Origin of the sequence: Vibrio sp. MACH09 (genome assembly GCF_033238805.1) — a bacterium.
Classification (GTDB): Bacteria; Pseudomonadota; Gammaproteobacteria; order Enterobacterales; family Vibrionaceae; genus Vibrio.
Window position 1 is genome coordinate 1,555,121 of the sequence record NZ_BSFZ01000002.1, and the last position, 115,343, is coordinate 1,670,463.

At 41.4% G+C, this 115,343-nt stretch carries 96 protein-coding genes and 1 pseudogene (2 of these 97 running past the window's edge); 46 read left to right on the forward strand and 51 right to left on the reverse strand.

Going from position 1 to position 115,343, the window contains the following annotated elements:
• On the forward strand, nucleotides 1-2,321 hold the 3' portion of the coding sequence (gene torA, locus CHJ_RS22280) for a trimethylamine-N-oxide reductase TorA (protein ID WP_317919081.1). The gene continues 106 nt to the left of window position 1, outside the view; the window shows 2,321 of its 2,427 coding nt (coding positions 107-2,427); the start codon falls outside the window, past its left edge; the stop codon is at nucleotides 2,319-2,321.
• Nucleotides 2,322-2,497: 176 nt separating this feature from the next.
• On the opposite strand, the gene CHJ_RS22285 is transcribed toward torA, so the two are convergent.
• Nucleotides 2,498-3,469, reverse strand: a complete 972-nt coding sequence (locus tag CHJ_RS22285; protein WP_317919082.1) for an ABC transporter substrate-binding protein — start codon at nucleotides 3,467-3,469, stop codon at nucleotides 2,498-2,500.
• A gap of 107 nt (nucleotides 3,470-3,576) precedes the next feature.
• A complete protein-coding gene (locus CHJ_RS22290; RefSeq protein ID WP_317919083.1) occupies nucleotides 3,577-4,548 on the reverse strand; it encodes a D-2-hydroxyacid dehydrogenase in 972 nt (323 codons plus the stop codon).
• 160 nt (nucleotides 4,549-4,708) lie between these two features.
• Between CHJ_RS22290 and CHJ_RS22295 the strand changes: the two genes are divergently transcribed.
• Nucleotides 4,709-5,011 (forward strand): PTS fructose transporter subunit IIB, encoded by a 303-nt coding sequence (locus CHJ_RS22295; protein ID WP_171754074.1) that lies wholly within the window; start codon nucleotides 4,709-4,711, stop codon nucleotides 5,009-5,011.
• Between the two features lie 12 nt (nucleotides 5,012-5,023).
• Nucleotides 5,024-5,809 (forward strand): PTS sugar transporter subunit IIA, encoded by a 786-nt coding sequence (locus tag CHJ_RS22300; RefSeq protein WP_317919084.1) that lies wholly within the window; start codon nucleotides 5,024-5,026, stop codon nucleotides 5,807-5,809.
• Nucleotides 5,810-5,843: 34 nt separating this feature from the next.
• Here the strand turns inward: CHJ_RS22300 and CHJ_RS22305 are convergent, their stop codons facing one another.
• Nucleotides 5,844-6,689, reverse strand: coding sequence for a helix-turn-helix transcriptional regulator (locus tag CHJ_RS22305; RefSeq protein WP_171754076.1), 846 nt, complete (start codon nucleotides 6,687-6,689; stop codon nucleotides 5,844-5,846).
• A gap of 364 nt (nucleotides 6,690-7,053) precedes the next feature.
• On the opposite strand from CHJ_RS22305, the gene CHJ_RS22310 reads away from it, so the two are divergent.
• A complete protein-coding gene (locus CHJ_RS22310; protein WP_171754077.1) occupies nucleotides 7,054-8,952 on the forward strand; it encodes a fructose-specific PTS transporter subunit EIIC in 1,899 nt (632 codons plus the stop codon).
• 183 nt (nucleotides 8,953-9,135) lie between these two features.
• On the forward strand, nucleotides 9,136-10,332 hold the full coding sequence (gene manA / locus CHJ_RS22315; protein WP_317919085.1) for a mannose-6-phosphate isomerase, class I: 1,197 nt from the start codon (nucleotides 9,136-9,138) through the stop codon (nucleotides 10,330-10,332).
• A 157-nt stretch (nucleotides 10,333-10,489) separates the two neighbouring features.
• On the opposite strand, the gene CHJ_RS22320 is transcribed toward manA, so the two are convergent.
• The 9 genes from CHJ_RS22320 to CHJ_RS22360 form a co-directional block, all read right to left on the reverse strand.
• Nucleotides 10,490-11,326 (reverse strand): MurR/RpiR family transcriptional regulator, encoded by an 837-nt coding sequence (locus tag CHJ_RS22320; protein WP_171754079.1) that lies wholly within the window; start codon nucleotides 11,324-11,326, stop codon nucleotides 10,490-10,492.
• A gap of 80 nt (nucleotides 11,327-11,406) precedes the next feature.
• On the reverse strand, nucleotides 11,407-12,234 hold the full coding sequence (locus CHJ_RS22325) for a class II fructose-bisphosphate aldolase (protein WP_317919086.1): 828 nt from the start codon (nucleotides 12,232-12,234) through the stop codon (nucleotides 11,407-11,409).
• Between the two features lie 13 nt (nucleotides 12,235-12,247).
• The gene (locus tag CHJ_RS22330) at nucleotides 12,248-13,093 is read right to left on the reverse strand and encodes a 5-deoxy-glucuronate isomerase (RefSeq protein ID WP_317919087.1); all 846 of its coding nucleotides are present in this window, start codon (nucleotides 13,091-13,093) and stop codon (nucleotides 12,248-12,250) included.
• 151 nt (nucleotides 13,094-13,244) lie between these two features.
• Nucleotides 13,245-14,231: a 5-dehydro-2-deoxygluconokinase gene (gene iolC, locus CHJ_RS22335; protein ID WP_317919088.1), complete on the reverse strand. Its 987-nt coding sequence runs from the start codon at nucleotides 14,229-14,231 to the stop codon at nucleotides 13,245-13,247.
• Nucleotides 14,224-15,402 carry a Gfo/Idh/MocA family protein gene (locus CHJ_RS22340; RefSeq protein WP_317919089.1) on the reverse strand — a complete coding sequence of 393 codons (1,179 nt, stop codon included), beginning with the start codon at nucleotides 15,400-15,402 and terminating at the stop codon, nucleotides 14,224-14,226. Before CHJ_RS22340 ends, iolC begins: the two co-directional genes overlap by 8 nt.
• Nucleotides 15,403-15,483: 81 nt before the next feature.
• The gene (iolD, locus tag CHJ_RS22345; protein WP_317919090.1) at nucleotides 15,484-17,355 is read right to left on the reverse strand and encodes a 3D-(3,5/4)-trihydroxycyclohexane-1,2-dione acylhydrolase (decyclizing); all 1,872 of its coding nucleotides are present in this window, start codon (nucleotides 17,353-17,355) and stop codon (nucleotides 15,484-15,486) included.
• A 99-nt stretch (nucleotides 17,356-17,454) separates the two neighbouring features.
• Nucleotides 17,455-18,348 (reverse strand): myo-inosose-2 dehydratase, encoded by an 894-nt coding sequence (gene iolE, locus CHJ_RS22350; RefSeq protein ID WP_317919091.1) that lies wholly within the window; start codon nucleotides 18,346-18,348, stop codon nucleotides 17,455-17,457.
• A 435-nt stretch (nucleotides 18,349-18,783) separates the two neighbouring features.
• Nucleotides 18,784-19,530 (reverse strand): sulfite exporter TauE/SafE family protein, encoded by a 747-nt coding sequence (locus CHJ_RS22355; protein WP_317919092.1) that lies wholly within the window; start codon nucleotides 19,528-19,530, stop codon nucleotides 18,784-18,786.
• 6 nt (nucleotides 19,531-19,536) lie between these two features.
• A complete protein-coding gene (locus CHJ_RS22360; protein WP_317919093.1) occupies nucleotides 19,537-20,427 on the reverse strand; it encodes a sugar phosphate isomerase/epimerase family protein in 891 nt (296 codons plus the stop codon).
• Nucleotides 20,428-21,180: 753 nt separating this feature from the next.
• Between CHJ_RS22360 and CHJ_RS22365 the strand changes: the two genes are divergently transcribed.
• From CHJ_RS22365 to CHJ_RS22405, 9 genes are all read left to right on the forward strand, one after another.
• The gene (locus CHJ_RS22365; protein ID WP_171754088.1) at nucleotides 21,181-22,188 is read left to right on the forward strand and encodes a sugar ABC transporter substrate-binding protein; all 1,008 of its coding nucleotides are present in this window, start codon (nucleotides 21,181-21,183) and stop codon (nucleotides 22,186-22,188) included.
• 70 nt (nucleotides 22,189-22,258) lie between these two features.
• A complete protein-coding gene (locus CHJ_RS22370) occupies nucleotides 22,259-23,752 on the forward strand; it encodes a sugar ABC transporter ATP-binding protein (protein ID WP_171754089.1) in 1,494 nt (497 codons plus the stop codon).
• A gap of 38 nt (nucleotides 23,753-23,790) precedes the next feature.
• Complete coding sequence (locus CHJ_RS22375) at nucleotides 23,791-24,807, forward strand: ABC transporter permease (RefSeq protein ID WP_171754090.1); 1,017 nt, start codon at nucleotides 23,791-23,793, stop codon at nucleotides 24,805-24,807.
• Between the two features lie 418 nt (nucleotides 24,808-25,225).
• The gene (locus CHJ_RS22380) at nucleotides 25,226-25,957 is read left to right on the forward strand and encodes a response regulator (protein ID WP_317919094.1); all 732 of its coding nucleotides are present in this window, start codon (nucleotides 25,226-25,228) and stop codon (nucleotides 25,955-25,957) included.
• 24 nt (nucleotides 25,958-25,981) lie between these two features.
• Nucleotides 25,982-27,421: an ATP-binding protein gene (locus CHJ_RS22385; protein WP_171754092.1), complete on the forward strand. Its 1,440-nt coding sequence runs from the start codon at nucleotides 25,982-25,984 to the stop codon at nucleotides 27,419-27,421.
• A gap of 173 nt (nucleotides 27,422-27,594) precedes the next feature.
• Nucleotides 27,595-28,842, forward strand: coding sequence for an ABC transporter substrate-binding protein (locus CHJ_RS22390; RefSeq protein WP_171754093.1), 1,248 nt, complete (start codon nucleotides 27,595-27,597; stop codon nucleotides 28,840-28,842).
• Between the two features lie 130 nt (nucleotides 28,843-28,972).
• Nucleotides 28,973-29,896: a carbohydrate ABC transporter permease gene (locus CHJ_RS22395; protein ID WP_171754094.1), complete on the forward strand. Its 924-nt coding sequence runs from the start codon at nucleotides 28,973-28,975 to the stop codon at nucleotides 29,894-29,896.
• The gene (locus CHJ_RS22400; protein WP_216613439.1) at nucleotides 29,893-30,747 is read left to right on the forward strand and encodes a carbohydrate ABC transporter permease; all 855 of its coding nucleotides are present in this window, start codon (nucleotides 29,893-29,895) and stop codon (nucleotides 30,745-30,747) included. Before CHJ_RS22395 ends, CHJ_RS22400 begins: the two co-directional genes overlap by 4 nt.
• 6 nt (nucleotides 30,748-30,753) lie before the next feature.
• On the forward strand, nucleotides 30,754-31,869 hold the full coding sequence (locus tag CHJ_RS22405) for an ABC transporter ATP-binding protein (RefSeq protein WP_171754095.1): 1,116 nt from the start codon (nucleotides 30,754-30,756) through the stop codon (nucleotides 31,867-31,869).
• A gap of 106 nt (nucleotides 31,870-31,975) precedes the next feature.
• On the opposite strand, the gene CHJ_RS22410 is transcribed toward CHJ_RS22405, so the two are convergent.
• Nucleotides 31,976-32,449, reverse strand: coding sequence for a NirD/YgiW/YdeI family stress tolerance protein (locus CHJ_RS22410; RefSeq protein WP_171754096.1), 474 nt, complete (start codon nucleotides 32,447-32,449; stop codon nucleotides 31,976-31,978).
• Between the two features lie 231 nt (nucleotides 32,450-32,680).
• Between CHJ_RS22410 and CHJ_RS22415 the strand changes: the two genes are divergently transcribed.
• From CHJ_RS22415 to CHJ_RS22425, 3 genes are all read left to right on the forward strand, one after another.
• Entirely contained in the window at nucleotides 32,681-33,121 is a 441-nt protein-coding gene (locus tag CHJ_RS22415) for an EF-hand domain-containing protein (RefSeq protein ID WP_317919095.1), read from the forward strand.
• A gap of 105 nt (nucleotides 33,122-33,226) precedes the next feature.
• Nucleotides 33,227-34,546, forward strand: a complete 1,320-nt coding sequence (locus tag CHJ_RS22420) for an efflux RND transporter periplasmic adaptor subunit (RefSeq protein ID WP_317919096.1) — start codon at nucleotides 33,227-33,229, stop codon at nucleotides 34,544-34,546.
• Nucleotides 34,543-37,701 (forward strand): efflux RND transporter permease subunit, encoded by a 3,159-nt coding sequence (locus tag CHJ_RS22425; protein WP_317919097.1) that lies wholly within the window; start codon nucleotides 34,543-34,545, stop codon nucleotides 37,699-37,701. The genes CHJ_RS22420 and CHJ_RS22425 overlap by 4 nt, the downstream gene beginning before the upstream one ends.
• A 274-nt stretch (nucleotides 37,702-37,975) precedes the next feature.
• Here CHJ_RS22425 and CHJ_RS22430 read toward each other — a convergent pair whose 3' ends face one another.
• The 3 genes from CHJ_RS22430 to CHJ_RS22440 all read right to left on the reverse strand — a co-directional run bounded on the left by CHJ_RS22430 (nucleotide 37,976) and on the right by CHJ_RS22440 (nucleotide 41,938).
• Nucleotides 37,976-38,326: a hypothetical protein gene (locus CHJ_RS22430; protein ID WP_171754530.1), complete on the reverse strand. Its 351-nt coding sequence runs from the start codon at nucleotides 38,324-38,326 to the stop codon at nucleotides 37,976-37,978.
• Nucleotides 38,327-38,383: 57 nt separating this feature from the next.
• Nucleotides 38,384-39,634 (reverse strand): peptidoglycan DD-metalloendopeptidase family protein, encoded by a 1,251-nt coding sequence (locus tag CHJ_RS22435; RefSeq protein WP_411861593.1) that lies wholly within the window; start codon nucleotides 39,632-39,634, stop codon nucleotides 38,384-38,386.
• A gap of 273 nt (nucleotides 39,635-39,907) precedes the next feature.
• On the reverse strand, nucleotides 39,908-41,938 hold the full coding sequence (locus tag CHJ_RS22440) for a methyl-accepting chemotaxis protein (RefSeq protein WP_317919098.1): 2,031 nt from the start codon (nucleotides 41,936-41,938) through the stop codon (nucleotides 39,908-39,910).
• A 741-nt stretch (nucleotides 41,939-42,679) separates the two neighbouring features.
• Between CHJ_RS22440 and CHJ_RS22445 the strand changes: the two genes are divergently transcribed.
• Nucleotides 42,680-44,050 (forward strand): YjiH family protein, encoded by a 1,371-nt coding sequence (locus tag CHJ_RS22445; RefSeq protein WP_317919099.1) that lies wholly within the window; start codon nucleotides 42,680-42,682, stop codon nucleotides 44,048-44,050.
• Between the two features lie 433 nt (nucleotides 44,051-44,483).
• On the opposite strand, the gene CHJ_RS22450 is transcribed toward CHJ_RS22445, so the two are convergent.
• The 3 genes from CHJ_RS22450 to CHJ_RS22460 all read right to left on the reverse strand — a co-directional run bounded on the left by CHJ_RS22450 (nucleotide 44,484) and on the right by CHJ_RS22460 (nucleotide 47,727).
• Nucleotides 44,484-45,566 carry a S1 family peptidase gene (locus CHJ_RS22450; protein WP_317919100.1) on the reverse strand — a complete coding sequence of 361 codons (1,083 nt, stop codon included), beginning with the start codon at nucleotides 45,564-45,566 and terminating at the stop codon, nucleotides 44,484-44,486.
• Nucleotides 45,567-45,822: 256 nt separating this feature from the next.
• On the reverse strand, nucleotides 45,823-46,986 hold the full coding sequence (gene gcvT / locus CHJ_RS22455) for a glycine cleavage system aminomethyltransferase GcvT (RefSeq protein ID WP_411861581.1): 1,164 nt from the start codon (nucleotides 46,984-46,986) through the stop codon (nucleotides 45,823-45,825).
• A 117-nt stretch (nucleotides 46,987-47,103) separates the two neighbouring features.
• Complete coding sequence (locus tag CHJ_RS22460; RefSeq protein ID WP_317919102.1) at nucleotides 47,104-47,727, reverse strand: helix-turn-helix domain-containing protein; 624 nt, start codon at nucleotides 47,725-47,727, stop codon at nucleotides 47,104-47,106.
• A gap of 309 nt (nucleotides 47,728-48,036) precedes the next feature.
• Between CHJ_RS22460 and CHJ_RS22465 the strand changes: the two genes are divergently transcribed.
• The 3 genes from CHJ_RS22465 to gcvP all read left to right on the forward strand — a co-directional run bounded on the left by CHJ_RS22465 (nucleotide 48,037) and on the right by gcvP (nucleotide 52,688).
• Nucleotides 48,037-49,332: a serine hydroxymethyltransferase gene (locus tag CHJ_RS22465; RefSeq protein ID WP_317919103.1), complete on the forward strand. Its 1,296-nt coding sequence runs from the start codon at nucleotides 48,037-48,039 to the stop codon at nucleotides 49,330-49,332.
• Nucleotides 49,333-49,365: 33 nt separating this feature from the next.
• Complete coding sequence (gcvH, locus tag CHJ_RS22470; protein WP_171754537.1) at nucleotides 49,366-49,746, forward strand: glycine cleavage system protein GcvH; 381 nt, start codon at nucleotides 49,366-49,368, stop codon at nucleotides 49,744-49,746.
• A 77-nt stretch (nucleotides 49,747-49,823) separates the two neighbouring features.
• The gene (gcvP, locus tag CHJ_RS22475; protein WP_317919104.1) at nucleotides 49,824-52,688 is read left to right on the forward strand and encodes an aminomethyl-transferring glycine dehydrogenase; all 2,865 of its coding nucleotides are present in this window, start codon (nucleotides 49,824-49,826) and stop codon (nucleotides 52,686-52,688) included.
• Nucleotides 52,689-52,818: 130 nt separating this feature from the next.
• Here gcvP and CHJ_RS22480 read toward each other — a convergent pair whose 3' ends face one another.
• Nucleotides 52,819-53,262, reverse strand: coding sequence for a hypothetical protein (locus CHJ_RS22480; RefSeq protein ID WP_317919105.1), 444 nt, complete (start codon nucleotides 53,260-53,262; stop codon nucleotides 52,819-52,821).
• 318 nt (nucleotides 53,263-53,580) lie between these two features.
• Here CHJ_RS22480 and CHJ_RS22485 point away from each other — a divergent pair, with 318 nt between their 5' ends.
• The 3 genes from CHJ_RS22485 to CHJ_RS22495 are packed head-to-tail and all read left to right on the forward strand — an operon-like array spanning nucleotide 53,581 to nucleotide 56,303.
• Nucleotides 53,581-55,236, forward strand: coding sequence for an AAA family ATPase (locus tag CHJ_RS22485; RefSeq protein WP_317919106.1), 1,656 nt, complete (start codon nucleotides 53,581-53,583; stop codon nucleotides 55,234-55,236).
• Nucleotide 55,237: 1 nt separating this feature from the next.
• Nucleotides 55,238-56,110 (forward strand): hypothetical protein, encoded by an 873-nt coding sequence (locus CHJ_RS22490; RefSeq protein WP_317919107.1) that lies wholly within the window; start codon nucleotides 55,238-55,240, stop codon nucleotides 56,108-56,110.
• Nucleotides 56,111-56,159: 49 nt separating this feature from the next.
• Complete coding sequence (locus tag CHJ_RS22495; protein ID WP_317919108.1) at nucleotides 56,160-56,303, forward strand: hypothetical protein; 144 nt, start codon at nucleotides 56,160-56,162, stop codon at nucleotides 56,301-56,303.
• A gap of 73 nt (nucleotides 56,304-56,376) precedes the next feature.
• Here CHJ_RS22495 and CHJ_RS22500 read toward each other — a convergent pair whose 3' ends face one another.
• The 4 genes from CHJ_RS22500 to CHJ_RS22515 all read right to left on the reverse strand — a co-directional run bounded on the left by CHJ_RS22500 (nucleotide 56,377) and on the right by CHJ_RS22515 (nucleotide 60,877).
• A complete protein-coding gene (locus CHJ_RS22500; protein ID WP_317919109.1) occupies nucleotides 56,377-57,519 on the reverse strand; it encodes a DUF3800 domain-containing protein in 1,143 nt (380 codons plus the stop codon).
• Nucleotides 57,520-57,658: 139 nt separating this feature from the next.
• Nucleotides 57,659-58,285 carry a hypothetical protein gene (locus CHJ_RS22505; RefSeq protein WP_317919110.1) on the reverse strand — a complete coding sequence of 209 codons (627 nt, stop codon included), beginning with the start codon at nucleotides 58,283-58,285 and terminating at the stop codon, nucleotides 57,659-57,661.
• Nucleotides 58,286-58,421: 136 nt separating this feature from the next.
• Entirely contained in the window at nucleotides 58,422-59,405 is a 984-nt protein-coding gene (locus CHJ_RS22510) for a hypothetical protein (RefSeq protein ID WP_317919111.1), read from the reverse strand.
• Nucleotides 59,406-59,944: 539 nt separating this feature from the next.
• Nucleotides 59,945-60,877: a hypothetical protein gene (locus CHJ_RS22515; RefSeq protein WP_317919112.1), complete on the reverse strand. Its 933-nt coding sequence runs from the start codon at nucleotides 60,875-60,877 to the stop codon at nucleotides 59,945-59,947.
• A 1,357-nt stretch (nucleotides 60,878-62,234) separates the two neighbouring features.
• Here CHJ_RS22515 and CHJ_RS22520 point away from each other — a divergent pair.
• Complete coding sequence (locus tag CHJ_RS22520; RefSeq protein WP_411861582.1) at nucleotides 62,235-62,438, forward strand: LysR substrate-binding domain-containing protein; 204 nt, start codon at nucleotides 62,235-62,237, stop codon at nucleotides 62,436-62,438.
• A gap of 443 nt (nucleotides 62,439-62,881) precedes the next feature.
• On the opposite strand, the gene CHJ_RS22525 is transcribed toward CHJ_RS22520, so the two are convergent.
• On the reverse strand, nucleotides 62,882-63,379 hold the full coding sequence (locus CHJ_RS22525) for a GlcG/HbpS family heme-binding protein (RefSeq protein WP_317919113.1): 498 nt from the start codon (nucleotides 63,377-63,379) through the stop codon (nucleotides 62,882-62,884).
• Between the two features lie 163 nt (nucleotides 63,380-63,542).
• Here CHJ_RS22525 and CHJ_RS22530 point away from each other — a divergent pair, with 163 nt between their 5' ends.
• Nucleotides 63,543-64,217: a response regulator transcription factor gene (locus CHJ_RS22530; RefSeq protein WP_171754540.1), complete on the forward strand. Its 675-nt coding sequence runs from the start codon at nucleotides 63,543-63,545 to the stop codon at nucleotides 64,215-64,217.
• Complete coding sequence (locus CHJ_RS22535) at nucleotides 64,201-65,586, forward strand: sensor histidine kinase (RefSeq protein ID WP_317919114.1); 1,386 nt, start codon at nucleotides 64,201-64,203, stop codon at nucleotides 65,584-65,586. Before CHJ_RS22530 ends, CHJ_RS22535 begins: the two co-directional genes overlap by 17 nt.
• 52 nt (nucleotides 65,587-65,638) lie before the next feature.
• Here CHJ_RS22535 and CHJ_RS22540 read toward each other — a convergent pair whose 3' ends face one another.
• The gene (locus tag CHJ_RS22540; RefSeq protein WP_317919115.1) at nucleotides 65,639-66,493 is read right to left on the reverse strand and encodes an AraC family transcriptional regulator; all 855 of its coding nucleotides are present in this window, start codon (nucleotides 66,491-66,493) and stop codon (nucleotides 65,639-65,641) included.
• 156 nt (nucleotides 66,494-66,649) lie between these two features.
• Here CHJ_RS22540 and CHJ_RS22545 point away from each other — a divergent pair, with 156 nt between their 5' ends.
• Entirely contained in the window at nucleotides 66,650-67,366 is a 717-nt protein-coding gene (locus tag CHJ_RS22545) for a sugar isomerase domain-containing protein (RefSeq protein ID WP_171754543.1), read from the forward strand.
• Between the two features lie 200 nt (nucleotides 67,367-67,566).
• Here CHJ_RS22545 and CHJ_RS22550 read toward each other — a convergent pair whose 3' ends face one another.
• The 4 genes from CHJ_RS22550 to norR all read right to left on the reverse strand — a co-directional run bounded on the left by CHJ_RS22550 (nucleotide 67,567) and on the right by norR (nucleotide 71,166).
• Nucleotides 67,567-68,202 carry a hypothetical protein gene (locus CHJ_RS22550; RefSeq protein ID WP_317919116.1) on the reverse strand — a complete coding sequence of 212 codons (636 nt, stop codon included), beginning with the start codon at nucleotides 68,200-68,202 and terminating at the stop codon, nucleotides 67,567-67,569.
• A 181-nt stretch (nucleotides 68,203-68,383) separates the two neighbouring features.
• Complete coding sequence (locus tag CHJ_RS22555; protein WP_317919117.1) at nucleotides 68,384-68,860, reverse strand: DM13 domain-containing protein; 477 nt, start codon at nucleotides 68,858-68,860, stop codon at nucleotides 68,384-68,386.
• 154 nt (nucleotides 68,861-69,014) lie between these two features.
• Nucleotides 69,015-69,407, reverse strand: coding sequence for a SirB2 family protein (locus CHJ_RS22560; protein WP_317919118.1), 393 nt, complete (start codon nucleotides 69,405-69,407; stop codon nucleotides 69,015-69,017).
• Between the two features lie 208 nt (nucleotides 69,408-69,615).
• Nucleotides 69,616-71,166: a nitric oxide reductase transcriptional regulator NorR gene (norR, locus tag CHJ_RS22565; protein ID WP_317919119.1), complete on the reverse strand. Its 1,551-nt coding sequence runs from the start codon at nucleotides 71,164-71,166 to the stop codon at nucleotides 69,616-69,618.
• Between the two features lie 196 nt (nucleotides 71,167-71,362).
• Between norR and CHJ_RS22570 the strand changes: the two genes are divergently transcribed.
• Both CHJ_RS22570 and CHJ_RS22575 read left to right on the forward strand, forming a co-directional pair.
• Nucleotides 71,363-72,148, forward strand: a complete 786-nt coding sequence (locus tag CHJ_RS22570; RefSeq protein WP_317919120.1) for a ferredoxin--NADP reductase — start codon at nucleotides 71,363-71,365, stop codon at nucleotides 72,146-72,148.
• Nucleotides 72,149-72,274: a hypothetical protein gene (locus CHJ_RS22575; protein ID WP_317919121.1), complete on the forward strand. Its 126-nt coding sequence runs from the start codon at nucleotides 72,149-72,151 to the stop codon at nucleotides 72,272-72,274. It begins immediately after the preceding gene.
• Between the two features lie 215 nt (nucleotides 72,275-72,489).
• Here CHJ_RS22575 and CHJ_RS22580 read toward each other — a convergent pair whose 3' ends face one another.
• Together CHJ_RS22580 and CHJ_RS22585 are read right to left on the reverse strand one after the other, a co-directional pair.
• Nucleotides 72,490-74,757 carry a nitric-oxide reductase large subunit gene (locus CHJ_RS22580; protein ID WP_317919122.1) on the reverse strand — a complete coding sequence of 756 codons (2,268 nt, stop codon included), beginning with the start codon at nucleotides 74,755-74,757 and terminating at the stop codon, nucleotides 72,490-72,492.
• A gap of 318 nt (nucleotides 74,758-75,075) precedes the next feature.
• Nucleotides 75,076-75,660: a DUF938 domain-containing protein gene (locus tag CHJ_RS22585; RefSeq protein WP_317919123.1), complete on the reverse strand. Its 585-nt coding sequence runs from the start codon at nucleotides 75,658-75,660 to the stop codon at nucleotides 75,076-75,078.
• Nucleotides 75,661-75,940: 280 nt separating this feature from the next.
• On the opposite strand from CHJ_RS22585, the gene CHJ_RS22590 reads away from it, so the two are divergent.
• Nucleotides 75,941-77,545: an ABC-F family ATPase gene (locus tag CHJ_RS22590; protein ID WP_171754551.1), complete on the forward strand. Its 1,605-nt coding sequence runs from the start codon at nucleotides 75,941-75,943 to the stop codon at nucleotides 77,543-77,545.
• Nucleotides 77,546-77,635: 90 nt separating this feature from the next.
• On the opposite strand, the gene CHJ_RS22595 is transcribed toward CHJ_RS22590, so the two are convergent.
• Nucleotides 77,636-77,893, reverse strand: coding sequence for a YdcH family protein (locus CHJ_RS22595; protein ID WP_171754552.1), 258 nt, complete (start codon nucleotides 77,891-77,893; stop codon nucleotides 77,636-77,638).
• Nucleotides 77,894-78,171: 278 nt separating this feature from the next.
• Between CHJ_RS22595 and CHJ_RS22600 the strand changes: the two genes are divergently transcribed.
• From CHJ_RS22600 to rsgA, 3 genes are all read left to right on the forward strand, one after another.
• Nucleotides 78,172-78,711, forward strand: a complete 540-nt coding sequence (locus CHJ_RS22600; RefSeq protein WP_317919124.1) for a TetR/AcrR family transcriptional regulator — start codon at nucleotides 78,172-78,174, stop codon at nucleotides 78,709-78,711.
• 130 nt (nucleotides 78,712-78,841) lie between these two features.
• Nucleotides 78,842-79,252, forward strand: coding sequence for an RNHCP domain-containing protein (locus CHJ_RS22605; RefSeq protein WP_317919125.1), 411 nt, complete (start codon nucleotides 78,842-78,844; stop codon nucleotides 79,250-79,252).
• Entirely contained in the window at nucleotides 79,239-80,273 is a 1,035-nt protein-coding gene (gene rsgA, locus CHJ_RS22610) for a ribosome small subunit-dependent GTPase A (protein WP_317919126.1), read from the forward strand. The genes CHJ_RS22605 and rsgA overlap by 14 nt, the downstream gene beginning before the upstream one ends.
• 163 nt (nucleotides 80,274-80,436) lie before the next feature.
• Here the strand turns inward: rsgA and mog are convergent, their stop codons facing one another.
• The 3 genes from mog to CHJ_RS22625 form a co-directional block, all read right to left on the reverse strand.
• On the reverse strand, nucleotides 80,437-80,970 hold the full coding sequence (gene mog / locus CHJ_RS22615; protein ID WP_317919127.1) for a molybdopterin adenylyltransferase: 534 nt from the start codon (nucleotides 80,968-80,970) through the stop codon (nucleotides 80,437-80,439).
• A gap of 114 nt (nucleotides 80,971-81,084) precedes the next feature.
• Nucleotides 81,085-81,696: a hypothetical protein gene (locus CHJ_RS22620; RefSeq protein WP_317919128.1), complete on the reverse strand. Its 612-nt coding sequence runs from the start codon at nucleotides 81,694-81,696 to the stop codon at nucleotides 81,085-81,087.
• Between the two features lie 103 nt (nucleotides 81,697-81,799).
• Nucleotides 81,800-83,194 carry a glycoside hydrolase family 1 protein gene (locus CHJ_RS22625; RefSeq protein WP_317919129.1) on the reverse strand — a complete coding sequence of 465 codons (1,395 nt, stop codon included), beginning with the start codon at nucleotides 83,192-83,194 and terminating at the stop codon, nucleotides 81,800-81,802.
• Between the two features lie 145 nt (nucleotides 83,195-83,339).
• Between CHJ_RS22625 and CHJ_RS22630 the strand changes: the two genes are divergently transcribed.
• Nucleotides 83,340-83,495: a hypothetical protein gene (locus CHJ_RS22630; protein WP_317919130.1), complete on the forward strand. Its 156-nt coding sequence runs from the start codon at nucleotides 83,340-83,342 to the stop codon at nucleotides 83,493-83,495.
• A gap of 577 nt (nucleotides 83,496-84,072) precedes the next feature.
• On the forward strand, nucleotides 84,073-85,620 hold the full coding sequence (locus CHJ_RS22635; protein ID WP_317919131.1) for a purple acid phosphatase family protein: 1,548 nt from the start codon (nucleotides 84,073-84,075) through the stop codon (nucleotides 85,618-85,620).
• Nucleotides 85,621-85,680: 60 nt separating this feature from the next.
• Here CHJ_RS22635 and CHJ_RS22640 read toward each other — a convergent pair whose 3' ends face one another.
• Nucleotides 85,681-86,721, reverse strand: coding sequence for a S66 peptidase family protein (locus tag CHJ_RS22640; protein ID WP_317919132.1), 1,041 nt, complete (start codon nucleotides 86,719-86,721; stop codon nucleotides 85,681-85,683).
• A gap of 229 nt (nucleotides 86,722-86,950) precedes the next feature.
• Between CHJ_RS22640 and CHJ_RS22645 the strand changes: the two genes are divergently transcribed.
• Both CHJ_RS22645 and trpS read left to right on the forward strand, forming a co-directional pair.
• Nucleotides 86,951-88,630, forward strand: coding sequence for a diguanylate cyclase (locus tag CHJ_RS22645; protein ID WP_317919133.1), 1,680 nt, complete (start codon nucleotides 86,951-86,953; stop codon nucleotides 88,628-88,630).
• Between the two features lie 298 nt (nucleotides 88,631-88,928).
• On the forward strand, nucleotides 88,929-89,951 hold the full coding sequence (trpS, locus tag CHJ_RS22650; RefSeq protein WP_317919134.1) for a tryptophan--tRNA ligase: 1,023 nt from the start codon (nucleotides 88,929-88,931) through the stop codon (nucleotides 89,949-89,951).
• Nucleotides 89,952-90,137: 186 nt separating this feature from the next.
• Here the strand turns inward: trpS and CHJ_RS22655 are convergent, their stop codons facing one another.
• The 4 genes and pseudogenes from CHJ_RS22655 to CHJ_RS22670 form a co-directional block, all read right to left on the reverse strand.
• Nucleotides 90,138-91,229 (reverse strand): hypothetical protein, encoded by a 1,092-nt coding sequence (locus CHJ_RS22655; RefSeq protein ID WP_317919135.1) that lies wholly within the window; start codon nucleotides 91,227-91,229, stop codon nucleotides 90,138-90,140.
• Between the two features lie 23 nt (nucleotides 91,230-91,252).
• Nucleotides 91,253-92,071 carry a hypothetical protein gene (locus tag CHJ_RS22660; RefSeq protein ID WP_171754563.1) on the reverse strand — a complete coding sequence of 273 codons (819 nt, stop codon included), beginning with the start codon at nucleotides 92,069-92,071 and terminating at the stop codon, nucleotides 91,253-91,255.
• Between the two features lie 164 nt (nucleotides 92,072-92,235).
• A pseudogene (locus tag CHJ_RS22665) lies at nucleotides 92,236-93,806 on the reverse strand (ATP-binding cassette domain-containing protein).
• A 334-nt stretch (nucleotides 93,807-94,140) separates the two neighbouring features.
• The gene (locus tag CHJ_RS22670; RefSeq protein ID WP_317919136.1) at nucleotides 94,141-95,061 is read right to left on the reverse strand and encodes a GlxA family transcriptional regulator; all 921 of its coding nucleotides are present in this window, start codon (nucleotides 95,059-95,061) and stop codon (nucleotides 94,141-94,143) included.
• A 118-nt stretch (nucleotides 95,062-95,179) separates the two neighbouring features.
• Here CHJ_RS22670 and CHJ_RS22675 point away from each other — a divergent pair, with 118 nt between their 5' ends.
• Together CHJ_RS22675 and CHJ_RS22680 are read left to right on the forward strand one after the other, a co-directional pair.
• Entirely contained in the window at nucleotides 95,180-95,698 is a 519-nt protein-coding gene (locus tag CHJ_RS22675; protein WP_317919137.1) for a cysteine hydrolase family protein, read from the forward strand.
• A 615-nt stretch (nucleotides 95,699-96,313) separates the two neighbouring features.
• Nucleotides 96,314-97,576 (forward strand): RidA family protein, encoded by a 1,263-nt coding sequence (locus CHJ_RS22680; RefSeq protein ID WP_317919138.1) that lies wholly within the window; start codon nucleotides 96,314-96,316, stop codon nucleotides 97,574-97,576.
• A gap of 296 nt (nucleotides 97,577-97,872) precedes the next feature.
• On the opposite strand, the gene CHJ_RS22685 is transcribed toward CHJ_RS22680, so the two are convergent.
• The 6 genes from CHJ_RS22685 to kdgR form a co-directional block, all read right to left on the reverse strand.
• Nucleotides 97,873-98,646 carry an IclR family transcriptional regulator gene (locus CHJ_RS22685; RefSeq protein ID WP_171753910.1) on the reverse strand — a complete coding sequence of 258 codons (774 nt, stop codon included), beginning with the start codon at nucleotides 98,644-98,646 and terminating at the stop codon, nucleotides 97,873-97,875.
• A gap of 117 nt (nucleotides 98,647-98,763) precedes the next feature.
• Complete coding sequence (locus CHJ_RS22690) at nucleotides 98,764-100,071, reverse strand: TRAP transporter large permease (protein WP_171753909.1); 1,308 nt, start codon at nucleotides 100,069-100,071, stop codon at nucleotides 98,764-98,766.
• Nucleotides 100,071-100,601, reverse strand: coding sequence for a TRAP transporter small permease (locus tag CHJ_RS22695; RefSeq protein WP_317919139.1), 531 nt, complete (start codon nucleotides 100,599-100,601; stop codon nucleotides 100,071-100,073). The genes CHJ_RS22690 and CHJ_RS22695 overlap by 1 nt, the downstream gene beginning before the upstream one ends.
• Before the next feature lie 57 nt (nucleotides 100,602-100,658).
• The gene (locus tag CHJ_RS22700) at nucleotides 100,659-101,648 is read right to left on the reverse strand and encodes a TRAP transporter substrate-binding protein (protein ID WP_171753907.1); all 990 of its coding nucleotides are present in this window, start codon (nucleotides 101,646-101,648) and stop codon (nucleotides 100,659-100,661) included.
• A 35-nt stretch (nucleotides 101,649-101,683) separates the two neighbouring features.
• Entirely contained in the window at nucleotides 101,684-102,523 is an 840-nt protein-coding gene (gene kduI, locus CHJ_RS22705) for a 5-dehydro-4-deoxy-D-glucuronate isomerase (protein ID WP_317919140.1), read from the reverse strand.
• A 271-nt stretch (nucleotides 102,524-102,794) separates the two neighbouring features.
• Entirely contained in the window at nucleotides 102,795-103,577 is a 783-nt protein-coding gene (kdgR, locus tag CHJ_RS22710) for a DNA-binding transcriptional regulator KdgR (RefSeq protein ID WP_171753905.1), read from the reverse strand.
• A 226-nt stretch (nucleotides 103,578-103,803) separates the two neighbouring features.
• On the opposite strand from kdgR, the gene kduD reads away from it, so the two are divergent.
• Genes kduD through CHJ_RS22735 form a run of 5 tightly spaced genes read left to right on the forward strand, consistent with a single transcriptional unit; the run spans nucleotide 103,804 to nucleotide 107,194 of the window.
• On the forward strand, nucleotides 103,804-104,565 hold the full coding sequence (gene kduD, locus CHJ_RS22715; protein ID WP_171753904.1) for a 2-dehydro-3-deoxy-D-gluconate 5-dehydrogenase KduD: 762 nt from the start codon (nucleotides 103,804-103,806) through the stop codon (nucleotides 104,563-104,565).
• A gap of 21 nt (nucleotides 104,566-104,586) precedes the next feature.
• A complete protein-coding gene (locus tag CHJ_RS22720; protein ID WP_171753903.1) occupies nucleotides 104,587-105,108 on the forward strand; it encodes a YgjV family protein in 522 nt (173 codons plus the stop codon).
• Between the two features lie 48 nt (nucleotides 105,109-105,156).
• Entirely contained in the window at nucleotides 105,157-106,083 is a 927-nt protein-coding gene (locus CHJ_RS22725) for a sugar kinase (RefSeq protein WP_317919141.1), read from the forward strand.
• Between the two features lie 11 nt (nucleotides 106,084-106,094).
• Complete coding sequence (locus CHJ_RS22730; RefSeq protein WP_317919142.1) at nucleotides 106,095-106,727, forward strand: bifunctional 4-hydroxy-2-oxoglutarate aldolase/2-dehydro-3-deoxy-phosphogluconate aldolase; 633 nt, start codon at nucleotides 106,095-106,097, stop codon at nucleotides 106,725-106,727.
• 2 nt (nucleotides 106,728-106,729) lie between these two features.
• A complete protein-coding gene (locus CHJ_RS22735) occupies nucleotides 106,730-107,194 on the forward strand; it encodes a YhcH/YjgK/YiaL family protein (protein WP_171753900.1) in 465 nt (154 codons plus the stop codon).
• A 64-nt stretch (nucleotides 107,195-107,258) separates the two neighbouring features.
• On the opposite strand, the gene CHJ_RS22740 is transcribed toward CHJ_RS22735, so the two are convergent.
• From CHJ_RS22740 to CHJ_RS22755, 4 genes are all read right to left on the reverse strand, one after another.
• Nucleotides 107,259-107,675, reverse strand: a complete 417-nt coding sequence (locus CHJ_RS22740; RefSeq protein WP_171753899.1) for a GNAT family N-acetyltransferase — start codon at nucleotides 107,673-107,675, stop codon at nucleotides 107,259-107,261.
• Nucleotides 107,676-107,963: 288 nt separating this feature from the next.
• Nucleotides 107,964-109,340 (reverse strand): 4Fe-4S binding protein, encoded by a 1,377-nt coding sequence (locus CHJ_RS22745; RefSeq protein ID WP_317919143.1) that lies wholly within the window; start codon nucleotides 109,338-109,340, stop codon nucleotides 107,964-107,966.
• Between the two features lie 313 nt (nucleotides 109,341-109,653).
• Nucleotides 109,654-110,982 (reverse strand): ATP-binding protein, encoded by a 1,329-nt coding sequence (locus CHJ_RS22750; protein ID WP_317919144.1) that lies wholly within the window; start codon nucleotides 110,980-110,982, stop codon nucleotides 109,654-109,656.
• Nucleotides 110,972-111,631 (reverse strand): response regulator transcription factor, encoded by a 660-nt coding sequence (locus CHJ_RS22755; RefSeq protein WP_171753896.1) that lies wholly within the window; start codon nucleotides 111,629-111,631, stop codon nucleotides 110,972-110,974. Before CHJ_RS22755 ends, CHJ_RS22750 begins: the two co-directional genes overlap by 11 nt.
• A gap of 291 nt (nucleotides 111,632-111,922) precedes the next feature.
• Between CHJ_RS22755 and nifJ the strand changes: the two genes are divergently transcribed.
• On the forward strand, nucleotides 111,923-115,343 hold the 5' portion of the coding sequence (nifJ, locus tag CHJ_RS22760; RefSeq protein ID WP_317919145.1) for a pyruvate:ferredoxin (flavodoxin) oxidoreductase. Its footprint extends 158 nt past the window's final position; only the first 3,421 of its 3,579 coding nucleotides appear in the window; its start codon is at nucleotides 111,923-111,925; its stop codon lies beyond the right edge, outside the window.

The following is a 115,343-nucleotide window of genomic DNA, read 5'->3' on the forward strand; positions in this document are numbered from 1 at the left end:
CGCTTAAAAAGAAACTTACTGCCTCTAAATTTGGTGCCTTTGAAGCAACAGTAAAAAATGGCAGCATAAACACCGTGACCCCATTTGGTAAAGATGCAAGTCCGGTAGATTTAGTAGAACACGCATTTCGTATCATCGACAACCCATCACGAATCAAGAAACCAATGGTTCGTAAAGGGTTCTTAACGGGAGACAACACAACCCGTGGCAACAATGAGTTTGTAGAAATCAGCTGGGATCAAGCTATCGATATTCTTTATCAACAACTTGAGAACACTCAGCAAAAATACGGTCCGTCGGGCATTTATGCGCACTCGTCATGGGGACCGATAGGACAACTGGGCAGTTGTAGCAACACCATGAAACGTGCGTTGAACCTTCATGGCAAAGTACTGAGCTCTTCGGGTTATTACTCTACCGCGGCAGCGCAATCCATTCTACCTGAAGTGGTTGGTGATATTGAGGTCTACTCAATGCAAACCAGCTTAGATTATGTTGCCGAAGAGACTGAAATATTAGTCCTTTGGGCTTGCGACCCCCTTAAAAACCTTAAGATTGGCTTCAGTGTTCCTGACCACTCGCCATACCAATATTGGGATAAGATCAAAGAGAAAGTCGCCGCAGGTAAAATGCGCGTCATCTCCATTGACCCTGTAGAGTCGCACACTCAAAAACATTTAGGAGGAGAGCAACTTGCCATTAATCCACAAACTGATGTGGCCTTAATGATGGGTATCTGTCACACCTTGTTGTCCACCGGAGATATAAACCAAGAGTTTATCGACGACTATACCGATGGCAGTGACCAGTTCTTCGCTTACCTAAACGGTGACCATGATGGAGTAGCAAAAACCGCTAGCTGGGCAGCGGAAATTTGTGGCATCGATGAGAAAATCATCAAGACACTCGCCAAACAGATGGCCGACAAACGCACACTGATCTCATCGGGTTGGGCAGGACAACGAGCGGATCATGGCGAACAGTACTGTTGGTCAATTGTCGCACTCGCTTCTATGCTGGGAGACATAGGCTTACCCGGCGGTGGTTTTTCCTTTGGTTATATCTATAACGATGCAGGCGCACCTTACTCAAATGGTGCACGTATGGGGTCACTATCTGCCTCTATCAAAGGCTCAGTGCCAGTCCACAATAAAGAGTATACAAGTACGCCATATTTCCCAACGTCACGCATTGTTGACGTAATAGAAAACCCGGGCTTAAAAACTACCTACAAGGGAAAAGAGATCACTTATCCTGATTTGAAAACCTTAGTGGTATCAGGTGCTAACCCATTCTCTACCCACCAAGATATTAACCGTCTTGTTGAAGCAGTAAACCGTCTCGATTTCTTAGTCACTATTGATAATCAGTGGACGGCAACTTGTCGTTACTCAGATCTTGTCCTGCCTTGTACCACTATTTATGAGCGCGATGAGCTCGTCTCCTTCGGTAACGCAACAAACCGTGGTGTCATTGGCTTGAAAAAACTGGTTGAGCCAATGTATGAAGCCAAAGATGATTATGATATCTGGCGATTGTTCAGTGCCAAAATGGGCAGAGAAAAAGAGTACACTGGTGGCAAAAGCAATCTTCAATGGCTGAAATCATTCTACGATAAAGCACGCGAAGAGAATGGCAAAAATGGCATTACGATGCCAACGTTTGAAAACTTCTGGGTTCAAGACTCTGCCTATTTTGAATACTCAGGTCAAAACACCTTTGTGCGCCATGCAGAGTTCCGCGACGATCCTGATCTTAATGGCTTGTCGACAGAGTCAGGGCTTATTCAACTGTTCTCGCAGAAAGTCGCTAACGCGGGTTTAGCCGACTGTACTGCTTATCCTAGCTGGATTGAGCCAACAGATTGGACAGCACGTCGTTCTGGTAAGTATCTGCACCTAGTTACTTTGCACCCACAAAATCGACTTCACTCTCAACTTTGTGGCGTTAAAGAGCTTCGTGATGCGACGAATTCCAATGAGCATGAACCGCTGTGGATTAACCCAGCAGACGCCAAAGTACACGGGATTAAGAATGGCGATATTGTCGAAACTTATAATGGCAAAGGAAAAGTACTGCTTGGCGCCATAGTGTCGGAGAAAGTAAGACAAGGTGTAGTCGCAAGCCAAGAAGGGGGTTGGTACTCTCCTGAAGGTGAATCTTGTCTATACGGAAATGCCAATGTATTAACTAACGACCGTGGCACGTCCTCTTGGGGACAAGGCCCGACGGCACAAACATGTTTGGTTTCCATCAAGAAGTATCAAGGTAAAAAACCGACCATTGATTGCTTCAATGGCCCCGTCATTGTTAAAAGCTAATAGAGTCAACGGTTAACTCAAACTCACTTCTGTCTACCCATAACCACCTCGCTATAAAGTGAGGTGGTTTAAAGATAGAAACATTGTCACTATGGCCACATTACGTGGCCATATTTTTTGTAAGCACAGTAACAAAAAAGATAACCATCTGTATGGGGTTCACCGTTCAATATAACTTAATCCACCAGCGTGGCGCTTTTGTGGATCGAAGGAGGGAGCACCAATCCCCATTTAAGCAACTGAGAGCGACTAAATATAAATTGTCCTCGCCCGCCGATCGTTGGACGCACACGGGATCCACTCTCCTGCAACATATCTAGTGCGATATCACCCGCTAATTGCCCTTCTTGATAACCAAATACAACGTAACCGCCTACGTTTTTATCCTTCCCTACAGAAAAGTCCCAAAAGCCAAATGACGGAACAGGAGTATGCTGAGAGGTCCATTTAATCACATCATCTTCTGACACATGAAGGCCGTTCGCGTCGACTAAGGTATGATAAAGCCCAACAAATACGGCGTCATAACCCTCTATTTTTGTCTTTAATACCCGTTCTTTCCATGACTCAAACTCCCGTACGCTTTTAACATCTATTTGCACGTTCGCTCGTTGCACTGAGGTTTTGCCCTTAAACACATCTTGTATCAGCACATCGCTTGTTCTGCTTTGATCAAGCAGCAATAGCACATGGCTAACAGGCATAAACTTCTTAAGCATAATCATAGAACGCATTAATAATGGCCGTTCTAACACTCCAGAAAAGTTCTTTGCATCAGCAATTTTATAGCTACGAGGGTTGTCATTTACTCCAAGGTAAACCACTGGAGTATCGGTTGTTAGAAGCTTATCAGACATATACTTGACGGCATTGTCATCCGCCAGTATCACTAATTGAGGAGAGATGTTGTTATACAGTGCCCAAGCTTTATCAGCTTGATTCTGGTATTGAGATTCCGCTAGCCGTTTTGTATCCATTTGAAAAAAGACCAACTCATGCAAGTCACCCAATTTCTCTTTTAATCCTTTGGTATAGCTTTTAACCCAAGGATGATCGCTATGATAGCTGTCTATAACCAATATAGTGCCAGCTTGCGAGCTTAGCGCAAACAACATCAAAAATACTATCAAGCAGCGATTTATTATCATGCAGATTCTCATACCTACTGCGGACAGAGCAGTTTAGTATTTATACTCTATTGTTGACAAAATGATAACAAAACATGTCAAATACTTTAAAAAAGTAGAATCCCACCTCAGTTAACCACGTTTTTTGCTTTCCCCTGTAAATAACAGTCAATATTATCAGCGACCATGGCCGTGATTCGCTTTCTTGCGTCCAAAGTCGCCCACGCAATATGGGGCGTTATAATACAGTTTTGACAGGACAGTAACGGGTTATCCTCCATAGGCGGTTCTTGCTGTAGAGTATCCAATGCGGCTCCTGCAATAACGCCTTGGTTCAATGCATTCGCCAATGCACTTTCAACCACCAGTTGACCTCTCGCGGTATTGATAAATAAAGCACTACTCTTCATTTTTTTAAACATCTGCTCATCGAACATATTCTCTGTTTCAGGGAAGACCGGACAATGTACTGAAACAATATCGGAGTCCGCTAACAGACGATCAAGATCGACCTGCTCAGCACCATCTATTGATAACGACTTGGGCGTGCGATTATAAGTCAGCACATTCATTTTAAACACGGATGCAATCTCTGCCACTCGTTGCCCTATTCTGCCAAAACCAACTATGCCAATCGTTTTACCCGCCAACTCCATTTGTGGAAATGGCGTGTATGTCCACTCTTGTTTGCGAGTCCAGCCAAGCTGCTCCCTGACATCTTGACTGGTCAGCTCCACTTTCCTTATTAGGTTAAAGATCAGAGCGAACACCATCTCAGCCACTGTGTCGGTACCATAGGCAGGGACGTTAACGACATTAATGTTCTTTTCTCTGGCATAACGGTAATCCACCACGTTATAACCCGTCGCTAACACACCTATGTATTCCAGATCGGGACAGGCGTCGATGACAGCTTTGCTAATCGCCACTTTATTGGTTAATAAAATATGTGCCGATTGGGCTCTCGTAATAACTTGCTCAACATCTTGTTCTGTATTGCTGTAACAAGTAAAGTCCCCTAACTTTTCAAGCGCCCCCCATGGATTGTCTCCTGGGTTTAACGTTTCTCCATCTAGACACACGATTTTCTTCTTGGCCATGACTGTCATCCTATCTATTTTCCCTTAGCTGGAACTCTGGTTACGTTAACGTCTACGCTACCACGCTTACTATTCTCTGAACACCTTAAAGTACTATCGCACCACGGTGAGGTTTCAGGTAGAATCTATATCCATATTCTCTCAACTGTTCATGACTCAAATGAAAATTGTCGCCGTTACTGCTTGTCCTACCGGAATTGCCCACACCTACATGGCTGCTGATGTATTACGTAAAGAAGCCGCTAAAAGAAACATCCAGATTAAAGTAGAAACACAGGGGGCGATGGGAATAGAAAATCAACTGCAAGCCGCTGATATTGCTCATGCCGATATTGTGCTTATCGTCTCCGATATTGAAATTGAACACAGAGCACGCTTCACCGGAAGTAAAATCCATTGTGTCACCATAGAGGAAGTTCTAACGGATGCCGCGACCGTTATCGCTCGATGTCAGCAGTTGTAGCTGCCAAACACAATGAGAATTGAACGTAGGATAACCTTTATCATCGGCACTGAAGGCTTCGCGTCATGGAAATTAAATAGATTAAATACATTATCTGGTTACTTTCGCTCCGTGGTGATATTGAAAAACATTTCTACAGGTAAAAGCTGCAATGTTAACCACACACTGCAAGTTCTTAGCCTTGGCAGCAAAAATAATCATTTATGCCAACTATGGATAGAAGGCTCTGACGCCGAATTAGCTTGTATGATACTGACTGATTTTATTGCCGATGAATTTGAAATCGTCAATACCTCTCATCGACGAGCAACCCAGCATAGCTATTCGGTCATTGATAACCACGCCACTTTCCAACTGGATTTTCCACTCAGCTATCACTACGCCGAGATGGCACAAGGCCCTGCTCCCGCCAAACACGCCGTACTGTCTAAAATAAGCTCTATGCTTGATCAAACTAACGCTCAGTTGATTTTTGAGGCGATGTTAACAAGAGAGGGAATCTCCTCTACATGCGTTGGCCAAGGGATAGCATTGCCGCATATCATGACTGCGCATGCTAAGCAGGCCTCCGTTGCGGTCATTCACTCCAAAACAGACATAGATTGGCACTCCGCTAGAGGTGATGTGAATATAGTTATCGCCATGATGCTGCCAGATCCGGCACCAATGCCATTAATAAAAGCGTTCACGCAGCTATCTAGAGCTTTGGTAGACGACCAATTTTGCAACTTAGTCGCGACCACCGTAGAGCCTGAAGCGTTAAAAGCGTTTCTGCTGCATAAAATGGCCTTTAGTTAACCTTCTCATAGTTAATCCTCTCAAGTCGTCACTGCTACTCTCTTGCTCTATACTCACTTGGCGTCAGCCCCGTTTTATTTTTAAACACTCTAAAAAAGTAGTTCACATCCTGAAAGCCACAGCGCATAGCCACTTCGTTTAGCCTAAAGCTATACCGCTTTAACATGAATTTCGCTCTATCAATCCTTACCCAAGTAATATAGTCCGCCAGCGTCATATGACCTTTTTGTCTGAATAAACGGGATAAATGGTTAGGTGAAATATTAAAACGAGCAGCGATGCTTGAGCGTGTAATTGTGCGATGAAAGTTCTCCTGAATGTGGATACAGATGCCTTGGTATAAAGATTCACTACGTATTGATCCGGTATGTTCTGGATCCGTCAACATAGAATTGCTGTAACTCATCAAGGCAGCCAATAGATGTTCATCCATCGGGCTTTTCTGAGATTCTCTTCCCAGTGCATTAAGTGCTTGTAATATATGGTCCACCGCGTGACCAGTTCTGGTTTGAATACTGTGTTTTTTTATGTCCGAAAAGCTAGCACTCTCTTTCTGTTTACTCACTAGGCTAAAACCCAATTGTCTACGACCAAACAACAGACTTAACACGGAACATTCCGTTTCCCAGTTTGGTTTATTCCAACAGTTAGGCGGAATATACAGCGCATCTCCAGCCAGTATGCTGACGTCAATAATTCCATTCTCAGCGTCTTCTATTTGATTAAGGTACTCCCCCGACACGACCAACTCTAACCTTGGGAAGTTAACTTGGTAGCTAAACTGCGGCGGAGTAACATTGTCTCCCGCAAACCAAATACGATTAAACTGAGCACGTTCAGACAACAGTGTTTCCAATAGATTTTGAAATAATAGGCTCATTTGCTCTCTCTAGGTGCTAACAGCCACGCCAACAGCGTCTGATTGAAAAGAATCCAATAACAAACGTGATACAGCGCACAGTAAATCTCACATTTATTAAGCTACTTATATCCAGAAAAGTATAAATTTCATTAATTTCCTGATGTGTACAATAAATAAGCAAACTAAAATATTCATAATAACTTATTGTTTAATATAAATTTAAAGTAAGTTTCATCATAGTTTATTATCTCAACGATAATAAGATTAAGATCACACTCCAAATTAATGGTTACAATTATCCAGTAAATGCCTCTCTAATGCACTATTCTAATCTCCTTAGCTGAACGAAAATATCTACAGTGACATCAACAGGGATAAAACAATGATTACTGAACTTATTAATAAAGATCTGATTCAGCTCAACCTTACAGCCACCACAAAAGAAGACGTTTTTGAGGAGCTAATAGAGGTTCTATACCAACAACAGCGAATCAGCGATAAAACCCAATTTTTAAAAGACATTCAATCGCGAGAAGAGCTAGGCAATACTGGTTTTGAAGAAGGCGTAGCACTTCCCCATGCCAAAAGCTCTGCGGTAATAAAACCCGCTGTAGTCATCGGTATAAGTAAAACCGGTGTTGATTACGGTGCTGAAGATGGCAAGCCATCTCGTCTGTTCTTTATGATTGCCTCACCAGAAGGTGGGTCAGACCATCACATTGAAGTGCTGGCGGAACTCTCATCAAAATTAATTGAAGAGGGCTTCATTGAGCAATTCCTTAACGCCACATCTGAAGATGACGCACTGGAACTGCTACTAAAAAAAGTTGAACCACAACATGCCGCAGTCGCAGCTGATCAAGGCTTTATTATTGGCGTAACGGGTTGCCCAACCGGTGTTGCACACACCTATTTAGCCGCGGAAGCATTAGAAAAAGGCGCAGCTCAACTTGGTTACAAAATTAAAGTGGAGACTAACGGCTCCATCGGTGTGAAAAACTCTCCTAGCCAAGAAGAGATCGATCAAGCTGATGCGATTATTGTCGCCAGTGACAAACAAGTTGATATGAATCGTTTTGCCGGCAAAAAGCTCATTGAAACCGGAGTTAAAGCACCAATTAAAGACGCTGAAGGGCTGATTAAAGAAGCATTGGACGCTCCTGTGTTTAAAGGCGATGGCAAAGCCAGCAACGCAAATTCAAACAAACCCTCTAATGCCCGAAACGACCTTTATCGCTATCTGATGAATGGTGTATCACATATGATCCCATTTGTTGTAACAGGGGGTCTATTAATCGCTCTCGCACTTGCTATTGGTGGCGAACCTACTGAAGCGGGTATGGCTATTCCAGCAGGTAGTCTGTGGAACAAAGTGCTCGATGTTGGTGTTGTTGCCTTTACACTAATGATACCTATTTTAGCGGGTTACATCGCTTACGCTATTGCCGATAGACCAGGATTAGCACCCGGCTTAATTGGTGGCTGGATAGCGAACAACGGCTCTTTTTATGGTGCTGAAGCAGGTACTGGATTTATCGGTGCCATTATTGCTGGTCTTCTAGTGGGTTACTTTGTTCGATGGTTAACAAGCATCAACTACCATAAGTTCATTCAGCCTCTTGTACCAATAATGATTGCGCCTATAGCCGGTTCATTATTTATCTCTACTCTATTTATATTCGTTATTGGTGCGCCAATTGCTAGCCTAATGGACAGCTTAAACGCACTACTGACTAGCATGAGTACGGGTAACGTTGTTCTGCTTGGTATCGTATTAGGTGGTATGGCTGGATTTGATATGGGTGGGCCATTTAACAAAGTGGCTTTCCTATTCTCTGTAGGGATGATTGCTAGCGGTCAAACACAGTTTATGGGTGCAATGGCTTGTGCAATACCAGTAGCACCATTGGGCATGGGCTTAGCGACAGTATTAGGACGTAAACTAGACTTGTTTGAAGCGTCAGAAACAGAGGCAGGTAAAGCCGCTGGTGCGATGGGCTTAGTGGGTATCTCGGAGGGGGCAATTCCATTTGCCGCGCAAGATCCTATGTCTGTCATTCCAGCCAACGTACTTGGCTCTATGGTTGCAGCAGTGATGGCCTTCACCTTTGGTATCACCAACAGTGTTGCTCATGGTGGTCCAGTAGTGGCATTACTTGGTGCGATGAACAAGCCTCTACTCGCATTAGTCTGCATGGCAGCTGGGTCAGTAGTAACCGCATTAGTCTGTATTACGCTGAAAAAAATGCGCCAAGGAAAAACCGCTAGCGCATTAGCTTAATACAGCTATCTTTCAAACCATTAGATACATCAAAAACTGTCCCTTTATTGGGACAGTTTCATAAATACAAATAATGACGAACTCTTAATCCTCAACAAAATTGTATTAAATTTGTATCAAAGCTACATTTTAAAAACTAAATCACGTAAACTATGCGGATTTTCTGTTGTAAGACTTTAAGGGATGTCCATGAACCATCAATACTTTTTTCCAATGAAAAACGTTATCCAAGATTACGCTTGGGGAAGTAAAACGTCGATAAACACGCTTTTTGATATCGACAATCCAGAAAACAAACCGCAAGCTGAAATCTGGATGGGGTCACATGCTAACGGTTGTTCAACCATTGTTGAAAATGGTGAAGCACAACCTCTTTCTGATTTTATTGCTTTAGATAAGTCCGGTATTTTATCCATCGAGACCGATACTCAATTTGGTGAACTTCCTTACTTATTTAAAGTGTTAGCGGCAGAAAAAGCCCTTTCCATTCAGGTTCATCCTAGCAAAGAGCAAGCAGAAGAAGGCTACCAAAGAGAACAACAGCAAGGTATTGCCAAGGACGCAGCCAATCGCAATTACAAAGATCCTAACCACAAACCAGAACTGGTTTACGCCTTAACCAACTACGTTGCCATGAATGGATTCCGCGAGTTTAGCGATATCGTCCAGCAATTTAGTCAGCTAGCGATTGATGGTATTGCTCCACTGGTTGAGGCTTTTGCCCAGTCAAATGATGAGCAAGGGCTACGTTCATTCTTTCGTGACATTCTCTCGCTAGAAGGGGATGTAAAAACAGAAGCAATTAATGATTTGCTCAGTTTTGCTAGTCAAAACCAGTCAAACAAGTTATTTGCCTTAATTCTCGATCTTGCTGAACAGTACCCAGGCGATATTGGGTTATTTTGCCCTCTAATGCTCAATGTACTCACCCTAAAACCGGGACAAGCGATGTATTTAGACGCGTGTACACCTCATGCCTACATTAAAGGAACAGGGTTAGAGATTATGGCAAACTCGGATAATGTATTGCGCTCAGGACTGACACCCAAATATATGGATGTAGATGAACTGGTTAAATGCACCGTATTCAAGACCAAACCGGCCGAACAACTGCTTAATCACCCTATTGAACAAGATGGTGGTCAGTTCTACTCCGTTCCCGTGGATGATTTTAAGTTCGCTATTTTCGAGAACATAGATGAGCACACGTTAACAACGCAGAGTGCTGAGATTTTAATGCCATTAGATTCCGACCTGCTCCTTAGTCATCACAATGGCGAAACATTAACGCTGACCAAAGGCCAATCTGCCTTTATTCCTGCGTACACAGGAAAGTACCAGATCAGCGCTAAAGGTCGTGTCGCGAGAGCGTATAATTAACGACAAAACAAAGGCTGTAATATTTCTGTTACGGCCTTTAACCCAAAACTAACCGCAGCTCAGGCCATATCAGAATTGAGGATCTGCGCCAGTTGAATGCTTCTTTTTGCTCTAAACTGCGGTTCATAACAGCAATTAAAACCAAATAACAAAATCTCTATTCGTTACTATTTTGTCGACACATAAGGCTTACTGCCAATGTTTGCGCTAAGTACATAGATGAACTCAGCGATCGAAATCCCATAACTTCCCCTTCCTGCACTTCGAAACAGACATCGATCATGCTGCCTTGAGCACTCATTTGGTTGTCAGTTATTGCTACTACAGGAACGTTTCCTTGATGTGCAAGCTCAATAATACTGGTCGTCTCTTCCGCATACGGACTAAAAGTTACGGTAATTAAAACGTCATCAGATGTAATTCTACGCGTCATGGGTTTAAGCATCCCACCAGTATCATCAAGCAGAACAACATCGTTATCAGATTTAAGCAAAGCGTACCAAAGGTAATAAGCCACAGGGTAAGCACGACGCAAACCGTGAAGATATATAGTCCCAGCGTTATTCATCAGTTCAACAGCACGTTCAATTTTTTGAGGAGATATTGAGACTTGGAGCTGCTCTATGGCTTCAACATTTACATGACCATAATCCTGAAAGATTGCCTGAGTTGAATTTACAGGCAGATCATCATGTTTTTGTGCCTGTCGAACTCGCTCTCTATAATCCCTTGGTCTATTTAGGTATTGATCACGAAACAGGACCTGCATTTGACTAAAGCCACTAAAGCCCATCGCATTTGCGAATCGGCTAAGTGTTGACAAGGGTACATTGGCTTTTTCTGCAATCGATGCCATTGTTTCAACCGCAACAAACATTGGCTGAGCCATCAAAAAATCAGCAACTTGCTGAAGTCGTCCACTCAGCGACGAATAACGTTTTACAATATGGTCACGTAATGTATCCAGATCACTGTGTGGAGAATGAGAAGTCATTGTTTTTATCCGTTGTAAAAAGTTGTTGAATCAATGTTGAGTAAATAATTAAAGCCCAAGCGATGGCTCGGGCCGTTATTTTACGATAATAATTCAAAATTACGAATTGCTTCTTCTCTTACATGAGGCATTGCTCGACGCATAAAGTAGATTCTATCGAACTTAGATGGTTCATTGTTCATATGGTCGCGTAAATTATGCCCAAGTGCCTGACGCAGACAGGTACCAATGTTAAATTTCGCTACTTTGCTTTGTTTAAGCTTTAACATATCTTCATTGTTAATTCCGCTAGTACCATGAATAACCAACGGTTTATTGACTTTAGCGGCTATTTTATCAAGCAAACCAAAATCAATTTTACAGGTAGGTGTTGTTAAGCGATGAACATTTCCAACAGAAATTGCAATACAATCAAGATCCGCTTGCAGAGAAAACTGCTCTGCCTGATCTGGGTCAGTATAAATTGACCTTATATGATCTCTACCTTCTTGATATGGAACCGAACCTATCTCACCTTCAATAGAAGCCCCGCATGCATGAGCAACCTCCGCAACCTTTCTACTACGGCTGATGTTTTCTTGCATAGAAAGCTGCGAACCATCAAACATAACAGAACTAAAACCGGATTTTAACGCACGATAAATAACGCTTTCTTCATAGGTGTGATCGAGATGCAGCACTACAGGAACAGAACTTCCAGTCGCGAGTTGTCTAAACATAGCAGCAGCGGTATCAACACCATAAAACTCAATAACATCTTTATTGCAAGCTAATATTACGGACTTTTGTTTCTCTTCTGCCGCATCAACAACCGCTCTGGCATCTTCATAACCAAAAACATTAAAACAAGGCACGGCATAATCGGATATGCTGGCCTGAGGCAAAACTTCATTTAATGTTACTAACATTCGAAGCCCCCCTTTACTTAAACTTAGCAATCATATCTTTAATACCCGGAATAGTATTAACTTGATATTCATGGTGCGGATCAAAATGCTGAATCAATGATTTAGATGTTTCACCTACAATGATGGTGAAGTAATACATCTCATACCCCGGAGCAGCAACGCTAGGGTGGTAACCTTTATCAATAGCAATGACGCTACCCGTTCTAACATGGTATACCGGGCCGAAATCATCTTCATGTTCGTAAAGAAACTGAGCTCCAAATCCTTGATCAGGATTGAAACGAAACTGGTACACTTCCTGATAATTAGTTTCCATTGGTGGACGTTCTTCATCATGCTTATGGGGAGGAAAACCAGACCAACCTCCAGCCCCAACGGTAAACAACTCACTAACGAGTAAGCGTCCTCGTTTGTCGGCATTTGATTGTCCAAGAACGTGCTTTATCTTCCGATGCGTTTTAGTTTCATCAGATCCATATTGAACCATATCAACGCTTTCCTGCGTAACTGAGAATGGTTCAAGCACCTCATCATAAACACCACCCGCAATCATAATATCAGCACTATTACTTTCGCAGGTAATCACAGCTTTCATTCCTACAGGTACATACACAGACTCTGGATGACCTTGCCAGACACTGCTTCTCTTGCCTATGTTAACAAAGACTTTATCCGCAACTTTTATGCTGCATGTGCCCCCCGCCAATACAATGGCAGATTCGTACCCAGAGATACAATGGGTGAAGCTCTCCCCTTGTTTTAATTTAACTTGGTTGAAGTAACATAAAGGTGTTAGTTCATCATTGATACCGATAATTGGTTCGTTCCTATTATCAAATGGCGCTATATGCTTTCCCATATCCATCTCCACTTCCAATCAATCATCAGAAGGTTACTGTCTAATAAATGTCTCTAATTAATTCCTAGCGCACAGTCCAAATCACCTGTATTAAAAGCTAAAAACTTGAATTTATTTCTATAAATTACCGATCTTCCTGTAAGCGACATCTCTACTCTCTGTCATGAATGAACTTAAATAGCTCAGACTGAGATGGCATGGCTTCGGTACAACTGGTTCCACTTACATTAATAGCCGCAGCGGCAGTTCCATATTTCACACCATCTTCTAGGCTTCCACTGTTAACCAAATTCCATATAAGTGCGCCAGCAAAGGAGTCACCTGAACCAAAAGGTTTTTTTGCTTCAACAGGAAATATGCCTTGCTGAAACTTATACCCGTCCTTGCAATATACCTTGCTGCCAAGCTCTCCCGCTTTTATCACTACCACCTGAGTATTCGCGGTTAAAAAACGCTCCGCTGTATTATCGTCGTCCGCATTATCTGGTGCAGAAACTGTTTCCATCATGTCAAACTCTTCACGATTACCAATGACAATATCGGACAGTTCAGCTGCGATACCATAATAAATAGATGCATCCACATCGGTACGCCAAGAGTACGGACGATAGTCCACATCTAATACAATTACAGTGTCACTGTTTCTTGCATACTGCATCGCCAATAGGGTTGCCTCACGACTAGGGCTTTGCGATAAAGCAGTCCCCGTTATCACCAATATTTTTGCACTGGCAATATAACTTTGATCTATTTGTTCTGGTTTAAGGGTGAGATCAGAAGCGTTGTTTCGATAAATCAGCACGCCACAATCAGACGGCTTCATTTCTGTAAATGCGACAGATGTACATGAACCAGATGCGTCTTTCATCATGCCGGAAAGGTCAATATCTAGGCTTCGCATATAAGAACAGACATAGTCACCAAACATGTCATCAGCAACGCAGCCAATAAAACCGACTTTAGAACCTAGTTTGCTTATCGAAGCCGCTATATTTGCGGCTGAACCACCGACAAATTTGTTAAAGCCCGTGATGTCTGCTACATCGGTGTTTAGCTCGCGGGCGTAGAGATCAACACCCGCGCGGCCTAAAACGATAGCATCAAGAGCGCGTTCTTCCTGAAGTACTATTTTAGTCATTAAATTTTACCCACTTTGCATCATCATCAGCAGACTCAACACATTTTTCACAAAGGCGTACACCTTCTATTCCTGCGTCGACATCTGGAAACCATGTTTTTGTAATCGTTTCTTGATCATCGTTATCTGCAGCTTTCATAACGATCGCGTATCGGTGATATAAGTTTGCCCATGACTCGAAAAACCCTTCCGCATGGCCACCACCGATTCTGTTCGCAGCAATACCCTCAACTTCGTTGTACAGATAACTCATACCTCTATCTAATAATCGTGGGGGCTCACCCTGAATTTCGTAGCTAAGTTGATTTGGATGTTCATCCCACCACTCAACACTTGCTTTCGAACCAACAATACGAATTTTTTGTTGATGCACACCACCCGCGTTAACGGCACTTGCCCAAAGGGTGCCTACGGCACCATTTTCAAACTCCATCATTACATGAGCGTTGTCTTCTAAAGGAGAACGAGATTTGATAAAGCTTTGGCGCATACAAGCTAACCGATCAACTTTTAGTCCTGTCATCATTTCACACAGATAATAGGCATGAGTTCCAATGTCACCTAGTACATAAGTTGGACCAGAGACTTCTGGACTAACTCGCCATTTCAATCCCGGATCATTTTTTTCGTATTCTTCATTATGGAATCCATGGGCAAATTGCATGTTAATAACGCGAATTTCACCTAAATCTCCACGTTTGATCATTTCACGAGCCTGATGAACCATTGGAAATCCGCTATAACCATACATAACCCCAATAATACGATTATTTTTCTGCGCGATTTCTTTTAGCTCTTCTGCTTGCGCAGAAGTAAACGTTATCGGCTTTTCGCAAACAACGTGTAGCCCAGCATTAAGCGCGGCTTTGCATATTTCATAATGAGTGCTGTTTGGTGTAGCTACAGAGACAACCTGTATACCATCCTCTCGCTTCGATTCTGCTTCGAACATCGTTTTGTAGTCGGAATAGCAGCGATCTTCTTCAATACCCAAATTAATACCAAAATCACGGCAACGTTGAGCATCGAGGTCAAATGCACCTGCAACTAGCTGAAATAAGCCATCCCTTTGAGCACCACTACGATGTGCATAACCAATTTGGCTACCACGACCACCGCCGACCATTGCCCAGCGATAAGCGTGATCAAATTTGCGTTCTTCATTAAACATGTTGTGCCTCCTAGAGTAGTGATGGCTTATCTACTCCATCACTACCAAATTTAATTAATTTCATAGATGTATACGTGTTAACTAAATACCACGACGCTGATGGTTTTTACCTTCAAGCCAATCAGACACTTTCTGCTCAGTGTGCTTGTTTTCTGCTACCTCTGGTAAGCCTACTTCCCACCAGCAATCACATTTCGACCATGCAGCCGGAGAAACTGGGTCAATATCAAGTACGATGACATACGTTTTATCTGACGCTTTTGCTCTGGCAAATGCCGCTTCAAAATCACCAACAGAGAACAACTTTTCGCTGATGGCACCTTGTGCTTCAGCATGTTTTGCAAAATCGACTCTAGGTAAGTCGGAATCTGGACGACGACAGTCTTGCAACAAGTTATTAAACGACTCATTACCAGTATTGTTTTGCAGTTTGTTGATCACAGCAAAGCCACCGTTATCACAAACAACGACAATCATTTTGTGTCCGCTTAAGACGGAGGAGTAAATATCTGAGTTCTGGATTAAATACGAACCATCGCCAACTAAAACAACTACATCATTTTCCGGATTAGCGATTTTTGCTCCCCAGCCTCCGGCAATTTCATAGCCCATGCAGGAAAATCCGAAATCGATATCAAACTTACCTATCTGATAGTTTTGCCAGTTCATAGATAACTCAGCAGGAAGTCCACCTGCTGCAGTAAGCACGGTATCCCCCTCTTCCATTAAGCCATTTATTTTGCCGATAACCTCAGCGTACGAAGAGGTTCCTTCGATTAACTCTCCAGGTTGTGGATGGCTGCGCTTTTGCACAACCGTTTTCCATTGGTTAGCAAGCCTAAGCGCAGTATCAGCCCAACTCTGTTCGCTACTCCAGTCATTCAATAATTTAGAGAGTTTACTCATCGTCACTTTCGCGTCACCTAGCACAGGAATAGAGAGGTGTTTAATAGCGTCAAATTTAGCGACATTAATACTGATTAAAGAGAGTTCTGGATTACGAAATACTGACCAAGAGCCAGTTGTAAAATCTTGCAATCGTGTACCGATGGCCAATACAACATCAGCATGATTGGCGAGATAATTTGCAGAGTCGGAGCCCGTAACGCCAATCGGTCCTGCGTTAAGCGGATTAACCTGAAGCATAGTGGCTCTACCAGCAATGGTTTCTACCACTGGAATATTATGCTTTTTAGCAAACTCTGCTAGCTCATCGGTAGCGAGTGAGTAATGAACACCACCACCAGATACTATCAAAGGCTGCTTTGCCTTCATCAACGCCTGTTTTGCCTGCTGCAACATTTCCATTTCAGGTTCAGGACGTCGTATACGGTGTATTTTTTCTGCAAAAAACCGTTCGGGATAGTCGTAAGCGACACCTTGAATATCCTGCGGAAGACCGATGAAAACAGGCCCGCAAGTCGCAGGATCTAACATGGTATCTAAGGCATGAGGTAACGTATGCATAAGCTGAGAAGGAGAGATGACTCGGTCCCAATACCGAGTCACAGGTTTAAAACAATCGTTACAGGTAATCGATGGATCATGAAAGTTCTCTGCTTGCTGTAAAACAGGATCAGGCAAGCGGCTAACGTAAGCGTCCCCAGAAATTAAAAGCAGAGGTAAGCGATTAGTATGAGCAATACCCGCAGCCGTTACCATATTTGTAGCACCTGGGCCTATTGAACTGGTCGCGATACCGATTCTTTGTCGCTTATTCGCCTTCGCATAGGCGACAGCGGCTGTCGCCATAGACTGTTCATTTTGTCCACGCCAAGTGGGGATCTGCTGCTCGATATTTTTAAGCTGTTGGCCAAAACAGGTCACATTTCCATGACCAAAAATAGCAAATGCACAACCAAATAATTGTTCTTCTTTACCATTTATATTAATTTTCTGAGCCGCTAGATATTTAGCCAGCGCTTGTGCAACAGTAAGTCGGATCGTATTCATCTTTTCTCCATATATAAAATGGCGCCCACACCTATAGTCAATGCGCCGTCATCTGACGCAAAGACAACCTAATAGGCAGTGGTTACTATGATGTCTATTTTACAAGTCATACTTTTTGGCATAACCAGAGATGTTCTCATACGCGAGTTTCGCATAGGTAAGTGGATTTGCTTTAGCCGGATCTTGCTCTGCTTCCACCAATAACCAACCTTCATAATCACGCTCTTTAAGTGCTGAGAAAACATCATCATAATCTACGTCACCATCACCTGGGACGGTAAATACGCCATCTAAAACTGCATTTAAAAATGACTTGTCCTGATCACGAGCGGCGTTCATAACGTCAAGACGCAAATCCTTAAAGTGCATATGACCAATACGGTGTCCCCAACGCTTAATCATTGTTACTGGGTCACCACCAGCAAACGTTACATGCCCAGTGTCTAGAGTCAGAAAAACCGAAGGACCAGTAAGTTCCATGAGTATATTAATATCATCTTCTGTTTCACAGATAGTACCAACGTGATGATGAAAAGAGAGTTTGATACCATGCTCGTTGAGGAGGTAATCGGAGACTGTCGTTAATCTGTTTGCATAAGTTTTCCACTCATCCATTGTCAAGATAACTCTTTGAGACAGAGGTGTATTAATGTCGCCATGAACAGTATTGCTCACCTCTCCAAACACCATAGCTTTACAACCCGCTGCATTTAATAATCTTATGTGCCCTTGCAGCGCTTCAATCTCTTGCTCAGCCGTTAACTTCATTAAATTGCCGCTATACCAACCAGACGCCAATACCAAGTCGTGTTGTTTTAGCAATGGCACTAATACTTCTGGTTCACGAGGGTACTTGGTACCTAGCTCAGTACCGGTAAAACCCGCTTCTGACATTTCAGTCAAACACCTCTCTAGTGGAATTTCACCACCCAATTCTGGCATATCATCATTTGTCCAAGTCAAAGGGCTAATTCCAAATTTCACCTTACTCATGCTTGTTCTCCAAAATAGTAAATGTAGGGGGTACGTTATCAATCGGTCTTTACGTACGGAGACAATAATTGATAAACAACTAAAGTTAAGACCTTTACGTGAATGTTAACATTTATGAGCGAGCATACTCTTTTTTTCAATGAAATGAAAAATATTTTTCACCAGGAGAAAAGAGAACAATTAAAATGAATAATATATTTCAGGCCTTGAAATACAAGGCTTAACAGCTGACAAGGATTAAATCAAACCCAATAACTAACCCTTTAAAAACAAAATCTTATAAATTTCACTCTAAATAAGCTCAAAGGTTATTTTTTTGACCAACTTAACATTTTATTATGCTAACGATGAAAGTAACTTATTCGTCCCACTCGATTAATGATTAGAGACTCGAGAGGTCGTGAAAATTATTTTTCAACAACATATTCATCATTTTCAGGTATAGATCAACAGACCATCACCAAGGAGTTTTAGACCAGAAAGGAATAGAAAGAAATAGCACAATTGGTAGATTTGATTTTGATTAACCCGAGACAGCAACCATACCCCAAGCTTTACACCAATAGGTGCAATAGGCATCAGAACCAATGCTGTAGTTAGGTTAACCGAGCTAAATTCCCCCAGTAAGGTATAAGGGATGAGCTTGAAGATATTAACAATGCCAAACAGTACCGCCATTGTACCTATCAATGTAACTTTACTAAGTCGTTGAGGCAGTAAATAAATACTAATAGGCCCTCCGCCCGCATGTATTGCTGTGCTGGAAAAACCACCCAATAGACTCCAAAAATAACCGCTATATTTGGATGGTTTACTAACCTCTACCGAGAAAAACCAATATTGCAAACAAAATAGTAAACAGAGTATTCCTAGTAAAATCTTAAGTCTGTACTCAGATATATTTTTTAAAAAAACACCGGCAATAGCAATTCCAATTAAAGCGGCAGGTAACATAGTTTTAAGCAATCGATAATCACAGTTTACGGCGTGATGTTTTATCGCAAATAGGTCCATCACACATAAAATAGGTAACATCACCGCCGCGGCTATACTTGGAGAGGTTGTCATTGCCATCAAGGGAACCGCAATAACACCTACCCCACCACCTAAACCCCCATTGCCAATACCATATATGAGCAACGCTGGGATCGCAGTTACATAAAACCAAGGATCGGTAATCACACTCAGTTAGCCAAAGCCTTTCAACTTTAAAAACTGACGACTGCGCATAATATCCCGCAGCGTAGTGTCAGAGTTGCGCGGATCACGCTCTTGCTCTATGGTGATCCAACCTTGATAATCAATATCAAGTAGAGCTTGCTGAACTTTGTCATAATCAACTGCGCCTTCACCAATAGGACACATAATGCCTTGAGAACACGCTTGCCAAAACCCTACTTGATTATTAATTACCTGAGTTAACACTTGCTGATTTATATCTTTAAAATGCACATATTCGAGACGTTTCGCGTAATGCATAAGGCTCTGCTCAGGATTCATTCCCGCATAATACAAATGACCAGTATCTAAGCAGAGTCCGATGTCTTCATGACTAAGTTGAGCGAGGGCTTTATCCAATTCATCTTTATACTCTATATATCCTCCAGCATGCGGATGCAACACGGGTCGAACCTCATATTTTTCAGCAATAGTGCAGATCTGTTTAATCGTATCCATCATAACATTCCAGCACTCTTCATTTAGGCGAGGAGCTTGTTCTGATCGTCCCGCATAGTGACTGCGAATCTCATTGACACAGTCAATCACAACCAACTTATCTGCTTTTATCGCCTTAAGTAGGCGACATAAGGTTTCCGTCTTCTGTAAGATAACCGCTTGTTTTTCGGTAACGGATAAAGGTTCAAAAATAGTACCAGCACAAACTGTAAGCGCTCTGCCATACAACTCTGTTTCGATCATATCTGCATCTAACGGCAGATAACCGTAAGGACCAAGTTCTAACCCGTTATAACCAGCTTCTTTTGTTTCATCTAATACGGTTTTCCAAATCGGATTATGAGGGTTATCAGGAGATTCAACACCCCAACAACATGGGGCACAAGCAATTGAATAAGACATAGTTCATTCCTTAGTTGCTAACGCGTGAGGTCCTCAACAGGCTATTACACGCTTCGATTAGTGACATCAGCTTATCTGTTTGATTTTTGTTGTCCCAGACCAACACACAAGTTCCAACCAAAGGCTCTTGCTCGTCAGTCAAACGCTCTGTTTCCTCAGCAATCATGAACCGATTAATTCTATACAAGCCAGTTCAATTTCAAAGCTCACACCGTTATCGAATCAATTATAATTGAGCTCTTCCTTATAAGATCGCTTGCAACAAACAACTGCTTCACTTTTGATTTATTCCAAAACAAAACCTTACCTTATCGGTTCTCTACACGATTATTGGTCTTTCTTACTTTACATGTAAATAACTTGAAGATCACCAACCGAATGAAAAATATTTATCGCACACTCACCATTCTGGAAATCAGTAAAACAAATATTTCATTATAAGAATTGTTACTAACTACAAAATTTAAGACAAATACGACAACAAACAAAGTTCTTATAAAACAATACGTTAAGGCTTTAATGTTTTTGAAATGTTAATTCTAATGAGATCAAGATAACATTTCCGAACATAAATCACTCAACGCTATGGTCAGAAATACAACAAAGGAATAGTATTAAAAGCAGTCAAAATAAAAAATATTTTTCACATCAATGAAAGATACATAACCCTAGCTAGAATCTGATTCTTTTAGCAAAAATTTGTTTAGTTCGGTACTAAACAAGCAAATGACTATAAAAACAAGGAGGCAAAAAATGCCATCAATAACAATTGGATTAGCACATTTTTACAAAGCAATCTCGACAATGGCAGAGCGAACGAAAAAAGGAATTCGTCTATTCGTTACAACAATCAGCTTATTAGGGCTTGTTGCTTGTGGTGGCGAGAAAGCAGAAGATAACGTCACCACAATCGGTGTAGCAATTCCAAACTTTGATGACACATTCTTAGTAAGCTTGAAGTCAGCAATGGAGAGATATACTCAGGAAAAGTATCCTGGAAAAGTCGAGTTGATCATTGTTGATGCGAAAGAAGATACCGCAAAACAATTGGGACAAATCCAGAATTTCATCGTTCAGCAAATGGACGCCATCATTTTAGTTCCCGTAAATACTGAAGCAACTCAGCCTATGACTGATGCCATTCAAAAAGCAGGCATTGAGCTGGTCTATTTGAACCGTCGCCCTTCTTATCTACCTGATGGAGTTTCTTATGTAGGATCTGATGAAATTAAGTTTGGTGAAGCTCAGGCCCGATATGTCGACGAACATAGTCAAGGCGGTAACATTGGTATTCTGATGGGCATGATGACAACAGAAGCTGCGGTACTACGAACTCAAGGTAATGAAGACTACTTTAAAGGCAACCCTAACTATAACGTTATTCGTAAACAAACTGCTTTGTGGCAACGTTCTCAAGGCATGATTGTTATGGAAAACTGGATAAGCTCTGGAGACAAATTAGACGTTATTCTTGCCAATAATGATGATATGGCACTAGGCGCAATTCAAGCATTAAAGGCCGCAGGCAAGCTAGATAAGACAATGGTTATTGGTGTCGATGCTACACCAGATGGAGTCATGGCGGTGAAAAATGGAACACTTGACGCAACGGTATTTCAAGATGGCGCGGGTCAGGCTCGTGGCTCAATTGACGCGGCAATGGATGCAATCAATAAGAAACCACACGAGAAAATCACTTGGATCCCAGCAGAATTAGTAACGAAAGACAACTTAGAAGAATTCATGGCTAAAAAAGGCTAACAAGGATTGTTGATAAAGCTACTTTCTCAAATATAGAACACATAGAGAGTAGCTTATCTGGAGACGTTTTATGAGTGAAGTGGTTTTAGAAATGCGGGGGGTGACCAAAACCTTTCCTGGTGTTAAAGCTTTAGATAATGTCCAGCTGACACTTAAGAAAGGGAGAGTCATGGCCTTGATGGGAGAAAATGGAGCCGGCAAGTCGACGTTAATGAAAGTACTATTTGGTATTTATCAACGAGATTGCGGCACAATTTCATACAACGGAGAAAAAATAGAATTTGATGGTGCAAAAGAATCGTTAGATGCTGGAATATCCATGATTCATCAGGAGTTATCTCCAGTACTACACCGCAGTATTGCAGAAAACATATGGTTAGGTCGTGAACCAACGTCTGGTCCTCTCAGATTAATTGACCATCAAAAAATGTACGATGATACAAAGTTACTATTAGAAAAGCTGGATCTCGATCTTGACCCTCGCCTTCATATGAGTGAGATAACTGTTGCCACCATGCAAATGGTTGAAATAGCAAAAGCTATTTCGTTCAACTCACAAATTATCATTATGGACGAACCTACCTCAGCACTAACCGATAAAGAAGTTGAGCACTTATTTGACATCATTTCCATGCTAAAAAAGAAAGGTGTGGCTGTTGTTTACATTAGTCATAAGATGGAGGAGATCTTTAAAATTTGTGACGATATCACTGTTTTTCGAGATGGCGCTTTTATCGGAGAAAGAGCAGCCAGAGAAACCAATCATGAAGAGTTAGTGAACATGATGGTTGGCCGAGATTTAGGTGACGTCTTTCCTCCGCCAACATCAAAACCTGGAAAAACACGTCTTGAAGTTAAAAATCTATGCACAAAGGGTTGTTTCGAGAATATAAACTTTACCTTACGTGAGGGTGAGATTCTTGGCATCGCTGGACTAGTTGGTGCAGGCAGAACTGAACTGGTTGAAACATTATTTGGCGTTAAGCAAAAAGACTCTGGTGAGATCTGGCTTAATGGTAATCAAGTAGAGATTAAAACACCACATGACGCCATAAACTATAAAATGGCTTTCCTTACCGAAGACCGACGTCAATCGGGTCTATATCTAATGCTAGATATATTCGCCAATACCTCTATTGCGCATTTAGACGCATACAAAAGTAAAGTCACTAATCTTCTAGATATGCGACAAATGAGAAGCGATAGCGGAGAGCAATGCAAGTCGCTAAAGGTGAAAACGCCAAGTTTAAATGAAACCATTGACAACCTCAGTGGTGGCAATCAACAGAAAGTGTTATTGGCTCGATGGATGTTAACCAAACCAGACATTCTGTTTCTCGATGAACCAACACGTGGGATTGACGTAGGCGCAAAATCTGAAATATACAAACTAATGCGACTGCTCACCGGACTCGGTAAAAGCTTGGTCATGATCTCATCAGAACTGCCTGAAGTCATTGGTATGAGTGACAACATTATTGTTATGCACGAAGGCAAAATGAAAGGTTCGCTTACCGGAACCGAAGCCACCCAAGAGAAAATTATGTCTATGGCGCTTCAATAAGAAGCGATATAGGACTATCCGAACAAGGAATTAATGTCATGATAGCCAAAATTATTCAGGCAACGTCTGGTGATAAGTCACCAAAAAATATTAAGCATTTCATCTCGAAATACGCCATTTACTTTGTATTCATAGCAATGTGCGTTGTAATGAGTATTTTATCTCCTGTTTTTCTTTCTGTAGCGAACCTTTTAAATGTAATGACCCAAATGGCGAGTATTGGTCTGCTTGCACTTGGTGTGACTATCATCATTATTACTCGAGGTATCGATTTATCCTCCGGCTCAGTACTCGCGCTTGCTGCGGTTGTCTCTGCCAGTATGGCTCAATCCGTTGATTGGGCGATGCGTATGTATCCAACGATGCCAGAGCTACCGATCATAATACCTATATTAATTGCATTAGCGGTAGGTGCTCTATGTGGACTCATCAATGGCTGGTTAATTGCTTACACAGGAATCCCTCCCTTTATCGCCACATTAGGTATGATGATCGTCGCTCGGGGAGCTGCGCTATTATACTCAGACGGCCGTCCTGTAAGTACTCTAGTAGAGTCTTACCAGTGGATAGGTCAAGGCTCAGTAATGGGTATCCCTGTACCTGTGATCATTTTCATTATAATGGCCTTTATTTCTTATATCTTGCTTAACTACACTCGGTTTGGCAAATACGCTTATGCCATTGGTGGAAATGAAAATGCAGCATACGTATCTGGGATAAATGTAAAAAAATACAAAATTCTCGTTTATACCTATGCTGGTATGCTTGCTGGTATCGCAGCACTTATTCTTGCTGCTCGAATCAACTCTGGTCAACCTGGACTTGGGGTAATGTATGAGTTAGATGCCATTGCCTCAGCGACGGTCGGTGGTGTGAGTCATGCGGGTGGAATCGGTACTATACAAGGTACCATCGTTGGAACCATGATTATGGGGGTTCTGCAAAATGGGCTAGATTTACTAAACGTCTCTGCATATTGGCAACAAGTAGTGAAAGGATTAGTCATTGTTGGTGCGGTTATATTTGATATGAAGAGACAAAAGAAAAGCAAGTAACTGATTTTATTTAAATTAACATGAATAAATCCATTACAGCAAAAGCCACAGTGATTACTGTGGCTTTTGCTGTATTGAACAAGTGTAATTGTATATGCAATTCATCAATTAAGTTCTTTCTATTAAATTTTCTCTCTACGTTAAAGAAACAATTGTACTAAGTTAGATAACCTCTAAAGTCGCTGGTAAACCGATCATTATGGCTGTCAGTCAATGTCCAACAGGTTCCAATGGCCAGAGTATTTTCACACAAAAACTCTCTAAAAAGAGTCGCCAACTCCTTCAGATACATGAACCAGATCAAATCCTGAATTAAACTTAGTAACAAAGCTCATACTTTTCATAACAATTCGTTACCTTAGTCGTTGTGACAGATAGAATTAGCCACGAATGTATTTACCGTCAACAGAGGAAAAGAATGAAAGAACAAGCACATATCTTAGTGGTCGACGATGACAAAGAGATCCGAGAATTACTCGATAAGTATCTCTCTAAATCTGGCTACTTAGTCTCTGTTGCTGAAGACGGTGATGATATGCATCAGCATATTGAACAACATGGTTATCCAACACTCATTTTGCTCGATATTATGCTGCCCGGAGATGATGGGTTTGCTTTATGCCAGCAGGTACGAAAAAAATCCAATGTCCCGATTATTATGCTGACGGCGGTATCGGATGTAACCGACCAAATCATTGGATTAGAGATCGGTGCTGACGACTATATCGCAAAACCTTTTAATCCCCGCCAACTCGTTGCACGCATTAAAGCGGTACTACGTCGTTTCCAGAAGGAAGATTCAGAGTCAAATACCGACAAGGTGCCTAAAGCAATTAATTTTGGCGCATGGCATCTGGATATCCTAGCCCACAGTCTGCTAAATCAAGAGACCAATGAACAGTTCGAACTCTCAGGCAGCGATTTTGCCTTATTAATGCTGTTTTTGGCCCGACCTAACGAAGTGTTGGATAGAGATACCATCTCGTTTGCAACACGCGGCCGTGCTGCACTGCCGTTTGAACGCGGAATAGATGTCCAGCTAAGTCGGCTTCGTCAACGTTTAGGAGACAATGGTAAACAGCATCAATATATTAAAACCATGAGAGGCAACGGCTATATTTTTACCGCCCCTGTCTCTTATGAGAACTAACCCATATCTTATGAGAACAGTAAGATGAAAAGGTTATTCTCGCCTCGCTCTTTGGTTGCCAGAACACTTTGGTTGACTTTAGTCGCGGTTATTCTTGCTCAAGGCATTGCGACTTCAATATGGTACTCGCAAACCAAGCAAAAAGAGCTGGAAGGGATAAGCTCTACCTCTGCAAGTATGGCGAGTATATTTGCCTCTACCGTTAACTTCTTCCAAGCACTTCCTGTCCAATACCGCCATATCGTACTCGATCAGATTCGAAATATGGGTGGTACTCGTTTTTTCGTTTCCTTCAATAAAAGAGAACTGGATACTGACCCTATTCCAGATAACTATTTGGAACAGGCCTCTTTAAAAGCGGTACGGCAAGTTTTAACCGACAAACTAAACAATGTAAAAACCATCTCTGTCGAGTTTTCTAAGCCCGATAAACTGCGGGTACTCAAAAATGATATTTATCTTCATGACCTGCCTAAGTCATGGGCTTACTACACTCTCACTCTTGAGCCATTGAACCCTCCTATTCTAGTGGTTCAAATAGAGTTAAGTACCAACGAATGGATCTACATCGCCGCGTTACTCCCGGCTCCTTACGTTAGTTTAGATGACACCATTCTCAGTTCTGAGCAGTTACTCTTTCTGCTATTTTCGACCTTGATCCTTATGCTGTTGGTCTATTTCCTTATTCGGCGACAAGTAAGGCCGATTAAAAACATCGCCACCGCAGCCAATAAAATGAGTATCGATATAGAGCAGCCCGAGTTAGAAGAAGAAGGGGCAAATGAGCTGGTAATGGCCACTCGCGCATTCAACCGTATGCAAAGTCGTATTCGGCATTACGTGCATGATCGGGAAACGCTTTTTTCTGCTATTTCTCATGACTTAAAAACCCCCATAACTCGGTTACGTATTCGAGCAGAGTTATTGGATGAGTACGAAACTCGCGATAAGTTTAATGAAGACTTAGATGAGTTGGAAATGATGGTAAAAGGCGCGCTTCAAGCGGTTAAAGATACCGATATTCATGAGAACAACACCCATATTGATGTGAAGGCAATGTTACGTTCTGTAGCAGAGCATCATAATCAGGATGTCACGCGTGTTCACATTGCCAACCTACCGATTAAACCCATCATCGGCAAACCTTTAGCAATTAAACGGGTATTGACCAACTTAATCGATAACGGTGTTAAGTACGGCCATCGAGTGGTTGTATCCGCTCAGGAAACACCAAAAGGATTACTGTTATTCGTTCAAGACGAAGGCGATGGCATCCCTGAAGACAAGCTCGAACTGGTTTTCGAACCCTACTATCGACTAGCAAAAGATCGAGACGGTCACGGTTTGGGATTGGGTATCTGCCGAAATATTCTTCACGCACATGGTGGAGATCTCATTCTTAAAAATTCCCCTCTTGGCGGTTTATCCGCTGAAGTCCTTATTCCACGTAACTTAGCGGTCTAATGTAACAGGAGTGTTACGTTGGGGTAACGCTTTGTTTCAGTTCATCTCAAAAATACCGATTAGGATTAAGATGTGTTAATGAACAGCATGTTTAATCACGTTTCAGTAACACACCCTACAAAAAACGGATAGACAATATCCAATTGGCATAATCCAATACACGGACGAAAACAATGAATATAAAAAAATCCCTATTAGCTCTTTCCCTCCTTACTGCCACTCAATTTGCATCAGCTGGCGAAGTTGAAGTACTGCACTGGTGGACATCAGGTGGTGAAGCAAAATCAGTATCCGCTCTTAAAGACATGCTTGAAGCACAAGGTCACACTTGGAAAGACTTCGCAGTAGCAGGTGGCTCTGGTACAAGTGCAATGACCGTACTAAAAACTCGTGCCGTTTCTGGTAACCCACCAGCAGCAGCGCAAATTAAAGGTCACGACATTCAAGAATGGGGTGGATTAGGCTTTTTAACCGATTTAGATGATGTTGCCGCTGCAAACAAATGGGACTCCCTTGTTCCTAGCATGGTGACAGACATTATGAAATACAACGGCGAATACGTAGCCGTTCCCGTTAACGTTCACCGTGTAAACTGGCTGTGGGCAAACAAAGAAGTATTCGAAAAAGTTGGCGCTAAAGTACCAACGACTATGGATGAGTTCTTCATGGTTGGTGACAAGCTAAAAGCTGCTGGTTACATTCCATTGGCTCATGGTGGCCAAGCGTGGCAGGACGCAACCGTATTTGAAGCAGTTGCTCTGGATATTTTAGGCTCTGATGGTTACCGTAAAGCGTTCGTTGATTTAGATATGGACGTGCTTGGCGGCGAAAAAATGGTCGAAGTATTTACTGTGTTCAAGAAAATGCATAACTACATCGATAAAAACTCACCGGGCCGTGATTGGAACGTAGCAACGTCTATGGTTATCAATGGTGAAGCAGCAATGCAAATCATGGGTGACTGGGCGAAAGGCGAGTTTACCGCCGCAGGTAAAGTACCGGGTAAAGATTACGTTTGTGTTCCAGCTCCAGGCACAGCGGGTCAATTTACTCACAACGTAGATAGTTTTGCATTCTTTGAACTACAAGATGCAGAGCAGCAAAAAGCGCAAAAAGCGCTTGCCGCGACCATCCTTACTCCTGAGTTCCAAGAAGTCTTTAACTTGAACAAAGGTTCTATCCCTGTTCGTCTAGATGCTGACATGTCTAAGTTTGATGCTTGTGCACTTTCTTCTATGAAAGACTTTAAAGCAACAGCGAAAAGTGGTGATTTAGTACCAAGTATGGCGCACGGTATGTCGACAACCAGCTATGCTCAAGGTGCAATCTATGACGTAGTAACAAACTTCTTTAACGACTCAAACGCAGATCCAAAAGAAGCCGCTGCTAAACTGGCTAAAGCAGTAAAAGCAGCAATGTAATCTAACCATGGGCAAAACATGTTTTGCCCTAATTAGAGACTCTCATTGAGAGACCCGAGGTGATGCTCTTCCTCCCTGAGCGTCACCTACTTAACTGGGATATTCACCTCCCAGTACCTATGGACAAGTTATGGAGCGCGTTTTGACTTCGCCTATTAAACCCCCTACACCTCAGCGCAGCTTTGGTGACAGGTTACAAAATTGGCTTCCAAAAATCGTACTTGCACCCAGCATGCTAATTGTTGTTGTGTGTATTTATGGATACATCATATGGACCGCCATTCTTTCGTTGACCAGCTCTCGTTTTCTTCCTAGTTACAACTTCGCTGGCTTAATCCAGTATGAAAAGTTGATGGATAACGACCGTTGGATGACATCTATCGCCAACTTGGGCATCTTCGGTGTGCTATTTATTTTGCTCGCCATTGTGTTGGGTGTTGGTTTAGCCATATTGCTTGACCAAAATATTCGACAAGAAGGGGCAATACGCACCATTTATCTCTACCCAATGGCTCTCTCCTTTATTGTAACGGGTACAGCGTGGAAGTGGATTCTTAACCCCGGCTTAGGGATAGAGAAACTGATGCGAGACTGGGGATTTGAAAATTTCGAATTCGACTGGTTAGTCAACTCAGATATGGTGGTATACACTCTGGTTATTGCGGCGGTTTGGCAATCATCCGGGTTTGTCATGGCCATGTTCTTAGCAGGGCTTCGCGGTATCGATAACTCTATTATCAGCGCAGCACAAATTGACGGTGCAAGCTTACCTACCATTTACTTAAAAATCATTTTGCCTTGTTTAAGACCGGTCTTCTTTAGTGCTGTTATCATCACCTCTCATATCGCCATTAAGAGCTTTGACCTTGTCACAGCGTTAACCGCTGGTGGTCCCGGCTACGCCTCTGACTTACCTGCACTATTTATGTACGCTCACTCCTTTACCCGTGGTCAAATTGGATTAGGTGCAGCCAGTGCAATGATGATGCTTGGTGGTATCTTAGCCATCCTTGTGCCTTATCTCTATTCAGAACTAAGGGAGAAGAAATCATGAACAATAAGACATTAGGAAGAGTTTTTGTTTATGCCGCACTACTATTCTTCTGCTTAGTCTATTTAATGCCGCTGTTCGTTATGGTAACAACGTCATTCAAAACACTGCCAGATATCAAAGCAGGTAATTTACTCTCCCTGCCAACAGAATGGGTATTTGATGCATGGTACAAAGCGTGGGATTCAGCTTGTACAGGTGTTAAATGTGAAGGGGTAAAAGGTTACTTCTGGAACTCATTCCAAATGGTGATTCCAGCGGTTGCTATCTCCACCCTACTTGGCGCATTTAATGGCTATGTTATAAGCAAATGGCAATTTAAAGGATCCAACTTCTTCTTTAGTGCCATGCTATTTGGTTGCTTTATTCCCTTCCAAGTTGTGCTACTACCAATGGCAACAACACTTGGGAAGCTAGGTTTAGCAAATACCACGGCTGGTTTAGTGGCGGTTCACGTTATTTATGGTTTGGCGTTTACCACCCTATTCTTCCGCAACTTCTATGTTGGGATTCCGGACGAACTGGTTAAAGCGGCGAAATTGGATGGCGCAGGTTTCTTCACCATCTTCTTTAAGATCATGCTGCCCGTCTCTACCCCTATTATTATGGTGACGGTTATTTGGCAGTTTACTTCCATTTGGAACGATTTCTTATTCGGTGTTGTTTATTCTGGCTCGGAAACACAGCCTATTACCGTGGCCCTAAACAACCTGGTTAATACCAGTACCGGTATAAAAGAATATAACGTCGACATGGCCGCTGCCATTATTGCAGCTTTGCCAACTCTGCTGGTTTATGTACTGGCAGGTAAATATTTTGTTCGTGGATTAACCGCTGGATCGGTAAAAGGATAATAAAAAATGGCAACTCTAGATTTAAAACAGATCCGTAAGACATACAGAAACGCGGACGTAGAAACATTAAAAGGCATAGATATTAGTATCGATTCTGGCGAGTTCTTGATTTTAGTTGGCCCATCGGGCTGCGGTAAATCAACCTTGATGAACACCATCGCTGGCTTAGAAGATATTAACCAAGGAGAGATACTGATTGATGGTGTTGACGTTGCTCACGTTGAACCAAAAGATCGCGATATCGCGATGGTTTTTCAGTCTTACGCCTTATATCCAAATATGACCGTTGAAGGCAACATCGCTTTTGGTCTCAAAATCCGAAAAATGCCTAAAGAGGAAATTGATGCTGAAGTAAAACGCGTAGCAGAATTGCTACAAATTGATGCTTTGCTCGACCGTAAACCGTCTCAACTATCAGGTGGTCAAAGACAACGTGTCGCCATGGGACGCGCCCTTGCTCGCCGACCAAAGCTTTATCTATTTGATGAACCACTTTCTAACCTTGATGCGAAACTAAGGGTAGAGATGCGCCATCAAATTAAGCGCCTCCACCAACAGTTAAACACCACCATTGTTTACGTAACTCATGACCAGATTGAAGCAATGACCTTAGCGGATCGCATTGCGGTAATGAAAGATGGTGAACTGCAGCAACTTGGAACGCCGAAAGAGATCTACAACAGACCGAACAATATGTTTGTTGCTGGCTTTATGGGCTCTCCATCAATGAACTTCATCACCACCATGGTGGACTTAGATGACGATCAAAATCCAATCATTACGGTAGCAGGAAGCGGAGATAGCCAACACCAAATTCGCCTTCCACAATCTATGCGTAAGCAAGATGGTAAGAAAATTGTCATTGGTCTGCGTCCAGAGCATATTACCGATACCGATAGCGAAAACATGACCGCCGCTACTCGTTTAGGGTTAAAACTGGAGGTTATCGAACCAACCGGCCCAGATATCATTGCGATGGTAAAAGTCAACGATCAAGAAGTGGCGTGTAGACTGTCACCTGAGTTTGAAGGACAAATTGGTGATGTTGCCTCACTGAACTTCGATCTCTCAAGAGCAGTTTACTTTGATGGTGAATCAGAACAACGTATCGATTTCGAATAAGCAAAATTGAGTAGAACGAAAAAGGGATGCAGTACTTGCATCCCTTTTTACTATTCCAAATCACCGTTTATGCCCTAGCTTGATTGACATTGATAAAGAGTCACTCTTATAACAAGGTTATCTGCTTAACTTCAAATGTAGAATCTGACCACATTTCTTGCTCGTACTCCCCTTTTATCCGCACGGTATCTTTATCAGAAAAAGAAGGCGTCTGTTTTGTTTTCAACTTAATGGTTAACTCATCCACTCCATCACTAAACACAAAGGTACGATTGCTTAACTGCTTGGTTATCTGCCCTTCTAAAATATAGTCATCTTCACTAAACCAACTTGTGTTCGCTTTCATATCAGCAATGGTTGTCGTTTCAACTGGACCGGTATAGTTCACCGTCGATACGGTAGAGCGTTTATCTCTTTTATCTCCATGACCATCGCCATCGTCATCATGAGCAAAGGCAATTCCGGTGCTGCCCAATACCAACGCCGAGGCAAGAACAGAGACTAGTGCCTTACGTTTATGTTTTGTTGTTAGCTCATTAGCGCTGTTTTTCATTTTCATCATTTTAGTTTTAATACTCATATCTCTTCCTCAACTCAGCCCGTTATTTAACTTTCACTTGTAGTTTACCGACGTCATCTTAATGGCGAGTGAGAGAGCCATTCATATTGAGTTCATCCAAACAGCAATGTACGGAGGTTTATAGATGCAGATTACTAGACTCTCTCCTTTACCTTTCTTTACGACCTCTATTCTAGCCAACAACCTAAATTAGAGTATACTTATATACATACCAAAAAGGAGAATGTTGCTATGAATATTAAAAACATATTAATTGCTCTACTTGGATTATCAATTGCTACTGCTGTGAGTGCTGCCGATACCAATCAAGACGGTGCAGGGTCCCCCAACAAACAACAACCAGAATTTAGTGACATTGACACGGATAGTGATGGAAAAATATCAGAACAAGAGCTAACCGAATTTAGGAAACAACGCATTACAGAACAAACTAAAGAGGGACGAACACTCAAAAACGTTAGTCGAACTTCTGCATTAGCTTCTTACGATAAAGACAAAGACGGCTTTATTAGCGAAGAAGAGTTTAATCAACACAAGCGTTATTCTGCGTCATCTAAAGCAAACAAACAAAACGCCAACAAACAAACTACAAAGAAAAATAACAAAAACAAAAACAGTGGCAATGGCAATGGCAATGGCAATGGCAATGGCAATGGCAAAAACAAAGGCTAACCAGCGACAAGTTGATTCTGTCATGTCACCAATTGTTCGCTTCAATTGGTGACTGGCTATAAAACCCAATCAAAACAACAATAATATCTCTATGGAGCAGTGACAATGGCAAAGTTTGGATGGAAACAACGGGCAGTTATTTTGCCGCCAATACTATTAGGCATACTTATTATCGCTATTGCTCCTTCAATGAAAGCCGAACCTGCTAAAGCAGAGCAGAAAGCCATTAAAAAAGTGGTTCGAGTTTTGCCAGTAAAACCAAGAAGTATTCAACCTTATGCTATAGGTTATGGGCACACCAAACCTGAACAGAGCTGGCAGGCTCAATCAGAAGTTGAAGGAAGCATTATTTGGATTGCGGAAAGCCTACAAAATGGTGCCATCATCAAGAAAGGAACAACATTAATCAAGTTAGACCCCTCTCCCTACCAACTCGCGATTACTCGCTTGCTGGCTGAAAAGAATGTTTCTCTACTCAAAGATAAAACCATCGCTGCATCCCTTGCCATAGCTGAACAAGATTACGCCATTCAGCTCTCTGAATATCAACGTACAGAACGCCTCAATAAAACTGGGCATATTTCAAAAAACGAATTAGATGGCGCCAAGCGTTCTCTTTTAAACAGTCAACAACAACTTCAAACACTTAAAAACAACCTAGCGATTAATCAAGCCGAGCAACAAGTATTGCAGGCACAGTTAGATCTGGCCAAAAGAGATCTACAAAAAACGGATATTGTTGCCCCTTTTGACTTACGCATCACCGAGAAAAAAGCCGATGTCGCCGAATACGTAAACAAAGGAGAGATTCTCCTCTATGGAGACGGCATAAATAGGGTGGAAGTCAGCGCTCAATTTCCATTGGGAAAAATGCGGCCATTGCGACGCTCAGAAAGCAGAAATTTAATCGACAACAACATCCATAATGATCTACAAGCACAAGTGATTCTTAAGGCAGGAGACCGAAGCATATTCTGGCAGGCCGATGTCGGTCGTTCAGGCGGGCAAATTGATGTACAGACTCAAAGCCAGAGCATCATTGTCACTATTGATGCACCTTATAAAAAAGCGTCTCCCGGCAAAAAACCGGCGTTAATTAGAGATACCTTTGTCAAAGTAATACTTAAAGCGCCTGTGATAAATAAACAGATTTTATTGCCACTGACTGCAATCCATCAAGACAAGGTTTATACCGTCACACCAGAAGGAAAACTGTCGATAAAACCTGTGGAAATAGACTTTATTCAAGGTGAAATCGCAGTTATCAAATCGGGTATTTCCTTTAAAGACAAAGTGGTGCTAAGTCAGCTTTCTCCTGCGGTTTCTGGTATGAACCTTAAGCCACAATTAGATAAAAAAATGCTCAAATGGTTAGACAATGAAACAGGGTTTAGCGCAGAAAAAGCAATAGGAGATAAACTATGATCGCTTTTTTTGTTCGCCATCGCACGGCAGCCAATGTCGTCATGTTAACCATTATATTACTTGGTCTATTCGCCTTACCCAAGTTACAAAGAGATACATTCCCACTTACACCAACCAAAGATATTGAAGTTCGAGTCAATTTTCCCGGAGCCACTCCTGCCGAGATCGTTAAAGAAATATGCCTCCCCATCGAAGACGCATTGGATCGAATAAATGGCATTAAAGAGCTCAGTTGTGATGCTCGCGAAAACCTAGCCATCGCTAATGCTGAAATTCAATCCGGTGAAGATATTGATATTGTTACCAGCGATATTCAACAACAAGTGTTTGCCATTAATGATTTTCCTGACCGAGCTGAAAATATTACCGTAAGTAAACTGGATAGAACCGCCTCGGTAGCAAGCATCGCCATTACTGGAGAGATGTCAGACACGGATCTTTACCTTTATGCCGAACAGGTTAGGCAACGCTTAAAATCGAACCCTATGATCGCTCAAGTAACGCTGGATGGCTTTTCAGATAGAGAAGTGGAAGTGACCATCTCAGATTGGAAGTTAAAACAGTATGGTATCAGCATTTCAGATCTCTCCAACGCACTTGATCAGCAAAACATTAGCGTGCCCGCAGGTGTTTTTAATAGCGATTTAGAGTCCATTAACGTTCGATTTGATCAGAAGAGTGAACGGCTGCAAGAACTAAAAAACTTGGTAGTAAAAACCAGTTCAGCAGGCACCCTGATTACACTGGGTGATATCGCTAATATCAAACAAACTTTCTCTCAGCAAGAAGAAAAAATTCTATTCAACCAGCAACGTGCTGCGTTGCTTCAAGTCTCAAAAACCTACTTTCAAGATACGCTCAAAGTTCGCAAGACAATTGAAAATCTTGTCGAAAAAGAGCGGGCAAATGCCGCGCACGGAGTGACCTTCACGGTGACTCAAGATGTTAGCGTCAATATAAATGAACGATTACGTATCCTTAGCAGCAATGGTTTACAAGGATTAGCCTTGGCCTTCCTGATGCTTTGGGCATTTTTTAATATCCGCTTTAGTTTTTGGGTCGCAATGGGATTACCGGTATCTTTTCTCGGTGCGGTATTCGTAATGCATATGCTGGGATATACCATCAATATGATGACCATGGTTGGCTTAATCGTGGCTATTGGGCTGTTAATGGATGATTCACTTATCATCGCGGAGAACATTGCGGCTAAAAAGCAACAAGGAATGTCGTCATTTAACGCTGCGATACTCGGTACTAAACAGGTGTTACCCGGTGTACTCGCGTCATTTGCCACCACATTGATGGTGATTGGTCCCCTAATGTTTTTAACAGGAAAAATGGGCGAGGTACTAAGATACATTCCTATCATATTGCTCATTACTTTACTGGTAAGTCTGATTGAAGCATTTCTGATCCTTCCTGCTCACCTTGTCCACAGTCACTTAGTCTCATCACCAAATCGAATCAGGCAACGTTTTATTAACGGCTTTGAAAAAATACGAGATCGCCTTTTTGTTCCCTTATCTGTTAAAGCGATGAAAGTCCCCTACTTCAGCATGGGTGTGATCTTTTTCCTTGTGTTAGCATCAACGGCACTGTTTCCTGCCGGGTTGCTCAAATTTAAAGCGATGCCTTCCCTAGAGAGCGATACGCTTCAAGCTCGAATTCTTCTGCCACAAGGTAGTTTGCTGCCTCAAACCGAACAGGTAGTGGCTAAAGTTACCGCCGCGCTAGACAAGTTAAACAGTGATTACCAACAGCGCTACCCTAGCTCCGATCCGTTAGTCAAAAACACCAGCGTATTTTTTAACACCAATATTGATGCCAATGAATCTGGTGCTCATATAGCGACCGTAAGTGCCGATCTTCTTCCTGCTCAGTTTCGCCAGCAAAACATTAAATCACTGGTACAAAATTGGAAAAAGAACACAGGCCCAGTTGCAGATGTTATTTCTATTAAGTTTACCGATAAAGAGCGTGGTATTGCAGGAAATGGCATAGACATACGGATACAAGGTGATTCGTTAACAGACATGAAAAAAGTGAGTCGCGCATTAATCAAATGGCTAAAAGGGTTTGATGGTGTGTTTAACCTTTCAGACGACCTACGCTATGGTCGTAATGATATTGGTATTCACCTTAAGGATGAGGCAGGTGTGATGGGGGTGAGTGCTTCACAATTGGCGCAAACCCTACGAAGCGCCATCGCGGGTCAGTCTGGCTTATCCATGTACCAAGATGGCGAAAATATCGACATTACAGTCAAGCTAGATGAATTTGCCCACCAATCTAACCTACAAACATTGAAAGACATCGCGATTACGGCTTCTAATGGACAACTTATACCGTTAGCGTCAGTAGCCGAATTTAGTCAACAACGTGCTTTCTCCCGAATTAATCGTATCAATAGCGTCAACACCATCACTGTACAAGGTAACGTAAATACCTCGATTGCTAACGCCCGGGAGATCATGCTCAAATTCAATCAAGAGTTTGTTCCTTCAATTAAGAGTAAATACCCTGAAATTAGCTTTGTTTCTCAAGGACAAGATAAAGAGAGTGCCGATACAGGTTCTTCGTTAGCCAGTTTTTTCCTACTGGGTGTCATCGGTATTTATCTGATTTTAACGCTACTATTTCAAAGTTATAGCCAGCCACTTGCGGTTCTACTCGCCATCCCTATGGGCTGGATTGGTGTCGTTTGGGGGCACTTTGCTCTGGGTCTAGACTTAACCATTCCGAGTTTGGTGGGATTTGCCACCTTGGCAGGTATTGTCGTCAATGACAATATTTTACTGGTCAACTTTATTAAACAGAATCTAGCATCAGGAAATGAGTTACTTCATGCCTGTCGGTCAGCCGTGCATGATCGGTTCCGAGCCATTTTTATCACCTCTCTGACCACATTTGCAGGTCTATTCCCTCTGCTAACCGAAAGCAGTACCCAAGCACAGTTTCTTATTCCTCTGGTTGCAAGTATCGCCTTTGGCTTAATCACCGCTACACTATTTGCATCCATTGTAGTGCCATGTGTCATGATTATTCTTGATGATCTTGGTGTCGTGTTGTACCAACAATCGTCCAGTAAAACTGAGCCAGAGGCACTCGACAAGCCGGTGGAGAATGGTCCTCTTCTAACAAACAAGGCGTAAGCCAGTAATAAGCGCCAACAACAATAAAGGGAAACCACTATGGTTTCCCTTTTAACATTGAGTTTTTACTGTTTCGTGCATTCAGCTCTGCTGCTGTACTGTTGTTTGAACATCAACATACGCCCGAGGCCCTGGACCAGAACCATTACAACAACCAGCCAAAAATAGTAATCCGACCAACAGAACAATCCACTTTGTAGGGTAAACTGACACAAACAACTCCTTATGTATTAACCAAATGAGATTCACTCATATCAATTAATCATAGAAGCGATTAACTTCTTTTGGGTTGTTTATAGGTTTTTCCAGCCAACTGATAGGTCTCTTTTTGTTTTACATCAAACATGGCAAAAAAGAACCAAGCAATAAACTTAATAATGTCATCGCCTTCGTTCATAACATGCTCTACAAATTCTTCCTCTTCACCTTGGTCATTCTCTTGTAGAGAAACGTGATAAATACGCTTCTCTCCTTCAACATCCGCCAAGGCAAACTGACCTACTAAAGATTCCGCAGCTTGAGCGATGTCTTCATCTTCACTTTTTTTAAGCATCTCTAACGCATCAGGTAGGCTCTGTTTCTCACATAAGGCATTAACCAATACCTCAAATTCATTTTGTAACATAACTAAACTCCAAATTCTGATAGCGCATTATACCCAACGCCCGCCAATATGTATGGGCTAATTTAGGTTATTGGCGTAAGTTTGGCCAAGTAGCTCATTGTAGCTTGCAATCTTAGTTTTAAACTCGTCGAGCTCTTTTGTAGGCACTGAGCTAGCCATAGGAATATTTGCCGTCATCGCGTTTACCGGACGTCCTCGAATAATAAACTCATAATGAAGATGTGGTCCTGTTGAACGACCCGTGTTCCCCGATAGAGCGATGCGCTGACCGCGAGACACTTTTTGTCCTTTCTTCACTAAGATTTTACTTAAATGCAAGAAGCGAGTTTTATAGCTGCTACCGTGTTGAATAACAATATACTTACCGGCATATGGGTGATTCTTTGTCAGAATGACTTTGCCGTCTCCAGTCGCATAGACTGGGGTGCCAATACCCACCGCAAAGTCTGTCCCATTGTGTGGCGAAATCCGACCTGTGACGGGATGCTTACGTTTAGGATTAAAGGACGACGAGATACGATAACGCTTATTGGTTGGATAGCGCTGGAATGCTCTTTGCAAACTATCACCATTCTTATCGTAATATTGACCATCTGAATGAAGATAAGCCGTTACTGTTTTACCCCGGTTGTGAATTCGGATAGCCGCGACTTCTTTGTTTCCAGACAGTTTGTCGCCAACATACTGGCGATTCTCAACTATCTCAAACTTATCTCCCGCTCGTAAGTCGCGAGCAAAATTAATTTTGTCCTTCAACAGGGTATTAACCTGTTCAATTTCATTTTTCCCTAAGCCTGCTTTGTTTGCAGAGAGAGAGAAGTTACCATGAATTTCGCCAGTTATGGCGGCCATTTTCCACTCACCGGCGATGGAAATGTCTTTGTACTCGTAACTGCCATCATCCAAAAGAACATAAGAAAATTGATCAGCAATGTTAAACTGCAACACCATTTTTTCTAGCGTTGTCTTCTCTTCCCCAGCCCAAAACAGCAAGGTATTACCCGGCATCAAGGTGTCTAGCATGAGATAGTTTAAGTCGGTTTCCATGATCTTCAATAGATCGGAATAGTTGAAACCTAAGCGAGTAAAAATAGCGCTTAAGTTGTCCCCTTTTTGAATCTGATAACGAAAATCAGGGGCGGAATCATAAGAAGTGGTTGGCTCTATGTTTTGCCGGTCAGGATACGACGGCATTTCATTAAACTGAAGTGTGAGTTCTTTTCGTCCCGATGAATCCATGGAACCTAACAAAGCAAAAATCACAATTAATACAACAGGAAACAGTACTAATAGACACTTAGTACGCAAAGAGATATCAGGCGAAAACAGGTTGCCCAATCGAGAAAATAACGTTTTTAACACAAATTAATCCAGTCAAACAGCAGTAAAAATATACAAGAAAAGTCTACTAGTGATAGCTGACATAGCAGCTCATTAACTATTACAGAAAGACTACCATAAGGCAAAATGATATAATATAACAATTTAGACGTCAGCTCACACTTAGCTTTACTTACTTTTACATCAGACAAAAAAGACCAGCTCGAAAGCTGGTCTTTTTGCGTCATGATCGAACTGGGTTTAGTGGAAAAAATCCACCTGCTTTTTCAGCTCTGTCGATTGAGATTGTAAACTCTCAGCACTATTGGCTGACTGAGCAGTTACTTCTCGCGTTTCACTGTTTAGCTTATTGATGTCAGAGATACTTTCCGCAATCTCTTGAGAAACCATCGCTTGTTGATCAGACGTTGCTGCTATAGTTTCAGACTGTTCTGAAATCTCACTCACCTGTTGTGCGATAGACTGCAACGCATCGCCAGCCTGACTGGTTCTCTCCAACACTTGAGTCGCGTTATTTTGGCTATCATGCATTAACGCCACTGCCCCAGATGTAGATTGCTGAAGTTTATTGATGATGGCCACGACTTCTTGAACCGACGTTTGAGTACGATGCGCTAGCGTTCGTACTTCATCTGCAACAACCGCAAAGCCTCTTCCTTGCTCTCCCGCTCTCGCAGCTTCAATGGCAGCATTTAACGCCAGTAAGTTGGTCTGCTCTGCAATTTCATCAATCATTCTCGTAACATCTTGAATACCGTCACTGTCTTTTGCCACACTATCAATGGCGATTGCAGATTGCTCTAGCAGGCCATTAAGCGCAGCCATGTCACTGCTCACCTGCTCTACAATGGTTAAACCTGATTGGCTGTTATCATTCGCTTGTTTAACACTTGCCGCGATGGACTCTACTTGCCCTGCAACAGACTGCGCCGATGTTGCCATCTCTTCTACCGCTGTTACCACTTGCTCTACGCGTTGTTGCTGTTTATCGGACTGTACTAAACTATTTTGCGCGTCTTGGTAAACACCGTTAGCTTGTTGGTACACCGTATCACTGGTGCCACGAATATCGCCAACCAAACCATTCAGTTTTACCGCCATATCACTCATGCCGTTAGTTAAACGAACAATTTCATTTTTAGAAGTATCATCGCCCCTATTGATAGACAAGCTTACTTCGCCTTTACCAAATCTATCCATATAGGCAGACAAGGTTTCTAACGGTTTAATAATGCGTGATAAAAAGAGGCTCACAACAACAAAGGTAAGCAGACCAACCACCACAGAAATCATTAGAATGGTTTTAAATAGGTCTAAACTCTCTTTGGTCACTTCAGAAACATAAGTTCCACCTATTATTTTCCAGTCCCAACCCGGTACTTCTGCGTAAGCGATGTATCGTTCTTGAGCCGAGTCGTCTGTTAAGTTGTACTGGATCACACCGTCGCTATTGGCAAACAGTTCATTAAACACAGCATTGCCATTTACATCACGTTCAGTTTGGATTGGCTGATCATTTATCCTTTTTGAAGGATGTAGTAAGTATCTGCCTTTTGACTGCTCACTATTATCAATAATGCTGGTGAAACCACTGTCACCCCATGTCATTTCGCCCAATTTAGCAAAGATCTGAGCCGTCGCTTTTTCTACAGGAACGCCAATAAAAGAGATCCCCATAATAGACCCGTTCGATGTCACTATCGGTTGATAATATGTGAGATATGGCATGTCAAAAAGAATCACTTTGGCATAATAAGGCTGGCCACTCTTAAGCTGTTGATAGCCGGGATGATTACTACCCAACATGCTTCCCACAGCTCGATTACCCGCTTGATCTTTCAGTGAGGTTGAAACGCGAATAAAGTCATTACCAGTCGGAACAAATAGAGTTGCAATTGAACCCGTATCTCGGGTAAAGGCATCAACTAGCTTAGTGTCTCCTACCAACGACTCACCAAACTGAGTAATGTCTCTTACTTGCTTACCGGCAAACTCAACCGTTCTATCTTCAAGATAAACACCCGCCAAATAACCATTGCGAAATGCCGATTCTAAACTCTTGGCACTGTCTAATATTGTCTGGAACTCGCCTTCTAATACGCTGGCTAAAGCTTCCACACGATGTTGATGTTCATTTAATGTTTTATTTAACAAAACCTTTGACGCATTTTGGTAAGCCATCACTCCGATTGCACCAAAAGCAATAACTAAACAAAGGGCAACGACTAGCCTCAATTGAAAACCAATACTCTTATTTTTGTAATTTAGCATGTTTGCCTTCTCAACTTGTTTCACATAAAACGAGATGTAGATCTAATTATAATTCAAAAAAGGTATATAAAGAACATTTTATATTCAAGTAAACGATTGCAGCACGGTACACCAACACAATGTTTTATATAATTTAAAATTACCGGACTAATCAATAACTTTTTTGACTAAAGGATAGAGAATAAAATCAATAAATGAGACTAAATTAGCACTAAATACAACAATCAATAGTATGGCAACATTTGATGTGATGACTTTTAATGTCACCTTTATTCATATGGCTGATATGCAGAAATTCGCGCTTTTGTAGCAGAAATGAACTAGCGCTATCGGTAAAGTTTCACCAAGATAGTTAAGTAGATATAGAATAAATTTACGGTACCGTGACTTAATGCTCTTACAAGTTGGTGATTATAACGTACTCTGCATGGTAAGTGAGCCAAGGTAACACACTATGTTCGGCTGATTTATCATTCACATTCGCACTAGTAGTTATGCATATATCTGGGATTAATATTCTTACTATAATTACTATTGAGAAAACATATAACTGTATATAAATCGCTCAAAGCCATTACTTTACAGTATGAAATTACTGCATATTATTCCTTTATTAGTGAATAGTATTGCAATGAACGATGATTATCGTTAATCTTCGCACACGATTTTGATATGGATGTATAAAAAATAACAGCGCCAAAGGATATGGCAACAAAACGACTTGTTATTTAGAGACATAAAATGCAAAACAATTCAGAGACCACAGAGACACCACAGAATAAAAGCACATTTTGGGTATTTCTCATCCCGTCACTACTTGGCCTATTCCTCTTTATGGCACCTGTTAGCTACAACGGAGATTTAACCATCCCAGTAGCTGTTCTGGCAAAATCCCTTATCAGTGTTATGGACGCGTACTTGGTTACCGTAGTTACGATAATCATCAGCTTCATGGCAATCAGTTCTTTACTATACAGAGCCGTTCAGCCTTCATTTATCGCTAAGAACGCTTTTTTGCATCGCTTATTTACTCCGTCACCGCTCTGGTTAGCGGTAAGAGTTATCGGTGGATTAGCCGTTGCGATGACCTATTTCAAGATTGGTCCAGAAGCAGTATGGGAAGCGAATACCGGTGGATTAGTACTCGAAGGCTTGTTGCCAACACTGTTTGCCGTATTTATATTTGCAGGAATGTTGCTGCCATTATTACTTAATTTTGGCCTATTAGAACTGTTTGGCACCATTTTAAGTAAAGTCATGCGCCCAGTATTTAATTTACCCGGTCGCTCGGCTATCGACTGTATGGCGTCTTGGTTAGGCGATGGCAGCGTAGGTATCTTGCTGACCACTAAGCAATACGAGAACAAGTTTTATACCCAGAGAGAAGCGGCTGTCGTTGGAACCACATTCTCTGCGGTTTCCATTACCTTTAGCCTTGTAGTACTGGCACAAGTTAAGTTAGAGCAATACTTTATTCCATTTTATGGTTCTATCTGTCTGGCTGGTATTGTCGCAGCGATTATAATTCCGCGAATTCCACCGTTAAGCCTTAAAAAAGATCTTTATGTCGACAACAGTGCACCGGATAAAGATGTTGACGTGATTCCTGAAGGACATGGCGTATTTTCATGGGGCATTAAGCTGGCTTTGAAAAAAGCGTCGACAGTAACAAGCATTAAGCGTGTTATTAATGATGGCGTTGAAAATGCCGTTGATATGGTGTTTGGCGTTTTGCCTGTTGTTATGGGCTTAGGAACCATTGCTTTAATCGTCGCTGAATACACCACTGTGTTTGCAATACTTGGTAAGCCATTCGTTCCGTTTCTGGAACTGCTTGCTATTCCTGATGCTGTTGCCGCCTCAGAGACCATGGTCGTTGGCTTTGCAGACATGTTCTTACCTGCGATTATTATCTCTTCAGTAGACAGTGAGCTAACTCGTTTTGTTGTTGCAGCGATGTCAGTTACTCAGTTAATTTACATGTCTGAAGTAGGTGCATTGCTATTGGGTAGCCGCATTCCAGTCAATATAGTTGAGCTGTTTGTTATCTTCATTTTGCGTACCTTGATCACCCTGCCTGTGATCGCGGGTATCGCCCATATGATATTCTGATACAAATCTCACACATAATTGTACAAGAAAAAAGGAGCTTTATGCTCCTTTTTTCTCTCTTATTACCTTCATTGATAGTGTCGTGTTCGTCTTCTTAATTGCGTCAGATGGCCGGTAAGACTAATCACCACAATGGCATCGATTCACCTCCACCACTAGAGCCACTGTCCCGGTCACTGACTAGGATAATCATTTCCGCTATCAATGATTACGGGGTGATATTCTGCATCAACCCGTTCAATAAACCGCGACAAGGGTATAATCTTCATGCAAGGTTATCAGCCCCCTTAAATAAGGGAAACTTGACGCGATTTAATGAAAGTGTTGTTGGCGTAAGTTGAGAAATTGATACTGTAGTAGAATGCCATCTCTTCAAGTCTACCTAGTGGTCATAGATAAATAGTTTCGTTCTACACTAGCTTTTTGAAATGGTTTAAAGGCGTCTTTGCCTAACGTAGGTGATTACTGGCAAGAGCAGTAATAGCCACAATGGTATTGATCCACCGCTAGAGCCTGAAGAACTGGATGGTGCAGAAACCGAAGGTTGAGAGACAAAGTCGTTTGCAGTGTTATTCGCACGATAAACATTTCTGGCTCCATCTGAAGGCGTCGCTTCTCTAGCCGTATTTTCTGTTGCTGATCCTGTATTTGCAATGATATCCGCTATCCATGGCTGATAATCTACGACTTCAGTAAAAACAGAAGTTGCTCCAGGAAAAGTGGTACTCCCACAAGTATATGGCGTACCCGGTCCATAACTAGTAATACCAACTTGATAGGTAACATCAGGGTTAGGCACAGTATCGGTCCAATATAAAGGACCGCCCGAATCACCTTGGCATGTGGCATTTTCAAGGTTGTTCATAATGGCCGCCCCCGCCATACAGAGCTGAGTTGCAGGTGCCACCCCAGAATAGCCGCACAGAGCATTAGCCACCAAATTAAGGGTCGTTTGCTGTAACTGGGTAGTAGAATCCACACCCGTTTGAGTATTCCCATGTCCAACGGCTATATAATTTTGGCTTGCCAGCCCTCTATACTCATTTTGATTACCAACAATATTGACACTTGGAATCGTCCCTGGAAGCGCAGTTTCTAAGCGTAATATCGCAATATCATTTTCAATTGTACTGTCGTTGTAACTAGGATGAACAAAGATATCGGACACCCAATACTTAGTTGTAGCAAGAAACTCTGAAATTTTATCAAAGTCAGCCTGATTACTTAATTGAGGAAGGACTATCGTAAACTCTTGTAGGAAAGCAGAAATATCCTTATTCGATACACAGTGAGCAGCGGTTAGTATGTGGGTACTATTAAGTACGGTCGCTCCGCATCGAGCACCAGATAAATAAGAACCATCGTGAAAGTCAGCATAGGTGTAAATACTAGCAAAGGTTGGATGAGCGATTGACGTTGTTGGTGTGCCGTTCACAATATAAGGCGTAATGGTAGCCGCCTTTATAGCTAGGCTACTGAGTAGGAAAACTGTACTAAAAAACCAAGCTTTTCTCATATTACCACTTAAAAAACATCAAACTTCATGTGTACTCTATCATTAGCCATAATGGATAAGCCCCATATGTGACCGATAATATAATGATAGGTGATCTAAATACAAACTCAATTAGTAATCAAATCATCAATAAGCACTCTAACAAAAAGAGAAAGTACCTGCGTTAAGCTGATACTTTCTCTTCTGTACCTATCTTATTGATAATACTACATGAAATAGCGACAAGTCAAATAGTAATAATTCTCATTACGCAAAATTAGCCGCGATAATAACGTTGCGGTACAAACGGCATTTTCTCAATAGTCATTGCCAGCTTTTTACCGCGAACTTCAGCAAAGACTTCCGTTCCAACAACCGCTAATTCAGTAGCAACATAGCCCATAGAAACCGGTTTACCTGCTGTAGGACCCGCGGTACCACTGGTGACGACACCGACTTTATTACCATCTTGATCAAACAACTCACAGCCTTCACGCACTGGTGCTTTAGTTTGTCCTACTAAACCTACACGCTTTCTGGCTACGTCTTTTGTAATAATTTGATTAAGGATGATGTCAGCCCCCGGGAAACCACCTGCGCGCTCGCCATCTGTACGGCGGTTCTTGCTGATACCCCATAATAGGCTAGCTTCTACTGGTGTCGTGGTCGTATCTAAATCGTGTCCGTATAAACACAAACCACACTCCAGACGCAATGAATCACGCGCCCCAAGTCCAATCCATTCCACCAAGCTATGATCGGTTAGTTTGCGAGCAAAAGACGCCGCTTTATCTGTTGGTACAGAGATCTCAAAGCCATCTTCACCGGTATAACCTGAACGGCTTACATAGCACTCAATACCATCCAGCTCGATAATCTGCGCATCCATAAACAACATGTCCGCCACTTTTGGCTCTATAGATGCCAGCACTTCTGCAGCTTTCGGCCCTTGCAATGCAAGTAACGCACGATCGTTTATAAGCTCTAGTTCTACTCCATCGAGTAAATTCGCTTGTAGGTGGGCAATGTCTTGCTCTTTACATGCCGCATTAACGACAACAAAAATATGATCACCAAAATTAGTCACCATAAGATCGTCTAAAATTCCGCCCTGCTCATTAGTAAAGAACGCATAGCGCTGTTTACCTGCAGGCAAATCAATAATATCGACAGGTACCAGAGCCTCTAATGTTTTAGCCGCATTAGCACCTTTTAAACGAAGTTGTCCCATATGAGAAACGTCAAATAGACCCGCCGCATCTCGGGTATGTAAATGCTCTTTTTTCACACCCAATGCATATTGAACTGGCATATCAAAACCAGCAAAAGGGACCATTTTTGCGCCGGCCTCAACGTGAAGTGCATGTAAAGGTGTTTGTTGTAGATCAGTCATCGCTTTCTCCTTTAGGTTTGCGGGAGTCCTGTTTCCAATAATAAACATTTTCCATTCAGGGAAACATTAATAACAGATTGTTTACATTTGGTCATCTTTTAAATCGGTTTATGATAAGAAATGAGAAAGGGGTAAAGTTTCTACCGGGAAACAAAACAAAAAAGGTTACCTCGCGGTAACCCATAAAATCAGTGCATCTTCTTCGCTTATAGAAGTCAGCATATGCCCCATATTAGCGTCGTAATAAACGCTATCCCCTTCTTTCAGGTTTATAGGCTCATAGAACTCGGTATAGAGCGTCACTTCACCTTGCAGAATAAGCAGAAACTCCTCACCATCGTGCTTGACCCAGTCGCTATAGTCTTCAAACTTTCGGGCGCGAATACGACTTTTAAACGGCATCATCTTTTTATTTGAAAGCTGTGTTGCCAGCAGTTCATGTTCGTAAGTTTGTGTCGGGTGAGGTTTGCCCTCATCTTTCTTAGTAATATCCCTGCGCCCTGATGCTGCTTGGGATTTAGGCGGTTCAAACAGCTGAGGCATATCAATCTGCAACCCCATTGCCAGCTTTTGCATCGCCTGAAAAGTTGGCGATATCTGCTCATTTTCAATCTTAGATAATGTAGAACGAGCCAATCCGGTTCGCTGGCTGGCCTCTTCTAATGTGATCCCCATCTTAGTTCTTACATTTTTTATTTTTTGACCAAGCTTGAGTGGTTCAATTGCTCCATCAGCACTCTCTCTTTCAAGCTTAATAGACGGGTACTCATCAAATATATCTTCGGCCATATCAGGTCTTACCTCTCTTTTATACGGTGAAACAATTTATCTGCTCTGTGTCAGAAAATCACTGCAAAAATGCAACAAACATACACCTGTTACCACTAACCATACGAGATTATGTTTCCTATTGGAAATTTTTTGATTGATTAATTAAAAAACTATGGTTATGTTACGAACTAGTTATAAAAACAGAGAGTAGTTTAGTGGTTTTGCATCTATAAACGAGAGCCAGCTCTCACTACTAAAGCAAAACTCTACTCAATACTATCAGCGTGAAACAGACCATTTAATTGGTTAAAGGAAGGAGTCACTCCCGTGCATAAATCATTTCAAAATCACAGTTTAGAGAGTTTTTTCTCAACCAACCTATCTGCTACTGATGACGCAGTGTTTGCCGCTATTCAGCAAGAAAACAGCCGTCAAAATGAACAAATAGAACTGATTGCCTCAGAAAACATCGTCTCTAAAGCGGTAATGCAGGCACAGGGAACCTGTTTGACCAACAAGTATGCCGAAGGTTATCCGGGTCGTCGTTACTACGGTGGCTGCGAACATGTTGATACCGTCGAAGCACTTGCTATCGAACGAGCTAAGTCTTTATTCAAATGCGAATATGCAAACGTTCAACCTCACTCAGGCGCTCAAGCAAATGGCGCGGTTAAGTTAGCACTATTGCAACCGGGCGATACTATTTTAGGTATGTCACTGGATGCGGGTGGTCACCTTACTCACGGAGCACGACCTGCCCTTTCCGGCAAATGGTTTAATGCTGTTCAATATGGTGTAGATAGAGACACATTAGAAATTGATTATGATGCCGTACTAGAACTAGCAAAAGAGCATCAGCCAAAAATGATCATTGCTGGCGGCTCTGCAATTCCACGAACCATTGATTTTGCTAAATTTAGAGCCATTGCTGATGAAGTTGGCGCACTATTAATGGTCGACATGGCCCACATCGCAGGCCTTATTGCAACAGGCGCTCATCCAAGCCCGCTTCCTCATGCACATGTTGTAACAACAACCACGCACAAAACATTACGCGGTCCTCGTGGTGGCATGATATTAACCAACCACGAAGATATTAATAAAAAGATCAACTCTGCGGTATTCCCAGGTCTACAAGGTGGTCCGCTAATGCACGTTATCGCGGCTAAAGCCGTGGCATTTGGCGAAGCGTTAGGCCCAGAATTTAGCACCTACATCGACGCTGTTGTTGAGAACGCAAAAGTACTCGCAGAAGTGCTACAAAATCGTGGCTGTGACATTGTTACCGGCGGAACCGATACTCACCTAATGTTGGTGGATCTTCGACCTAAAGGGTTGAAAGGAAACAGTACAGAAGAAGCATTAGAACGTGCAGGGATCACATGTAACAAAAATGGCATTCCATTTGACACAGAGAAGCCTATGATAACATCTGGCATTCGCTTAGGTACGCCAGCCGGAACCAGCCGAGGATTCGGTAGTGAAGAATTTAAACTCATTGGAGAGTGGATAGGTGATGTACTTGATGGCTTAGTAGAAAGCCCTGAAGGTAACCCTGAGGTTGAGCAAAAAGTTCGTAAACAAGTAAAAGAACTGTGCAACCGTTTTCCGCTTTACCAGTAATTTGATTGAATATTATCTTTGGAGACAATAAGAATGGATATGACCCTAAAGTTTGCAGAAAGCCATGAGTGGATTAAAGACAATGGCGACGGAACTGTAACTCTTGGAATTTCAGAGCACGCTCAGCAAATGCTTGGCGACGTAGTATTTGTTGACCTGCCAGAAGCAGAAACAGAAGTAGAAGCAGGCGAAAGCTTTTCGCTCGTTGAATCTGTAAAAGCGGCTTCTGATATCTATACACCGATTACCGGTGAAATCGTTGAAGTCAATGAAGAGCTAGAAGATAGCCCTGAGCTTATCAACGAAGAATCCTATGAAGGTGGCTGGATTGTAAAAATCAAAATGAGCGATCCTTCAGAACTTGACGCACTAACAAATGCAGAAGACTACCTAAACAGCATCGAAGAAGATTAATTTAGGTTGATGGTAAAAAGGCTGCTCACCATGAGCAGCTTCTTTATACCTAACAGGTATATAAGGTAAACGAAAAAATGACAGAATTACTTCACCACCTAAGCACACAACATGAATTTGTTGGCAGACATAACGGCCCTAATAAGGCAGACCAAGCAAAAATGCTATCCACGGTTAACGTCGATACGCTTGAGCAACTGATAGAACAGACCGTACCAGAAGCAATCCGCCTAGAGCAGCCGCTTACATTAGAAGCAGCATTAAGCGAAGCCGATATGCTTAAAAAAATTAAATCTTTTGCCGATTTAAACCAACTAAAGCGTACGTTCATTGGTCAGGGTTACTACAACACATTTGTTCCTAACGTTATTCTACGTAACGTTATGGAAAATCCGGGCTGGTATACCGCGTATACGCCGTATCAACCTGAGATCTCGCAAGGTCGATTAGAAGCGCTTCTTAACTTCCAGCAAATGGTTATGGATTTAACCAGCATGGAAATTGCCAACGCTTCGCTGCTTGACGAAGCAACCGCTGCCGGTGAAGCAATGACCCTGTGTAAGCGTGCTGGCAAAAGTAAAAGCAAAGTATTTTTTGTTGCGGATGACGTCCATCCACAAACATTAGAAGTAGTAAAAACAAGAGCGGCATTTATCGGATTTGAAGTAATGGTTGGCAGTGTTGCGACATTACCAGAACAAGATGTATTTGGTGCCTTACTACAATACCCATCGACTACAGGTGAAGTAACAGACTTAACCGACGTCATCGCCGCCGCTCAAGCCAATAAAACATTGGTTACTGTTGCCACTGATCTATTAGCCTCTGCCCTACTTAAACCAGCGGGTGAAATGGGCGCAGATGTCGTTATTGGTAGCGCACAACGATTTGGTGTTCCAATGGGATACGGTGGTCCTCACGCTGCATTTATGGCAACGCGTGACAAACACAAACGTACCATGCCGGGTCGTGTTATCGGTGTTTCCATCGATAAAAAAGGCAACCAAGCGTTGCGTATGGCAATGCAAACACGTGAACAGCATATTCGTCGTGAAAAAGCGACATCCAATATCTGTACTGCGCAAGCTTTGCTAGCCAATATGGCATCATTCTACGCGGTTTATCACGGCGCCGAAGGGCTACGCACCATAGCTCGTCGTACACACCATATGACGGCGATTCTTGCTGCTGGACTGACAAAAGCAGGGTTCGAACTGGCTCATAACAGCTACTTCGACACCATCACCATTGAAACTGGTGCAAATACAGACGCTCTGTATAACAAAGCACTACAATCAGACATCAACTTACGCAAGTTTGACGACAAGATCGGTATCAGCTTTGATGAAACCACCAAAACTGACGATATTGCTGCACTCTTTGCCGTATTTGGTGTAGATGCAGATATCGACAACTTGTCTAAAGATATTGCTGGCAATGAGTTTGCCGCTATTCCTGAGTCGTGTCGTCGTCAATCTAGCTACTTAACGCACCCAGTGTTTAATACGCACCATAGTGAAACACAGATGATGCGTTACCTGAAACAGCTAGAAAATAAAGATTTCTCCCTAACACACGGAATGATTCCGCTTGGCAGCTGTACCATGAAGCTAAATGCTGTGGCAGAGATGATCCCTGTGACATGGCCAGAATTTGGCAGCATGCACCCATTCGCACCCATCGAGCAAGCGGGTGGCTATAGCGCATTAGCCTCTTCACTTAAAACCATGCTTTGCGAGATAACCGGCTACGACGAAGTATCACTTCAGCCAAACTCTGGTGCATCTGGTGAGTACACTGGTCTAATCGCTATTCAACGCTACCATCAAAGTCGTGGCGATGATCACCGTAACGTCTGTTTAATCCCAAGCTCAGCGCACGGCACCAACCCAGCAACGGCCTCTATGGTGTCGATGAAAGTGGTTGTAGTGAAATGTGACGATGCAGGTAACATCGATATCGATGACCTAGGCGCGAAAATTGAAAAACATCGCGACAACCTATCCAGCATCATGATCACCTACCCTTCTACACACGGTGTATACGAAGAGCAGGTACAAAAAGTGTGTGATATGGTTCATGAAGCAGGCGGTCAGGTTTACCTTGATGGTGCCAACATGAACGCTCAGGTAGGCTTAACCACGCCCGGCTTTATTGGCTCTGATGTATCGCACCTTAACCTTCACAAAACGTTCTGTATTCCACACGGTGGCGGCGGTCCGGGCATGGGACCGATAGGTGTGAAATCTCACCTAGCACCTTTCTTACCTGGGCACATTGAGAATGGTCTAGAAGGCAGTGACTATGCTGTATCTGCAGCGGATCTTGGTAGTGCATCTATCTTGCCTATTTCTTGGGCATACATTGCTATGATGGGAGAGCCGGGGCTAAAAGAAGCAACTAAAGTCGCGATTCTTAATGCAAACTACGTGATGGAGCGCCTACTTCCACACTATCCTGTACTTTACCGTGGCACCAACGGCCGCGTAGCACACGAATGTATTATCGATATTCGTCCTATTAAAGAAGAGACAGGCATTAGTGAAGAAGACATTGCTAAGCGATTAATGGACTACGGTTTCCACGCACCAACAATGTCGTTCCCAGTAGCGGGTACATTAATGGTCGAGCCAACTGAGTCGGAAGATTTAGAAGAGCTAGATCGCTTCTGCGAAGCTATGATTGCTATCCGTAATGAGAGCAAGAAAGTACTCGCTGGCGAATGGCCGCTAGAAGATAACCCACTGGTTAATGCACCGCATACTCAAGTGGATCTCTCTGCGGATGAGTGGCAACACCCATACTCTCGCGAACTGGCATGTTTCCCATCGAAGCAAGCGAAAGCATCAAAATACTGGCCAACCGTAAACCGTGTCGATAATGTATACGGTGACCGAAACTTAATCTGTTCGTGCCCGAGTATTGATAACTACGAAGAGTAGTTTTTGGTGTTGATCACAGATAACCAAGTTGGAAACTGTGATAACCGAGTTGGAAACCGATAACTAAGTTGGAAACTAACTTGAATAACAAAAGGCGAACCATTTGGTTCGCCTTTTGTATATATTAGATTCAATGAGGGATAAAACCGTATCTCCCTTTCCTCTTGCTTTTAGTGAAATGTATGTGGTTTACCACTTCACTAACATCCTCGGGAACATCCTCATTTTCGATTATTATTAATTGCTGTGATTTATCAAGGCCCTTCAATGAATCATAGAAACTCGATGCCATGTCTTCTGAAATTTCTTCTCCTTCAGGAACATCTGGTTTTTTGTATGTAACTAAAGGCGAGTCAATGATCATAAATCCTAGACCTTTGTAAAGTTCTAACAATGAAATAGCACAAGCAGCATAGGTTATTGAACGATAACCTTTGCCTGCCAAATTCCGACTTTCTCCCGCAATCACAAAATCCTTGTCATCCTCACTATACAAAACGCGACTTGATTCAACATTTGGATAACCCCATAACTCTAGGTATTCTCCTATCCGATTAGCTAAACTATCCATCATAACCGAGACTTCGAAGGTTACGAGAAATTGGTTTCAGCATAAGCGTAAAGCCATAAATACGTAACCGACAACCTTGTGACTTGGTTGATGCACCATCGTTTGAAGTGTTCGCTGAGGTCAGATGAAAGAGTAATCTCGAAGGTTAAACCTGAAAATTGAAGAATGACATTTCGTTTAAACAGTCCCGTTACGCCACACTCACCTTGGACTCTACATAATTGAAATATAAGATTTTTTGATAGGAATAACAATATTGAATATAAAACCAATGGTATAATCGTGTATTCCCGTAACTCGCTAACCACAGATTAATCAGATATGGACAATGAAAATTCACTAGCAAAGCCATTTAAAGTTGAGTTTAGCTCTAAGCAAAGAAAAGTTGGCAGTTACAACAAGAACATAATCTACGTTTGGCCCACAGAGGACGGTTGGAATGACTTTAAGTACAAAACACACGGGTTATTCGTCGTTAAGCTGGAGGATGACCAAGTCATAACTGGCAGTGTGCTAATAGCAATGCAAGATCAAAGTGAAAACGATGATATTAGTTATACTGGCCTTGGCAATCAGATTACGTCCATATCCGACACGAACGCAAAAACCGACTTCTTCTTCAGCTTACTTCCAAGTATTGGAGAATACCGAAATATTGTTAGAGACGTTGGCGTACCAATGGCTTCGAATATATTGAACTCACTGAATGATCTCGTTTACACAAATGAACAAGAGAAAAATGCACTCTGGCTCGAAGACGCGCAAAACAGTGAAGTATTTCAGAAGTCATTTATGAGAAATTCAGAGCCATTCTTCGCTTTCTATAACGCGGGAGATATTCTCAAAGGCTTAGACTTTGAAAACCTCGACTACATATCAAATACACTAAACTTAAAGTTCAAATTGGACGGTTTTTTCAACGAACATGAGTTAGAGCTTAGATTTGATAACAGTGACCTTGTACCAAAGCGGATTAACATTCTAATTGGGGAAAATGGATTGGGGAAAAGTCAGTCACTCAATCACTTTGTCCGCGCCGCATTGCAACAACGTCAATATATAGATGAGCTAATTGATCCTACAAGTGATTCTAAAAGGCCAATGATTAGTCGCCTTTTAGCTATCGGAACTCCTGGTGAAACAACAAATACCTACCCAACTGATTCAATCAAGAACCCTAAGTTGCATTATCGTAGGCTATTATTGACTCGAAATAGCCGTTCAAAAGCTAGCCGAACCATAGGAAAAAGTATTGTTCAACTAGCCAGAATGGACGATTCAATAAGCAATTTGGAACGCTGGGAGATATTTATAGAGGCAATTAAATCTACCTTGCCTATTGATAAGCTAAGAGTCCCTTTAACAAAGGCTTTTGAAGGACACGAAAGTATCCCATTGAAAAAGCTCCACCATGGTTGGAACGAAGAGAGAAGACTTCAAATTTGGGCAAATATTGCAAATAACGTTGAGCCAACCATTGCAGGAGAAGATGGTGAATACCCTCTTAGTAGTGGACAGCTATCCTTCTTTAAATTTGCTTTGCTCGCATGTTTGCATATAGAAAATGGTTCTTTCGTACTTTTAGATGAGCCAGAAACACACCTTCATCCAAGCATGATATCTGACTTTATTACCCTACTGGATAACATCCTAGAGAGAACTGGCTCATACGCTCTTATAGCAACTCACTCAGTCTATTTCGTTAGAGAAGTCACAAGGGAACAAGTGCATGTTTTTAAGAGATTCGATAATGATGAGATACAAATATTGAACCCAAGGCTAAAAACATTTGGAGCAAATATTGGCGACATTTCTCACTTCGTTTTCGATGAGGATTATGGTAATTCGCTATCACAGAAAGTGATTAAAAAAGCCAATATGGAGAGCCTTTCGTACGAGGACATTAAGAAAAAGTACGGGCGTATCCTCCCCACCGAGATGCTACAAAATATTAAAGTTGAACTGGTGAGCCAATAGTATGAAAAAACTACCACTTCCAGAGGTTAACGACCTTGATATTCTCGAAACGATGAAAAACTCTCCTCTAATTGCATGTCAACCTTTCATTACCAATGAATATGATCAAATGCACCTTCAATATATCCGTTATGCAAATAACGATGGAAACCCATGGGCGTGCGTTGGAGGGACTATTTCAAATGATTTAACTGAAAAACTAGAATACCACTATAAAAAACCCTATTCAGACTTACAATATATTAAAGAGCTACGAGCGAAAGGCTCTCCCGATGTTTGCCCGTTTTGTGGTAGTTTAAAAACAGCTACATTGGATCACTTCCTTCCTCAAGCCGACTATCCTGAATGGATTATTTACTCTCGTAATTTAGTACCAGCATGTGATTGCAATTCAAAGCGACGAAATGATGTAAAAGGTCAGCTTCAAAATCAACGAGTTCTACATCCATATTATGACAACTGCCTTACATCACGCATAATAAGTACGGATTACAGCGGGAATTATGAAGAACCTGTTATCAATATTGTCCCTCTTGCTGTTATAGGCACTGCTGAAGAAACAATCTCTTTTCATATCGACACGGTGGTTAAAAGGTCAACTGCCATTCATTGGATGGAAGAGAAGTGGCAATCCATGAGAAGAAACCCGAGAGTTATCATTTCCTCAATACCACGAACAGCAGCTAACTTAACCATTGATGAGCTGAACACTTACCTTTTCGAAACGCTTGAGGACAAAGATGAAGAACATCAAACTCCTAACAATTGGTATTCGATATTTATCCATGGTATCTACCGCTCTGAAGATGTAAAGGCTTGGTTAGTTCACAGATTCAACGGCATTAAAAGCGGCGATATTGACCCATTAGTCTAGGCGTTTTATAACTCAATACTAAGCACTGAGTTACCTTAAGGGAGGCAGAATGACAACAATCGCAACAATCGGCCCTAAAAAATATAAATTCCAAGATTTAGTATGCTTAGATTTTGTACTAAAAACTGAAAAAGATATTAGCTTTCTTATTGAGCCTCACGATGGTGAAGACTGTATTTTTATGTTTGTTTGATGGTTGGCGTATCTCGGATACTGGACACGACTCTGTTAGATTAGAAAAAGTATTTTGAAACCTAAAATGCTTGTTATGCCTGTGCCAACTTAAATTCTGGACTATTTAAAAATGCTGTTGCACCCTGAATGAAATCAGTAATACCAAACAATAAGTCCTCATTATTTTCTGAACGACGAGCTAACTCCTGAAGAATCATGCCATTTCGTTGAGCTTCCATCCTACTAGGATCTATATGATCAAAATCAGGGAATACACTTCCATAAATCACGACATCTTCAATTAAACCACGCCATTTAATGGCAAACTCATCTTGGTTGTCACGATTACATGCATACGAAAATGCAGCAGCTACAGCGTCTGCGAGTTGAACTCCTGCGTAATCTAGTGAGTCGACAAGGATAATTGGTTCAGTAAGGTTGAAGGTTATAGGGAAGCTTTGATCACCAATTGTCGAATAAACTCTGTCTTCTCGACCAACCATAGCATCTAGCACTTCATGATCTGACTCTAGAGGTTTAGATTTGTCACAATATGCCGTTAGAGTGTCGTAGGTCTGCCCCCAATCTGCCAGCAAGGTGTGCAAGCTAGTATTGGTTAGATCCAAACTCCATTTACCAGCACCTTCACCGACATAACCATCGAGCTCTTTTTCCACATTTGCCTTGTTGTTCACAGCAAATGTAAGTATGTACTCCATGGTTTGTGTCAGCCTGTCACCAGTGTGTCCCCCAAACAGCAATTTCAAGTTAGTGAAATCACCGCTCCGCATTAACTTTTCAAACTCTTCGAACAGATCTTCTGCTGCGGTTTGGTTACTAATAAGTTCAATGTAGAGCATAGTGCTAACAAACTTGTGAAAATCTAGTTGATAGAAAACTGAGTTTATACGGGCAAGGGAAGGTTCAAAGATATACTCAAAAAACTTTCCTGCTAAGGCATATTTTTTATCTGATACTGATACTTTCATTTTTCCATGTAATGCAGTAAGTATCTCATCAATTGCACGGCGTCCTTTAACTTTCTTTACTAACTTTCCACCTTTTATCTCACCATTTTGAATTTTATACTTTTTAATTATGCGCTCTACTAGCAACTTTGCTTCTTCGTCTTCTGTGACTACTGATGCATAACAAAAAACAGGTTGCTGAGCATCTAACAGTTTATTCCCCGTGAAACCTGATTCGTCGAAATATACATTTGCATGATTTTTCAATTTACCTCCTAAAGGCATAACGCCCAATTAAGTAGTGAACAACGCTACCACCAACCTATACCGTAAGGCCGTAATCAATAAAGCTGATTCAAACCTAAAATGCCTCGCGTTTGTGAATTTGCTTAAATTGTTTATTATATTAATTTTCGCCGCTCACGCTGACATAAAGATCTGTCAAAAAATGACAGTATGTGTCGATACAATGCACTGTAAAACCAGACTGTAAAATAACTTTGTTATCATCTGTAATATCTAAATGTTCACTTTGCTTTATGTAACCTCGAAGAACTTTATTGCCTGTTTTGATTGTTCCATCAGCATGAACTAAGCTGTTACGAATTTGCTGTATAAACAGTACTTCTTTCCATGCTTCATTATTTTTCGGGAAATTTACGAGCGCTACTTTTTCTAGATACTTTTGACATTGGTCTATGATCCCATTAGAGGCGAGATCTTTTAGTTTAATTGGACTATCGATAGCTTTTTCAAAAGTCTCACATAACTGCTGCATTTGATGCTCAAAAACAGAATAAGAGACAATTACTTCTGCTCGACGCTGAATTGAAGGAAAAATGTTTTCGATTTCATCTAAGTCAACATCATGAGATTCAAGAGTAACTTCGCTTGGCAAAGAGCCATTCTCCCGCATATTGATTTTTAACTCGGTAACTTGTGTCGCTAGGAACTCTTCGACTAGAAGCGCATGTAAGCGATATGAGTCTAAATCTGAGCAAAACTTACCATATTGAAACGAGCTAAAAGTCACTATTATCTCCCAATTAATATAACGCCAAATTAAGGTGTGAACAACGCTGATACCCTACCCAAACCAGTGCGCCATAAACACTAGACTTACTTGAAGTGAAGGCGCTAAGCGTGGTAAATCACTCTTAAATTTCTTATTATGCACCATATTGTACAACCACAGTCTTAACGGAAGGAGAAGAAGATATATACGAGAAACCTTCTTCCCAACGATGTTTGTCAATATCAATACCTTTCTTTACGAAGATTACAAATATGACAAGCCCGACATTTCTATGTTGTTTATAAAATTCACCAAGCCCGCTAAGGGTTTTAACTACAGCTCTTTTATCTCCATCACTTTTGATATATTTGAATTCAAAAATAACTTGGCTGGAAAATAGGCTGAAATCAGATTTTTTTTCTTGCCCATCATATGTAATGGCTACCTCCTCTCTTGCTAAACTTGGTAGCCAAGGCTTTACAGTAATCCAAAATAAGTTTTGAAAATCATACTCACTTGATAGGTTATTAGTCCATCCAGTTTTTGCAGCCCCATATCCAGTAACGGATTCATTTGCACTTTCTAAACGCTTAATTACATCGATGACCATATCGCAAGCTTCGTTTATGTCTGCACCCAAATATGGTTTCACAGGTAGATTGTTTCTTTCAGCCCTTTCAAAAAACTTGACCAACGCATTTACTTCTAGGCCTTCTGCTGGGCCATTTGGCATTACAGTCATGCCTCTTTCTTCAAATCTTTCATCTAGTTGAATTGATGCTAATTCATCTAAATAATTTGAAGAACCGTTATCGCGGTCATAGATTAGCTTTGCATTTAACTTTGTAACAAGTGCATCATTGTTTTCAGCCGTTACATAACTTTCGTTTGCTACGCTGACAGCTTTACCATTTTCTAGAATGAATAAATCCAAAGACTTACAGTGTTTCACAGTGAAATCTCGTAAATCAGAGGGCTTCAAATGGTCAGAAGTCGTTAATAAAATATCAATATCAGATCTTGTACTTCCTGATTCGAATCTACGCGAGCCAAATATATATGCAGCTTCTATTTGATTAAATTGACCAAATAAAACCGAAATGATTGCCCTAAGGTCTATGTTTGTTACTACTGCCATTATAAATTCTCGATGTAGTTTAATGTTTAGTGATGATGCATAACGCTAAGCTAATGGGCAAAAACACCCAATAACCTCAATAGAAACAACGATAACACCAAAACCAACTGGAACCAAAAATGCCAAACATTTTTTGTCCCATTAAGCGCCTTGTTAATAAAGGACTCACCTCACCACTGGCGCTCACTACTTCACAATACTCAAAACAGCGAAAGAGCTATATGAATGCAGGCTACTGACCACCTGAAATAACCAGAGACCAACTTGAAGCTCGCGCAAAAAATAAATATGCCGAGGAGCCGCCACCCAAAGAAGTATCGGCAACGACAATTGCAACTCGGTAATGTGGATAGACCGAATATGGTTGCTGGCATATTAGCCCATCGACTATTTTAAATGGCGAAAGAATCAAAGAAGAACCAACCTAAGCCAAAGCGATTGCTTAGTTACCTAAAAGCCCAAAGACTCACCACAAACACAGAACCACCTAACCACAAATTTTATGTTTTTCAGTAGCCTATTAAAGCCTGAGCTGTTTGTTATGCCTTTTCCTGCGCCATAAACTCCGTCCAATAGCCCTTTAGTTCTGCTTGCTCTTCTGGCTTTTGACTATGTGGCATTCTAAGTCGATTTAGAATGTCTTTTCCTACGCCAATTTCGTCAATAGGAGAATCGAAAGACTCAATTCCGTCTAGCAGTTCTAGAAAAAATTCAACCTGTGCAAAATAATGTGATAACTCTGGACTAACCCCACAAACAAAGTTATCTGTGGTTATGTTTTCAGTTTCAATCTTTATAAAAATTGAGCTTCTACTGTTTGTAAACCTAAAGCACCTAAGCTGTATATTTATTAATCCACTTTCCAAATCACTCAACTTTTCGACAAAATCATCGTATGACTTAGCGTACTGAAGCTCCTGATAAGCTCGATAAAAACGTGCCATACTATTTCTAGCGAAAACCTTTAAATGATCGCCCTTATCACAGATGCCATTGATCAAATCATTTTGCGGATACAGCAACTTGTACATACCTAGCTTGTCTAATTTAGGATGTTGATTATCTAGAAACAACAGTTTATGTCGAGAACAAACCGAGTGCTCTACAAACTCGACACTAGTGCAAAAATGTTCGAAATGGGACAAGTATAATTTTGTTCTATTATCTTGTTCTGTATTACGTATTTGGGTCTGGGTGTTTTCAATTTGTCTTGCGGTTTGCTTAGCGCTATGCAGTCTACTAACCAAAACACCTAAAGGTATTGACAGTGAAGCTAGCCCAATTGGTAGCTTGCTAATCTTTAGGAATTTTTCATAAGCTTCTGCGTTAAAAGCCAGATCATATTTCGTCCAAACTGGAACACCTAGCAACACAGAAATGGTTATTGGCAGTAACACAGCAACCCAAAATAGAAACTGTTTCTCTAGACCATAATCTGGGTTAAGGGATAAAACTCTCTTTACTTTAATCATAATCACCTTTGTCGCCTTAAACAGATTAGGGCATAACGCTATCTATACGTTTTTATTCCGTCAATCACTCTCGACTATATCCATATATCACTGAAAATGATAATGAGAAAAAGAAAATAAACATATGAATATTATAGATATTACGAAATTCAAGTGAACCTGCCAAATAGAGAAAGGCGGATAAGCTCCGTAAATCACGCTAAATTTCACTAAGGAACATATGAAATCTTGCATTCTTCAGTAAAACTGCTGCATAAAGTTGATTTAATAGCGGCAGTGACCAATGAACGAAATTGTCCAAAAGCTTTCACTGATGGCCCCCTGAAAAGTTGTGCCATTCTGCTTTTTGGGATACAAAAGTTAACTCACGGGTAGATTTTGTCCGCAGCGGCTACGAAACTTTTGTCGAACGAAGTGTCAGATCAGCCGCAACTTCACTTTCAGATGTTTTTTATATCTATAATGCTTAACTGTCTGAGCTTCATCTATTTTGGGGGGATGGTTACAAAACGAACTTAATTAAGCTCCAAATACCTTCCCTTATGATGATTTCGTGACCACTTAACGAACCGAACTAGCAAAACCAGCGGATTAATAGACTAATTTATGAAAAACATCAGATTAAATGCATTCAAAGAGAAAAGTATCAGATTAAGGCGCTAGTTTAGGAAAAACATCAGAATAATCGGTTTGAAATATAGAGCCACAGCCAACATGGTAACAATTACAAGAGAAAGGCCAATTCAACTAGCCAGAGGTATACAGAAGAAGATTCGACTCATAATTCATTAGATTTTCTTTTCATTAATTGAAGATGAATTTTGATGAACTTTTATATTAATAATTATAACCAATTGATAAATATAACAAAACATCTAGATACTTAGAGTCGTGTTATTAGTTAATTTTGTTATTTTTGATAAGTGCGATTGCTGAGAAAATTGAATGACCACTCACTGGGTCAACATTATTGCGTTAGGTAGTGTTATTCAATTGTGAAATCGTCATGATGATATTTCCGCACGTGACGGAAGGAACCCACTCTTGTAGTTTCCATCTTGGTTAGCGCTACAATTATCAAACCAGACTTCCAAATTCCCAAAAGTTTCCAACTTAGTTATCTCAATTAGCGATTAGAACTCATTGATAGTAAACGAACCTAAGTTTCCATCTTAGTTATCTGTGATCATTGGTGTTGATCACGACTAACTAAGTTAGCATCTGATTTGATAGTTTTAAGGCGAACCGTTTGGTTCGCCTTTTTGTTTGAGATGTAAATGCAGATTGGATTTACGCACCGTAACATCAACCGCACATCGGGTTTAAGAAGTAGTGAACCTCTACCATTTCATCTCAATTGTGTGGCGCTGGCTTAGCCATTCAGCCAACCTATCTGGTTAATCAATACATTGAGAGTGGACAACTTCAGCAGGTGCTACCGGACTGGAAACCGAACGACCTGACCATTTACGTTCTCTATTCTTCCAGAAAGTATATGTCGCCTACAGTCCGTGCTTTGATCGACTATTTGTCGGAGTACTTTTCTGAATCGCGTTGGTAGTAACACTTTGCAGAGCCTATAACAGTATGTGGCTTAATAAATCTCCAATATTAATGGTTCATTACACACTATCTATTTGTATAAAAAGTCCAAAGATCGTATTTCGATGATGAACTCAAGGTGCTTATTCAGCGAGAATTTATTAGCGGCTGTTCAAGGCACTGATTTGAAGGCATAGTCATTCTACGGCAAGAATCAGTAACACAGAGCAGAAGCCAATAAAAGTCGCCGTTTGGCAGCGCATCAACACGCCCAATTCTTCGGCAGATAATCTTGAAAGGGAGTGCCATTCCTTCAATTATCTTTCTTGAACTGAACTTGTTGATCTTGCTCTGAATCCTGCACCTTGAGTATATACAAACGTTACTGAAGTAACTTAACAAAGCTAGAGATTAAGCCTTCAGAAACGTTTATTAAGAGAGCCGCCAGATTATAGAGTGTTATTAGAAAAACTTCTTAATCGCTTTTTCCGCACAAGCAACATCTAAATGCCCACCAGGAGCACCACCTACACCTATTGCTCCTATCATGGCATTGTTAAGTTGCACAGGAATACCACCAGCTAAGAACAGTAAGTTGTCGTCCATGTTCTGCAATGGTTGCATGATAGGCTTATCAGCAATTAACTTCATTAAATTACCCGATGGCTGCTTCATACTAACAACAGTGAACGCCTTTTGACGGGAGCTATCTAGTGTGTGAACACCTGCGCCGTCAGAGCGAAGCTGAGCCATTACATTACCTGATAAGTCCACAACAGTCGCAGATACTTTATAGCCATCTGCCTTACATTGACTCACCGCTTCATGAGCCAGTTTAAAAGCTGCTTCTGACGAAATCTGAGTGATGGATACAGTTTGGTTTTCAGAGGCGCTAGCAGTATGAGATAAGCTCAAAAAACCAAGAGTTGCCGCTAATAAAGTCAGTTTTGTCGTTTTCATGTTTACTCCGTTTAAGTGTTGTTTTAATTGGCGGGTCCATACTAACGAACACATGATTACGAGATGCTTTCCGAAACATTACAAAATTGCAATGTTGGTTACACTGAAGAAAGGATATTGGTAGAGTATATTCAAACCAAGATTAAGACAGAAATGGACATTGATGAAAATACTATTGATCGAAGATGACATACATATCGCGCGATTTTTATTGAATGGTTTTCAGCAGGAAGGAATAAGTGTGACACACTCAACTGACGGTGTTGATGGTTTGCACGAAGCAATAACTCAAGATTTCGACGTCATTATTCTCGATATAATGTTACCAAAGAAAGATGGCTTTGAAGTATTAGCAGAGTTGCGGGGCCAAGGGTTCTCTACTCCTGTGATAATACTAAGCGCTAAGCATTCAGTGGAAGAGCGAGTAACTGGATTGCAATCTGGCGCTGATGATTACCTCGTAAAGCCTTTTGCATTCACTGAGTTACTTGCCCGATGCCAATCATTAATGCGTCGAGGGAAATTACCTACACCACAGGCACTTGAGCTTAATTATGGTCCGCTTAGTCTTGACCTTCTCAAGCACACGTTGCAAAGAAAACAACAAACTATCGCCATCAATCAACGTGAATTTATGTTGATGAAACTGTTACTCGAAAATCCAGAAATTGTGATTTCTAAAACAACCATTCTTGAGCATGTTTGGGGACACCAATTTGACCCGCAAACCAATGTTGTGGATGTACTTGTTTGTCGACTTCGCAGCAAAGTCGACAAAGGTTTCTCAACACCATTAATCCACACTCTACGGGGGGTTGGATATGTCCTCAAGTCATAATATCCAGCAAGCCTTAGCGAAAACGCAAAGAAATTTATTAGTACGCTTTATGACAACCTTACTCTTCTGCTTGTTGTTAGTAGAGCTGATTATAGGAGTGATATTCTTTTATGATCTCTACCAAACAGAAAAAAAAATCTTATCATCCATGTCGACGGAGTATCAGCGTATATTAACCTACGACTCTGCTGAACAATTGATTCATGTTTTAGAAACAAACCCTCGCAGGCTAGTCGAAAACAACATTGCTGCCTATATGATTCAGGGTGGCACTTCACCAGAGACTATTTTTGTCGCTGGAGATGAAAACGTGGTGACCGATCTTCCGTTTACTCACTTCAAAATCGATGAGAACTTGCCTTGGATACAAACGTTCATATTCAATCCATTTATGTCATTGAGCATGCAAGGAGAAGAGTACGAGTTTTGGCTTGTTTTGGACAATCGTTCCAGATATTTTATTGCTTATAACCAATGGTTAATGACACTGTATGCCCTTTTAGCATTGGTCATGATCACGGCAATATTTACACGTAATATCATCCAGAGTGCCTTGTCGCCACTAATTACCTTTGGTGATCTGCTAGATAAGATGAAAAAAGGGCAATTAGAATTAAACAATACTGAGTCTGAAATGCCACAAGGACTCAATATCATCAGCTCTAGTGTCTTTTCCGCGGTTGTAAAGCTTCAGCATATCACCACAATACTAAACACAACTGTTGATGCTATTGCTCATGATATTCGCACACCTTTGTCCCGTATTACGCTGGCTTCACAAGATGCGCTGCTCAATAACGCAGACCAACAAACCATGAAACACGCCTTGGCTGATTGTGCTGAGCATGCCATGCAGGCAAACAATATGCTTACGACATTAATGAAGCTTAATGATGAACTTACCGGAAAGCGCTCACCAAAGAAAACCGCAACACATGTATCAGAGGTTGTTGCCAATGTGGCGAGTTGGTATGAAGATGTAGCAGAAGACAAACAGATTCAGCTTGATGTAAATGTAACCGATGGCCTTATTCTTCAGTCTGACCCTGACAAACTAAGCCAAGTTTTAGTTAATCTCGTTGATAATGCGATTAAATACACGGAGCCAGGAGGGCGAGTCACAATTGAGGTGAAGCAAAGTGCTGAAGGTAAGGTAGATATAGCCATCCGAGATACAGGTATTGGCATTGAGCAAAAATATCAAGATCTGATTTTCGAGCGACTTTACCGAGTCGACAGTAGCCGTAGCAACATTGAAGGGTATGGCCTTGGCTTATCCTTAGCACTCGCAATAGTCGAAAACCTTGAAGGAACGTTAGCAGTAGAGTCTGAATTAGGGATAGGTAGCACATTTACTATTTCGTTGTAACAGCGAGAAGTGAAAATGTGGTTACGCAGAAATCAGAATGCCCACACCCTACTCATTTAAAATTCTGTCGATATAACGAAGGCGATGTACCTTTGTATTTTTTAAACAGACGATTAAAGTTAGAACGATTGGTATAACCTACCTTTTCTGCAATTAAACTTATGGGTTGCGACGTCGTTGTAAGTAATTGAGACGCATGGTTCAATCTTAACTTGGTCAAGTAAACGATATAACTTTCGTTAAAATGTTGAATAAACCAACGATGAACGGTGTTTTCACTCACATGCATGTAGTCCGCGAGCTTCTTTAACGTAATATCAGATGAGTAATGGCTGTCGATGTACTCACAGACTTGAGCAATTTTGCTGAAATCGCCTCTGGTTTTTTCCCTTTCGCCCGGTGAAGCATAGGAGAGTGTTGTTTGTGATTGATCTGCACACAGTTCCCCCAGAATTTGAATTAATACTGCCAGCTGCCCAATAGGAGAAAGGTCATTAAAATCATTTAGATGTTGGCAAACCTTCTCTGCTGTTTGCGTAGAGAATCTTAAACCTTTGTTGGCATTTTGTAATACAGGTGCTAACTGCCGAAGCTCGGCGCAGCTGTACATGAGTTGGGCAATCCACTCCTCTCGAAACCAGATTATGTGAGTTTCACATGGATTTTGTTCGTCGGAATTTAACGATTCAAAACTATGTGCAACACCGGGGCCAATCAAAAGCAGTTGGTTGTGTTCTATCTTCCCTTCAAAATATGCAACTCTTGATTTCCCCTGAAAATTTCTATGCAAAACCAGTTCAAACTCTTGATGAACATGCCAATTTTCTGGTTTGACAACTTCTTCTAACATCTTATAGCGCCATGACCAGCCAAGCCTTTGCGGTACTTTCTGTATCGTTGCTTTCATTCAATGCCATTGAGAATAATTCGTCACATCAGCGCATGATGCCACACAATGAGTATTAATCAATAAAAGTATCATTGGTCGATAGAATAGTACCACTAACGAAAAATAGAACTGATAAGGTTAACCAATCGGCACACAGAATAGGAGAAACAAACAATGTCCGAATATCTTAATTGCTTAATGCCAAAGCTCACCTCGCTTGCGGTAGCAAACCAAAAGGCATTATCTCAGGCAACAGAGTTGTTCGCTCAAGCCATCGTTAAAGACAACATGATACAAGTCTTAGGAACAGGTCATTCGCACATGATTGGTTTAGAAGGGTTTATTCGTGCCGGCGGCCTTGGCAATATCAATGCTATTTTAGACTCAGTATTGCTCACCAATGATGGCGCACTAAGAGGATCGGCAATGGAGAAATTGCCGGGGATGGCTGAAATAATTTGGAATGATCAGAACATTTCCCCCAATGACGTAGTTATGGTTATCTCCAATTCTGGACGAAATGCGCTTCCGATAGAATTTGCACAAATTGCAAAAACTAAAGGACATCCAGTTATCGCGATAACGTCCGTAGAACAGTCATCTAAATACCCAAGCCGTCATAGCTCTGGTCTGAAATTAATGGATATTGCAGATATTGTCATCGACAATCAGGTTCCCCCTGGTGATGGGTTATGTCAGGTTAACGGTAAAGTAACAGGGGCATTTTCTAGCATAGCAGGCATGATGATCATGAACATGTTGGTTGTAGAATCTCAAAAGGAAGCATTAAAACAAGGCGCTACTCCGCTTATTTTCTCTAGCCAAAATGTAGATGGCTTCGACAATGACTACGTGTACCAACACTTTGGTTCTCGATTGAAATCCATGTAAATGGTTAGTATGTGAGTTGAGCGCAAAATGTAAGATGCCTGTCTTGATTGTTTCCTTGAATAGCGAGAGAAATCTACTATTCACAATGAGCATAAGTATGGTGATTTCAGTGGCAGAATCTGCCACTGAATAATTAGGTTAACGCAAAATAGGGCATGAGCGAGATAGGCTGTTTGAGTCTGTGCTTGTATCAGTTCTAATCACATATCGTAACCCTTTAAATGGTCTTTCTTGAGTTGAATTCTGCCATTCTTTTTAACATTAAACTGTTCGCCTAGCTCAATATGAAGTTGCTTATCCTTATAGAGAATGGGCTTTTTCGTTGATAGCCTATAATTGAACCAAGTTTCATATAGCTCCAATACTGGCATATTAATCATGCTATAAACCAACTGATACTTCTGTACCCAATGGTTATTAACAAAGATGAAAAACTTATTGGCAAATAACTCATCTATCATGGATATATTAACAATGTTTTCTTTAACCAAGTAATTAACCATTTGGAAAAACATAATGTAGTCACCCATGGTTCTACCATCTTCTTCGGTGACTTCAATCGAGCTCTTGTCTCTGTTGGACTTAAATTTTTCGTAGATGTAGACTATTTTTTCATTGTCGTGAAAGGTATTGTTTAGGTTGATAACAAACTCAGCTTTAGATACATCATGGTCTTTCTTCAATTGATACCAGATTGCAATTACACCAACTATAGCGGTGACAATAGTTACACTATCAGTAATCGAGTCAATTAAATAATTCTTGGTTAAACCTACTACAGCAAATATTAAAACAATAAGTATGATGATTAAACTTGTATTTCTCTTCCCTTTCATAACCCCTCAATATTTATATTAATCAATGAATTCAATATATTTTTGCTATAGATTAAATGAAACGGTGATATTTTGCGAGGAGTGTGGTGACCTTCTTTAATAGAGGAGAGTGATATTCAATATGCACTCCCACGCGTAACATGGGAGTGAGAGAAAAAGTTTTAATGGTGTAACGCTACTACTATTGGTACTTGGCGGATGTAATAAACTCGCCAAATGTCTCACACCACACAATGACTGTATTATAGCGAGATAGGTCAATATCTTGAGGAACGTTAACCGCGAAATTTTCAAAGGTTTTTACATTGCCTACAAAAGCCATGTTCGCTTTCAACCGATTAAACTCCGCTTCAGTTTCAACAAACTCAGTAGATAGGTAAAGCTTGTAGTCAGGGCCCGGTGCTAGGTTGCCACTTAATGTGATGTAATCTGAACTTATGGAAACCTCACCTTCACCCCAATGAAAGGTATCGCTATCTTTGAGGTCTTTTTTGAAAGTAGCAGAATACTGCGCTTGAGAAGATAACTGAGTAACTTCTGACTCCGTGGGTGATGTTGGCGCAATAAGAATCGGCAGCAAATAAATACCCAAGCCTACCCCAAATGCCCCCACAGATAAATGAGTCAATATAAGCAATATAATGTGTTTCAACTTCATAGATCCACCATCCTAAAAAATGCCTAGCGTCACTCATCCCGCCTAAATCGCATAAGCTAAAGCTGGCTAACTTATCACGTAAACTCGCTTTGATGCAGAGATAATTATATACAGATAATCCCGAAAGGGGGATGCCATTCCTTCGATTATTCCGTTACCCCATACCAAACAGGCTCGGATTTTTACTGACCGCGAGGCCAAATATAACCACTAGCCAGCTTAGTGCAGCAATAAAAAAGAAAACTCTACTGGCTAAACTTGCCGATCGATTTGTTGACCAAAATCCGCACAAAATATAGAAGACAACAGCGAAAAGTTTATAAGTCAACCAAGGTGCGCTAGCCGTAAATGGAGTAAAACCCGTGATTGATATCAAGGCTATACCGCTACTGAGCAATAACGTGTCGTTAATATGTGGGATACGCTTAAGCAGCCGTGGTATCTCAGGTACCTGTTGCCGTCGATAATATTTCAGGAATCGATAGAGGTACAATAAGACGCTAGTAACTACGGTAAAAAGGTGAAACAGTTTAACTTCTAAGTACATTAGCGCTCCTCTACGGTACGAATAAATGGTTCGCTACCTTCACATGATAAATAGCCTTTCTATTAAACATAACAACTATCATGCCAGAACATAACCTACTGAAAATAAACAACATACAAGCATATAGTGTCATATTGATAACACATGCAGGGCAATCAATATGACATCATATTATCTTTTTGATAATGTCTATTTTCGCAGTTCAATACTACTTTAAATTTAAACGCTTCATTAATCGGTGCAAGTTCGGCGAGTTAACTTTCAACTGCTTTGCTGTGGCACTTAAGTTTTTATTGTTTTCTAAATAAGCACTCTGTACCAGTTGAGTCTGAAAATGATCCAACGCTTCTTTTAAACCAAAATCTCGATATTCAGCCATGTCCGTTGATACTGATTTCTCCGCCACAGTGTTAATAGACTGAGGAGAAAACACATCAGCAGATAAGTTGAAATGATTCGGTTGCAAAGTGATTCGATCTGAATGGCTAATGGATTTTGCAATCACGGACGCTCTGTTAATGGCATGCTCCAGTTCGCGCACATTGCCCGGCCAAGTATAGCTTTGAATGACATTTAGCGTCGTTGCCGCCAAATTAATATTCGCAATGCCGAGTTTATGCGCACAGCGTTCCGCAAAAAAGCCAGCGAGTAATATAAGGTCTTTTTCACGCTCTCTCAGTGGCGGCACAAATATCGGAAAGACACTCAAACGGTGATACAAATCGGCTCGGAAATTACCCTCTTTTACTTCCTCATGCATCACCCGATTGGTCGCCGCAATGATACGAACATTCACTTTAATATTTCGGTCTTCCCCCACTCGTTGTATGTCACCATACTGAAGGGCTCGAAGCAGTTTAGCCTGTAACTGAAGTGACAACTCGCCAACTTCATCTAAAAATAGTGTGCCGTTATCTGCCAGTTCAAATTTGCCTTTACGGTTACTAATGGCTCCGGTAAAAGCACCTTTTATATGCCCAAACAGTTCACTTTCGGCAACCGACTCTGGCAAAGCGGCACAGTTTAAATAAACAAGAGGATGTTTCGAGCGTCTGGATTGTGCATGCAACGCATTCGCTACGAGTTCCTTACCCACTCCCGTCTCTCCCATGATCAGTACAGACAGGTCAGTATCAGCAACGGCATCAATATGAGCTTTAAGCTCTAGCATCGAAGGAGACTGTCCAATGATTTCCCCTTGAGCGCTTAACTTTCTAGACCGTCTAGGGGCATGTACCTCAACTCCAGCAGATTTTTCTAGCTGATCCATCAGCAACGCAGTATTCAGGCTACTCGCAGCGAGTGCGCTTACAATACGAAGGTCATCATTTTTAAAACTATCAAATTGCTTCGGGTCAAAGGCATCAATGGTGACCGCCCCAATCAAACGCTCTTCCAGCATAAGCGGTAAACCGATACAAGAGTGGACTTTAAGATCTTCATCATGGTTCGCAATAAGGCCGTCGTAAGGGTCTGGTAAGTCGCTGTCAGGAGGAAAACGAACCACATCCCCCGCTCTCGCTATCGCTTCAAGTCTCGGGTGTTGTTCAATATCAAAACGCCGCCCTAACACATCTTCACTTAGCCCATTGATTGCGAGAGGAACAAATTGTTGGTCACGAAAAAGCAACAATGTGGAGGCATCACATTTGAGTGTATGCCGAATCGTTGAAAGCAACCGGTCAAATCTGTCCTGATCAGAAATACCAGAGGTTATATCAAGCGCGACCTGTACCCACTCTTTGCCTACTTGAACCATAAACGTAAACCCTCTCTAAAAAATTATCTCTATGACAATAGACATTAGCATATCGACAAGTATTTTTAATTATCTAAATGACAACAAAACCATTAAAACCTCAGTAACCCGTTGAATTTGAGCAAGATAATAATTGGCACTGTTTCTGCACCAAGATCAATACAACCACTTGCCACTGATTCAAGAGGAAAAAGTAATGAACAACCAATTAAGCGCTCTTATTTCTGCACGAGTCACCCGTAATAAGGCATGGACTGACTCGCTGTTTACACTGACGGTACACTCCCCCAACACCAAATATAAAGCGGGGCAATTTACCAAGTTAGCCATGTTCAATAACAAAGGAGAGCTGATTCGAAGAGCCTACTCATTTGTTAACCATCAGGATAGCCACCTAAAAACAGGAGAGCTCGAGTTCTTAATTGTTGCCGATTCAAACGGAAGCTTGTCTCCCCTTTTACATTCGCTCACACCGGGAGATGAAGTGTTCATTGGCCGTCAAGGATCAGGTTTTATGACGCTGGATGAAATCCCATTGGATGCTAGAGATTTATGGTTAATATCAACGGGAACCGCTATCGGGCCATTTCTTTCAATGTTGAACGATCGCAAAATAACCTACCGTTTTAACCACTTGGTATTAGTACACGCTGTGAGGCATTTTGAAGATTTGGTGTATCAAAATGAGATAAACCAGCTGTTAAGTAAACATCCCGGAAAATTTAAGTATGTTCCTATTGTTTCCAGAGAGCCAATAGATGGAACGTTATCCGGAAGAATTCCACAACTGCTCAATAACAGAGAGCTAGAGAAAGCCGCTTGTCTACAACTCAACAAAGACCAAAGCTTCATATATTTGTGTGGAAATCCAGACATGGTTAAATCTACCAGTACAACCTTGAACCAACTTGGGTTTCAAAAACACCGCCGCAGTAACACCGGTCATTTTAGTTCTGAAAACTACTGGGAAAGGAAAGCGTAAATGAGGTTTATCATCGTTATCATAAAGTACTCTATTGCCCTAGGCGGTCTTGCGCTCGGCTCTATATTTGTTTCTTATCTGCCTGCTTTAGTTTATCAATTAAGCATTGAGCTGGGACTATTCTAAACCGTTAGAATCCAGATTATTTGAAACTAAGCTATTCGAAACGAATCAACTCAAAACTAATCAACTCAAAGTCAATCAATTCAAAACCAACAAAATGCAGCCTTTGATTACTTTCGCTAGCCAAACAATATCTCTGTCGCTAGGGTTGATAATCAAAGACTGCATATTAAGTGTGTTTGTTTATCCAATCTGTTTGTTGATGGAATTCAATGTAATTAACTTGTCACGGCCTGATTTGAAGATTTGTTCCCCATAAATGCCAGTAATAACTTTGCAAAGAACCCCGCTAAGAATAGACCACCAAGACCAAACAGAATATCTCCCGGCATACGCAGCCATACGAACATTTCAACCAACTCACTATGAATCACAGCTGGAGAACGCGCATACCAATAACCATGTTCAATCACGGCAAAGAACTGAATGATGCCAACAGGAAGTAGAGACATAAAGATCATCGCAGCAAGACCAATATTAAGTGTCCAAAATGACCATTTAAGCAACTTATCATCCCAGTGAACGGTATCTGAAGACAAGCCACGCAGACAGGTAAGCATTAGACCGATACCGAGCATTCCATAAACACCCATAAAGGCACCATGAGCGTGGGTTGCAGTGGTGTTAAGCCCTTGAATATAGTAAAGCGCGATAGGTGGATTGATGAGGAAACCTAAAATCCCTGCACCAACTAAGTTCCAAAAAGCGGTTGCGACAAAGAACATGATTGCCCACTTATAGCGTGCCATCCATACTGCGGATTTACGCATTCGGTAAGTTTCTACCGCTTCAAATCCAATAAGCGCAAGTGGTACCACTTCAAGTGCCGAGAACATTGAGCCCCATGCAATGACAGAAGTCGGTGTACCGGTGAAATATAGGTGATGCAAGGTGCCTAAAAGGCCACCCGTCAGGAACACGACCGTAGCAAACAGCACGGCACTGTTGGCAGATTGTGCGCGTACTAAACCAAGGCGAACAAACATTAATGCGATTACTGAGGTGGCAAACGTTTCAAAGAAACCTTCTACCCATAAATGAACCACCCACCAGCGCCAGTATTCAGCAATTGCTAGGTTGGTATGTTTACCTTGGAATAAACCCGCACCGTAAAAGAGTCCGATAGCCACACAAGATGCGTATAAAACCCATATTACAGGCTTCATTTCACCATCTTTAGTCAATGCAGGACGAATAGCCGCGGTTACCAATGCAAGCCAAATCAGCAACCCAACCAGCAAAAGTATCTGCCAGACACGCCCTAGGTCAATATACTCTTGGCCCTGATGTCCTAACCAATAGCTGGTATCAATATCGAAGTACTGCTGAACGGCCATCCATTCTCCGGCCATTGAGCCTAGCACGACGATGACCAACGCAACCCAAAGCACATTGACACCAATACGTTGGAACTTTGGTTCATAATTAGAAAGTGCAGGCGCAATGTAGAGCCCTGTCCCCAACCAAGCGGTTGCAATCCAGAATACCGCAAGTTGAGTATGCCAAGTACGAGTGACAGAGTAAGGTAATATTTCAGCCAACGGTATTCCGTAGAAATCCTGCCCTTCAACAGCGTAGTGAGCAGTAATACCGCCGAGAACAACTTGAAGAAGAAATAACCCTACTGCGGTATAAAAGTATTTCGCCAGCGCTTTTTGAGAAGGGGTTGGTTTAATCCCAAATAACGGATCCGTTTTTGGGTATGCCGGAAGCTCGTGCTGCTTTAATGATGCGTGATACCACGCCAGCGCACCAACACCCGCGATAAGAAAAACAATACTCAAAATCGACCAGACAATATTGTTTGACGTTGGCGTGTTACCCACGACAGGATCAAACGGCCAATTGTTTGTATAGGTGTAGTTCTCTCCCGGACGTTCTGTTACCGCAGCCCAAGCCCCCCAGAAAAAGAAGGCAGAAAGCTTTTCTCGATTTTGTTCCGTCGAGATCGTGCCTTCTTTCATGGCGTAATCTTCCCGTGTCGGCTGGAATGTTGGATCATCTCCAAACAGGCCGACATAGTACTGTTGTAACTCAATAATTGATTTGGCACGTAGATCTGAAACGGTTAAAACACCCGTTTCTGGATTAAACTGATTTGGTCGAATATCATCTCTTAACTTACTTTCTAAAGAGGCTCTTTCGAATGTATCTAGCTGCGAGAGTGGTTTTAAAAACTGAGATTGTGCAGCAAGATCCAACCATATTTCAGACTCGCGATGAACCCAATCAGCGGTCCAATCTGGCGCGATATAAGAGCCATGTCCCCAGATAGAACCTAACTGATGACCTCCCATTGTTCGCCAAACCAGTTGTCCATCTTGAATGTCTTTTTCGGTAAAGATTACATCGCCGCTTGTCGATTTTACAACCGTTGGAATAGGTGGGGCTTCCCTATAAATTTCGCTTCCCAGACTGAGCAAGATGGCAAACGATGTAATACATACGATGACCAATGCTATCAGAGAAAATTTTTGTTTCGTCATTTTCGGGTCCTTTAGTTAAATTAGACCCTCCCCTATTACAATCCTTATGCCAACTTTATACTTGTATAATATCAATAAGTTAAGCCAGCCCTTTAAATATAATTATCCAAATGACAATATCAATTTATTATCATTTGGGTACAGTGTTATCTTAATGACAAACCAAGTAATACAATTTCCGACTGTCTATTTACCAGATTATTTGCCAATAAAGCCTCAGTGGCTCTCCAAATTGTCGTGCTTCACACGGTTACCTTTTTAGAAGCACTGCTGCCTTTTAGACGCACCACAATCTTGCAAAAATCACCTTCAACGAGTTTATTGCTTCTTCCACACCAGTAAGAAGTTGTTTGCTGGCATCGCTATTGTCGCATTCAGCTCCAGTCCCTTACCCCAGTTCGCGAGTTGCTCGATGTCTCGAATGCCGCCAAACCCTTTCTGCTTTAATGATTCATCAAATACTCGATTACTGTCACTGGTGAAGTCTCCATCGACCTTCATCGGGCCATACTGACAAAAAACACCCCCTTGAGGAAGGTGCTTAGCCACCATTTCCATCATCAGTTGAGCTTCTTCTATCTGCATTATATGGGTGGTATTTGCGGTAAAAACAGCATCAGCCGAAGCGCAAGGCCATTCGTCCTGACCTATTTTAAAAGCCACTGGCTCCGAGATATTTTCACAACCAGACTCTGAAATCCATGCTCGGATACTAGGGTGATTTTCCGGCATATCACTGGTATGCCAAACTACATGAGGCAGCTGCGCAGCAAAAAATACAGCATGTTGCCCAGTTCCAGAGCCAATTTCTAATAGCTGTTTACTTTTATTAAGGTAAATAGACAACTGCTCAAAAATGGGATGCTGGTTTCTTTCACACGATGAACTGACGCGTTTTGACATTATTTTCTCCTATACGATGTCGCGAACTGACAAGCTTTGCAAAGTGTTGATTGTTTTCTAAACAGCTCAGGCCTATTTCTTCACGATGAAGAGAGACTACTCGGTAAACAACTGTTGAAACTATAGCTAACACAGCTATTTTCTGTGACTTACATCTCACATCTATTCTTTGTTAAAGAAACCTGTATAATTCGCCGCCTATCAATCCGTACTTGAACTTCTGTTGATTTGGCATCACTGACTAAGTGATTAACCAGTCTTAATACTTAGGAATACTTTCTTGATTTCAACCGCTAACATCACCATGCAATTTGGCGCCGAGCCTTTATTTGAAAACATTTCTGCTAAATTTGGTAACGGCAACCGTTATGGTCTAATCGGCGCTAATGGCTGTGGCAAATCAACTTTCATGAAAATTCTTAGCGGCGCACTCACTCCAAGTTCGGGCAACGTTTCTATTACACCGGGACAAAAACTTGGTGTTTTGAGTCAAGACCAGTTCGCTTTTGAGCAATACAGTGTTATTGATGCCGTAATCATGGGTGACAGTAAGTTATGGGAAATCAAAAAAGAGCGTGACCGTATTTATTCTTTACCAGAGATGAGTGAAGAAGACGGCATGCTGGTTGCCGAGCTTGAAAGTCAATTCGCAGAGATGGACGGCTATACCGCAGAAAGTCGTGCGGGAGATATCCTCATTCAAGCCGGTATCGAAGAAGAGTTACATTTCGGTCTAATGCAGCAAGTGGCACCGGGCTGGAAACTGCGTGTGCTACTTGCACAAGCACTTTTTGCCAACCCTGATATTTTGTTGCTAGACGAACCAACCAACAACTTGGATATCAATACCATTAACTGGCTGGCAGAAGAGTTAAATCAGCGTAAGTGCACCATGATCATCATTTCCCACGATCGCCACTTCTTAAACTCTGTATGTACACATATGGCCGATATCGATTACGGTGAACTTCGAATCTACCCGGGTAACTACGAGTATTTCGTTGAAGCATCAGGTCTTATTCGCGAGCAATTACTGGCTGGCAATGCTAAAAAAGCAGCTGAAATCAGTGAGCTGCAAGATTTCGTTAATCGATTCGGAGCCAATGCATCTAAAGCTAAGCAAGCAAGTTCCCGCGCTAAGAAGATGGATAAGATCAAGTTAGATGAAGTGAAGTCCTCCAGCCGAGTGAGCCCATCAATCAATTTTGGTGAAGGTAAGAAACTGCATCGTCAAGCACTGGAGCTGCAAGATCTCGGTCATGCATTTGAAGACGAACTGCTATTCGAACAGGGTAACTTACTTCTGGAAGCAGGAACGCGTTTAGCGGTCATTGGTGAAAACGGTGTCGGCAAAACCACTTTGCTACGCTGTTTAGTTCAAGAGTTAGAGCAAAAGCATGGCGTTGTAAAATGGTCAGAAAACGCATCTATTGGTTATTGCCCTCAGGATAGCAGCGCAGATTTTGACAACGATTTAACTATCTTTGATTGGATATCACAGTGGCGCACACCTAAGCATGATGACTTGATGGTACGCGGTATTTTGGGTCGTTTACTTTTCACTGCGGACGATGCGAACAAGCTAGCGAAAAACTGTTCTGGTGGTGAGAAAAACCGTTTACTGTTTGGTAAGTTGATGATGCAGGACATTAATGTTCTGGTTATGGATGAGCCAACAAACCATATGGATATGGAAGCGATTGAAGCTCTTAACGAAGCGCTGAAAAACTACCAAGGAACCCTTATTTTCGTAAGCCATGACCGTGAATTTGTTTCGTCTCTGGCGACCTCGATTATTGATGTGAAAGACAAAAAACTGGTTAGCTTCCAAGGCACTTATAATGAATACCTGTCTCACCAGAGAAAAACATTAAGCGCAGCATAAGCGTTTCTAACAAGTAACAGTCCACATATACAAAGCCGGTTGTCGCAATGCACGCGACAACCGGCTTTGTTGTAACCTAATTCTAATCAGCTACGCTTTTGCCTGTTCATGATGTTCAGTAAGTTGTTTATACAACATATCCTTTAACTCAAGACGCTGAACTTTAAGTTCATGCATCGCCTCATCATCGATTGGACTACCTGAAATCTCCAGCTGACGAATATCGTAATCGAGTTCATGGTACTGCTGAAGATCCGCTTTGAATGTAGGATCGTCGTGATTGAGCTGAACAATATCTAATTTCAGGTCAGGAAAATCTAAAATAAAAGCATGGTTTTCATTTAACATCAGCATTCCTTCTTCAGTTCGATAACAACCATTATAGAGCGAGCGTGTAATAGTTTCGGGACAGACACCTCAAAATACCTCTCAAGATTAATGACGATAACGCTGCAATGTCCAGTCATTGAGTTAAGGGGACGTTGGCCAGCAGGACTAACCTTTTGAATTTCAAGATCATAAAAAAATAAGAGTATTATTTAACCAAAAAATGATTGACAAAATATCACTCAAAATACTAATATCGCCACCACTGACCGAACGGTCAGTCATAAATTGGATGAGTTATGGATAAGAAAGATAAGATCATTGAAGTTGCTACAAGACTGTTTGCTGAGAATGGCTTTGAAAAAACGCCAATATCCGCCATTTGTGAAGAGGCAGAAACCTCAAAAGGCTTAGTGTTTCATCACTTTAAAAACAAAAATGAATTATTGAGAGAAGTGTTTATTTCCATCACCAATCTCATTAATGAAGCAGATAAAGTTGATGAGAATTTTGCGGGCTCAGAAGGAAGAATGAAGGCATTTATTGATTCCGTATTTGATGCCATGACAGTGCCAAAGTATCGCAGCATCTATCGATTTAATTTCAGTGTTATCGTTCAGCCAACGACAAGAGCTGTCTTATTAGATTTAATAGAAGAACGATTTAACGGTTTGCAAACATCGACAGAAGAAGTTTTTCACTCTCTATCGTATGAGAATCCAACTATAGCGGCTAAGATGTTCATCGCCGAAATTGATGGTATTGCAATGAATTATCTACTTTATGATGACTTCCCCATTGAAGAAGTGAAGCGCGAGTTCATTAAAAAGTACAGCTAAGCGACACATCATCCCTATCACGCATATTAACTTGCGTGATTTTTTTAAAACAACAACTGACTGTACGGTCGGTCACCTCCTATTTAGGAGTAATACAAAAGACATAGTTACAAGCTAGAGGTACACCATTATGACCAGAACAAAAACATTACGAGCAAACCCCAATGAATCATTTCTCTGCGCAGCTTGCGGCATGGGAGTAACACCTATCCAATATGGTGGGCAACACAGAAATCATTGCCCTCACTGTTTAAGCAGTGTGCACATGGATATTAAAGCGGGAGATAGACGCTCAAGTTGCCGTGGCATTATGGAGCCAATCAGTATCTATGTTCAAAAAAGTAAAGAATGGTCTCTGATACATAAGTGCTCCAAATGCAGCACCATTAGAACCAACCGAATAGCAGCCGATGACAATGAACTATTACTCGTCAGCATTGCTGCAGAATTAATGATGACGTTACCATTCCCGTCAAAAAACGTTTTATCTGAGTTAAAACAGTTAAGCATCAGTAGAGGTAGTGAACATGTACTCGAATAAATTAAAAACTTACCGAGTAATCGAAAAAGGCAGCAATAGATACAAAGTACAAACGGACAACGGTATAAGAAATGCACAACTCAAAGGCGGCTTTTCGCATTCAATACAAAATCGCGAAGAGTTTCCATGCGTTGGTGACTGGGTCGAGTGTCAAGATGATGGAACTACCATTGTTATTCAAGCGGTTAAAAGCCGAAAAAGCCTAGTGAGTCGCAAAGCATCGGGTGAAGCTGTCATTCAACAACCTATCGCCGCGAATATTGATACTGTTTTTATCGTATTAGGTTTAGACGGTGGCAGAAATTACTCTGATCGACTGCTGGAAAGGCTATTAACCGTGGCATGGAGTAGTGGTGCAACACCTGTAGTGATTTTAAATAAAGCAGACGCAAATTCAGCCTCCGACTTGATCCAAATGCAAGCAGAAACCATTGCATTAGGTATCGACATAATTACCTGTAGTGCTATAGAAGGTACTGGGATTGAAGCGTTAATGTCCTATTTAGATGACAAAAAAGTCGGGGTATTTATTGGCCCATCTGGCGTGGGTAAATCAACATTAACCAATAGGTTATTGAAATACCAAGTGCAAAAAACCAACGGCTTGCGTGTTAAAGATATGCGCGGAAGACACACGACATCTAGTTCATACATGTTTGAATTAGAAAACGGTGGTTTCATTGTCGATACATCTGGCATTAAAGAGGTACAAGCTTGGGGAACTGATGAAGGTATCGACTCCGTATTTGATGAAATATCCTCTATATCTTACCAATGTAAGTATAGAAATTGTCTACACCAAGGTGAACCAGGATGCGCAGTACAACAGGAGTTAGAAACAGGCAATATTACGCCGGAACGGTATGACAGCTATCTACACCTAAAACAAGAACATGCGTTTTTGGAAAGAAAGAGAAGTGAAAACAACAATAATGCTGAACGTAAGTATGACAAAGCCTTCAGCAAAATGGTTAATCAGTCACTTAGCCGTAAAGGCTTACTCAAACAAGCGATGAGATAAACTTGTTTGAACTTTACGCATATGTTGGCTAAAGACATGTTCTGTAGGATAAGCAGTGGTAAAAGCCCAACAGAGCCTAATAACTTACAGCCTATTTCTTCTTTTAATATGGCTTTTCGGCGATTAAAAGAAGAAATAGGACCATCGAGACAAGAGCTATCGGTTATTTCTGTTTCGGACGAAAAGGTTTTATGACCTCTTCATTGCATTCCAGATAAGGGCCATGCATTAGGTCGATACAGTATGGTATTGCAGGGAACACGGCATCCAGACATTCGCGAATAGACTTTGGTTTTCCCGGTAAGTTTACAATCAAAGTATCATCACGAAGACCAGCGGTTTGGCGTGACAAAATAGCGGTAGGAACAAATTTCAAAGACTCAGCACGCATAAGCTCACCAAACCCCGGCATCATGCGATCGCAAACGGCTTCTGTTGCTTCAGGAGTTACATCGCGTTTAGCTGGCCCTGTCCCTCCGGTTGTCACTATCAGGCTACACTCTTGTTGATCTGCCATTTTAATCAATGTGGCTTCGATAATATCTTGCTCATCAGGGATCACTTCGTAGACAGGTTCCCATTCAGATATCAAATAGGCATTCAACGTGTCAATAATTGACTGACCAGATAGGTCTTCGTACACACCAGCGCTTGCTCGATCACTGACGGTAACTATACCGATTTTTGCTTTTGTCATTTGTTGTCCCTTTGGCTAATTTGTTATTGGAGAGCAAGTGTAAAGAATAAAGCGCAGCGGATAAACCTTACAAGAAAAAAAAACCGCTCATCATGAGAAGTCTGCGTCAACACATCATTCATTTGTTATTGAGTCTTGCCTTTCTTTCCATGCAAAAAACAGACTCTCAGTAACACCAAGAGACACAATCGCCCCACTATGCAGCTTATCAAGTTCAACCGTTGCAATAGAGATAAACTTATCTGCATCTTGAATAGTGTTTTCAGCACAAAACTGCTCTAAATGACGCTCTATTTCATCACCCACGATCATTGCTCTAATAATTTGACCAATTACCTGTTTTCTTTCACGACGATACTTAATTCGATAAGGGTCAATCGCACCAATAGATTTTTCAGTTACCGCAAGCTCTTCCGCATTCTCAATCAAAAACAGAATCGCTTCTTTGTGATTTAAGATCATAATGGTTTCTTCATCGGACTTACCATTAGCAAGCTCTCCCCCATCCAGCAGTTTTTCTGTATCAAGAATGGAGTAAGTATTCCCCTCCAATCGACTGGAGTTAAACGTTAAATCGATTAGAAGTCTTTGTACAATATCTTTAGCATACGTCCCGGCCGCAAGCTTTTTATTAAAGCGTCTTCCTAGCGAGTGAAGTTGACTCGCCATATCTTCCGATACATAGCGTGTTTCATTAGGGATATAGCGAACAATTAAGGACAACACTCACTATCTAAGGACAACATGAGTGGCTAACAGACAAAAGACGAACCAACTGGCTCGCCTTCTATTTGTTTATCAGTTAGATCAGTAAGGTAGCCAAACCATGTTATTCACCACTTAGAGCCTGACCTTGTGTTTTGATAACACTTTGATACCAATAAAAACTCTTCTTACGCTTACGCTCTAGTGTACCTAGGCCATCATCGTGACGATCAACATAGATATATCCGTAACGTTTTTTCATCTCTGCGGTTGAATTCGCGACAAGGTCAATGGGTCCCCAGCTTGTAAAGCCCATTAGTTCAACACCATCTAAAATTGCTTCTCTTGCCTGAACTAAATGATCATTTAAATATTGAATACGATAGTCATCGTGAATTTCGCCATTGCGGTCAAGCTCATCGACGGCACCTAAACCGTTCTCAACAATAAACAGTGGCTTTTGATAACGGTCATAAAGAAAATTCAATAAGATACGCAAGCCTTGGGGGTCAATAAGCCAGCCCCATTCACTCTTATTCAAATAGGGGTTTGGCACACTATCTACGATATTACCGACTTCTTTATGCTTGGGATCAGCACTTGCACAACCGCTGGCATAATAGCTAAACGAGATAAAATCCACAGACGCATCAGCTAAGGTTCTAACATCATCATCTTGCATCTTGATATGGATATTGTTTTCGCGAAAATAGCGCAGCATATAGCCAGGGTATTTGCCTCTGGTTTGCACATCACCAAAAAACAACCACTTGTTATTCTCATGCATTGCTGCGATTACATCACTTGGGTTGCAAGTAAGAGGGTAATTAATGGCTCCTAAAAGCATATTGCCAATTCTTCCATCAGGGATAATTGAATGGCATAAACTGACTGCTTTAGCACTTGCCACCAACTGGTGATGAATCGCCTGATAAATTTGCTGTTCCGCAGCCTCTTCTGGCAAACCGACACCAGTAAACGGAGCATGCAATGACATATTGATCTCGTTAAATGTCAGCCATAACTTTACTTTATCTTTGTAACGTTGAAATACAGTTGTAGCGTATCGCTCAAAAAACTCGATCAACCTACGGTCAGCCCAACCACCATAATTCTCAACTAAAGCATAAGGCATCTCATAGTGAGACAGAGTGACAAATGGAGTGATATCGTACTTAGCAAGCTCATCGAAAATGTCATCGTAATAAGCCAACCCTTCTTCATTCGGTTCCAGTTCATCGCCATTTGGAAAGATTCGAGTCCATGCAATGGATAAGCGCAGGCAGTTAAAACCCATTTCATTGAATAGAGAAATATCTTCTGGATAACGATGATAGAAATCTATCGCAATATCTTTAATGCCAGAGTTACGCTCTTCCCGAGATTCGTGCGGATTCAGAATGCCTTTCGGCAACATATCCGCAGTCGATAATCCCTTACCATCTTGTTGATACGCACCTTCTACTTGATTCGCTGCAATAGCGCCCCCCCATAAAAAGTCATTTGGAAATTGAATCATAACAACCTCTAAATTTTGTGTTGAAAAAACGGCTACCTATATTGAAACATTTAACGAAAATCATGTGCCACATCAATACTTGACTATTTTACTATGGTATTGTGCATGCTGTTCAACAATAGAAAGCTCAAATTAGGATTAAACGATGACATTTTCAATTAAAAAGATTTTCAGTAAAAAAGACGATAACTCAAAAGCAGTAGAAACAGAAAAATCGACTTTGGACAAAGACAGCGATAGTAACTCAGAGAAAAAAACTAAGCACGAAACTCCAACAGGCTGCTGCGGATCTTGTTCATAAGTTTAATTCATTCTCCAAATTGACCTAACTTTTCCCTTCTTTTTAGGTCTTTTTCATAAAATTCTGTCGCTGTGTATTTACCACTGTAACTGCACAGCGACTTATATTTTCTCAAGTAATTCGATTATTTAGTCGCTAAATAGCTCTCCTAATAAACACTTATTTCACCAGTACGAACACTCAAAAAAATAATTTTGGCTAAAGGCCTTGATGAAATATTTTCAACTGATCAGTCTCATTTGTAAAATTGTGATATTACACATTTCTCATACTGTAGCATCATATTCGTTCTGCTTAATTCAAACCTTTCATTTCATATTTATTACTACACCACGAGACATAAGTTTCATCTTTGTAAATAACGAAACCCTAAAATACATAACCTTTCATTTTTCACAAAATGAAAGACTTTTTAGTCACTTACAGCAGATTTCAACTTGTGATATGGCTTTCATTCTTATTTTTTATTGTTGAGATAATACCAATTGAAACAGAGAAAAAGTTCTATATTGCACTTCCGAATACAGGACTCGATAAATAAAAAATAAATACTAGCAACAACATTTGAGGACTACTGATGAAAAAGACATTACTTAGCACTTTGATTTTAGCTGCAACCAGTTTTACGATAACTGCAGCAGAGCAAGATGCCTTTAAAGTAAGCCCCTACCTACAAAACCCAACCACGACTAGCATGACAATCATGTGGATAACAACTGAAGATATCGCTGGCAAAATAAATATATCTGCTAATGATTACAGCAAAACGTTGAAATCAGAACCTCAGTTGGCAAACGGCTTAAAATACTACCCAACTGAAGTTGAAAAATACTTTGAGAATAAAGCCGACTCGAAAACACCTTACATTCATAGTGTAAAAATTGATGGTTTAAAACCGGGAACAAGCTATCAATACACGGTAGAACAAGACGGTCAACAGTACAACGCACAGTTCTCAACAGTACCTAATAAAAATGGAACAGTTCGGTTTTTAGTTTACTCCGATTCTGAAACAGAACCAGAATCTACCGGAAAAACTCGCCGTTGGTCAGAACCTTATGGCGACTTTGACCGTCAATACCTAGTGGATCAGACCACTGGCTATCAAGAAAACATTCGAGTGATGCAAGAACGACAACCTAACTTTATCGCCATCGCTGGTGATTTGGTTGAGTCCGGCAATGAACAGCGCGACTGGGATGAATTTTGGCGTCACAATGCAGGTGACTTCAATAATATCGCCTCGTACGTGCCACTATTTCCAGCAATAGGCAATCACGAAAACTACCCGGGTCCAGACGGCGGTATGTCTGAATACAATACTGAGCTCGCCCTACAAGCTATCGCTCGCTACAAAACGTATTTTGATGTGCCAGATAACGGCAGCAAGGTAGAAGCCTATAAAGAGCGTTACTATCGTGTAGATTACGGACCAATCACATATATCACTATCGATACGTCCGACGGCAAAGAAGACAAAACAGATAAAGATACTAACTGGCGTCTACCGGGTGTCAATGCACCGGACTTTAACCCGGGTTCAGAGCAATACAAATGGCTAGAAAAACAGTTGGCAGATGCTCAGAAGAACAGCCAATTTACCTTTGTACAGTTCCACCATATTCCTTACTCCGTAGGACCTCATGGATTCCCAACAGGAACCGAAGGCTTTGAAAACGGCCAAGACAATCAATCCGGCGTTCCTGTTCGTGTCTTAACACCCCTATTTGAGCAGTATGGTGTCGATGCCGTTTTTGCAGGCCACGATGAAATGTATGAACGCTCTGTTGTGGATGGAGTCCATTTTTACGATGCTGGTATAGGTGGGGATGGCTTACGTGGACCTTACTTTGGTAAAGATGGCAAATACAAAGTGGATATGGATAACCCTCATCAGCAGTTCTTAGCACACTTAGATGCACCAGAAGTTTGGCAAGACAAACAGCTTGTGAGTGGAGGAAAACACTATGGTCACTTGGAAGTTAATGTATTTCAAAATGACCAAGGTGTTTGGACTACTGAGATCTCACCAGTTTACGTTTTCCCTATGATGGATAAAGAAGGTGAAGTAACTGGCTGGCAGCGCCGAGTTTACGATGATGTTGTCACACTAACAGCTAAATAGTCCGTCGCTTAATAAAAGTCCCTCAGGCTCATGAGGGACTTTTTATATCAATTTAGACAACTAAATTAAACGCTGACAGAGGGTACCTATACCATCCTTTTCTCTATCAAGCTCTACCTTCGCAACAGCACCATTAATCAACGTTAAGTTTGGCGGAAGATGACCAATATCTAAATCAATCATCACAGGAATTCCCGTACAAGCTAAACCAATCTTTATCGCTTCATCGTAGCTAAGATCTTGATCACTGTTAGGTTCTGAAGCCGCATTGCGTCCTAAAAGCAGACCGTTAATGTGCGAGAACACACCGCGAAATTTCATGTTCAGTATTGTTCGCGCCACTTCCGTTGGCGGCATTTCAGCATTTTCCAGATAAAGCAGAACACCTTCAGGATAACGCTTTGCAAACGCGCTTAAGTCTAAGTACTCGGTATCAAAAAGGTGCGACAATGTATCCCAGCAACCTCCGATAAGGCGACCTTCAATCATAGAAGACGAATCTGGTTTTACTAACCAGCGCCAGTTGGAGGGCGTGTTGGCAATAAACCCGCCTGATGGTTTATTAACAATATCTGGCCAAGAGTTGGCATGCATTGATGAGGCAACCTGTCTAAATTCTTCACCCAGTGGTGTCGCAAGGTACGTTAAGGTATTTGATGTCAGTGGATCTGTTGCCTGAGGCGTTAAATCCATTAAGTTTGAACAGTGTGCCGAGGCCCATTGAAGCTTGCTGGTAAGTACGGCCGATATTGTGCTGATATCAGAAAAGCCCAAAATCCACTTTGGCTTGGCCTTCTCTAACTTAGAAAAATCGATAAGGGGTAGAAGCTCCATTGCCAGCTCTCCGCCCCAAGGCGGATAAATCGCATCAATGTCATCATCCATCAAGAACGCCATTAGCTCTTCCACTCGTTTCTCCAATGGCGCACTTACATGTTTGATCTGACCAAGCAAGCATTGACCAACGACAAGGTGAAAGCCTTGTTGTTTGAGGTGCTCTGTTACAACCTCAAATCTAGCAAGGTGATCTTGTGCTATTCCCGACGAAAATGCGGTGATCGCAATTGTACTTCCTTTATGCAACGGTTTTGGGTATTTCATTATCGTTCTCATCCACTTTAGCCAAATATAAAATAGCCACTAACCCTCTAAGTTTCAATATGTTATTGAGATAACTCAAGAAAAAAGAAGAATGTTAATAAGCTTTTATGCACATGTGCTAGTCTATTTATTAGGGCTTTCTAAATGTTTGAATACAAAGGAGTCACATCATTTCCTTGTTAAATCGATTATCAGTGCCGAGAGGCGTTAGCAGTGGTGAACGTCAACCATGACAACCCATAAACTGCTGAGCATATTCAGCCTAGTTATCTTCTGCACCCTGTGGGCGATTCCCCTACAGGCATCCCCAACCACAATATTTGTTTTAGGGTCAGGAAGCTCAGAATCCTTGTGGACCAAATCGATCGTTCAAGGCATTAAAAGTAGCTTGGATGAAAGTAACTCTGCCCATATTTATTATATCGACCACTTAGATGCTGGTCGTTTTGATGAAATCGAACAGCATCATGCTGTATTTCGATATCTTAAAAGCAAGTTTGATCATAAAGAGCCTGATGTATTTATCTCTGCTGGCCCTGCTGCGTCGCACTTCTCTTTGTCGTATCCAGAGCTTTTTCCCACAGCGAAACGTATCGTGATTCAGCCCAAAGAAAATGACGCAGACATAATAAATGACGCGGTCGTCATCGATACAAAAATAGATTATTCCTTGCTGGTTAACGATGCACTTCGTTTATCTCAACCTAAAGAGGTTTTTGTTATTGGTGACTCGATTAAACCGAGTGACCGACACAGATTAAGCAATATTTCTAACCAGCTAGATCGACAAAACATTCGTTATACCATTCTCGACAACAAAGACTTACCGACTCTCCTCACCACAATCTCAAACATACCAAGTAATAGCGCCATTTTCTTTGCTCCCATTTATCGGGTACACAATGGCAAGGGGCTGTTGCCCGTTTATGTTCTAAAATCTCTACACCAAATGTCACAGGCACCTATTTTTGCTACCTCAGTGGTCGAACTCGGCTTTGGCTCGGTTGGTGGTTACCTTCACTCCCCCACCGAGCTAGGCATGATGGCTGGAGAGGCTTCACTGAACTTGATAAAGCATCAAACCGTCACATTCTCTCATGACGGCTTTGAGCTAGCCTACGATTGGAATGAAATCATTCGTTGGCAATATCAAAGCATCATCAGTCCACAAGCAGAGATACGTTTCAAGCAGCCTTCGCTTTGGGATGAGCACAATAAAGAAGTGATTATTGTCGCCATATTCTTAACCACACTAACGGTGCTACTGTTAGTGCTTACTATTTACAACGGTAAACTCAAAAAGATTAGATTTGCTTTGTCAAAAGAACGGCTACTTCTGGAGAAGAAAGTCGCGGAACGAACAAAAGAGCTTTCTCTTCTTCATCAGGAAGCAGAGAAAATGGCACGAGTAGATGAACTGACCAATATTAGTAATCGACGCGCTTTTTTTGAGCTCGGTGAATCCGTTCATAAGCAAGCCAAAACAACTGACAAACTCTACGCCATTATCATGGTAGATATCGACAGATTTAAAAACATTAATGATACATTCGGCCACGCGGCAGGTGACAAGGTCATACAATATATTGCTGATACACTGACATTAGAGTCAGGCGCATCGGACGTTGTCGCTAGAATCGGTGGGGAAGAGTTTGCCCTTATGTTAATCGATTCAACCGACAAAAAAATTGCGTTTATTGCAGAACAAATCCGCAACACGATTGCACAAACCTACATTCAATTTCATGAACACTCTATCAATGTCACCGTCAGTATTGGCTGCTCTGAATGCCGAACTGACGATGATCACCCTACCCTTGTTTTAGCGCGTGCGGATAAAGCGCTGTACCGGGCAAAAGAAGCGGGAAGAAATCGAGTCTTTATTGACGCAGCGAGTGTTACAAAATAGGCCCATGTTGAGACTGTTAAGCAGCGGAACTCCTCTCTGCTATCTCATACAGAGCCTCTCTAACAAGGTTATCATCACATTGAATCTATTTATGGTTTTATATAAAAGATTGAATTAAAAAATAATTGTTGTTATGTTGAAAAGATGAAAAACATCTCAATACCTTCACATTTCTTCTTCTGGTGGCGCTCAACTTAGAGCGGCACGGAATTCTTACATTCTTACGCTGCTGGAAGGTAGCTAAGCGTGTGGTCTTATTTTATCTCCAGTAGTGTTTTATTTAACTTGGAGATAATCAATGAATACTCATCAATCTGTAAACAAATTAGACACTGTATTAACGGGTGATAGAGCTACCGGCCCTTTGCATTTGGGTCACTACATCGGCTCATTACAACAACGCATAGCGTTACAAGAGATCTATGACCAAACGATTCTTGTTGCTGACATGCAAGGTTTAACTGACAACGCTCATAATCCTTCAAAGGTCTCTTCGAATATACTCAACGTCGTTGCAGACTATCTAGCGGTAGGTATTGACCCTTTAAAAACCACCATTACTCTACAATCTCAATTGCCGGCACTCGCTGAGTTAACAATGTACTACAGTAACCTTGTTTCCATTGCTCGACTGGAACGTAATCCAACGGTGAAGAGTGAGATTAAATCTAAGGGGTTTGAACGCTCGCTCCCTGCAGGATTTTTAACATACCCCATTTCCCAAGCCGCCGATATCACCGCATTTCGCGCAACTCTGGTTCCTGTTGGTGACGATCAGTTACCTATGATTGAGCAAACGAATGAGATCGTTCGCAAAATCAATTCAATGGCTAACAAAGAGATCTTAAATGAGTGTCAACCTCTTTTAAGTAAGGCTTCTCGTCTTCCTAGCACAGATGGTAAAAATAAAATGTCTAAATCAATGGGAAATACCATTAACTTGGGCGCGTCGGAAAAAGAGATCCACATGGCGGTAAAATCTATGTATACCGATCCAGGCCATTTAAGAGTTGAAGATCCGGGTAATGTAGAAGGAAATGTCGTGTTTACTTATCTTGATGCCTTTTGCCAAGACAGGGACTATGTGACGCAGCTTAAAGAGAGATACCAACAAGGCGGCCTTGGTGATGGAACAACCAAAAAAATACTCGAAGAGTGTCTGCAAGAATTGCTTCGTCCTATAAGAAACAACAGAAAAATGTATCTGAATGATAAAGCCCAGCTGATTGAGATTTTGCAAAAAGGCAGCCAGTCATCGCAAATTAAAACCGAGCAAGTTCTATTCGATGTTAAGGAGGTTTTCGGCTTAAACATATTCTGAACGATAGTTAAAATTGCTTTCAGCGATGGCCCTTTCTTTCTATTAGAAAAGTTGTCTTATAATGATGGGCATCATAAGCGTAGAAACTTAAGATGCCCATTCATATCAATCCATCGGTTAGATTTTTCTCTCAGTAACGCGATTGCTCTGTTAACAACAGTGACTGATTTAAGGGAAACGAATCAATCAAGGAGCGCAGTCATCATTACCACAGGCAATTAGTTTCACCACTCCGGAGTTAGTCAGATAACCGGTGTGAGCTTTATATGGATTCGCCAATAAGTTTAAGAATGCACTGGTGTTACTCACGGGGATTTCAAGCAACTGAACATTTTTTGTTGAGAAATCACTCTCTTTAAATCGATAACTGAGCAAATCATTTGGATCAGTGAACGACAAAACTTTATAGCCTGAGCTAGAGTTTGACTTGCCCTCATCGGCTTGTTTCGCTCTCAACTCTTCATTTACTCGGTACATGTCCAGTAACCCTCCGGAGAGTTCTTGTTTACCGCTTCGCCTCGCTAAAGGGCTATCTTTACAGCTATCTATGTGATTTAAAATCGGTAACTGATTGGAGGCCAAAATAATAGCATCAGCGGAATAATAGAGTCGATTTAGTTTGCTCTGCTCACTTTTGTTCGCAGCACTGCTATTCTCAGGCTGACAAATCAAACTGTCCCTTAGCACTTTACTTCCTAAACTTTCTGCCAAGAAAAACACTCGTTCATCTGCACTCAGCTTACTTTCAATCTCTTTCAGAGAGTGGCGTAACGCTTTACGAATATCCTTTCCTCGCTCTCCGGCATAGACAGTTACGTCTGATAAACAGTCGTCCATTAACAGTTTTTTTATTTCGCGATTAGCTAAAGCGTGTTTGTCATCATCTTGAAAATGATAGGCACGATGATCGTTAAACGCGCCATAGGTAAACTCATAAGCCGTCAGTTGATATCCGTCACGGGCGTAATGATAGGACTTTAAGAAAATGCTATTTTTTCCATCTTTGGTATCAAACTCTCTAGCGATAGCCCGATTTGACGTGTGACTAACGGTCAAATTCATAGTATCAGCTAATCGTTCCACTCTGCTCTTTGCCCAGCCAGTTGAGTGATTACACATTCCATGAATCATGATGATCGTTGTTTGACTATCGGCTTGGTACAACGGAGTAAAACCTCTGTTTTGGTAATCATCACGATAAGTTGATTGAATAGGTGCGTACGGACTCGTACAGCCAACCAACAGAGCGAGAATAATCATTGCAATGATATTTTTCATGTTAAAGCCTCTGTTTTATCTCGTTATAGTTCTTCTTTTAGCCACTCTTCAATTTTAGACTGGTGGTCGTCTTCTTTTCCTTCTAGCGCGTCATAAACTTTACGCTTTATCTCAGCGTCCAAGGATTCATCAACCATGGTAATCGACCATTCAAAAGAGTGAACTTGTACAAAGTCACTATCACTTTCAACGGCAATATGCGGATGAGTCACTTTTGTAGACGAGAAGAATTGATCTTTTTTCTCATTATTGATTAGGAAGCCATCATTAACTTCTTTCAACTTGAATGCTGAAAATGCCCCATCAAATAAAGGCTGATGCAATATCTCACCATTTTTCCGAGTATTCACTTTCCATATCAGGTTCACCACCACACTGGCGTCAATCTTGTCATCCGATTTTGTTTTAAACTTGCTCCAATCGAAATCGCTGAAACTGGTGTTCATTGCTAGAGTGAACTCATTGTTCTTAACCGATGACATTTCCGTCTGCAACTGTCCAATGTTGCGCTTGTCAGTTGAGTCTTGAATGTTAAAAGTGATTGTTCTGCTCCCCTTAGCGCTAAAATCACAAGCAAAGCTGTGGTTGAGTTTGTAGGTAGCAGTGTGGTTTTGAACTTGTTTTTTCGCCTGTTCAGTGACTTCCTCCACCAAAAACTCTGCCCCTTTCTTAATCAGGTACCCTCCCAACCAAGCAATAGGATCAAACGCTGATTTATCAGGATTTGTACATACATTCTCGGCATCAAGTTTGACCTGTTTGGGCTCTATAAAAACCGACCCTGTGCAGGCCATTAAAGAGACTATAGAGCTACCTATGATTGCTGTTTTTAAACCATTCACGATACAATCCTTGTACTAGAGAAGAAGTTACAAAGCATAGGCAATTAATTACACACGCAATCAATCTCCCATCACAATTTTACAATTAATTAACATGCTCTCATCTCGGCAGGCAAACCCTCAAACAGAACCGCAGAGCCTATGTAACAATCTAGCCAAGGTTTTTATTGCAGAGTAATTTGACGAGAAACCGCGGATTCTGTTGCAAAGTCCTTATCGTGACTAACCAAAATAAATCCGCCTCGATACGCTTTCAACGCCTTTGCTAAGGTGATTTTTGAGTCGAGATCTAGATGATTGTCAGGTTCATCAAGTAGCAGTAAAGGCTGACAAGGTTGATGGCTTGCAATTAGCATCGACAACTTCATTTTCTCTCCACCACTCAGTGACCCTCCTAGGCGAAACACCTTATCACGGCGAAAACCTATGCCAGCCAGTAAGGTGCGGGCCGTCTGCTCTTTAATACCATCACAAGAACAGACCAAGTTCTCAATCATAGTAAGTTCCGCTTTAATCGCCACAAAGTGTTGGTCGAGATAATAAACCGGGCTGTTTACTCGCAACTCGCCAGCAATTAACGTTTGTTTACCAAGCAAGGTTTTTAGTAGCGTAGACTTGCCACTGCCATTTTTTCCGACAAGGTGAACTTTTTCACCACTACCAAGCTGCATTGTTATTGGCGTACTACTGCCGAATGCGAGTATCCCATCAACCATTGAAACCGCGTTACCAGAACGACTGATGCTATCGGCCAAATGGAGCGTTTGATTAGTAACCTGTTGCTGTCGAGACATTAACTTCTGCTCTTTCTCTTGCAAATGCATCTGCCGTAGCGATTCATTTTTGTTCCGGTTAGAAAGGTTCGCGGTGGCGCGATCTTTTTGCCATCTAATAACACTTTAGGTTGGCTCCCCTCCTTACGTAACTTGTTGCCTTGGCTGGCGCGTTGTTCAGCTTTCTCTCTGCTACGTTGCGCGTTCTTCTTCAGTTCACTTTTCTGCTTATTTAAAACAGCGAGTTGCCGCTCTACCGCCTGCTGCTCAACACTCAACTGCTGTGCATAAAAATCATAATTTCCGCCAAACACCTTTAATCCCAAGTCAGAGAGCTGCCATATTTCTTCCATCTCTCGTAGCAACTCACGATCATGGCTAATGAGAAGTATTGCCCCTTTAAACTGTCTTATCGCCTCAATTAACCATTGCCTGGCGTCGCGATCGAGATGATTAGACGGCTCATCTAAAACCAATAGCTCGACGTCACGTTGAAATAGTTGCCATAACTGCAAACGAGCAAGTTGGCCTCCGCTAAGCAGTGCACAAGGGAAATCTGGATTCGCAGGCAACCCCATGCTTTGCAGCTGCTGATTAAGATCGATGGATAGATTCCACTCATCTCCAACTAAATCGAACCATTTGCTAGCGCAGTCTCCCGCTTCGATCTTCTTTAGCGCCTGCAGCACCATATCCTTACCGATAAATTCGGCAATTGAGAGTGTTTCAACTTGGCTATTCAAAGGTTGCTGTCGATACGTCGCAAATGAAGTTGGTGATATTACGGTGCCGCTAGATGACGCCATTTCTCCGGTTAGAATGGCAGCAAGAATGGATTTCCCAACACCATTTCGCCCAACTAAACCTATGCGGCTTTTATTTGCTGTGCATGAAATGTGCTGAAACAGCGACTCTCCGTCACTGAACTGATAACTTATATTACGAGCTTGTATAACTGGCATAGTTTGCCTCCTGTGTAACAGGAGAAGTAACCGCCGCATCACGGAAAAGAGTTATGATAGTTCAATAGCATTACACGCAGCTTTAGTGCGCTTTATAAAAACAAGGAATGGCTATCGAATATCGGAAAGTGAGCTACGCCTACTAACCCTGTATGTCCAAAAAAATAGTAATAAATGGAAAACAGGTTTAGTTGTTCATGTTGGCGTAATCTCCTACAGAAATGAGGTGTCTAGTGTAACCAAGTCATCGTTGAAAAATCAAGCGCCATCGCTCAGATACAAGGGATACCATATACGATGAAGTGGTCAAAAATATCTGCGCTATTCTAAAGCACTAATACTCAGTAAAGCGTTTACGAAACTCTCGCGGAGTAAGTCCGATGATTTTAATGAATACCTTTCTACAAGCACTGGTGTCTTCATAGCCGATGAGATTGGCAATATACTCAAATGAATGCTGACCGCTTTCCAAGTAATCGCACGCTTTTTGTACCCGTAATCGCTGTAAGTATTGATTTGGCGTATAGCCAGTTGCCTTAAGAAAACGACGTTGCATAGTACGAATGGTAAGATTGGCCTGATCAGCGAGAGTATTCACCGACAAAGAGTCCATATAACTCAAGTTCATGGATTGTTGAATAGACACAATGCTCTGATCACCATGCAATAGTGACGGATTAAATTGTTGATAAAAACGCTGCTCTCTCGGCGCGGTATCAACCACCAGTAGCTTACCCAACTTACGCATTACCGAGGCTGACGCATACTGCTTAACTAGTTCAAAGCCGAGATCTAACCAAGACATCATGCCGCCAGCAGTAATCACATCACCATGATTAATTAAAATCTCATTGCTTTTAAGTTCAATATGAGGAAATTGAGCAGCAAACAGTGGCACCAATCCCCAATGTGTGGTGACGGCTCTGGAGTCAACCAAATTTGTCGCCGCCAATATAAAAGCACCCGCGCATGCAGACGCGAGAGTGGCACCTTGACGATGCTGAGCTTGAAGCCATTCAACAATCTTAATGTCAGGGTTAATGTAATCGCTGTTTTGCAAACCGGGAGGTAAAAGAATAACGGCAAACGTATTATCCAGCGATTGAGTATGTTCAAAGATGACAGGCTCAAACACCACATCTAGCTGATGCTCATTACACACACTATTGGCCATTAAAAACAGCTCTTCCAACCCATAAATGGCAGATTTTAATGCATTAGGATAGTGATAGATTCCAATGGCTACTCTCTTCACTCACTTAACTCTCTTTGTCGTATTTAACCTATATTATGTCATTTTAGACTCTTATAGAGAACCAGCAAAGCGATGATAATGGTTCCATACAAACCCACATATCATTACGGTGAATAAAATGAACAAGACAGCACTGCTTGTTATCGACTTACAAAACGACTATTTCCCAACGGGAAGCTTTCCTCTGTGGAATACAGCAACGACACTAAGCAACATCAAAACCGCCATAGAAAAAGCACAACAGCAAAACATGACGGTTATTCATATTAAACATGAAGCGGATCCTAGCGTTGGCATAGCACCATTTTTTAATCAAGGCAGCGAAGGGGTTGAAATACATCCGGAAATCATTGCCGCAGCACCACAGGCTGATGTCGTTATTAAGCATTATGCCGACAGCTTTGAACAAACCAACCTCGAAGAAACGTTACAAAAGCATGGTATTAGTGAACTGCTCATCTGTGGAATGATGACGCAAAACTGTGTTACTCACACTGCCATATCAAAAGCGGCAGAAAAATATCAGGTTTCTATTTTAATGGATTGCTGCACCACAGTAGATGAGATGATTCATAACATAGCCCTGCACGCTGTCTCCACTCGCGTACCGCTCGTTACCAGCGAACAAGTTCTTTAATCTAGATAACACAGAGCTGCCCGACACAATCATCCCAGTAAACGGATATACTCAAGTATATTGCAGTCACTTGTCGGTACAGCTCTTTTATTATACTCAGCGAATACTTTGTATCGTTTATCTTGCCAAACAATTAAATCTTTGGCGTAACACATTTTGCAACTCATCACTTTTATCAATTAAGCATTATTCTCGTCTATATAATAAAGTCATATACGCTCAATTTAATTTCTCTCAGGGAATTTATGCATTTATAACGACATAAACCGCACGCTATAAGTAGCGATAGATGAGTTTATTGTGAACAACCTATCAAATTCAGATTAAATTCATCAAATTGGGTCCATGTCTCAATGAGATTATATTCACTATTGACGAATCTTTCGCAAAAAAACGTTATTTAAACGCCATTATTGACATTGTCGTGGATAATTAGTCGCAAAGTGACTATTTATCCTATTGTCGATAAAGCTCTAGTGAAATAATATTTGAATGTAGGTCACATTTAGCCCAAATATTTTGTCTTAACATTGCGCCACTTTAATCATTCTTTCCAATACGACGCTATTTAAAAAGCGTGGTGTTTTTGTACAAAATATAAGGATTAATATCGATATGAGCGGTATCATTAAACTTTCAAGAAACACTGAAAACGCACCAATGAGTGACCTATCCACACAGACTGTGGCTTTTTCTCACTACAATAACTTCTCTGCTCAATTACCTGTTGACCCTAAAACAGGCATGATTGTGACTGGTGGCGTTAAAGAGCAAGCAAAACAGTGCTTAGAAAATATTAAAGCTATCGTTGAAAGCGTTGACCATGTAATGGACGACGTTGTTAAAATCAATGTATTCCTTAAAGATATCGCTGACCTTGAAGCGGTTAATGAAGTCTACGCAACTTTCTTCCAAGCGTACTTACCTACACGTACTGCGGTTCAGGTAGCGGCTCTTCCTATGTCTGATGCATTGGTTCAAATGGATGCACTTATCTCTAACGGCGAAGGTACGGCACCACAAGAGCCATGCCCGCTAGTTAAAGTAGCGAAAAGCAGCGACAAAGCACCAAAATGTGCCATGTCTACTCACACGGTTGCTTTCTCTCACTACAACAACCTATCTGCTCAACTTCCTATCGATCCTAAAACTGGTGAAATGGTATCTGGCGGTGTTAAAGAGCAAGCGGCTCAATGTCTTAGCAACGTAAAAGGCATTTTAGAAAGCATCGATGTACCATTTGATGACATCGTGAAAGTAACAGTTTACCTGAAAGAGTTGTCTGACCTAGACGCAGTAAACGAAGTGTACAGCACGTTCTTCCCTGACTCAGCGATTGCTAGAACCGTTGCTTACGTTCCGGCTCGTACTATTGTTTCTGCGGCAGCACTGCCAATGGACGCACGCGTACAGATGGACGTTGTTGTTTCTCACGGTGACGGTACACCACCGCAAGAAGTAGAAGACAGACACGGTATTGTTATCAAAGCGAACAACACAGACAACGCACCAAGAAATGCGCTGCACACGCAAACTGTTGCCTTCTCTCACTACAACCACATTGCAGCTCAATTGCCAGTAGACGCAAAAACAGACAGCATGGTTGCGGGTGGCGTGAAAGAGCAAGCCGCACAATGTCTAAACAATATCAAAGCTATCGTAGAGAGCATTAACCATGTAATGGACGATATTGTTAAAGTGAACATCCAACTTAAAGATGTTGCAGACCTTGATGCAGTAAACGAAGTGTACACCACCTTCTTCAAAGGTGACCTTCCAGCAAGAACCGTTGTGGGTGTTTCTGAAGTATCTATGGGTGCGCTAGTACAAATTGACGCCGTGGTTTCTAACGGTGAAGGTACGCCTCCACAAGCATAATCGTTATTTGCTTACGCACAATTAAAAATAGCCAGTTACTTTTATGCAAAGTAACTGGCTAGAATAATCTCATTATTTAATTTTGCATAATTCCCATTAACCATTCACCAATAAACGGTCACGGTTTACTGAATAATAGAAATTCTAACTTAACTTATCTTGTTAATTTTATGTTCTAGCATTGTTAACCAGCAATGCATTTCAACCAAAAAATAATATACTCATCAATTTATAATAACTATTAAAACTACGACTTAATATCACTCTTGTATATTATTTGTCAGTTATTATTATTTTTAATTGTAACTTAAGTTCTGATTGAGCTTATCAACAACTTTAAGCAACTCTTTACGCGTATTTTCTATATCTTCAATATGATGATGTACGGTTCGAGAGTCTAATGTCATAAATGGAATAGTTATCACGGCCATAATATCACCTAATACACCGATTATAGGTGCACTAATATTTGTGACCCCTGATATCTGTGGACTCTCACCCACAAAATACCCTTTCTCACGTGTTGACTCAACAAAGCTTAACGCATGTTCCATCTCTTCTTCAGTTGCGTCAGATCGAGCCAGTATATCTTGTCGCTCTTTCTCCGAATGATAGCTCAGCAACACCACACCAGATCCTGATGAACAGATATCAAGTTTAGAGCCTAAACGTAGACTAAACCCCATTTTATAAGGGCTCTCTTGGCGAGAGATAACAATAAGCTCACCATTTTGATAACGACTTAAATGACAGGATTGATTCACCTTATGGCACAGTAGTTCCATAAGAGGAGAAGCATGTTTAAGTAACTGTGCTATTGGTGGATGCTGATTAGATAAGGCAAACATTTTTAAAGACAAAGAGTAACATGAGGTCTCAGTATCAAATTCAATATACTGTTTATCGGCCAGTACAGATAGCATCCGAAAAATTTCGTTAATACTTCTATCGAGTTTTTCCGCAATCTGCTTCTTGGTCAGAGGTTCTTCTTCTGCCGCCAGCAACTCCAAAATATCCAAGCCCTTCTCTAATGCTGGCGCTCTATATTCTGTTTTTTTTGAATTATCCATTGAACCTCTAGTTATCAGCGATGAACACTCTATTAGGCAGGTTTAACAAGGTTTGTTCTCTCTAATAGAAACTCAGTGCCATATTTTGAGCAATATCGCACTGAATGTCACGTTCAACTACTTAATTAGTCCCATCATTTCAGGAATAGTCATAGAAACTGCAGGAATATAAGTCACTAGCATAAGAACCAAGAATATCACTAAGAAGAAAGGTAATAGCGTTTTAACAACACTGTCTATACTAATTCCACTTACCTTGCAGCCAGTGAACAATATCGGTCCCACAGGAGGCGTTATCGTCCCTAAAGACAAGTTAAATACCAATAAAATACCGAACTGCACAGGATCCATTCCCAAGTCCATGCAAATTGGCAGAAATATTGGTGTAAATATCAACACCGCTGGCGTTGGGTCCATAAACGTACCAATAAACAACAAGACAACATTAATGATCAATAAAATGATTATTGGGTTGTCCGTGAGCGATAGTAACCCTTCCGCTATCATGCTTGGAATCTGAGTAAATGCCATAACCCATGACATGATGGACGAAGTACCTAGCATAAAAATGACAATCGCCGACATTTTTGCAGTACTAAGAAATATGTCAGGTAGCGTTCGGAAGTCGAGCGAGCGGTAACATAAACTTAAAAATAGAGCATAAACGACTGCAATTGCAGATGCTTCAGTGGCGGTAAATACCCCTCCCAAAATACCACCAATTACGATAACAATAAGTGATAAGCTAGGCACTGCATCCACCGTCACTTTAATACAGTCCGCTAGTGTCATTGAGTGCTTTGCAATATAGCCACGACGTTTCGCCATGAATCCAGCGACCATCATCACACCTATCCCCCAAAGGATTCCTGGTACATAGCCTCCCATAAACAGAGCAGAAACAGAAACACTACCGGCCACTGTCGCATACACAATTAAGGTGTTGCTAGGTGGGATCAACATTCCTGTTGGCGCTGATGCTATATTCACCGCAGTACTAAATGCAGGGTCATAACCTTCTTTTTTCTGAATAGGTGACATTATGCCGCCAACCGCCGCCGCCGATGCAACACCAGAACCGCTAATTGAACCAAATAACATATTTGATACAACGTTAGTTTGTGCCAATGAACCGGGAAAGAAGCCACTTATTATTTTTGAGAAATTAATAAGTCTAATTGCTATACCACCATTGTTCATGATGTTTCCCGCCAAAATGAAGAACGGAATAGCGAGTAGCGCAAAAGAATCTAAGCCGACAAACATACGTTGTGCTGACGTGACCATCGCTCCTTGAGGAGGCAATATTGCCAGCATGGCAGCAAATGACGAAACACCAACACTGATACTTATTGGCGCACCAATGATGAGTAAGAAAAGTGTACCGCTAAACATAATGAGTGCGGCCATTAATGCGAGATCCATTACATCGCTCTCTTATCGGTTAGTTGATTTAAACGGCGAATCAAATTCAACTCGTTATAAAGAAAATAGAACACCATGATTCCCCCGCTAATAGGAATGGCGGCGTATATCACGCCCATTGGGATTTGTAGCGCAGAGTCTAACTGCCACATCTGACGAACTGCACTGCTATACCCCCCAATAATCATGATTGATATAGCAAACATAACGGTAACAAGCTCAATAAACATATCCACTAGTACCTTAGTTTTTTCGGCAAACTTGTCTTTGATAAAGCTGATAGCCATGTGTTCTCTTAGACCAAAAACATAAGCACTTCCAAATAAAATAAGCCATATAAAAAGGTATCGAGAAAGCACTTCACTAATAGCACTAGGGCTATTAAACAAGTAACGAGCAACTACCTGATATGTGACTAAAGCTGTCATGGAACCAACAATTAAAATGCATATGGTAGAAATCAATTTATCAACTAATAACTTAAAGCGATTCACTTTCTCAAAAAAAGTAGAGGCTGGATTATTTGACATAAAACTATTAAACCTTAAAGGGGCAGGGCGTAAACTGCCCAGCCAGATTATTAACACTTATTGCAACGAAGTAATCTTATTAAACAGCGCTTTTTGAGCCGATGTTTCTATCAAGTTATCTTGAAGTTTCTTACAACTCTGCATGAATGGTGAAATGTCGACGGTAGTAAATGTCGCGCCTTTATCTTGAGCGGTTTTCTTCGCGCTCTCAATTCGGTCGTTCCAAATTTTGAACTCGGTAGGCGTACTCTCTTTAGCCAATTTCTTAATGATTTTCTGATCAGCATCAGACATTCCAGATAGGAAATCACTGCTAATGACTAATAAGTCAGGAACCATTAAGTGACGAGTAGATGAGAAGAAGGGAGCCACTTCATACTGCTTAAGATCAGCATAAGTAATTTCATTATTTTCTGCGCCATCAAGTACACCTTGTTGAACAGCGGTATACACTTCACCTTGACTCATTGGTACACCTACGCCGCCCATACAATCAAGCATCTTAATCATAGTGTCAGACTGCATAACACGAATTTTTTTGCCTTTCATATCTGCAACTGATTTTACCGGAGCATCTTTGGTGTACATACTTCTTGCGCCAGCGGTATAGGCAGTTAAAACTTCAAAACCAAATTTTTCTGTTGACGAAAATAACTGATCCAACTCACCAGATGTAAATACTTTTTCTTGATGTTCAGGGCCTGTGTAGATGTAAGGCAAGCCAATAACCCTAAAGGTTTTGTCATAGTTTTCAACAAGCGGGTTGGCGACCATTGCTAATTGAATAGCACCGTTTTGGACAAGTTCTAATGCTGCACGTTGATCCCCCAGCATTTCATTAGGATAGATTTTCAGTTCATAACGTCCATCGGTTTCCGCCATTAACTTTTTACCAAAATCTTGTAATGCCAAAAACTGAGGATGGTTCTTAGATTGGTTAAACGCTGTTTTTAACTCTGTCGCTGCTGAAGCAATAGAAGAGAAACTAACTGTACTTCCGATTGCAATTGCCAATGTAGCTAGTTTTAGTGCTTTACTCTTAAACATGTGCTGTCTCCATAAATATTGGTATAAATTGATAATTAACAAATAGAGTCCATATCAACGAAATCCATATCATCAAAGGTTTGGTTTTCGCCTAACATACCCCAAACAAAACTATAATTTTGAGTCCCACATCCAGAATGGATAGACCAACTGGGTGATAGTACGAGTTGCTTATTACGAACAATTAAGTGACGCGTCTCTTGAGGTTGTCCCATAAAATGGGTAACAAACTGAGACGGTTTGATATTGAAATAGAGGTAAGCCTCCATTCTTCTTTCATGGGTATGAGCTGGCATGGTGTTCCATACACTACCCGGTTTCAGATGAGTTGCCCCCATACACAATTGACATGTTGGTAGAACATCAGGATGCAAGTACTGGTTAATTACCCGAGCATTTGCATTTTCTTGATTACCCAGCTCTACCTGTTTTGCTTGATCTCGTGTAATGAGTCTTGAAGGATATTTATGATGAGCCGGAGCACTCAAGCAGTACAGTGTTGCGGCTTCTCCCGTTTGCAAAGAAACAAATTCAATATCTTGTTCTTCTTTGCCTAAGTAGACCGCATCTAGATGCTCAAGAACGTAACTCTGTCCTTTACAGCGAACTTCAGCTTTACACCCAAGGTTAATGACGCCCATCTCTCTTCTTTGTAAAAAGAAATCAGTGCCAAATGATTTTTTATCGATAAAGTCATCCAGTTTTAGTGGCTGCTCAACTGGGCTAGCACCAATAGCGACAATTCTGTCGATATGGCTGTAAACAACACCAATACTCTCTGCGGGAAAAAGAGACTCATTGAGAAACTCAGACCTTAGTCGTTCCGTGTCATATTGTTTGGCATCAACAGGGTTGCTGTTGTAATTGATAAACATGTAAACCTCCTAGAATTTGATCTCTAGATTACACTCCATTCATATATAATCAATATCGATCATATATGAATTACTTATTTTTGTGATCGGCGCTTTACTTTTTTAAAACTGCGTTTCATTTTTATAATTTTGAAATGGTAATTTTATGCAACTCCATTCCATTACATGAATTCCACCTTCAACATCACTGAATGACAGACAAAAAAAAAGCCTGTCTACACGACAGGCCCTTCTACAACTCACAAATTTTGTTGCTTAAACAAAGATCTTTTTATGCTGGATATTCATAAAAACCCAGTTTCTCAGAAATATTTCGCCCCGCGTCCTGTAGCAAACCGATATAGTACGATTTTCTTTTTTCATCAAAGCGAATGGTAGGAAACGATATAGAAACGCCGTAAATAATATTACCGAAGCGGTCATAAACAGGGGCTGCTATGCAGTAGAGTCCCGGTTCCTGTTCTTCATTATCTTCGGCATAATGATGCGTTCTTGCGACATGGACCTCTGAAAGCAACTGATCGATATTTTCTAATGTTCTATCGGTGCTCTTTTTAAATTCGACATCCTTCATAACTTGGCGTACAAAGTCATCACTATGTCCTGATAACAATACTTTACCGATTGCCGTGGTATATATAGGGTTTCGCCTGCCGACCTTAGAGTGCATTCTGAGGTTATAGCTTGAATCAATTTTATGAATGTAAATAATTGAGCTGTCATCAAGCGTTCCTAGGTGAACCGTCTCATTGGTCTGCTCAGAAATAACACGCATCTCTTTTTCTGCAAGAGATATGACGTCAACATACTCAAGAGATTTCGCCCCAAGTTCGAACATCTTCAAAGTCAAAGAGTACTTATCCGCTTCTCCCTCTTGTGCTACATAGCCCTGCATCTTCATCGTTTGCAAAAAGCGGTATGTTGTCGCTTTAGAAGTGAGCAATCTTTGTGATAGTTCAGAAACACCAATCTCTTTCTGCTCCCCTAGAGCTTCTAAAATATTAAATACTTTAAGGACAGATGAGACCGCTTCTGGCTGGGTTGATTTTGTCATTACATAACTCTTAGTAAAGCCTAATAGCTGCATTATAACCAATCAACTAATATCCACCAGCAATTTAAAATACCATTTCAAAAATCCCTTGTTCTTTCATCTTAAAAATACACGTACCAATATAAATTTTTAAAACATCATTTCATTTTTATATTGATCATGGTTTATTTTTGCTGTTATGATTTGCCAACACCAAATACCACGAACATAGCAACGGGGAAGTACAATGAAACACAATTCATTTAATTTGGAAGGGAAAACAGCAATCGTTACAGGATGCGATACAGGCTTAGGCCAAGGTATGGCTTTGGGGCTAGCTCAAGCTGGTTGTAATATCGTTGGCGTCAATATCGTAGAACCTTCTGAAACTATTGAAAAAATAGACGCCATTGGCGGCCAATTTCTTGATATACGCGCAAACTTAATGAAGCTCGACGATATCCCCTCCATTATTGACCAAGCCGTTAGTCAGTTTGGTCGCATTGATATCTTAGTGAACAATGCCGGCATCATAAGAAGAGAAGATGCCATCGAATTCTCAGAGCAAGACTGGGATGATGTGATGAATATCAATATCAAATCAGTATTCTTTATGTCTCAAGCCGTAGCAAAACAGTTTATCGCTCAGAATGAGGGTGGCAAGATCATAAACATTGCTTCAATGCTGTCATTCCAAGGTGGTATCCGAGTTCCTTCCTATACCGCATCTAAAAGTGCCGTCACAGGTGTGACACGCTTAATGGCTAATGAATGGGCGAAACACGGCATTAACGTAAACGCAATTGCTCCAGGCTATATGGCAACAAACAACACTGCGGCACTACGAGCGGATGCTGCCCGAAATCAAGCGATTCTTGAACGTATCCCAGCAGAGCGTTGGGGAACACCAGAAGATCTTGCCGGCCCTATAGTATTCCTCTCTTCAGAAGCGTCAGACTATATTAATGGCTATACCATTGCAGTCGATGGCGGCTGGTTAGCCCGATAACAATACTAAGCATACATGCACATGAATAATATTGAGTTTTGGGCACAACTGGTTGGGTTTGGCAGTTTCATACTCGGTTTACTGGCCTTTTATCAAAAAAACGACCGCAACTTAAAAAAGATAATGCTGTTGTTTAACTTAAATCACATGTTGCATTTTGTTTTGCTCGGCTCCTCAGTATCTGCCCTATGCGCCGCTATTGCAGCCTTAAGAACAGGGACATCTATCTACACAGCCTCTAAAGCTATAGCCAGTTTCTACATGGTGATCGGCATAGCCATTGGAATTTATCTAGCTGAGAGCTGGTGGGCCATTTTTCCTATCATGGGCAGTGCTGTGGGCACATTCGCTATCTTTTTTCTAACAGGAATTAAAATGCGATGCTTTTTCCTTTTTGGCGCTGGATGCTGGTTAATTAACAATGTTGTTGTGGGGTCGTATGGAGGAGTGTTGTTAGAAGCGAGTTTAATTTTTATAAATAGCATCACCATATTTCGACTCGCTACGGCTAAATTGCCACAACTGACTCGTGAACCAACTTAAATTCGACAACCGTGAAGCCTTAACATTACAACACGCAGGAACAGAACTATGTGCCTCATCAATATCGCCATAATTGGCGAATGCATGATTGAACTTAAACGAGTAAATGGTCGACTAGAGCAAGGTTTTGGTGGTGATACATTAAATACCGCTATATACCTATCGCGTCTTACGTACGGTAGTCATGTAAAAACCACCTACGTAACTGGACTTGGGATAGATCCATTCAGTACTGATATGTTGCAAGCGTGGCAACAAGAGCACCTTAATACAGATATGGTCTATCGATTGAATGACAAGCTCCCTGGCATGTATGCGATTGAAACATCAGAGAGTGGAGAGCGCAGCTTTTACTACTGGCGTAATGACTCTGCGGCAAAACACTGGTTAAAAGAGCAAAACGAGAGCGAGATATTAAGCAAGCTTAGCCAACATCAGATAATCTATTTAAGCGGTATAAGCTTGGCAGTATTACCCATTGAAGACCGAGCCAAACTGCTTAATCTACTTTGTCAGTGCAAAAACCTTGGAAGCGTTATCTATTTCGACAATAACTTTCGTCCGGCTCTTTGGCAAAGCACCACCGAAGCCCGCTATTGGTATGGCGAAATTCTTAAACTGACCGACACTGCATTTCTTACTTACGATGACGAAGTTATGTTATGGCAAGATCAAAATGAATCAGACACTGTCACCAGAAGCCAATCATTCGGCGTTAGAGAAATAGTGATAAAACGAGGGAAAGACGAGTGTTATGTCATCTCTGACAATAGCCAGTTAAGTGTCTCCCCTCGCCACGTAGAGACCGTTGTAGATACCACCGCCGCAGGAGACTCATTTAGTGCTGGCTATATAGCCAAAAGAGTACTCGGCGCATCAAGTGAGCAAGCCGCTCAATATGCTCACACACTCGCGGGGGAAGTTATCCAGCACCACGGTGCCGTAATCCCTTTGTCATCAATGCCCAACTGCTAAGGAAATCATAAATGAAACAACTCAAACAACAACTGCAAGAACTAAAAATTGTACCTGTGATTGCGATAAAAGACGCCTCTAAAGCGGCCATGCTGGCAAAAGTATTAGTTGAAAACGGCTTACCCTGCGCTGAAGTCACATTTCGTACCGAGCAAGCATTTCAGGCTATTGTCAATATGCGAGAAGCCTACCCCGATATGCTTGTAGGAGCCGGGACGGTATTGAACAAACTTCATGTTAACCAAGCGATTATGGCAGGTGTTGATTTCGTTGTGAGTCCGGGACTCAACCCAACAACTGTCGCTTACTGTCAGCAAAAGAATATGCGGATTATACCGGGTGTTAATAACCCAAGTCAGGTTGAACAAGCGATGGAACTGGGCCTTGATACGGTTAAGTTTTTCCCCGCTGAAGCGTCTGGTGGAACAAGTATGCTTAAAGCACTAAGCGCAGTTTACCCGGTTAGTGTCATGCCTACCGGCGGTATAAGCCCCGACAATGTTCGTGATTACTTAGCACTGCCTTCCGTGATTGCTTGTGGCGGAACATGGATGGTGCCCAATGCATTAATCGAAGAAGAACGTTGGGATGAACTTGCAACTCTTGTCTCTCAAGTCGCCACCATCATCGGCAATAAGGGTTAATAATGTTAGCAGGAAATACAAACCAGCCAGAATTAGTCCGTTATATTGACAGTCGTTTGCTGCTATGGATTAATCAAGCCCTCGCAATTGCGGATAATCACCACGAAGGCGAATATCCACTCTCTGACCAAGGGGTATTTGCTGTGATTGTCAATACAAGCACAGAACAACAAGCTGACAGAAAAGCAGAAGCACATAAGTACTATGTCGACGTACAAATACTGCTAAAAGGTTCAGAAAAAATAGGCTATTCCCACTTACTGCCTAATGATTTAAAGCAGCTTGAAACTTACCCTGACGACGTTCAGTTCATCGACAATGTGGAGAATGAAAACTACATCATATTGCAAGAAAATGACTATGCCGTGTTCTATCCAGACGAAATACATCGACCTCTTTGCGCGGTAACTCAACCAAGCAAGGTGCGAAAAGCCATTATAAAAATTCCGGTCACCTTGTTTAATTAATCTATTAGCAGTGACTATAGCAACCCTCGCCTATAGTCACTGCACCTTTTAGGCTAAACTGAATTTAAAGGTGTTTTAGATAGAAAATTTTGTCGATACCTTTATCCAGATAATCTTCATAGCGGCCTATCTCCTTAAAACCTTGAGATTGATAAAATAGTGGCGCTTGAAAGGAATAGGTATTCACAGCAATATTTTTAATGTTTCTCGTTCTGCACTCCTGTTCAACCCGATGCATTAGCTCCCCTCCAACACCTTTGTTTCTCAACGTTTCTGACAGCCACAAATACTTAATTTGCACTGATGTTAAATAGATAGCCCCCGTTAGCCCTCCGACAATATTTCCTGTTTTGTCACGGACAAAAATAGCAAATGAGTTATCTTCTATTTGAGGGATGTTTTTATGATTGAATTCACTTAAACCATCATAAATACACGCAATTTCCTCATTCTTTGGTGAATGAGTCACACTGATATCCATTTAAGTTTCCTTGTATTGCTAGGGTCTGTTGACCTTTTCCGTATATTTTTGCCGCTTTTTGTTGGTATTTTATACAAGGCAGTGTCTATGCCGTGTAGTCAACGACACAATCAGGCGATAACGCAGTAGAAAATGCCAACAAATGCTGCCCGAAGGGTTCATCTTAGTGATGAAAATTACTCGACTAAATGCCGAAACTAACTGCCCCCATTTAAAAAAGCAAAAAGAGAAGTAACTATACCTCTCTTTTATTAACTCTATGATTCATTTTCTAAGTGAATAAACAAATCAAATTAAAGCAAACCAGTTAGCAACGACCAACAGTGCACTTAAACCAACAATGGTAGGGGCAAGATAATATACACACTTCCCTCTGCGACTTTTTAGTTTATCAACAATGACTATTTTAGTGGTATATAAGGATGCAACCATACCAATCGCGACGATCACCATAGTCACAACCCCTTGCACTGTATCCGTAAAGAGTACATTGGCCGACATAGCTAAAACACCACTTTCTAATAACTTAGCTGTTTGTACTCCAATTGGATCGGTCACAACATTTTTGCCATAACCAATATAGTGGTTTACAACATCCAGCATTTTACTCAAATGCATGCTGAATATAAGCGGTAACAAAGTCGGTGCTGTTTTTTTCGCTATCGATAGTAGCCCTTTTTTACCAGTCACAAGGCTGACAAAGTACGACGTAGCAAAAATAAATAGCGCAGGTAAAGAGAGGTTTATCCAGAAACCTTCCATCCAATTATAGCCAAATATTAGCTCTGGAATCCCCAGCCCTTTTAACCAATTTGGTACGGCCGTAATTAGATGGTCAAAGAACAGCCATGATTCTCCAAATTCAGCAATCATGATGCCAAAAAGTATCGTGATTAGCGCTAAGCCACCATTATTTTCTACCTTTTTTAGGCCGTGTTTGAAAGGTGATTGTAGTTTGAGTTCAATATTCGTCTTTGGACACTCTTCGACACATTTAAAACACATAATACAAGTATCTTTAAACGCAGGCTGAACCATACACAATTTCGCAGGGCAGCTTTGATAACACTCTTTTGTGGTGCATGACTTACAGATATCTCGATCAATGGGTGACAACTCCACTGTACCTACTTTGGAATAAGTTCCGATAAACCCGTTTAATGGACAGAACGAATTACAAAATGCATTCTTCTCAAAAACGAGCCCAACAACAACGGCCAAACCAAGCAAGCTTAATAAATATAAGCTGGTGAATACGCTAAATTTATCCACACTGTATGAAATAATAATGGTGTGTAACAAAAACAAACCGATCGCGATAAATATGCCATTTTGCCGAACGACTTTAGGAACTTTTATATTAAAGCCAAACTTATCAACCATTTGATTTATAAATCGTATCGGACAAATTGAACACCATAAACGAGAGTTCAATAACGCAATCAAAACAATGCCCGGCCACCATACGCACCAAACCCAAAATGAGGTAATGTTGCTGTAGCTGATAGCACCTTCTCCCGCACCAAAAAATCCGGCAATAGAGAGTGTGACAAAGGCGGCTAAACCAATTAAATGTACCCAACCAAATATTGGCGTGTTATTCACCAAAAAGGTCAAAATTCTTCTCTTTCCAGAACCACTATCGTTGCTAGTCGAATGCTGCATAACAGAAAACCCTTACTTAATTATTTTAAAAGCACGGTAACGATATTTTGCATACGCCTATATCGTTACAAGTGAAGTAAAATAAGAATAACTAGGGCTGAATGAATTATTGATGAATACAATCCTCATCAATAATTCAAAATATTCGCTATGATCTGGCATTTTGTTTTGAGCATGTATTGGTAAGGCAACGAAGTAAATCATACTAATTCGGGCAATAAAAAACGGATAATGCTAATGCACTATCCGTCATATTCGCTTAATTATTTTTGGCCGTATTTGTAAGGCTATTGATTTACCTTCACTGAAACTATTATTTAGCAATACTCAACATCAAAATCGCTTTTAGGCCACCTATACTGCTTTTTTCAAAACACAACTTTCCTCGATAGCTCCTTGCAATTTCGGCAACAATATTAAGTCCTAACCCTGATCCCGGAGCAGATTCATCTAGCCTAAAACCGCGTTGAGTAATTTTCTCAAGCTGTTCTTTATCTATTCCTACACCATCATCTTCGACAAATATAGTGACTCTCTCTCCCTCTTGAACGCTGTAAACTCGTATTAAACTTTTTGACCATTTATAGGCGTTTTCAATAAGGTTACCCAGCATTTCATCTAAGTCATTTGGATCAACAGCAACTTCAATTTCTTGCGCCAGTTCATTTACCAGAAGCACGTTACGCGAAGAATATAACTTATCAAACGCTGCGGCAAAGGCATCTACCCGCTTACTGGGTGATGACTTTGCTGACAAAATACTCATCGCCCCTGCAACCCGAGTTCGGCTAAGATGATAGTCAATATGGTGCTGAACCTGTTTAATCGTATCAGATAGCTTATCCCTATCATCGTCAGTTAGTTCAGCGATCTGATTATTTAATATCGCTAACGGCGTTTTTAATGAGTGAGACAAATTTCCCGCATGATGCCTTGCTCTTTCAAGCAACTCAGTATAATGAAATAACATGGCATTTAAATCTGAGACTAGAGGCTGAACTTCCATTGGGTAATTGCCATGCAAAGCCTGTTGTTTGCCTCCTTCCACTAATTTAAGCTCTGTTTGCAAATGGCTTAACGGACGTAAAGACCAACTTGCCTGTACCACAGTGAACAGCAGTACCCCAATAAATAACAACAACAATATCAACCACAAAATACTGGTTATATTCTTGATGCTCTCTTCCATTGGGCCTTCTTCAATACCAACCACTATGTTGTAAGCTGTCGACTCTCCTTTGAGCAATACTTGTTGCTCTAAAAAGTCCAGCTCTTCACCTTTTGCTCCGTATAACAGTCCCTTAGAGGTATCAATAGCAGTATCTACCAACGAATCTGATCTCAGTAACTGCCCATTTCCATAAACAATCCAGTATAAACCGCTGTAGGGTTTGCTATATCTCAGGTCGGTAGGATTCACAGACAATACTAGCTTCTCGTTCTTATCCACCACTAGCCCATTACTGATCTCATCCACCGCAAGCTGGAGCTGTTTCTGAAGTTCAACATGAAGATAATTTGAAACCAATGAAGGAATCACAATACCAGCTAATAGAATTAAGCTTCCCAGCCAAATACAGGCCGCTATAAAAAGACGCTTGCGTATACTGCTTTTTGTCAAAAAGCTCTGATTACTCCACATTCAATTTGTACCCAAAGCCTCTAACTGTATGAATAACATCAGAACTCATTTTCTTACGAATACGGCCAATGAACACCTCAATGGTGTTAGAATCTCGGTCGAAATCCTGCCGGTATATATGCTCTACCAACTCACTTCGTGAAATAACCTTGTCACTGTTGTACATAAAATAGGCCATTACTTTAAATTCCAAGGCCGTTAAATCAATCAGTTGCTCCCCCCAAATGATCTTGGATGTTTTTGTATCCAGTTTAAGATTACCAATTTGTAATATAGGTGATGCCTGACCCAATGAACGACGTAATAACGCTCTAACTCGAGCGGTCAGTTCTATCGTTTCAAACGGCTTGGTAAGATAGTCATCGGCACCAGCATTTAGCCCATCAACACGCTGAGTAAGCGTGTCCCTAGCGCTCAATATCAGCACTGGGGTATTAATACCCTCTTCGCGGATGCCTTTTAGTACGGTAAGCCCATCTAACTTAGGTAAACCGAGGTCGAGAATAATGACTTGCCACGTTTCAGATGTGGCGCGATATAAGGCATCAATTCCGTCCTGAGAAAGTTCAACAGTCCAGCCTGCACTCTCTAACGTAGCCATAATTTGCTGTGCTAATAAGGGTTCATCTTCAATAACAAGTATTTTCATTAATGTTGTACTCCTCAAAAAAACATTAAACCAATACAGCCCTGTAATTTAGTCATAGCGAGTTTTCACACATGAACTTTCCATTATCCGTTCCTGATAAAGTTGTCAAATTGTATCTATAGCCACATGAATAGAATGTGAAAATGGCAAGTAGATTCTGACTTTTTTATTCAGCAAATATTCAGCGTTGATACAACAAACTTAACGCCAATATCCCCTTAGTGAATTCATTATCGGGGCCGAAACAACCAAAGAAATACCAGAACTGCCGTTTCTTTTGAGGAGTCAGATATGGACAATATCGAAAAGGTCAACAGCCACACGGCCATAAAAAAAGAGAATCAAAACCATGTACAAATAATGGATGGTAATGCGGCAGCAGCATCTGTTGCTTATCGCTGTAATGATGTAATTGGTATCTATCCCATTACGCCGTCATCACCAATGGCAGAGATGTGTGAAGAGTGGAGCTGTGAAAAGCGACCGAATGTTAGAGGCATCACCCCTGAGATTTATGAAATGCAATCAGAGGCAGGGGCAGCAGGGCTTGTGCATGGTGCTCTAACCGCTGGCTCAATGGCGACATCTTTTACCTCGTCACAGGGTCTCCTTTTAATGTTACCCAACATGTATAAGATTGCAGGAGAGCTTACTCCTTTCGTACTGCATGTTGCTGCCCGGACCATCTCTACCCACGCTCTGTCTATATTTTGTGATCACTCAGACGTAATGGCAGCACGTCAAACAGGCTTTGCCACTCTCTGCGGCAACAGTGTTCAGCAAGCTCACGATTTTGCTTTAATTTCGCAATCTTCCACCTTAAAAAGTAGAGTGCCATTTCTGCATGTTTTTGATGGTTTCAGAACATCTCACGAATTAAATCATGTCAGCACAATCTCCAATGAAATCATCACTAGCATGATAGAGCGGCATGATATTGATGAGCACCATCAACGACGCCTAACCCCCAACGCGCCAAGCATTAGAGGTACTTCTCAAAATCCAGACTGTTATTTTCAAGCCAGAGAGGCGGTCAACCCATATTATGATCAATGCGCTGATATTGTCGCGCAAGAGATGAACAAATTTGGCCAGTTAACTGGCCGCCATTACCAACCATTTGAACTATACGGCGCTAGTGATGCTGAATCTCTTATGGTGATAATGGGCTCTGCTACAGGCGCTGTTCGTCAAGCCGTAGACAAACTTAATCATCAAGGAAAAAAGGTAGCGCTACTTTGCGTACACTTGTTTCGTCCTTTCTCAATCAAACACTGTCTTAGCGTTATTCCACAAACCGTCACCTCTGTAGCGGTATTAGATAGAACAAAAGAAGCAGGAGCAATAGGCGATCCCCTCTATCTTGATATTCTGTCAGCGATACATCAAGGCTGGAACAAACAGCACAATACACCAGTACCTAAAATCGTAGGTGGACGATATGGCTTGGCGTCAAAAGAGTTTACTCCCTATCATGCAGAGACGCTCTTTCATCGTTTAGCAAACCAAACGCTATTTCACGGTTTTACCATCGGTATTACTGATGATGTCAGTCATCGTTCAATACCTATGGATCTATCCTTAAATGTTTATGACCATCAAGGAACAAGCGCTCTTTTCTATGGCATCGGTTCCGACGGAACAGTGGGTGCAAACAAAAACACCATTAAGATCATTGGTCACCATACTAACCTGTTCACTCAAGGCTACTTTGTATATGACTCCAAAAAATCCGGTGGTTTAACAACCTCTCATCTGCGATTTAGCGATACAGCTATAGATTCTCCATACTTAATTGATAAAGCGGACTTTATTGGCTGTCATCAATTTAGCTTACTTAACAATACCGATCTATTAGCTAACGCCAATCAAGGCGCGACGGTTTTGTTTAACTCAAAATACGCCGCCAACGAACTTTGGCAAAAGCTAAAGCATCGTGATCAGATGTGTGTCCTTGATAAACAGTTAAAACTCTACACCATAGATGCAACAAATCTAGCCAATCAATGTGGGGTTCATGGCCGCATTAATAACATTATGCAACGGGCGTTCTTTTTACTAACAGACTTACTGGATGCTGACTCGGCTCTGCAACATCAAATAAATGCCGTTGTTACCACTTACGCAAGTAAAGGGAAAAAAATTGTCGACGCGAATCTCTCTGCAATTGAAAAAACTCAACAGGCTCTATTTTCAGTTACACCAGATGCCAACAGCATCAACCCGCAAATGACAACATCAATAGCTTCGCAGACGCCAGAATTTATTCGCAATGTAACCAATGAGCTAATGAAGAGCAGAGGTCACTTACTGCCTGTTAGTGCGTTCTCTGCTGATGGTCGTTGGCCGACCAACACCAGCAAATGGGAGAAAAGAGACATTGCTGAATTTGTGCCTCAATGGGATGAAGAGAGCTGCACACAATGCAATATATGCAGTCTAGTCTGCCCTCACTCTGCAATTCGAACCAAAGTCGTAGATAGCAATACGCCAGTCGAGGATCTACCTGCTTCATTCAAAATCACCGACTACAAACTACGGGATTTTAAAGGACATAAATATACACTTCAGGTCTCCCCCGAAGATTGTACTGGGTGCCAGTTGTGCGTAGAGATGTGCCCAGTTAAGGCAGGAGAAACGAAGCAAAATAATGCACTTACTATGGTGACGAGATCATCTGTTTCCGCTCAGCAGAGCGAAAATTTCGACTATTTCACTAAACTGCCAGAAATATCGCCAATCGACATTAAACGAATCGATGCCAGAAGCAGTCAGCTGTTAGAACCATTATTTGAGTTTTCCGGAGCATGCTCTGGTTGCGGAGAAACGCCTTACATAAAACTGCTTACCCAGCTTTATGGCGATCATATGCTTATTGCTAACGCAACTGGATGCTCTTCCATTTATGGTGGAAACTTACCTACCACTCCGTACGCAAAAAATGCTCAAGGGCTAGGCCCTGCGTGGGCTAACTCATTGTTTGAAGACAACGCTGAATTTGGTTTCGGCATGAGACTGGCTTTGGACAGTGAGCAAAAACGGGCAGTTTCAATGCTAGACGAGGCCAAAGGCTTGATTCCCGCCACGCTACAGAGTGACTTAGTCCGTTTCGTATCTGATACCTCGATTACAGGTATCAATCATCAGCGTAAAAATGTTGAACAGCTAAAAAGCATGCTACCACCACGACACCCACTTCACTCAGTCGCCGATGATTTAGTCGCTAAAAGTGTATGGATTATTGGTGGCGACGGCTGGGCATTTGATATTGGCTATGGCGGTCTAGACCACGTTTTATCGAGCGACAAAAACATAAATGTGATGGTTCTAAACAATCAAGTGTATGCCAACACTGGTGGACAGCAGTCAAAAGCGACACCTACCGCTGCCAGCGCAAAATTCGCCAGCAACGGCAAAAGCTTAGCAGGCAAAGACCTCGGTATTAGTACCCTAATCAATGGTAATGCTTATGTTGCCAGCATCGCCATGGGTGCCAACATGAACCAGACGTTACAAGCCATTCAAGAAGCGGAGGCGTATCCGGGACCATCGCTAATTATCGCCTATGCCTCATGCATTACTCACGGAATAGATATGGCTCAAGGTATGGTTCAACAAAAACAGCTAGTGGACACAGGATTATGGCCTCTATATCGCTTTGATCCGCGACGAGCTGATAAGGGTAAAGCCGCTTTACGACTAGATTCTCGTC

Excerpts from the sequence above, each read along its gene's own strand:
- CHJ_RS22685 (WP_171753910.1), bottom strand. The coding sequence starts at position 98,646 with ATGGATAATTCAAAAAAAACAGAATATAGAGCGCCAGCATTAGAGAAG.
- CHJ_RS22450 (WP_317919100.1), bottom strand. The coding sequence starts at position 45,566 with ATGAGAAAAGCTTGGTTTTTTAGTACAGTTTTCCTACTCAGTAGCCTA.
- CHJ_RS22440 (WP_317919098.1), bottom strand. The coding sequence starts at position 41,938 with ATGCTAAATTACAAAAATAAGAGTATTGGTTTTCAATTGAGGCTAGTC.
- CHJ_RS22285 (WP_317919082.1), bottom strand. The coding sequence starts at position 3,469 with ATGATAATAAATCGCTGCTTGATAGTATTTTTGATGTTGTTTGCGCTA.
- CHJ_RS22635 (WP_317919131.1), top strand. The coding sequence starts at position 84,073 with ATGAAAAAGACATTACTTAGCACTTTGATTTTAGCTGCAACCAGTTTT.
- CHJ_RS22430 (WP_171754530.1), bottom strand. The coding sequence starts at position 38,326 with ATGTTACAAAATGAATTTGAGGTATTGGTTAATGCCTTATGTGAGAAA.
- kduI (WP_317919140.1), bottom strand. The coding sequence starts at position 102,523 with ATGTTTATCAATTACAACAGCAACCCTGTTGATGCCAAACAATATGAC.
- CHJ_RS22295 (WP_171754074.1), top strand. The coding sequence starts at position 4,709 with ATGAAAATTGTCGCCGTTACTGCTTGTCCTACCGGAATTGCCCACACC.
- CHJ_RS22605 (WP_317919125.1), top strand. The coding sequence starts at position 78,842 with ATGACCAGAACAAAAACATTACGAGCAAACCCCAATGAATCATTTCTC.
- CHJ_RS22525 (WP_317919113.1), bottom strand. The coding sequence starts at position 63,379 with ATGAAAACGACAAAACTGACTTTATTAGCGGCAACTCTTGGTTTTTTG.
- CHJ_RS22550 (WP_317919116.1), bottom strand. The coding sequence starts at position 68,202 with ATGAAAGGGAAGAGAAATACAAGTTTAATCATCATACTTATTGTTTTA.
- CHJ_RS22460 (WP_317919102.1), bottom strand. The coding sequence starts at position 47,727 with ATGGCCGAAGATATATTTGATGAGTACCCGTCTATTAAGCTTGAAAGA.
- CHJ_RS22410 (WP_171754096.1), bottom strand. The coding sequence starts at position 32,449 with ATGAGTATTAAAACTAAAATGATGAAAATGAAAAACAGCGCTAATGAG.
- CHJ_RS22585 (WP_317919123.1), bottom strand. The coding sequence starts at position 75,660 with ATGTCAAAACGCGTCAGTTCATCGTGTGAAAGAAACCAGCATCCCATT.
- CHJ_RS22740 (WP_171753899.1), bottom strand. The coding sequence starts at position 107,675 with ATGGATATCAGTGTGACTCATTCACCAAAGAATGAGGAAATTGCGTGT.
- CHJ_RS22745 (WP_317919143.1), bottom strand. The coding sequence starts at position 109,340 with ATGCAGCATTCGACTAGCAACGATAGTGGTTCTGGAAAGAGAAGAATT.
- norR (WP_317919119.1), bottom strand. The coding sequence starts at position 71,166 with ATGGTTCAAGTAGGCAAAGAGTGGGTACAGGTCGCGCTTGATATAACC.
- CHJ_RS22750 (WP_317919144.1), bottom strand. The coding sequence starts at position 110,982 with ATGTGGAGTAATCAGAGCTTTTTGACAAAAAGCAGTATACGCAAGCGT.
- CHJ_RS22380 (WP_317919094.1), top strand. The coding sequence starts at position 25,226 with ATGAAAGAACAAGCACATATCTTAGTGGTCGACGATGACAAAGAGATC.
- CHJ_RS22630 (WP_317919130.1), top strand. The coding sequence starts at position 83,340 with ATGACATTTTCAATTAAAAAGATTTTCAGTAAAAAAGACGATAACTCA.
- CHJ_RS22485 (WP_317919106.1), top strand. The coding sequence starts at position 53,581 with ATGGACAATGAAAATTCACTAGCAAAGCCATTTAAAGTTGAGTTTAGC.
- CHJ_RS22720 (WP_171753903.1), top strand. The coding sequence starts at position 104,587 with ATGAATAATATTGAGTTTTGGGCACAACTGGTTGGGTTTGGCAGTTTC.
- CHJ_RS22480 (WP_317919105.1), bottom strand. The coding sequence starts at position 53,262 with ATGATGGATAGTTTAGCTAATCGGATAGGAGAATACCTAGAGTTATGG.
- CHJ_RS22580 (WP_317919122.1), bottom strand. The coding sequence starts at position 74,757 with ATGACGAAACAAAAATTTTCTCTGATAGCATTGGTCATCGTATGTATT.
- CHJ_RS22535 (WP_317919114.1), top strand. The coding sequence starts at position 64,201 with ATGTCCTCAAGTCATAATATCCAGCAAGCCTTAGCGAAAACGCAAAGA.
- CHJ_RS22375 (WP_171754090.1), top strand. The coding sequence starts at position 23,791 with ATGATAGCCAAAATTATTCAGGCAACGTCTGGTGATAAGTCACCAAAA.
- CHJ_RS22310 (WP_171754077.1), top strand. The coding sequence starts at position 7,054 with ATGATTACTGAACTTATTAATAAAGATCTGATTCAGCTCAACCTTACA.
- CHJ_RS22400 (WP_216613439.1), top strand. The coding sequence starts at position 29,893 with ATGAACAATAAGACATTAGGAAGAGTTTTTGTTTATGCCGCACTACTA.
- CHJ_RS22405 (WP_171754095.1), top strand. The coding sequence starts at position 30,754 with ATGGCAACTCTAGATTTAAAACAGATCCGTAAGACATACAGAAACGCG.
- CHJ_RS22290 (WP_317919083.1), bottom strand. The coding sequence starts at position 4,548 with ATGGCCAAGAAGAAAATCGTGTGTCTAGATGGAGAAACGTTAAACCCA.
- CHJ_RS22560 (WP_317919118.1), bottom strand. The coding sequence starts at position 69,407 with ATGTACTTAGAAGTTAAACTGTTTCACCTTTTTACCGTAGTTACTAGC.
- CHJ_RS22625 (WP_317919129.1), bottom strand. The coding sequence starts at position 83,194 with ATGATTCAATTTCCAAATGACTTTTTATGGGGGGGCGCTATTGCAGCG.
- mog (WP_317919127.1), bottom strand. The coding sequence starts at position 80,970 with ATGACAAAAGCAAAAATCGGTATAGTTACCGTCAGTGATCGAGCAAGC.
- CHJ_RS22305 (WP_171754076.1), bottom strand. The coding sequence starts at position 6,689 with ATGAGCCTATTATTTCAAAATCTATTGGAAACACTGTTGTCTGAACGT.
- CHJ_RS22575 (WP_317919121.1), top strand. The coding sequence starts at position 72,149 with ATGAGGTTTATCATCGTTATCATAAAGTACTCTATTGCCCTAGGCGGT.
- CHJ_RS22545 (WP_171754543.1), top strand. The coding sequence starts at position 66,650 with ATGTCCGAATATCTTAATTGCTTAATGCCAAAGCTCACCTCGCTTGCG.
- CHJ_RS22490 (WP_317919107.1), top strand. The coding sequence starts at position 55,238 with ATGAAAAAACTACCACTTCCAGAGGTTAACGACCTTGATATTCTCGAA.
- CHJ_RS22735 (WP_171753900.1), top strand. The coding sequence starts at position 106,730 with ATGTTAGCAGGAAATACAAACCAGCCAGAATTAGTCCGTTATATTGAC.
- CHJ_RS22495 (WP_317919108.1), top strand. The coding sequence starts at position 56,160 with ATGACAACAATCGCAACAATCGGCCCTAAAAAATATAAATTCCAAGAT.
- CHJ_RS22395 (WP_171754094.1), top strand. The coding sequence starts at position 28,973 with ATGGAGCGCGTTTTGACTTCGCCTATTAAACCCCCTACACCTCAGCGC.
- rsgA (WP_317919126.1), top strand. The coding sequence starts at position 79,239 with ATGTACTCGAATAAATTAAAAACTTACCGAGTAATCGAAAAAGGCAGC.
- CHJ_RS22530 (WP_171754540.1), top strand. The coding sequence starts at position 63,543 with ATGAAAATACTATTGATCGAAGATGACATACATATCGCGCGATTTTTA.
- CHJ_RS22330 (WP_317919087.1), bottom strand. The coding sequence starts at position 13,093 with ATGGGAAAGCATATAGCGCCATTTGATAATAGGAACGAACCAATTATC.
- CHJ_RS22555 (WP_317919117.1), bottom strand. The coding sequence starts at position 68,860 with ATGAAGTTGAAACACATTATATTGCTTATATTGACTCATTTATCTGTG.
- CHJ_RS22445 (WP_317919099.1), top strand. The coding sequence starts at position 42,680 with ATGCAAAACAATTCAGAGACCACAGAGACACCACAGAATAAAAGCACA.
- CHJ_RS22370 (WP_171754089.1), top strand. The coding sequence starts at position 22,259 with ATGAGTGAAGTGGTTTTAGAAATGCGGGGGGTGACCAAAACCTTTCCT.
- CHJ_RS22645 (WP_317919133.1), top strand. The coding sequence starts at position 86,951 with ATGACAACCCATAAACTGCTGAGCATATTCAGCCTAGTTATCTTCTGC.
- gcvH (WP_171754537.1), top strand. The coding sequence starts at position 49,366 with ATGGATATGACCCTAAAGTTTGCAGAAAGCCATGAGTGGATTAAAGAC.
- CHJ_RS22340 (WP_317919089.1), bottom strand. The coding sequence starts at position 15,402 with ATGTTTAATGAAGAACGCAAATTTGATCACGCTTATCGCTGGGCAATG.
- CHJ_RS22600 (WP_317919124.1), top strand. The coding sequence starts at position 78,172 with ATGGATAAGAAAGATAAGATCATTGAAGTTGCTACAAGACTGTTTGCT.
- CHJ_RS22675 (WP_317919137.1), top strand. The coding sequence starts at position 95,180 with ATGAACAAGACAGCACTGCTTGTTATCGACTTACAAAACGACTATTTC.
- CHJ_RS22415 (WP_317919095.1), top strand. The coding sequence starts at position 32,681 with ATGAATATTAAAAACATATTAATTGCTCTACTTGGATTATCAATTGCT.
- CHJ_RS22655 (WP_317919135.1), bottom strand. The coding sequence starts at position 91,229 with ATGAAAAATATCATTGCAATGATTATTCTCGCTCTGTTGGTTGGCTGT.
- CHJ_RS22700 (WP_171753907.1), bottom strand. The coding sequence starts at position 101,648 with ATGTTTAAGAGTAAAGCACTAAAACTAGCTACATTGGCAATTGCAATC.
- CHJ_RS22690 (WP_171753909.1), bottom strand. The coding sequence starts at position 100,071 with ATGGATCTCGCATTAATGGCCGCACTCATTATGTTTAGCGGTACACTT.
- CHJ_RS22680 (WP_317919138.1), top strand. The coding sequence starts at position 96,314 with ATGAGCGGTATCATTAAACTTTCAAGAAACACTGAAAACGCACCAATG.
- CHJ_RS22385 (WP_171754092.1), top strand. The coding sequence starts at position 25,982 with ATGAAAAGGTTATTCTCGCCTCGCTCTTTGGTTGCCAGAACACTTTGG.
- CHJ_RS22515 (WP_317919112.1), bottom strand. The coding sequence starts at position 60,877 with ATGATTAAAGTAAAGAGAGTTTTATCCCTTAACCCAGATTATGGTCTA.
- CHJ_RS22390 (WP_171754093.1), top strand. The coding sequence starts at position 27,595 with ATGAATATAAAAAAATCCCTATTAGCTCTTTCCCTCCTTACTGCCACT.
- CHJ_RS22425 (WP_317919097.1), top strand. The coding sequence starts at position 34,543 with ATGATCGCTTTTTTTGTTCGCCATCGCACGGCAGCCAATGTCGTCATG.
- CHJ_RS22695 (WP_317919139.1), bottom strand. The coding sequence starts at position 100,601 with ATGTCAAATAATCCAGCCTCTACTTTTTTTGAGAAAGTGAATCGCTTT.
- iolE (WP_317919091.1), bottom strand. The coding sequence starts at position 18,348 with ATGAGTAAGGTGAAATTTGGAATTAGCCCTTTGACTTGGACAAATGAT.
- iolC (WP_317919088.1), bottom strand. The coding sequence starts at position 14,231 with ATGACTAAAATAGTACTTCAGGAAGAACGCGCTCTTGATGCTATCGTT.
- CHJ_RS22570 (WP_317919120.1), top strand. The coding sequence starts at position 71,363 with ATGAACAACCAATTAAGCGCTCTTATTTCTGCACGAGTCACCCGTAAT.
- CHJ_RS22300 (WP_317919084.1), top strand. The coding sequence starts at position 5,024 with ATGAGAATTGAACGTAGGATAACCTTTATCATCGGCACTGAAGGCTTC.
- CHJ_RS22730 (WP_317919142.1), top strand. The coding sequence starts at position 106,095 with ATGAAACAACTCAAACAACAACTGCAAGAACTAAAAATTGTACCTGTG.
- CHJ_RS22420 (WP_317919096.1), top strand. The coding sequence starts at position 33,227 with ATGGCAAAGTTTGGATGGAAACAACGGGCAGTTATTTTGCCGCCAATA.
- kduD (WP_171753904.1), top strand. The coding sequence starts at position 103,804 with ATGAAACACAATTCATTTAATTTGGAAGGGAAAACAGCAATCGTTACA.
- CHJ_RS22595 (WP_171754552.1), bottom strand. The coding sequence starts at position 77,893 with ATGTTAAATGAAAACCATGCTTTTATTTTAGATTTTCCTGACCTGAAA.
- trpS (WP_317919134.1), top strand. The coding sequence starts at position 88,929 with ATGAATACTCATCAATCTGTAAACAAATTAGACACTGTATTAACGGGT.
- gcvT (WP_411861581.1), bottom strand. The coding sequence starts at position 46,986 with ATGTTTATTATTGGAAACAGGACTCCCGCAAACCTAAAGGAGAAAGCG.
- manA (WP_317919085.1), top strand. The coding sequence starts at position 9,136 with ATGTCCATGAACCATCAATACTTTTTTCCAATGAAAAACGTTATCCAA.
- CHJ_RS22540 (WP_317919115.1), bottom strand. The coding sequence starts at position 66,493 with ATGAAAGCAACGATACAGAAAGTACCGCAAAGGCTTGGCTGGTCATGG.
- kdgR (WP_171753905.1), bottom strand. The coding sequence starts at position 103,577 with ATGACAAAATCAACCCAGCCAGAAGCGGTCTCATCTGTCCTTAAAGTA.
- CHJ_RS22365 (WP_171754088.1), top strand. The coding sequence starts at position 21,181 with ATGCCATCAATAACAATTGGATTAGCACATTTTTACAAAGCAATCTCG.
- CHJ_RS22640 (WP_317919132.1), bottom strand. The coding sequence starts at position 86,721 with ATGAAATACCCAAAACCGTTGCATAAAGGAAGTACAATTGCGATCACC.
- CHJ_RS22320 (WP_171754079.1), bottom strand. The coding sequence starts at position 11,326 with ATGACTTCTCATTCTCCACACAGTGATCTGGATACATTACGTGACCAT.
- gcvP (WP_317919104.1), top strand. The coding sequence starts at position 49,824 with ATGACAGAATTACTTCACCACCTAAGCACACAACATGAATTTGTTGGC.
- CHJ_RS22360 (WP_317919093.1), bottom strand. The coding sequence starts at position 20,427 with ATGTCTTATTCAATTGCTTGTGCCCCATGTTGTTGGGGTGTTGAATCT.
- CHJ_RS22755 (WP_171753896.1), bottom strand. The coding sequence starts at position 111,631 with ATGAAAATACTTGTTATTGAAGATGAACCCTTATTAGCACAGCAAATT.
- iolD (WP_317919090.1), bottom strand. The coding sequence starts at position 17,355 with ATGAATACGATCCGACTTACTGTTGCACAAGCGCTGGCTAAATATCTA.
- CHJ_RS22510 (WP_317919111.1), bottom strand. The coding sequence starts at position 59,405 with ATGGCAGTAGTAACAAACATAGACCTTAGGGCAATCATTTCGGTTTTA.
- CHJ_RS22725 (WP_317919141.1), top strand. The coding sequence starts at position 105,157 with ATGTGCCTCATCAATATCGCCATAATTGGCGAATGCATGATTGAACTT.
- CHJ_RS22325 (WP_317919086.1), bottom strand. The coding sequence starts at position 12,234 with ATGTTAGTAACATTAAATGAAGTTTTGCCTCAGGCCAGCATATCCGAT.